The 115,343-nt window shown below is 49.4% G+C and carries 101 protein-coding genes, 1 other RNA gene and 3 pseudogenes (2 of these 105 cut by a window edge); 54 read left to right on the forward strand and 51 right to left on the reverse strand.

Going from position 1 to position 115,343, the window contains the following annotated elements; all coding sequences use genetic code 11:
* Both queF and LVJ88_RS10220 read left to right on the forward strand, forming a co-directional pair.
* Window positions 1–166, forward strand: the 3' portion of a protein-coding gene (gene queF / locus LVJ88_RS10215; protein WP_054599652.1) for a preQ(1) synthase. Its footprint begins 311 nt before the window's first position; the window shows 166 of its 477 coding nt (coding positions 312–477); its start codon lies off the left edge, out of view; the stop codon is at window positions 164–166.
* Window positions 167–287: 121 nt separating this feature from the next.
* Window positions 288–968 (forward strand): 7-cyano-7-deazaguanine/7-aminomethyl-7-deazaguanine transporter, encoded by a 681-nt coding sequence (locus LVJ88_RS10220; RefSeq protein WP_054599651.1) that lies wholly within the window; start codon window positions 288–290, stop codon window positions 966–968.
* 171 nt (window positions 969–1,139) lie between these two features.
* On the opposite strand, the gene LVJ88_RS10225 is transcribed toward LVJ88_RS10220, so the two are convergent.
* The gene (locus tag LVJ88_RS10225) at window positions 1,140–2,066 is read right to left on the reverse strand and encodes a LysR family transcriptional regulator (protein WP_085357471.1); all 927 of its coding nucleotides are present in this window, start codon (window positions 2,064–2,066) and stop codon (window positions 1,140–1,142) included.
* A 144-nt stretch (window positions 2,067–2,210) separates the two neighbouring features.
* Here LVJ88_RS10225 and LVJ88_RS10230 point away from each other — a divergent pair, with 144 nt between their 5' ends.
* Both LVJ88_RS10230 and ubiG read left to right on the forward strand, forming a co-directional pair.
* Window positions 2,211–2,669 carry a GIY-YIG nuclease family protein gene (locus LVJ88_RS10230; protein ID WP_342346018.1) on the forward strand — a complete coding sequence of 153 codons (459 nt, stop codon included), beginning with the start codon at window positions 2,211–2,213 and terminating at the stop codon, window positions 2,667–2,669.
* A 44-nt stretch (window positions 2,670–2,713) separates the two neighbouring features.
* Window positions 2,714–3,433: a bifunctional 2-polyprenyl-6-hydroxyphenol methylase/3-demethylubiquinol 3-O-methyltransferase UbiG gene (ubiG, locus tag LVJ88_RS10235; protein WP_085417831.1), complete on the forward strand. Its 720-nt coding sequence runs from the start codon at window positions 2,714–2,716 to the stop codon at window positions 3,431–3,433.
* A 113-nt stretch (window positions 3,434–3,546) separates the two neighbouring features.
* Here ubiG and LVJ88_RS10240 read toward each other — a convergent pair whose 3' ends face one another.
* From LVJ88_RS10240 to LVJ88_RS12665, 4 genes and pseudogenes are all read right to left on the reverse strand, one after another.
* Window positions 3,547–3,792, reverse strand: a complete 246-nt coding sequence (locus tag LVJ88_RS10240) for a GlsB/YeaQ/YmgE family stress response membrane protein (protein WP_085357469.1) — start codon at window positions 3,790–3,792, stop codon at window positions 3,547–3,549.
* Between the two features lie 554 nt (window positions 3,793–4,346).
* On the reverse strand, window positions 4,347–5,177 hold the full coding sequence (locus LVJ88_RS10245) for an OmpA family protein (protein WP_085417832.1): 831 nt from the start codon (window positions 5,175–5,177) through the stop codon (window positions 4,347–4,349).
* Between the two features lie 58 nt (window positions 5,178–5,235).
* Entirely contained in the window at window positions 5,236–15,954 is a 10,719-nt protein-coding gene (locus tag LVJ88_RS10250) for a YadA-like family protein (protein WP_244694156.1), read from the reverse strand.
* 99 nt (window positions 15,955–16,053) lie between these two features.
* Window positions 16,054–16,416 (reverse strand): annotated as a pseudogene (locus tag LVJ88_RS12665) (ESPR domain-containing protein); the annotation flags it as partial.
* A gap of 639 nt (window positions 16,417–17,055) precedes the next feature.
* Here LVJ88_RS12665 and thiE point away from each other — a divergent pair.
* The 9 genes from thiE to rplS all read left to right on the forward strand — a co-directional run bounded on the left by thiE (window position 17,056) and on the right by rplS (window position 24,291).
* Window positions 17,056–17,712 (forward strand): thiamine phosphate synthase, encoded by a 657-nt coding sequence (thiE, locus tag LVJ88_RS10255; protein ID WP_085417834.1) that lies wholly within the window; start codon window positions 17,056–17,058, stop codon window positions 17,710–17,712.
* 189 nt (window positions 17,713–17,901) lie between these two features.
* Entirely contained in the window at window positions 17,902–18,585 is a 684-nt protein-coding gene (gene tsaB / locus LVJ88_RS10260) for a tRNA (adenosine(37)-N6)-threonylcarbamoyltransferase complex dimerization subunit type 1 TsaB (RefSeq protein ID WP_085417835.1), read from the forward strand.
* A complete protein-coding gene (gene rimI / locus LVJ88_RS10265; protein ID WP_054599643.1) occupies window positions 18,582–19,022 on the forward strand; it encodes a ribosomal protein S18-alanine N-acetyltransferase in 441 nt (146 codons plus the stop codon). Before tsaB ends, rimI begins: the two co-directional genes overlap by 4 nt.
* Complete coding sequence (locus LVJ88_RS10270) at window positions 19,016–19,822, forward strand: uracil-DNA glycosylase family protein (protein WP_085417836.1); 807 nt, start codon at window positions 19,016–19,018, stop codon at window positions 19,820–19,822. Before rimI ends, LVJ88_RS10270 begins: the two co-directional genes overlap by 7 nt.
* A 222-nt stretch (window positions 19,823–20,044) precedes the next feature.
* On the forward strand, window positions 20,045–22,312 hold the full coding sequence (locus LVJ88_RS10275; protein WP_244694157.1) for a bifunctional acetate--CoA ligase family protein/GNAT family N-acetyltransferase: 2,268 nt from the start codon (window positions 20,045–20,047) through the stop codon (window positions 22,310–22,312).
* 56 nt (window positions 22,313–22,368) lie between these two features.
* Window positions 22,369–22,617 carry a 30S ribosomal protein S16 gene (rpsP, locus tag LVJ88_RS10280; protein ID WP_085360903.1) on the forward strand — a complete coding sequence of 83 codons (249 nt, stop codon included), beginning with the start codon at window positions 22,369–22,371 and terminating at the stop codon, window positions 22,615–22,617.
* 18 nt (window positions 22,618–22,635) lie between these two features.
* The gene (gene rimM, locus LVJ88_RS10285) at window positions 22,636–23,145 is read left to right on the forward strand and encodes a ribosome maturation factor RimM (RefSeq protein ID WP_054599639.1); all 510 of its coding nucleotides are present in this window, start codon (window positions 22,636–22,638) and stop codon (window positions 23,143–23,145) included.
* Window positions 23,145–23,909: a tRNA (guanosine(37)-N1)-methyltransferase TrmD gene (gene trmD / locus LVJ88_RS10290; protein WP_085360905.1), complete on the forward strand. Its 765-nt coding sequence runs from the start codon at window positions 23,145–23,147 to the stop codon at window positions 23,907–23,909. Before rimM ends, trmD begins: the two co-directional genes overlap by 1 nt.
* Before the next feature lie 16 nt (window positions 23,910–23,925).
* Window positions 23,926–24,291: a 50S ribosomal protein L19 gene (gene rplS, locus LVJ88_RS10295; protein ID WP_054599637.1), complete on the forward strand. Its 366-nt coding sequence runs from the start codon at window positions 23,926–23,928 to the stop codon at window positions 24,289–24,291.
* A 372-nt stretch (window positions 24,292–24,663) separates the two neighbouring features.
* Here the strand turns inward: rplS and LVJ88_RS10300 are convergent, their stop codons facing one another.
* The 3 genes from LVJ88_RS10300 to LVJ88_RS10310 all read right to left on the reverse strand — a co-directional run bounded on the left by LVJ88_RS10300 (window position 24,664) and on the right by LVJ88_RS10310 (window position 26,996).
* Window positions 24,664–25,629 (reverse strand): MBL fold metallo-hydrolase, encoded by a 966-nt coding sequence (locus LVJ88_RS10300; RefSeq protein WP_198941585.1) that lies wholly within the window; start codon window positions 25,627–25,629, stop codon window positions 24,664–24,666.
* 273 nt (window positions 25,630–25,902) lie between these two features.
* Window positions 25,903–26,673 (reverse strand): exodeoxyribonuclease III, encoded by a 771-nt coding sequence (xth, locus tag LVJ88_RS10305; RefSeq protein ID WP_085418813.1) that lies wholly within the window; start codon window positions 26,671–26,673, stop codon window positions 25,903–25,905.
* A gap of 23 nt (window positions 26,674–26,696) precedes the next feature.
* Window positions 26,697–26,996: an ArsR/SmtB family transcription factor gene (locus LVJ88_RS10310; RefSeq protein ID WP_085357081.1), complete on the reverse strand. Its 300-nt coding sequence runs from the start codon at window positions 26,994–26,996 to the stop codon at window positions 26,697–26,699.
* Window positions 26,997–27,357: 361 nt separating this feature from the next.
* Between LVJ88_RS10310 and LVJ88_RS10315 the strand changes: the two genes are divergently transcribed.
* A complete protein-coding gene (locus LVJ88_RS10315) occupies window positions 27,358–29,406 on the forward strand; it encodes a M3 family metallopeptidase (protein ID WP_085418812.1) in 2,049 nt (682 codons plus the stop codon).
* 91 nt (window positions 29,407–29,497) lie between these two features.
* On the opposite strand, the gene LVJ88_RS10320 is transcribed toward LVJ88_RS10315, so the two are convergent.
* Window positions 29,498–29,962 (reverse strand): META domain-containing protein, encoded by a 465-nt coding sequence (locus LVJ88_RS10320; protein WP_085418811.1) that lies wholly within the window; start codon window positions 29,960–29,962, stop codon window positions 29,498–29,500.
* A 453-nt stretch (window positions 29,963–30,415) separates the two neighbouring features.
* On the opposite strand from LVJ88_RS10320, the gene LVJ88_RS10325 reads away from it, so the two are divergent.
* Window positions 30,416–32,242: a glycine betaine ABC transporter substrate-binding protein gene (locus LVJ88_RS10325; protein WP_233127628.1), complete on the forward strand. Its 1,827-nt coding sequence runs from the start codon at window positions 30,416–30,418 to the stop codon at window positions 32,240–32,242.
* A gap of 295 nt (window positions 32,243–32,537) precedes the next feature.
* Here LVJ88_RS10325 and LVJ88_RS10330 read toward each other — a convergent pair whose 3' ends face one another.
* From LVJ88_RS10330 to LVJ88_RS10375, 10 genes are all read right to left on the reverse strand, one after another.
* Window positions 32,538–33,002: a chemotaxis protein CheX gene (locus LVJ88_RS10330; protein WP_085418809.1), complete on the reverse strand. Its 465-nt coding sequence runs from the start codon at window positions 33,000–33,002 to the stop codon at window positions 32,538–32,540.
* Complete coding sequence (locus tag LVJ88_RS10335) at window positions 32,999–33,373, reverse strand: response regulator (RefSeq protein WP_054599629.1); 375 nt, start codon at window positions 33,371–33,373, stop codon at window positions 32,999–33,001. Before LVJ88_RS10335 ends, LVJ88_RS10330 begins: the two co-directional genes overlap by 4 nt.
* Window positions 33,374–33,402: 29 nt before the next feature.
* Complete coding sequence (locus LVJ88_RS10340) at window positions 33,403–35,613, reverse strand: ATP-binding protein (protein ID WP_085418808.1); 2,211 nt, start codon at window positions 35,611–35,613, stop codon at window positions 33,403–33,405.
* A 558-nt stretch (window positions 35,614–36,171) separates the two neighbouring features.
* Window positions 36,172–36,483, reverse strand: a complete 312-nt coding sequence (gene rpsJ, locus LVJ88_RS10345; RefSeq protein ID WP_002642322.1) for a 30S ribosomal protein S10 — start codon at window positions 36,481–36,483, stop codon at window positions 36,172–36,174.
* 18 nt (window positions 36,484–36,501) lie between these two features.
* Entirely contained in the window at window positions 36,502–37,686 is a 1,185-nt protein-coding gene (gene tuf / locus LVJ88_RS10350; protein ID WP_085360440.1) for an elongation factor Tu, read from the reverse strand.
* Between the two features lie 81 nt (window positions 37,687–37,767).
* Window positions 37,768–39,870 (reverse strand): elongation factor G, encoded by a 2,103-nt coding sequence (fusA, locus tag LVJ88_RS10355; protein WP_054617455.1) that lies wholly within the window; start codon window positions 39,868–39,870, stop codon window positions 37,768–37,770.
* 24 nt (window positions 39,871–39,894) lie between these two features.
* Window positions 39,895–40,365, reverse strand: coding sequence for a 30S ribosomal protein S7 (gene rpsG / locus LVJ88_RS10360; RefSeq protein WP_054617456.1), 471 nt, complete (start codon window positions 40,363–40,365; stop codon window positions 39,895–39,897).
* A 111-nt stretch (window positions 40,366–40,476) separates the two neighbouring features.
* Window positions 40,477–40,848 carry a 30S ribosomal protein S12 gene (rpsL, locus tag LVJ88_RS10365; RefSeq protein WP_002218431.1) on the reverse strand — a complete coding sequence of 124 codons (372 nt, stop codon included), beginning with the start codon at window positions 40,846–40,848 and terminating at the stop codon, window positions 40,477–40,479.
* 271 nt (window positions 40,849–41,119) lie between these two features.
* A complete protein-coding gene (porB, locus tag LVJ88_RS10370) occupies window positions 41,120–42,259 on the reverse strand; it encodes a trimeric porin PorB (protein WP_085418807.1) in 1,140 nt (379 codons plus the stop codon).
* Between the two features lie 498 nt (window positions 42,260–42,757).
* Window positions 42,758–43,441, reverse strand: a complete 684-nt coding sequence (locus LVJ88_RS10375) for a peptidoglycan DD-metalloendopeptidase family protein (protein ID WP_085418815.1) — start codon at window positions 43,439–43,441, stop codon at window positions 42,758–42,760.
* A gap of 341 nt (window positions 43,442–43,782) precedes the next feature.
* On the opposite strand from LVJ88_RS10375, the gene LVJ88_RS10380 reads away from it, so the two are divergent.
* The 5 genes from LVJ88_RS10380 to pyrI all read left to right on the forward strand — a co-directional run bounded on the left by LVJ88_RS10380 (window position 43,783) and on the right by pyrI (window position 48,209).
* Entirely contained in the window at window positions 43,783–44,256 is a 474-nt protein-coding gene (locus tag LVJ88_RS10380; RefSeq protein ID WP_085418806.1) for an FxsA family protein, read from the forward strand.
* Between the two features lie 279 nt (window positions 44,257–44,535).
* On the forward strand, window positions 44,536–45,318 hold the full coding sequence (gene trpA, locus LVJ88_RS10385; RefSeq protein ID WP_085418805.1) for a tryptophan synthase subunit alpha: 783 nt from the start codon (window positions 44,536–44,538) through the stop codon (window positions 45,316–45,318).
* A gap of 305 nt (window positions 45,319–45,623) precedes the next feature.
* Window positions 45,624–46,493, forward strand: a complete 870-nt coding sequence (gene accD / locus LVJ88_RS10390) for an acetyl-CoA carboxylase, carboxyltransferase subunit beta (protein WP_085418804.1) — start codon at window positions 45,624–45,626, stop codon at window positions 46,491–46,493.
* Between the two features lie 325 nt (window positions 46,494–46,818).
* On the forward strand, window positions 46,819–47,739 hold the full coding sequence (gene pyrB, locus LVJ88_RS10395) for an aspartate carbamoyltransferase (protein WP_054600611.1): 921 nt from the start codon (window positions 46,819–46,821) through the stop codon (window positions 47,737–47,739).
* An 11-nt stretch (window positions 47,740–47,750) separates the two neighbouring features.
* The gene (gene pyrI, locus LVJ88_RS10400; protein ID WP_054600610.1) at window positions 47,751–48,209 is read left to right on the forward strand and encodes an aspartate carbamoyltransferase regulatory subunit; all 459 of its coding nucleotides are present in this window, start codon (window positions 47,751–47,753) and stop codon (window positions 48,207–48,209) included.
* A gap of 104 nt (window positions 48,210–48,313) precedes the next feature.
* On the opposite strand, the gene rpmG is transcribed toward pyrI, so the two are convergent.
* The 6 genes from rpmG to dusB all read right to left on the reverse strand — a co-directional run bounded on the left by rpmG (window position 48,314) and on the right by dusB (window position 52,512).
* Window positions 48,314–48,469, reverse strand: a complete 156-nt coding sequence (gene rpmG / locus LVJ88_RS10405; protein WP_003684373.1) for a 50S ribosomal protein L33 — start codon at window positions 48,467–48,469, stop codon at window positions 48,314–48,316.
* A gap of 30 nt (window positions 48,470–48,499) precedes the next feature.
* Window positions 48,500–48,733: a 50S ribosomal protein L28 gene (rpmB, locus tag LVJ88_RS10410; protein ID WP_054600617.1), complete on the reverse strand. Its 234-nt coding sequence runs from the start codon at window positions 48,731–48,733 to the stop codon at window positions 48,500–48,502.
* 192 nt (window positions 48,734–48,925) lie between these two features.
* On the reverse strand, window positions 48,926–50,503 hold the full coding sequence (gene purH / locus LVJ88_RS10415; protein ID WP_085418803.1) for a bifunctional phosphoribosylaminoimidazolecarboxamide formyltransferase/IMP cyclohydrolase: 1,578 nt from the start codon (window positions 50,501–50,503) through the stop codon (window positions 48,926–48,928).
* A gap of 143 nt (window positions 50,504–50,646) precedes the next feature.
* On the reverse strand, window positions 50,647–51,111 hold the full coding sequence (locus LVJ88_RS10420; RefSeq protein ID WP_085356219.1) for a hypothetical protein: 465 nt from the start codon (window positions 51,109–51,111) through the stop codon (window positions 50,647–50,649).
* A 103-nt stretch (window positions 51,112–51,214) separates the two neighbouring features.
* Window positions 51,215–51,460, reverse strand: a complete 246-nt coding sequence (locus LVJ88_RS10425; RefSeq protein ID WP_054600607.1) for a Fis family transcriptional regulator — start codon at window positions 51,458–51,460, stop codon at window positions 51,215–51,217.
* Between the two features lie 53 nt (window positions 51,461–51,513).
* The gene (gene dusB, locus LVJ88_RS10430) at window positions 51,514–52,512 is read right to left on the reverse strand and encodes a tRNA dihydrouridine synthase DusB (protein WP_085356232.1); all 999 of its coding nucleotides are present in this window, start codon (window positions 52,510–52,512) and stop codon (window positions 51,514–51,516) included.
* Between the two features lie 504 nt (window positions 52,513–53,016).
* Here dusB and LVJ88_RS10435 point away from each other — a divergent pair.
* Window positions 53,017–54,726, forward strand: a complete 1,710-nt coding sequence (locus LVJ88_RS10435) for a calcium-binding protein (protein WP_244694158.1) — start codon at window positions 53,017–53,019, stop codon at window positions 54,724–54,726.
* 248 nt (window positions 54,727–54,974) lie between these two features.
* On the opposite strand, the gene LVJ88_RS12580 is transcribed toward LVJ88_RS10435, so the two are convergent.
* The 4 genes from LVJ88_RS12580 to LVJ88_RS10450 form a co-directional block, all read right to left on the reverse strand.
* Window positions 54,975–55,106 (reverse strand): hypothetical protein, encoded by a 132-nt coding sequence (locus tag LVJ88_RS12580; protein ID WP_255351195.1) that lies wholly within the window; start codon window positions 55,104–55,106, stop codon window positions 54,975–54,977.
* A gap of 18 nt (window positions 55,107–55,124) precedes the next feature.
* The gene (locus LVJ88_RS10440) at window positions 55,125–55,964 is read right to left on the reverse strand and encodes a GNAT family N-acetyltransferase (RefSeq protein WP_085356217.1); all 840 of its coding nucleotides are present in this window, start codon (window positions 55,962–55,964) and stop codon (window positions 55,125–55,127) included.
* A gap of 178 nt (window positions 55,965–56,142) precedes the next feature.
* On the reverse strand, window positions 56,143–57,240 hold the full coding sequence (rfaQ, locus tag LVJ88_RS10445; protein WP_085418387.1) for a putative lipopolysaccharide heptosyltransferase III: 1,098 nt from the start codon (window positions 57,238–57,240) through the stop codon (window positions 56,143–56,145).
* A gap of 15 nt (window positions 57,241–57,255) precedes the next feature.
* On the reverse strand, window positions 57,256–58,137 hold the full coding sequence (locus LVJ88_RS10450) for a lysophospholipid acyltransferase family protein (RefSeq protein WP_054600164.1): 882 nt from the start codon (window positions 58,135–58,137) through the stop codon (window positions 57,256–57,258).
* A 227-nt stretch (window positions 58,138–58,364) separates the two neighbouring features.
* Here LVJ88_RS10450 and metK point away from each other — a divergent pair, with 227 nt between their 5' ends.
* Window positions 58,365–59,534, forward strand: coding sequence for a methionine adenosyltransferase (gene metK, locus LVJ88_RS10455; RefSeq protein WP_085356215.1), 1,170 nt, complete (start codon window positions 58,365–58,367; stop codon window positions 59,532–59,534).
* A 78-nt stretch (window positions 59,535–59,612) separates the two neighbouring features.
* Here metK and LVJ88_RS10460 read toward each other — a convergent pair whose 3' ends face one another.
* Entirely contained in the window at window positions 59,613–60,770 is a 1,158-nt protein-coding gene (locus LVJ88_RS10460; RefSeq protein WP_085418386.1) for a cytochrome-c peroxidase, read from the reverse strand.
* 296 nt (window positions 60,771–61,066) lie between these two features.
* On the opposite strand from LVJ88_RS10460, the gene LVJ88_RS10465 reads away from it, so the two are divergent.
* The 6 genes from LVJ88_RS10465 to rpsI all read left to right on the forward strand — a co-directional run bounded on the left by LVJ88_RS10465 (window position 61,067) and on the right by rpsI (window position 64,145).
* Window positions 61,067–62,056: an NAD(P)H-dependent glycerol-3-phosphate dehydrogenase gene (locus tag LVJ88_RS10465; RefSeq protein ID WP_085360142.1), complete on the forward strand. Its 990-nt coding sequence runs from the start codon at window positions 61,067–61,069 to the stop codon at window positions 62,054–62,056.
* 120 nt (window positions 62,057–62,176) lie between these two features.
* A complete protein-coding gene (locus LVJ88_RS10470; protein WP_085418385.1) occupies window positions 62,177–62,572 on the forward strand; it encodes a hypothetical protein in 396 nt (131 codons plus the stop codon).
* A 3-nt stretch (window positions 62,573–62,575) separates the two neighbouring features.
* Window positions 62,576–62,872, forward strand: coding sequence for a cell division protein ZapA (locus tag LVJ88_RS10475; protein ID WP_085360137.1), 297 nt, complete (start codon window positions 62,576–62,578; stop codon window positions 62,870–62,872).
* 13 nt (window positions 62,873–62,885) lie between these two features.
* Window positions 62,886–63,063, forward strand: a non-coding RNA gene (gene ssrS / locus LVJ88_RS10480) — 6S RNA.
* Between the two features lie 251 nt (window positions 63,064–63,314).
* Entirely contained in the window at window positions 63,315–63,743 is a 429-nt protein-coding gene (gene rplM, locus LVJ88_RS10485) for a 50S ribosomal protein L13 (protein ID WP_054600139.1), read from the forward strand.
* A gap of 9 nt (window positions 63,744–63,752) precedes the next feature.
* Window positions 63,753–64,145 carry a 30S ribosomal protein S9 gene (gene rpsI, locus LVJ88_RS10490; protein ID WP_054600140.1) on the forward strand — a complete coding sequence of 131 codons (393 nt, stop codon included), beginning with the start codon at window positions 63,753–63,755 and terminating at the stop codon, window positions 64,143–64,145.
* Between the two features lie 201 nt (window positions 64,146–64,346).
* Here rpsI and LVJ88_RS10495 read toward each other — a convergent pair whose 3' ends face one another.
* Window positions 64,347–65,297 (reverse strand): CysB family HTH-type transcriptional regulator, encoded by a 951-nt coding sequence (locus tag LVJ88_RS10495; protein ID WP_085418384.1) that lies wholly within the window; start codon window positions 65,295–65,297, stop codon window positions 64,347–64,349.
* 455 nt (window positions 65,298–65,752) lie between these two features.
* On the opposite strand from LVJ88_RS10495, the gene LVJ88_RS10500 reads away from it, so the two are divergent.
* The 6 genes from LVJ88_RS10500 to bioD all read left to right on the forward strand — a co-directional run bounded on the left by LVJ88_RS10500 (window position 65,753) and on the right by bioD (window position 71,461).
* Complete coding sequence (locus LVJ88_RS10500) at window positions 65,753–66,493, forward strand: OmpA family protein (RefSeq protein WP_054600142.1); 741 nt, start codon at window positions 65,753–65,755, stop codon at window positions 66,491–66,493.
* A 353-nt stretch (window positions 66,494–66,846) separates the two neighbouring features.
* Window positions 66,847–67,806, forward strand: coding sequence for a thiamine-phosphate kinase (gene thiL / locus LVJ88_RS10505; RefSeq protein WP_085418383.1), 960 nt, complete (start codon window positions 66,847–66,849; stop codon window positions 67,804–67,806).
* The gene (locus LVJ88_RS10510; RefSeq protein WP_054600165.1) at window positions 67,799–68,287 is read left to right on the forward strand and encodes a phosphatidylglycerophosphatase A family protein; all 489 of its coding nucleotides are present in this window, start codon (window positions 67,799–67,801) and stop codon (window positions 68,285–68,287) included. The genes thiL and LVJ88_RS10510 overlap by 8 nt, the downstream gene beginning before the upstream one ends.
* 28 nt (window positions 68,288–68,315) lie before the next feature.
* A complete protein-coding gene (gene apaG / locus LVJ88_RS10515) occupies window positions 68,316–68,684 on the forward strand; it encodes a Co2+/Mg2+ efflux protein ApaG (RefSeq protein ID WP_054600144.1) in 369 nt (122 codons plus the stop codon).
* Window positions 68,685–69,240: 556 nt separating this feature from the next.
* Window positions 69,241–70,617: an alanine/glycine:cation symporter family protein gene (locus tag LVJ88_RS10520; RefSeq protein ID WP_085356209.1), complete on the forward strand. Its 1,377-nt coding sequence runs from the start codon at window positions 69,241–69,243 to the stop codon at window positions 70,615–70,617.
* Window positions 70,618–70,789: 172 nt separating this feature from the next.
* Complete coding sequence (gene bioD, locus LVJ88_RS10525) at window positions 70,790–71,461, forward strand: dethiobiotin synthase (protein WP_085418382.1); 672 nt, start codon at window positions 70,790–70,792, stop codon at window positions 71,459–71,461.
* Here the strand turns inward: bioD and LVJ88_RS10530 are convergent.
* On the reverse strand, window positions 71,434–71,652 hold the full coding sequence (locus LVJ88_RS10530; RefSeq protein WP_143773659.1) for a hypothetical protein: 219 nt from the start codon (window positions 71,650–71,652) through the stop codon (window positions 71,434–71,436). The genes bioD and LVJ88_RS10530 overlap by 28 nt on opposite strands.
* A gap of 210 nt (window positions 71,653–71,862) precedes the next feature.
* Here LVJ88_RS10530 and LVJ88_RS10535 point away from each other — a divergent pair, with 210 nt between their 5' ends.
* Together LVJ88_RS10535 and LVJ88_RS10540 are read left to right on the forward strand one after the other, a co-directional pair.
* On the forward strand, window positions 71,863–73,038 hold the full coding sequence (locus LVJ88_RS10535) for an HlyD/EmrA/EmrK family protein (RefSeq protein WP_054600147.1): 1,176 nt from the start codon (window positions 71,863–71,865) through the stop codon (window positions 73,036–73,038).
* A gap of 244 nt (window positions 73,039–73,282) precedes the next feature.
* The gene (locus tag LVJ88_RS10540; RefSeq protein ID WP_085360127.1) at window positions 73,283–74,806 is read left to right on the forward strand and encodes a DHA2 family efflux MFS transporter permease subunit; all 1,524 of its coding nucleotides are present in this window, start codon (window positions 73,283–73,285) and stop codon (window positions 74,804–74,806) included.
* Window positions 74,807–75,014: 208 nt separating this feature from the next.
* Here LVJ88_RS10540 and LVJ88_RS10545 read toward each other — a convergent pair whose 3' ends face one another.
* The 3 genes from LVJ88_RS10545 to tssJ all read right to left on the reverse strand — a co-directional run bounded on the left by LVJ88_RS10545 (window position 75,015) and on the right by tssJ (window position 76,721).
* Window positions 75,015–75,443 carry an EamA family transporter gene (locus tag LVJ88_RS10545; protein WP_085360125.1) on the reverse strand — a complete coding sequence of 143 codons (429 nt, stop codon included), beginning with the start codon at window positions 75,441–75,443 and terminating at the stop codon, window positions 75,015–75,017.
* 318 nt (window positions 75,444–75,761) lie between these two features.
* Window positions 75,762–76,175, reverse strand: coding sequence for a type VI secretion system baseplate subunit TssE (tssE, locus tag LVJ88_RS10550; protein WP_054600149.1), 414 nt, complete (start codon window positions 76,173–76,175; stop codon window positions 75,762–75,764).
* The gene (gene tssJ / locus LVJ88_RS10555) at window positions 76,176–76,721 is read right to left on the reverse strand and encodes a type VI secretion system lipoprotein TssJ (protein WP_054600150.1); all 546 of its coding nucleotides are present in this window, start codon (window positions 76,719–76,721) and stop codon (window positions 76,176–76,178) included.
* A gap of 356 nt (window positions 76,722–77,077) precedes the next feature.
* Between tssJ and LVJ88_RS10560 the strand changes: the two genes are divergently transcribed.
* The gene (locus tag LVJ88_RS10560; RefSeq protein ID WP_085356203.1) at window positions 77,078–77,233 is read left to right on the forward strand and encodes a lipoprotein signal peptidase; all 156 of its coding nucleotides are present in this window, start codon (window positions 77,078–77,080) and stop codon (window positions 77,231–77,233) included.
* On the opposite strand, the gene tssG is transcribed toward LVJ88_RS10560, so the two are convergent.
* The 10 genes from tssG to LVJ88_RS10610 form a co-directional block, all read right to left on the reverse strand.
* Complete coding sequence (gene tssG / locus LVJ88_RS10565; RefSeq protein ID WP_085418381.1) at window positions 77,221–78,324, reverse strand: type VI secretion system baseplate subunit TssG; 1,104 nt, start codon at window positions 78,322–78,324, stop codon at window positions 77,221–77,223. The genes LVJ88_RS10560 and tssG overlap by 13 nt on opposite strands.
* A complete protein-coding gene (gene tssF, locus LVJ88_RS10570) occupies window positions 78,288–80,060 on the reverse strand; it encodes a type VI secretion system baseplate subunit TssF (protein ID WP_085360123.1) in 1,773 nt (590 codons plus the stop codon). The genes tssG and tssF overlap by 37 nt, the downstream gene beginning before the upstream one ends.
* 9 nt (window positions 80,061–80,069) lie before the next feature.
* Window positions 80,070–81,707 carry a type VI secretion system protein TssA gene (tssA, locus tag LVJ88_RS10575; RefSeq protein WP_085418380.1) on the reverse strand — a complete coding sequence of 546 codons (1,638 nt, stop codon included), beginning with the start codon at window positions 81,705–81,707 and terminating at the stop codon, window positions 80,070–80,072.
* Window positions 81,704–84,961, reverse strand: coding sequence for an ImcF-related family protein (locus tag LVJ88_RS10580; RefSeq protein WP_085418379.1), 3,258 nt, complete (start codon window positions 84,959–84,961; stop codon window positions 81,704–81,706). Before LVJ88_RS10580 ends, tssA begins: the two co-directional genes overlap by 4 nt.
* 291 nt (window positions 84,962–85,252) lie before the next feature.
* Window positions 85,253–86,389: a hypothetical protein gene (locus LVJ88_RS10585; RefSeq protein ID WP_143773658.1), complete on the reverse strand. Its 1,137-nt coding sequence runs from the start codon at window positions 86,387–86,389 to the stop codon at window positions 85,253–85,255.
* A gap of 38 nt (window positions 86,390–86,427) precedes the next feature.
* The gene (locus tag LVJ88_RS10590; protein ID WP_054600157.1) at window positions 86,428–86,691 is read right to left on the reverse strand and encodes a PAAR domain-containing protein; all 264 of its coding nucleotides are present in this window, start codon (window positions 86,689–86,691) and stop codon (window positions 86,428–86,430) included.
* A 352-nt stretch (window positions 86,692–87,043) separates the two neighbouring features.
* Entirely contained in the window at window positions 87,044–88,687 is a 1,644-nt protein-coding gene (gene groL, locus LVJ88_RS10595; protein ID WP_054600158.1) for a chaperonin GroEL, read from the reverse strand.
* Between the two features lie 78 nt (window positions 88,688–88,765).
* Window positions 88,766–89,053, reverse strand: a complete 288-nt coding sequence (groES, locus tag LVJ88_RS10600; protein WP_054600159.1) for a co-chaperone GroES — start codon at window positions 89,051–89,053, stop codon at window positions 88,766–88,768.
* Between the two features lie 447 nt (window positions 89,054–89,500).
* Complete coding sequence (locus LVJ88_RS10605) at window positions 89,501–91,483, reverse strand: DNA topoisomerase IV subunit B (protein ID WP_085418377.1); 1,983 nt, start codon at window positions 91,481–91,483, stop codon at window positions 89,501–89,503.
* 211 nt (window positions 91,484–91,694) lie between these two features.
* Complete coding sequence (locus LVJ88_RS10610; RefSeq protein ID WP_054600166.1) at window positions 91,695–92,213, reverse strand: RNA pyrophosphohydrolase; 519 nt, start codon at window positions 92,211–92,213, stop codon at window positions 91,695–91,697.
* Window positions 92,214–92,506: 293 nt separating this feature from the next.
* On the opposite strand from LVJ88_RS10610, the gene LVJ88_RS10615 reads away from it, so the two are divergent.
* The gene (locus LVJ88_RS10615; protein ID WP_085418376.1) at window positions 92,507–93,673 is read left to right on the forward strand and encodes a polyamine ABC transporter substrate-binding protein; all 1,167 of its coding nucleotides are present in this window, start codon (window positions 92,507–92,509) and stop codon (window positions 93,671–93,673) included.
* 209 nt (window positions 93,674–93,882) lie between these two features.
* Here the strand turns inward: LVJ88_RS10615 and LVJ88_RS10620 are convergent, their stop codons facing one another.
* Entirely contained in the window at window positions 93,883–94,041 is a 159-nt protein-coding gene (locus LVJ88_RS10620) for a DUF1328 family protein (protein WP_082403063.1), read from the reverse strand.
* 538 nt (window positions 94,042–94,579) lie between these two features.
* On the opposite strand from LVJ88_RS10620, the gene LVJ88_RS10625 reads away from it, so the two are divergent.
* Window positions 94,580–94,777, forward strand: a complete 198-nt coding sequence (locus LVJ88_RS10625) for a CsbD family protein (protein ID WP_054600473.1) — start codon at window positions 94,580–94,582, stop codon at window positions 94,775–94,777.
* A gap of 106 nt (window positions 94,778–94,883) precedes the next feature.
* Here LVJ88_RS10625 and LVJ88_RS10630 read toward each other — a convergent pair whose 3' ends face one another.
* The 4 genes and pseudogenes from LVJ88_RS10630 to LVJ88_RS10640 form a co-directional block, all read right to left on the reverse strand.
* Entirely contained in the window at window positions 94,884–95,339 is a 456-nt protein-coding gene (locus LVJ88_RS10630; protein WP_054600472.1) for a DUF494 family protein, read from the reverse strand.
* Window positions 95,340–95,354: 15 nt separating this feature from the next.
* A pseudogene (locus LVJ88_RS12670) lies at window positions 95,355–95,507 on the reverse strand (DprA-like winged helix domain-containing protein); the annotation flags it as partial.
* Between the two features lie 102 nt (window positions 95,508–95,609).
* Window positions 95,610–96,500 (reverse strand): annotated as a pseudogene (gene dprA / locus LVJ88_RS10635) (DNA-processing protein DprA); the annotation flags it as partial.
* 216 nt (window positions 96,501–96,716) lie between these two features.
* Window positions 96,717–97,994 (reverse strand): LysM peptidoglycan-binding domain-containing protein, encoded by a 1,278-nt coding sequence (locus LVJ88_RS10640; protein WP_085418374.1) that lies wholly within the window; start codon window positions 97,992–97,994, stop codon window positions 96,717–96,719.
* Window positions 97,995–98,162: 168 nt separating this feature from the next.
* Here LVJ88_RS10640 and def point away from each other — a divergent pair, with 168 nt between their 5' ends.
* From def to LVJ88_RS10680, 8 genes are all read left to right on the forward strand, one after another.
* The gene (gene def / locus LVJ88_RS10645; protein ID WP_085356191.1) at window positions 98,163–98,666 is read left to right on the forward strand and encodes a peptide deformylase; all 504 of its coding nucleotides are present in this window, start codon (window positions 98,163–98,165) and stop codon (window positions 98,664–98,666) included.
* Between the two features lie 27 nt (window positions 98,667–98,693).
* Entirely contained in the window at window positions 98,694–99,617 is a 924-nt protein-coding gene (fmt, locus tag LVJ88_RS10650) for a methionyl-tRNA formyltransferase (RefSeq protein ID WP_085418373.1), read from the forward strand.
* Window positions 99,614–100,873, forward strand: coding sequence for a 16S rRNA (cytosine(967)-C(5))-methyltransferase RsmB (gene rsmB / locus LVJ88_RS10655; RefSeq protein WP_085418372.1), 1,260 nt, complete (start codon window positions 99,614–99,616; stop codon window positions 100,871–100,873). Before fmt ends, rsmB begins: the two co-directional genes overlap by 4 nt.
* A complete protein-coding gene (locus tag LVJ88_RS10660) occupies window positions 100,839–101,432 on the forward strand; it encodes a DUF4390 domain-containing protein (protein ID WP_085360510.1) in 594 nt (197 codons plus the stop codon). The genes rsmB and LVJ88_RS10660 overlap by 35 nt, the downstream gene beginning before the upstream one ends.
* 4 nt (window positions 101,433–101,436) lie before the next feature.
* Window positions 101,437–103,548 (forward strand): sensor histidine kinase, encoded by a 2,112-nt coding sequence (locus tag LVJ88_RS10665; protein ID WP_085418371.1) that lies wholly within the window; start codon window positions 101,437–101,439, stop codon window positions 103,546–103,548.
* A gap of 5 nt (window positions 103,549–103,553) precedes the next feature.
* Window positions 103,554–104,840, forward strand: a complete 1,287-nt coding sequence (locus LVJ88_RS10670; protein ID WP_054600464.1) for a sigma-54-dependent transcriptional regulator — start codon at window positions 103,554–103,556, stop codon at window positions 104,838–104,840.
* Between the two features lie 249 nt (window positions 104,841–105,089).
* Window positions 105,090–105,575, forward strand: a complete 486-nt coding sequence (locus LVJ88_RS10675; protein ID WP_085418370.1) for a DUF4112 domain-containing protein — start codon at window positions 105,090–105,092, stop codon at window positions 105,573–105,575.
* 361 nt (window positions 105,576–105,936) lie between these two features.
* Window positions 105,937–107,229 carry a prolyl oligopeptidase family serine peptidase gene (locus LVJ88_RS10680; RefSeq protein WP_085418369.1) on the forward strand — a complete coding sequence of 431 codons (1,293 nt, stop codon included), beginning with the start codon at window positions 105,937–105,939 and terminating at the stop codon, window positions 107,227–107,229.
* Between the two features lie 213 nt (window positions 107,230–107,442).
* Here the strand turns inward: LVJ88_RS10680 and cyaY are convergent, their stop codons facing one another.
* Window positions 107,443–107,769: an iron donor protein CyaY gene (gene cyaY / locus LVJ88_RS10685; protein ID WP_096777400.1), complete on the reverse strand. Its 327-nt coding sequence runs from the start codon at window positions 107,767–107,769 to the stop codon at window positions 107,443–107,445.
* A 75-nt stretch (window positions 107,770–107,844) separates the two neighbouring features.
* Between cyaY and lptM the strand changes: the two genes are divergently transcribed.
* The 7 genes from lptM to LVJ88_RS10720 form a co-directional block, all read left to right on the forward strand.
* Entirely contained in the window at window positions 107,845–108,006 is a 162-nt protein-coding gene (gene lptM, locus LVJ88_RS10690; RefSeq protein ID WP_082403061.1) for an LPS translocon maturation chaperone LptM, read from the forward strand.
* Between the two features lie 2 nt (window positions 108,007–108,008).
* Entirely contained in the window at window positions 108,009–109,229 is a 1,221-nt protein-coding gene (lysA, locus tag LVJ88_RS10695) for a diaminopimelate decarboxylase (RefSeq protein ID WP_085418367.1), read from the forward strand.
* A 235-nt stretch (window positions 109,230–109,464) separates the two neighbouring features.
* On the forward strand, window positions 109,465–111,012 hold the full coding sequence (locus tag LVJ88_RS10700; RefSeq protein WP_085418365.1) for an AmpG family muropeptide MFS transporter: 1,548 nt from the start codon (window positions 109,465–109,467) through the stop codon (window positions 111,010–111,012).
* A gap of 376 nt (window positions 111,013–111,388) precedes the next feature.
* Window positions 111,389–111,961: a TMEM165/GDT1 family protein gene (locus LVJ88_RS10705; RefSeq protein ID WP_054600475.1), complete on the forward strand. Its 573-nt coding sequence runs from the start codon at window positions 111,389–111,391 to the stop codon at window positions 111,959–111,961.
* A gap of 12 nt (window positions 111,962–111,973) precedes the next feature.
* Window positions 111,974–112,606 carry a TIGR01621 family pseudouridine synthase gene (locus tag LVJ88_RS10710; RefSeq protein WP_085418364.1) on the forward strand — a complete coding sequence of 211 codons (633 nt, stop codon included), beginning with the start codon at window positions 111,974–111,976 and terminating at the stop codon, window positions 112,604–112,606.
* 697 nt (window positions 112,607–113,303) lie between these two features.
* A complete protein-coding gene (locus LVJ88_RS10715; protein WP_085356179.1) occupies window positions 113,304–114,002 on the forward strand; it encodes a carbonic anhydrase in 699 nt (232 codons plus the stop codon).
* Between the two features lie 32 nt (window positions 114,003–114,034).
* Window positions 114,035–115,343 carry the 5' portion of a SulP family inorganic anion transporter gene (locus LVJ88_RS10720; RefSeq protein ID WP_085356178.1) on the forward strand. Its footprint extends 251 nt past the window's final position, so 1,309 of the gene's 1,560 nt are visible here — the first part of the coding sequence; its start codon is at window positions 114,035–114,037; the stop codon falls past the right edge of the window.

The following is a 115,343-nucleotide window of genomic DNA, read 5'->3' on the forward strand; positions in this document are numbered from 1 at the left end:
GAAAGACCTGATCGCTTTGATGCAGCCGAAATATATTGAAGTCTTCGGCGAGTTCACACCTAGAGGCGGTATCGCCATTCATCCGTTTGCCAACTACGGCAAGCCCGATACCGAATTCGAGCAGCTGGCCAAACAACGCTTGTTTGCACACGATTCCGCTCTGTAAGATTCCCCAACCTGTTTTTGCTATCGACAAGCAACGCTTCTGTAACAGGCCTGAGATTATGCCTAAGGCCGTCTGAAGGCCATACGCTTGTTGTGTATAGCATTAATGAAAGAATTGATTTATGTACCGCTTTAGTTCTGCGCAATTGCAGAAAGCCCTGATTTGGCTTTCGCTGTTTCACATAACCATTATTGCCGCCAGCAATTATCTGGTTCAGTTCCCCTTTGAGATCTTCGGATTTCACACCACTTGGGGTGCGTTCACATTTCCGTTTATCTTTTTAGCCACCGACTTGACCGTTAGGATTTTCGGGCGACATCTCGCCAGAAAAATCATCTTTTGGGTGATGCTTCCCGCACTGGCTTTATCTTATCTGCTGTCGGTGCTGTTTCAAGACGGAACGTGGACCGGCTGGAACGCTTTAACCGCATTCAACGGCTTTGTCGGCCGCATCGCATTAGCCAGTTTTGCCGCTTATGTGCTCGGGCAGCTGATGGATATATTCGTATTCAACAAACTGCGCAAAATGAAATCTTGGTGGATTGCGCCAACCGCTTCGACCTTTTTAGGCAATGCGCTGGATACGCTGGTATTTTTCAGCATTGCTTTTTATGCAAGCAGTGATACCTTTATGGCAGCCAACTGGCCTGAAATTGCTTTTGTGGATTATTTATTCAAACTGGCCATCTGCACCCTATTCTTTTTACCCGCTTACGGCGTACTCCTAAACATATTGACCAAAAAACTCACCGCTTTAAAAGAAGATCCGGTTTCCCATGCCTTGGCATCACAAGAAATATAAACAGCTGTAAATAGAGAAAGGCCGTCTGAAAACATTCAGACGGCCTGAGAAACGGGGAGAACGCTGAAAATGCTTGCAGGCTTTTCACTCCGCCATAGTCAATCGTTCTCTTTGAGCCAAGGCGCTGCAACGCCGCACTAAAAGTTAAGTGGATTGACTATACACGCTGCTTTACATTTCCAGCACACTCAATCCCGGCAGATCGGCAAAGCTGCGGTCCCGCACGATTTGGCAGAAATTGTCCAAATACGTTTTGCCCGTATCTTCCGCCCGCATGGCGGCATAGAGTTCGCTTTGCAGGCCGTCTGAAGTAATCTGGCGCGAAATCACATAACCTTTTTCCAAATACGGCATCACCGTCCAATACGGCAGCGCGGCAATGCCGCGGCGGCTGGCGACCAATTGGATAATGGCGATGGTCAGCTCGCTGTGGCGGCGCGGCGGGTTGATGCCTTTGGGCAGCAGGATTTTACGCAGCAAATCCAGCATATCGTCGGGAACGGGATAGGTAATCAGCGTTTCGTCGGCAAAATCTTCCGCTTCCCACACTGCTTTGGCTGCCAGCGGGTGGTCTTTGGCACAAATGCCGACCATACCGTAAGCAAATAAAGGTTGGTATGCAATGCCCTGTTGCGGAGCCGCTTCCGAAACAATCGCCAAGTCGGCGCGGTGTTGCAGCAGCAGCCCCACGGGATCGGCCTGAAAGCCCGACACAATATCCAGTTCCACCTGCGGCCACAGCGGGCGGAACTCGCCCATGGCCGGCATCAGCCAATCGAAACAGGTATGGCACTCGACCGCCAGCCTCAATTCACCCGCTTCGCCTTCGATAATCTGCGCCATGTCACGCTCGGCCGCCGCCACTTGGGGCAATAAATCATGTGCCAGCTGCAACAGCCGCTCGCCGGCAGGCGTAAAACGCAACGGTGCGGATTTACGCTCAAACAAAGGGGTGTCGTAATAATTTTCCAGCGCACGGATTTGGTGCGACAAAGCCGATTGCGTCAGAAATACGCGCTTGGCGGCCAGTGAAACGCTGCCGGTTTCTTCAAGCGCCAGCAGGGTTTTCAGATGGCGCAGTTCGATAATGGAATCCATGTGTTCAGACGGCCCGATAAAGGTTGGTTGAGCCGCGCATATTAAAATAATTCATAATCAAGCGCAAACTGATTAATAAACATTTGTGCCGACGCATTGCGGTACAATAACCGTTTTCTTTACCACCGCCAAAGGCCGACACCTTTGCCCCCTGATTGGATGCAGTTCGCGGCGCAGCAGCATATTGGGTGCAGGCATATTCGCCCGAATAAGTATGCAGACGAACAACGCGAAAGCGCGCCGCAGATGGGGTTTGGCCGAGGTCTCAGGCCGTCTGAAACCCTTATGCTTGCCACAGAACAACTTGCCGCTTTCGCCCTGCCCGCCCCCGAAGCCGGAGGCTCTTGGAGCGTATATCTGATATGGTGCGACAACCAATCGCTCTATTGCGGCATCACCAACCGGCCCGAAGCCCGTTTCGCCGCGCATCTTGCAGGCAAAGGCGCACGTTACACCCGCATCCGCAAACCCTTATCGATGCGGCTGGTATATGAAAACCTTTCCCGTCCGCATGCACTGAGCGCCGAAATCCGCATCAAACAACTCACCGCCGCACAAAAACGGCAACTGTGGCAGCTGCTCCCCGATTTTCAGACGGCCTGAGTTTGGTATAAAATCCCGCCCACATTCCTACGGAACCCTTAAAGATGACGACTGCCGACACCCCGCATAACGTCGATCACGGCGAAATCGACAAATTCAGCCAGCTTGCCCACAAATGGTGGGACAAAACCGGCGAGTTCAAACCCCTGCACGACATCAATCCCCTGCGTTTGGGCTACATCGACCTGCACGGCAACATAGCAGGCAAAACGGTACTCGACGTCGGTTGCGGCGGCGGCATCCTTACCGAGAGCATGGCGAAGCTCGGCGCAAGCCACGCGACCGGTATCGATATGGCCGAAAAATCATTGAAAGTGGCTGAACTGCATGCCGCCGAACAAGGTGTGGAAAATATTGCCTACCGTTGCGTGCGCGTAGAAGATTTGGCCGCCGAACGCCCGAACAGCTTCGATATCGTTACCTGCATGGAAATGATGGAGCATGTTCCCGACCCCGCCGCCATCGTCAAAGCCTGTGCCAAGCTGGTCAAACCGGAGGGCAAAGTGTTTTTTTCCACCATCAACCGCAACCCTAAATCGTATCTGCACGCCATTATCGGTGCCGAATATATTCTCAATCTCGTCCCCCGCGGCACGCACAACTGGGATAAGTTCATCACCCCCGCCGAACTGGCGCGCATGTGCCGCGATGCCGGCTTGAACGTGATCGACAGCAAAGGCATGGGTTACAACCCGCTCACCAAAGTTTACGCCTTGAACAACGACACCGGCGTAAACTATATGATTGCCTGTACCGCGGCATAACAACACGCAACTATAAAAAACCTTTTCAGACGGCATCAAGCAGGCTGAAAATATAAAAAGCAGGCTGCACACCACAGCCTGCTTTATCATGTTCGTCAAAAATAATGGTTTGATTATTTCTTAATCACACGGGTGTAAATCGCCAGAATAATCACAGCGAAAATGGTGGAGGCAATCCAACCCGCAGGCTCGCCCACTTGATACCATCCGGCCTGCTGACCGATAAAACCGGCCAAAAGCGAACCGCCGATACCCAGCAATGTGGTCATGATGAAGCCCAAATTGTCTCTACCGGGATGCAGAAACTTAGCCAACACACCCACAATAAAACCTACAATAATGGTTACAATCCAACCCATAATATTTCCTCTCGTTTTTCATTAAGCTACATTTTAGATATTCGACCATGCCTGCACGAATCCGATACCGAACCCTATTCCGAGTGCACACATCATCACGCCGGTCATGATACACAGCGATGCCGCCCAAACCGCCCTGCCTTGCATTTCTTTTCAAAAAAAGAAGAAACTTTGAACTTAAACCCGTATTCAGAACCCTGTTTACAACAAAACCGCTCTGATTTCGGGAACTGCCGGCATTCCGACCGCATCGGTGCAGCGATAATGCAGCAGGTTGGTATATCAGCCTCAACGAAAACATATCGTCAATCTACTTCATCTTAATATAAGGCAACAAGCCGCAGACGGCATGAGCAATACGGAGCCGATTCTGTGCCGCTTCAGCGGCTTACACCATCTTTCTCTTTGAGCTGAGGCGCAGCAACGACGTAGTAAGTTAAGTTGATTGATTCTGGAAATTTTCCATTCACCATAAAAAAGCCCTTTACCCCGCGGCAGAAATCCTGTGTTCGGAGTTCGACCGCGCCGGATAAAGGGCGTGCTTGCTTATATTTTTATGACGCAAATGTGCCTTCTACTTCGATTTCTACACGGCGGTTGGGTTGCAGACAGCTGATCAATGCTTCCTGACCGCCGTTGTCGGCACACTGTTTCACCGGTTCGGTTTCGCCTGCTCCGTAAGCATGCACGGCCTTTGCGGCTATACCGCTGTTAATCAGGTATTGGCGCACGGTTTCGGCACGCCGTGCAGATAAGGCCAAGTTATATGAGTCGGAACCCAAATAATCGGTGTGGCCGACCACCCGCACGGTGCGCAGATCCACTTTTTTCAGTTTCCCGACCAGTTTGTCCAATTGCCCGCGGCCTTCGGCCTGTATATCTTCCAAACCGCTTTTGTCGAAAGCAAATAAAGCATCTGCCGACAAGGTATAGCGCGCGGGCTTACCCTTGCCGCTGCCTTGCGGCGGGCAAACGGCATGTTCGGGATCAACCGCTTTCCAATGGAAACTGCGGGCATATTTTTGGGCATCGTAAAGAATCTTGAACTGGCAAGTGCTCACATTATCGGTGCCTTGGCCGGGTGTGTGGAAGTGGAATACATAGTCCCATTCGCGCACGCCGAACATGCCTTCGTTGAAATGCGGTCTGCCCAGCAGTTTGTAGAACTGGTCTTTGGTCATGCCGGGCTTGATTTGTGCCAGCTCGTCGGCAGTCGGAAACGTGCCTTTATTGTGTTTGAACGAGGGCGATACTTTCTCCACTGCCGGGAAAACGGGGTTATCGGTTGTGCCGTCGCGTTTTACATGGCTTTTGCTTGCACACGCAGACAAAGCGGCTGCCATCATCAGGCTTGCGCCTACTTGAAACATGGTTTTTACTTTCATTTCGGATTTCCTTTTTGTTTTCAGACGGCCTCTTTAATAAGGCCGTCTGAAAGCCTGATTACCACTGATAACCCACACCTGCGGTTGCACCGTAATGACCGCGCGAGTTGCCGGTTGCCGTGCCTTTAACCACCCAGTTTCCGTTATCGGAAATGCTGGAGAAGCCTACGGCATAGCCGCTTTCGCCGCGGTAGGTGCTGCCGGATACCGCCATCATGCTCTTGCCCGGCAAGTAGGCTTGCGGTAAGCCTGCAACCGCCATTGCCGCCGCCGTACCGGCGTTAGACTTCGATTCGATGTCGTCGATACGCTGGTTCAAGTAGTTGCCTACATTAACCACTTGATTGCCGACCTGATTGATGGCTTCGTTGGTATGGTAGAGCTGGCTGCCGTTGACGGCATCGGTTGAGGTGGGCGATACCACGCCTGCGGCAACATTTTGGATCTGGCGGGTTTGGCCTTCTTTACCGACGCTGACAACGCCGACCACATCCTGCACGCCGGCAACATGGGCATCATTCGCACCTGCATAGGTGTAGTGGCTGCCCGTTGCGGCTTTGTGCACGCCTTTGGCTGCCGCTTCGTTACCCAATACCACAGAGTTATCGATGGTTTCGGTTACGCTGTTACCCAACACAAAGGTATTGCTGCCGTTTACGGTGTTGTTGTTACCCACGGCATAAGTGTTGTTGCCGTTGATAACCGACGGGTCGCCGATGGCACCTGCGTTCTTGCCGTTTACAATGTTACCCGTACCGATGGCGATGGTATTTTCATTGTTGGCTTGCGAGCCTGTACCGATGGCTACGGCGTTTTTACCGGTTGCTTGGGTGCGCTGCTGCTTGGCTTTACCGTCGCTGCCTTGGATTTCTTTGCCGTCTTTATCAACCAGAGTGTAGGTGTTGCCCAATGCTACCGCACCCTGACCGCTGGCGGCCGTCTGAAAACCGATGGCGGTGGCGTAAGCACCTGAAGCACTTGAGTCTTCGTTATTGCTGCCTTGGGCAACCGCTTTCACTTCGCCGTCGTTGGTGTGGAAGAACTTGATACCTTGTTCGTTCATCTTGCCGATGGCTTGAATCACGTCGTTGGTTACATAGGTGTTTTGCCCTTCAACGTTATAAGTAACCAATGTGTATTGGTTGCCGCCTTTGTCGGTGGATACCGCTACTTTCTGATTGGTTTCAACGGTGGTGGTTTGCGTGCCGTCGGGGTTGGTTACTACGGTGGTTACCGTGCCGGCAGGCGTAGTGTTGCCGTCTGAACCGGTGGTGCCGGGCGCATCCTGCATATTGATGGAGGTATTGTTGCCGCCCAACACTTGGTAAGCCTGATACAGCTGGCTGCCGTTAACCGCCTCTTTGCTGGTGGCGGAAATTTCGCCGTCGGCCACGTTGGTCAGTTTTTTACCTGCCGCATCCAAGCCGTTGGCGTTCAGGCTCGGGCCGTTGGCGATGCTGATGCCGTTGCCGTTGATGGTTGTGTTGCCGCCCACCGATACGCTGTCGAGCTTCAAGTCTTTTGCAGCGGATACTGTGTAGGTTGCGCTGCCGTCGGCATTGGTGGCTTTGTCTACCACGATATTGTCGCCTTGTACCACGGCAACTTTGCTGACTACCACGGCTTGATTAACGGCTTTAATCGCTTCTTCAACCGTAGCCGCTCCGGTGCCGCCGATATTGTTCATTTGAACCGAACCGTCGGCATTTACCGTTGCGTCGCCGCCGAAGAGTTTGGCCAGCGAAGAGGCGGTACCGTGCAGCTGGCTGCCGGTTACGGCATCGGTGCTGTCGGCGTTGATGCTGCCTTTGCCGACATTGCTGACTTTATTACCGTTGGCGTTGATGCCCTGCGCGGTCAGGTAAGTTTTGCCGCCTACGTTCACGCCTTTATCGTCGAGTACCACCTGATTGGCGCCTTTGCCCGAAGTTACGCTGCTGAAATTCACGTCGTCGGCAGTAGTCAATGTATAAGTGGTGCTGCCGTCTTCATTGGTGTTTTCTTTCACGGTCAGGTTGCCTTGTGCGGCCACTTTGCTGCTGGCCGCGGCCTGAACCGCATCCAACTGGGCTTTGTTTACCGCATCGGTGGCTTCTTGGCCGGCTTTCACACCGGTAATTGTTTTGCCGCCGGCATGGATGCCCGAGTGGCTCACGGTTACTGCGCCTGCTTTGAGGCCGTCTGAAGTCAGGGCTACATTACCGCCCACGGCAACACCGCTGTTGTTCACAACGGTTTTACCTGTGGTTACGCTGCCGTTTTCACCCAGATTCACGTTCTCGGCCAACTTGATAACCAAGCTGTTGTCGTCGGTGCTGCCGGTTACGCCGATATTGTTTTCAGTCAGCTTGCCGTTGGCTCCGCCTTTTACGGCCAACTCGGTATCGAGGCTGCGTACCACTTTAACCTCTTGGTTGTCGCCCACGAACGTCAACGGCTTGTTGAGTTCGGCATTCAACAGATTCAGCGCATCGCCTACGTTGTTCACGGTTTCGCGGCCGCCGTTATTGCGGGCAATCGTGTACACGGGGTCTTTGATGCTGCCGTCGGCATTGACTGCCGCGCCGCCGCCCAATGCTTTGACGGCATTTTTCAGCTGGCCGATGTTGGCGGCATCGTTGTCTTTCTTACCGTCGGCGATGTTGCCTACCACGGTTGGCACGGCTGTTTGCGGATCAAGCGGATTGAGCGATGAAATCGAAATATCTTTTTCGGTATATTCCGTGCCGTCCACCACTTTGATGAAGCGTTCCTTGCCTTTCTCGTCAACTTGACGCGCCAACACTTCACCACGCGAATTCACATAAGAGAACGGCGAGTTGGCCTGCACCAGTGATTGATGGGTAATGGTTTGGTTGTCGAGCGCGCGTTGCAGTTGGGAAACATTCACGGCATCTCCCGCCTCTTCGCCGTCTTTCACGCCGGTGATTTTTTGACCGCCCGCATCCAAACCTTGCGCTTTGAGCTTGCCTTTGAATACTGGGGCGTCGGCCAGCAGAATTTGGATGTTGCCGGTGCTGTCGGCCACGGTACGCACGTTGGTATCGGAAGCGGCAACCGTATTATCCAAGCCGCCTTTAATCGTGGCGCGTTCGCCCAAGCGGCGGTTGAAGTTGCCGCTGTTGCCGGCAAAATCCAAACCGCGGTTTAACGCTGCGGTGTTTTCGCCCACTTTCTTATCTACGGCAAAGAGTTGGTCGCCCGTTACGGCTTCTTGGCTGCCCTCGGCCATCAAACCGTTGGCCAAACCGGTGATCACGTTACCGCCGTTGTTCAAGCCCGAAGAACCCAAGCTCACTGTTTTGCCGTTGGCTGCGTTATTAACGGTGAGGCCGTCTGAAGTCAGCGCCACATCGTCGCCTACGCCCACACCGCTGCCGTCAACTTTGGTTGCGCCGGTTTTCACGGCTTCCACTGTGAGTGTTTTGGCCAAATCGAAGGTAACGTTGTCGTCTGCATCGGTTTTGGCAACAACGATATTGCCGTCGTTATTGCGCAAATCTACGGTTTCGCCGGGCTGTACGTTGCTGCTGTTTTTGCCTTGAGCGGTGAGACTCCAGCCTGTGTTGGCAGTATTTCTCACGGCCGCAATGGCATCGCTCACGGTAGCCGCACCGGTGCCGCCGATGTCGGCTTGGGTATAAGTGCCGGTATCGGGGTTATACACGGTAGCGCCGCCGATGATGCTTTCTACGCCTTTGCCGTGCGCATGCAGTTGGCCGCCGGTTACCGCTTCTTTGCTGCCTTCTTCTACGTTGCCGAATTCGATACCGGTAATCTTACCGTTGTCGTTTACGGTAACGCCGCCGAATTTGGGGCTTTCGGCCAATTCGATGGTGAGCGTACCAGCTTCTACTTTGGTGCGGATATTCTGATCCGATGCCTGAGCGTTGTCGGCCAACGAACCTTTAACCACCAAAGTTTCGTCGAGCTTGCGCTCGGCAACACCTGTATTGCCGGCAAAGCGGATCGGTTTGCGGATTTCGGCGCCGATGTGGTCTAACGCACCTTGAACCGTATTAACCGCCGGATAAGTGCTGCCGTCGGCGCGCGATACCGTAAAGGACGGTGCGCTCCAGCCGCCGTTGGCCGCATCGAAAGCCATGCCCAAGGCAGATGCCAGCGGGGTCAATTGCGATACGTTAACGGCATCGTTGCTGTTTTTACCGGCGGCAATGTTGGTGATGGCGTTGCCACCGTTATTGAGGCCGTCTGAATTGAGCACAACGGGCGCTTTGCCGTTTTTGGCATTGCCCAAAGTCAAGCCTTCGGCGGTTAACGCGGCTTTATCGCCCACAGCCACGCCGTTGGTGCCGACAACGGTATCGCCGGCGGTGAAGCTGTCGGCAGTAACCGCATCGGCCAAATCGAAGCTCACTTGGTCGCTCTCGGCCGTTTTGGTAATCACGATGTTTTTGTCGGTGCTGCGTAAATCAACCGTTTCGCCTGCGGCCACATTGCTGCTGTTCGCGCCTTCTGCGGTGAGGTTCCAGCCCGCACCTGCGGTTGCGTGTACGGCGGCGATGGCTTCATGCAGGTTGTTTTTACCCGTTCCGCCGATGTCGTTGTTGGTATAGCTGCCGTCGGCAGGGTTGTAGCGGGTTGAACCGCCCAACAGTTTTTCGACACCTTTGCCTTGTGCATACAGCTGGCCGGCGTTAACGGCATCTTTGCTGTTTTCGCCCACGTTGCCTGCCGCTACGTTGCGGATAACGGTATCGGCAGCATCCAAACCGTTTTGGGTCAGGCTCGGGCCGTTTTGGATACGCAGGCCGTCTGAATCCAAGGTGGCGGCTTTTTGGCCGTCGGCATGGTTAAAGCTGATGCTGCCGCCGTTTACCGTGCTGCGGTTTCCTTGCGCATCGGTAAATTCGGCGCTGGTTAAGCCGGTGAGTTCTTTAGAAAGTTTTATGTCCAGCGTGTCGCTGCCGTTGCTGACCACACCGATATTGCGCTCGCTCAGTTTGGCTTCATCGGCACCGCCTTTCAGGTTAACGGTTGTGCCCAGCTTACGCCCGAAGTTGCCTGCTGCGTTGTCTCCCGCAAAAGTAATCGGTTTTTGGATTTCGCTGCCGATGTTGTTCAACGCACCTTGAATGGTGTCGGCCGCTTCGTATCGGCTGCCGTCGGCTTTGGTTACGGTAAACGCAGGCGCGGTTACCGTGCCGCTGCCGGTATCAACCGATACGCCCAATGCTTGAGCCAAGGGAGTCAGCTGCGATACGTTCACGGCATCGGCGGCATCTTTACCTGCGGCAATATTGCTTACCGCTTTGCCGGAAGCGTTGATGCCTGCTTTAGTGATGCTCGGGCCGTTGTTGATGGCCAGGCCGTCTGAAGACAACACGCTGTCGCCGGCGGTAACGCTTCGGATATTCAGGTTTTCGGCCAAGTTGAACGTTACATCGTTGCTGTCGTCTGCCTTGCTGACAACAATATTGTTATCGGTGTTTTTCAAATCGACGCTTGCGCCCGGAGCCACTTTGCTGCGGCCGCTGCCGTTGGCGGTTAAATCCCAACCTGCATTCACTTTGTCGGCCACGGCATCGAGCTGGGCCTTGTTCACGGCATCGGCCGCGTGCGTGCCTTCGGCCACGCCGGTAATCCGCGCATTGCCCGCATCAAAACCTTGGGCACTCACTTTGCCGGCAAAAGTCGGGGCATCGGCCAGTTGGATTTCCACCGCCCCGTCGGTTACCACCGTGCGGATATTGGCGGCTGAAGAAGATGCTCCGTCAACCAATGCACCTTTGATTTGCAGTTTGGAACCCAATTTTTGGTCGGAACCGCCTGCAACGATGGTGCTGGTGCCGTTATTGGTGTTGCCGCTCACGGTAATCGGATCTTTCAGCACAGCATTCAGATGGCCTAACGCCTCGCCTACCGTATTCACAGTAGCCGCAGGTGTGCCGTCTGCATGGGTAACGGTATATACCGGTTTTACCAACGCGCCGTCTTCACCCAAAGTGGTGCCCAACGCCGTTAATACTTCCTTCAATTGTGCGGTATTGACGGCATCGGTATCTTTGATACCCTTGCCTACATTGGTTACGCGGGTGGCTACGCTGGTTTGGGGGTCTTGAGCGTTCAGCGCACTCACGACAATATCATCACCTTCATAGCGTGTTTGGCCGTCGGAAGCTTTCACAAAATAAGCTTTGCCTTGGTCATCAACTTTACGAACCAGCTGATCACCTTCGTTATTGACATACGAGAACGGCGAATCGGCAGCCACCAAAGCCAGATTTTCTACCGTAATGTCTTTCATGGCCTGCCGCAGCTGATCTACGTTAACCGCATCGGTTCCTTTTTCGCCTTGGGCCACGCCGGTAATCTGCAGGCCGCCGGCATCCAAGCCTTTCGCGCTTACCTTGCCTTTAAAGGTGGGATTGTCGGCCAGCTTGATGGTAATTTCGCCGTTGCCGTTGTTTTCGGTGACCAAATTGTCGGCAGAAGCCGCACCTGCAAAATTGCCCGCTTTGATGCCGATGGTAGAACCCAGTTTACGGGTGCTGTTTGCGCCCTTATCGGCAGCAAACGTCAGCGGTTTTTCAATTTCTTCGTTCAGACCGGCCAAGGCTTCCTGAACCGTATGCACGGCAGGTTTCGCCACACCCTCGGTAGTTTTGACGACATAGTTCGGTCGGGTGTAGGTATCGGTTGCCGCGTCATAGCTGCCGCCCAAGGCCTCCATGTTGGCTTTGGCAATATTGTCGCTGTCTTTCAGTTGGCCGACATTAACCGCGTCGTCATCGGCTTGGCCTGCTGCCACTTTGGCAATTTTCTTACCTGCGGCGTCGATACCTGCTTTGGTTACGCTCGGGCCGCCTTCAATGGTGAGGCCGTCTGAAGACAACTTGCTGTCGCCGGTAGTCAGGCTTGTGGCTGTTAATTCGGGATTGAGTCGGATTTGGATGCCGTCTGAATTGGCTGTGGTGGAGATATTGCCGTCGCCGGATACGGTAACGCTTTCGCCTAATTTCTTAACCGAAGACGTGCCGCCGTTGCCGTCGCTAAAGGCCAAACCTTTGCCGTCAAGCGCTTCTTTGGCTGCTACGCCTTTTTTGATGTCTTCTTTGGCAGCATCGGTCAAATCAACGGCATAGTCGGTAACATCGCTGCTGTTTTTCTGTCCGGCGGTAACTTTCACCGCATCCGAGCCGGACACAGTAGCTTTTTCAGCATGAACCGTATAGGCCGTATCGTTACCTTGAACAGCAGCCTCAACGCGCGTGTTGTTGCCTGCAACCACAGACGATGTTTTTTCCCCATCGTTAATGGCTTTGGCTACATCGGTTGCCGTTGCGAACACATCACCGGCAGCTTGGGCAGTCACCGTACCGTCATTCATGTTGAAACCTGTTTTGTTCACCGAGAATCTAACGGTAGAAGCATTATCGCCAGTGGTTTCAACAAGCGCAGTCGTGCCTTCGCCGTTTACGAAATCCACCACATCACCTTGTTTTACCAAATCTTTTTCTTGAGCATTGTTACGCAGATTCCAACCGCCAGAGGCAACTTGATCCAATTGGCGTTTGGTTACGGCATCGCCCGCATTTTGGCCGTCTGCAATATTGGTGATGGCCTTACCGCCATTGTCGAGGCCGTCTGAAGACAAGCGCACGGCATTGCCGCCGTCGGCAGGGGTGAGGGTAATTCCGTTGTTTGCTACTTTGGTTGCACCGGTGGTAATGCTGCCGCCGACACCCAAATCTAGGGTTTTCGACAATTCGATGGAAATCGTACCGTTATCGGCAGTGGTACTGATATTGGCATCAGCACCTTTAACGGCAACCGTTTCTCCCAGCTCACGCTTGAATTGTGTGCCTTTATCGCCTTCAAAATTCAAACCTTGGGCGATTTTGTCTGCATTTTGTCGGATAGAAGCGGCATTTTCGGCAATCTTGACCGTATTTTCACCGGCCTTGTCAGCAGCCTCTTGCAGCTTGGTTTCATTCGCAGCAATTTTAGCGGCATGATCTTGGATAGATGCGGTATTCCTATCAATCTTGCCCGCATTATCAGCCGCTTTATTGGAAGCCTCTTCCGCCTTAGCTTGGTTTTGCGCTATCTTGGCTGTATGGTCTTGAATAGATGCGGCATTTTCAGCAATCTTGTCCGTATTTTCGACAGCTTTGGCCGCAGCTTTTTCAACTGCAGTTTGGTTTGCCGCAATCTTGTCGGCATGCTCGCGGATAGAGGTGTCATGCCGGTCAAGTCTGCCGGCATTTTCAACGGCCTTGTTGGAAGCCTCTTCCGCCTTGGCTTGGTTTTGTGCTAGCTTGGTTGTATGATCCTGAATAGATGCGGCATTCTCTGCGATCTTGGCCGTATTTTCGGTAGCCTTATCTAAAGCCTGCTGCGACTTAGCCTTATTCGCCTCGATTTGGTTTTTCACAGTATCGGCCAGTTTGAACGTTACGCTACCGTTAGCGGCCTCCGTTACAATTTCATTAGCCGTTCCGTTGAACTGAACAGGTTGGTTCAAAGCACTGCTGCCACTTGAGCCGTTGTCGCCGCCATATTGGATATTGAGATTGGTACCGTCGGCTTTAGCCAATAAAGAAGTATCTACCGACAAATCGTAAACGTTTGCACCGTTTTCTACTGTTGAAGTGATAGCTATGCTCGCATTACTTGATTTAACCTGTGTGCGTCCGCCGTCAACATAAGCTTTGTTGGCAGCATGGTTGTTTTCAGTAGGTGTCGCCACACCCGTTATCACTTTATTGCCTGCGTTGATACCGGTATTATTGATCACCACACCATCAACGGTTACGCTGTCAAAAGCAACGTTATCTTGGGTGGCGATACTCACTTTCTTACCGCTTTGGGTAATTGCGATGTTTTTGCCTGCATCAACCGTAAACAGCTCGCCGTTTTGAACTTTTTCTTCTTGGTTACCCGCTACTACCCCCCCATTTGAAGCAGAAGTATTAAACTTAAAGCCGGCAGCCTTCAGCTGCGCCACGTTAACCGCGTCGGTTTCTTCAGTACCCGCTGCCAAGCCGGTAATTTGACGGGTGTAATTTTCGGCTGCACTACCCACGGCAACCGCCCCTTTGGTAGCTTTCCAAGCCGAACCGTTTTTATCGGCAACGGCATTCAAAGGATCTGTGCCGATAACGCCTTTATCAGTAGCCGCCTTGCTACCGCGCCCCAAAGCTACGCCGTCTGAAACGGTTACGCCGGTATCGCTACCCAAAGCAACGGCGCCGGAAACTGCCGTCTCTCCTTGGAAAGTAACCGTATCCGTGCGTTCTGCTTTTGTAATATTTTCAGTAGTCAAAGTTGCGCCCGCAGCACCGATTTTGACATTGTTACCTAAAATAAACGTATCGTTGGAACGGCTGCCGACAATGTTTTTATTACCGATGGCATAGCTGTTGGCACCGCCCACAACGCTGCGGCGGTCAATGGCTCGATTGCCGTTGATTGTTTGATTATTTTGAATAGAGCTGCTTAACGCACCCGAATAAGCTCCGCTCACTACAGAACCGGAACCCAAAGCAATACCGGCGTGTGCACCGGCAGTAACCAAGGCATCGCTGCCGAGCGCGATACTGCTGTCGGCATGAGAGGCCGAATAACGGCCTACTGTTGTTGCGCGCTCTCCTGCATAAGTAGTAGTGCCCACAGCCACACCATGTGCTTTCTTAGCTCTGGCTTGCGAGCCGACGGCAGTAGCATAATTGCCCGCCTCGGCATACGAACCGATGGCCAAGCCGTTTTCGTCAGTCGCCTTGGCGGTATTGCCAAGGGCTACCGTGCTTCGGGCAGTTGCTTGAGAATTTACACCAACGGCGATAGAAGATTGTGCCGATGCAGTATTGCTTTTACCGATGGCAAGTGCATTGTCATTAGACACCGTATTAGTAGAACCTATAGCAATAGCAGGTTCTTCATTGGCAGCTCCGCTGCCGCTTACCGTATTGTCGCTACCCATCACCAAAGCGTGCGTGCGCGTAACCGTATTAGTGTTACCTTGAATATGCACATCGGCATTAGCAGCAACCGTATTGCCCTTGCCGACAACCGTACTGCTGTGGGCAGTAATCGCATCCTTCTCCCCTGTGTTGGCTCCGGGCTTATGGTTGCCGCTGCCCAGTACATACGTATCTCTGCCCGATACCAAGTTTTCCGAACCGACAGCAACAGACTGCTCGCCCGAAACGGTTGAATCGCTCCCCACCACAACGGATTTAGCAGCAGTTGCCGATGCACCTACGCCGGCGGCAATCGCTTTGCTTGCAGTTGCGCCATTATTGTTGTAATTACCTTGTGTTTCTACCGAAGTGAGATTGTTGGTACCCACACTGTAAAAGCGAACCTGACTACCCTGCAAAGTGGTTACGTTTCGGTCTACTTCTGTAAGTTTATGTGCCACCGCATAAAGTTGGCTGCCGTTAATGCCGTCTGTGCTGTTTTCCGATACCGCGCCCGGCGCCACATTACGCAGTTGGCGTTCAAAACCGACAGTACCAAAAGAAACTTGGTCTCCTGCTTTCAGATTGATTCCACCGTTGAAACTGAATGTGATGCCGTTAATTACAACATTGCGGGGCGCAGCGGCATCTCCTGCCGTAGTAGAGCCGGCACCGATGGCCACGGCATTCTCTTTATCGGCATGGGAACCCACACCCAAAGCAAGCGATACATCGCCTTGCGCATGGGCACGCGAACCGAATGCCGTTGCCAATCTACCCGCAATCGTAGATACCCCTACTGCCACACCACCGTCTTCAGTAGTGGTTTTAGGGTATGTAAGTTTGCCCACCAAAGGATTGCCTGTTAGCTGATAATATTTATCTCTTAAATCCGGCGGCATAACAGTTAAGTCATCGCCACCGATGGCTATCGAAGATTTGCCTTTTGCATTGGTATCCGCACCTAATGCAATAGACTGTGCACCGGGTGCTCTGGTATTTGAGCCAATCGCTATCGACTGATGATTATCGGCAGTCGCATTTATACCACAGGTCAAATTACTGTTTGACCTATTCCCGGTACTGGTTACCGCATTACACGTTACCGATTCAGCATTCGCCACTCCACTCAACCCAAATGCCATACCCAGCATAAATGGTATGGTGCGCAACGTAGAGATTAAATATCCCGGCCTTTCTGCTTTTGTTTGTGAGCCGCTTACCGACTTCCCCTTCGTCTTCTCGATTTCCGAAACGGCAACCCAAGCCCCCAATGCTTCATTCCAAATACTACGGTAACTTTTATTCATCATTTTTCCTTTATTTTTCGCCGGTTATGTCTTCCGGCAGCCGCACTCAAACTTCCCGTGCCAAAACCAAACTGACGTTTATTGTCACTTACCATCAAAATATGAATATCTCATCTATACCTAAATTGATAGTAAGAAAGATTATACAAATTACGTTTATTATAAAAAACAGCCTTTTATCTAAACATCATTGCACAAAATAATCTTTACTTAACAATAATTAATATAAACACACAGTAACCATGCAATTGCCGTGCCACTTTTACTTAAAACGGTATAGTTTCTTTTGATATTATTTTTAACAAAGAAAAGGATAGGTAAAATAAAAATCATATAAAACATATAGCTAAATTTTCAAAGATTATACAAATCGAATAAAAACATGTATTTAGCCTATTTTCATTAAAATCTACTGTTCATTTTTATGTAATCAAATCGTAAAGACGGAGCACAGCAAAAGGCCGTCTGAAAATTTTTTTTCAGACGGCCTTTTGCTGTTGGATAATCTAGGCATATCGTCAATCAGCTTGTTCAGCGGTTATACAGACACCCCGCTGTACACACATATTTTAAACAGGCTGACACCTCTGCAAGTGGTTCAACCATATATATATATATATATATATATATATAGGAGTCATCATGGCAAACATCCGCCAAGCTTTACATCTTTATCTGGTTGCCGGCACCCAAGACTGCAATCATCTCAACGGTACGCCCGAACGCAATTTGCTGGGCGTATTGGAACAAGCACTGCAACACGGTATTACCTGTTACCAGTTGCGCGAAAAAGGCAAAGGCTCGCTGCACGATCGGCAACACATTCTGCGGCTTGCGGAAGCCTGCCGGGACTTGTGCCGGCAATATCATGTGCCGTTTTTTATCGATGATGATATTCAGATGGCCTTAGCTGTCGGGGCAGACGGTGTTCATATCGGCCAATCCGATATGCCTGTTGCCGAAGCTGCCGAACTTTGCGGCGGCAAACTGATGATAGGTTTGTCGCACAACACCTTGGCAGAAATCGAGGCCAGCCGCCACAACGCTGCTTTGGCTTATTGTGCCATCGGCCCGATTTTCGCCACCCAATCGAAAGAAAAACCCAATCCTACCGTGGGCATAGAACGCATACGCGAGATCCGCCGGAGCGGTTTCGAGCGGCCTTTGGTGGCCATCGGCGGTATTACGGCCGAAACGGCTGCGGAAATCCGCCAAGCGGGGGCAGACGGCATTGCCGTGATCTCGGCGATTACCCGCGCCGAAGATGTCGGCAAGGCGGTGCAGGCTTTGCTCGGCTGATATACGACAGATGGTGCTTTTATCGTTCTCTGTATTTTTTCAGACGGCCCGAACCTGTGCAAAGCCCTAAATTATGAATACATGCAGAAATGAGCCGCAGATGGGGTTTTTGCAAAGGTCTCCGCACGCTAACGCTTCATACGGCCTGATGCTATATAATGCCGTCTGAAAAACTTTTTTCTTCATACCATGTATATTGATTTCCACCGCCCCGTGCTGGCTATCGACACCAGCACGTCGTTTTTATCACTGGCTCTGCGTGCAAACAGCAAGCTTTTCATGCGCCACATCGAAGCGGGTAACAAGCAGTCGGAGCTGATATTGCCGCTGATCGGCGAGCTGTTTGCAGAAGCAGGCATCAACGCTGCCGATTTGGCCGCCGTTGTGTATGCGCAAGGGCCGGGGGCGTTTACCGGCCTGCGCATCGGCACGGGCGTGGCACAAGGTTTGGCTACTCCCTTCGATACCCCGCTCATCGGCGTGCCGTGCTTGGATGCGGTGGCTTTCCAAATCAGCGCACCTTATGTATTGGCCGCCACCGATGCCCGCATGGGCGAAGTGTTTTATGCGTGGTTCGACACCGCCGCAGGCCGCCGTTTGAGCGACTACCAAGTCGGCAAAGCGGCAGACATCACCGCCCCCGAACATGCCGCATACGCCCACATTCAAGGCATAGGCAATGCGTTTGCTTTAGACGGCAAACCGCCCTTCAACGGCCATTCCGCCATGCCGACTGCCGAGGATTATCTCAACTTGGCGGCAAGCGGCCGTTACCAAGCTACCGATGCCGCACATGCCGAGCTGCTTTATGTGCGCAACAAAATCGCACTCACCGCCAAAGAGCAGGCCGAGCGCAAAGGCGGCCAACCGTGATACGTGATGCCGTTGCCGCAGATTGTGCCGCGCTTGCCCGACTTGATGCGCTGTGCAATCCTTCGCCGTGGTCGGCGCAACAATTTCAGACGGCCTTAAACAGCCGCTTCGATACGGTTAAAGTTTATGAACACGCCGCCGCCATCGCCGGTTTTGCCGTATGGCAAACCGTATGCGGCGAATCCGAACTGCACCTGATTGCCGTTGATCCCGCTTTACGGCGCAACGGTTTGGCCTCGCAACTGATGAACGCTTGGTTTCAGACGGCTCAAACCGAACCGGTGGAAAGATGGTTTTTAGAAGTGCGCGCCGCCAACCATGCCGCCCGTTCTTTATACGAACGCTACGGTTTTAGCGAATGCGGCCGCCGTCGGCATTATTATCCGCTGCCCGACGGCAGCCGCGAAGATGCCGTATTAATGGAGAAAACATGTTAAGCAGCCGTTATCTGCATTTGCACGAAGCATTGGGCTTGGGGCCGATGTGGTTGAAGCAGGGTGCGAAAGTTCTGCCTGCAACCGCTTCCGGCGCAACCGCAACCACCGTTGCGGTTTCCGTTCCGTCCGCCCAAGCTGCCGCCGAACATCAGCCTGTTTCGGCACGCACGGCTTCCCATGCACGTTTGGCTGCCATGGCGGCAATCGGCAAAAGCCATCCGCTTTCAGACGGCACGTCCGCCCGCTCTCAAGGGCCGTCTGAAAACATACCCGCCAACACCGTAGAAACACCCGCAGCCGAACAAACACAGGCACTATCCGCCGCCATTCCCAACACCGCTCCCGTTGCAGATATCCAACCCGCCCGCCTGATGGTGGTCAGCATTTGCCCCGCTTTGGAAGACAGCACGGCCGGACGGCTGTTCAGCGGCGATGCCGGCATTCTGCTCGACAACATGCTGGCGTCTATCGGCCTTCAACCTGCCGATGCATACAAAACCGTTTGGGTTAAAACCGCCGCCGTATTCACCCCCGAACCCTCTTCCCGGCAAATTGCCGAAGGGCTGCCGCAGCTTCAAGCCGAATTGGCGGCTTCCCAAGCCCTGTCCGTGCTGTTTTTGGGGCAGATTTTCGAACGGCCGCATCATACCGGCACCATCCGCGAGTTATGCGGCGATCTCCCCTATTTCATCATCCCGCATCCCGCCCGCCTGCTCCGCCAGCCCCATCTGAAAAGGCAGGCGTGGGAAGAACTGAAAAAACTGCGTTCGCACTTATCCGGCCAACCGTCCGAACATTAACTTTCAGACGGCCTCATTCTAAATATAGAGCGAATAAACTTATTTTTGATACGAGGCAGCAAGCCGCAGCAGAAATAAAGTTTGTTTGGCACATCAGGCTGAAACCGGCCGGCGCGGAATATTTGGCAAACATAAAACCGATTCGCTATATAATCCCTTTTAACGACACGCCCTAAATGTTGTTTGGAAAAACGCCTTCAATATTCCGCCTAGGGAGCCATCATGCACAGCCAGCCGCCCTCCACCCTGTTTTCCTTACGCCACCTGATTATTGTCGGCGCCAGCGAACGCCGCCACAGCTTGGGCGAACACCTGCTGACTTCACTGTTACGCACCCCTTTCAACGGGCAGATTACCCCTGTTAACCTGCGCCACAAAACCGTGGGCGGCCTGAAAGCCTACACCAATATCGGCCGCGTTCCCGAAAGCGCCGATGCCGTTGTGGCCGTTACCCCGCCCGACAGTTACGAAGCCGTGCTGAAAGCCTGCCGCAAACAGAATATCCCCTACGCCGTATTGATACAGGATTGGGAAAACCTGCCCGAAGACATCCTCGACAAAGCGCGAACCACCGTGCAAAAAGCCCGCAAACTCAACGTACAGGCCATCGTCTGCCACCCCGGCGGCATCCACATTCCCGCCTTGGGCTTAAATGCCGGCACAGGCGGAGACGCACCGGCCGGCAACATCGGCCTTATCAGCGGCCATCCCTCCGAAAGTGCCGAAGCCATCACTCTATTAAAACAGGCCGGATTAGGCGTCTCATGCCATATCGGGCTGCACCACCCGCTCAGCCCCACCTCTTCGGCCGACATCATGGCTCTCTTAAGCAACGACCCCAACACCCACATCATCGTGTCCGCCTACAACCGCCACGAACACCCGCGCACCCTGTTCAGCATCATTCGCCGCACCGTGCGCCGCAAACCCGTTATTTTGTCGGTTACCTCCTATACCGATAAAGAAGAACAAGCGGTTTTAAAAGCCCTGTCGCTGCGCACAGGCGCCATTGTCGTCTTTTCCCCCGAAGAATTAGCCGCCGCTTTACACACCCTGTCCGCACGCAAACATACCGCCCGCAAACTGCACCTGATTGCCGACAAACCCTGCGGACGCCTGCACAGCAAAGCAGAATCACTCGGCATTGCCCTACAAATCCCCCCCGAAAACCAAAGGCCGTCTGAAAACCCATACGGCTATATCGGCCCCAACCCCACCGCCATGCACTACCGCTCATTGGCCGACGGCATTTTGCAACATCACCAAACCGAAGCCCTTTTGGCCGTAGTTTCCGGCACCGACCCCAACGCCCGAGACACTACCCGTATTCTGAGCCACCTGCAAAAGCAGTCCGAAAAACCCCTCTATATCGTCAGCCCCTTTTCTGACGGCCTACTTGGCTTCAACCGCACCATCCAAGCACTAACCGCCTTCCGCTTCCAAGCCGAGCATGCCGCATTTACCGCCAAACTGGTGCAAACCGCCAAACCCCTGCCCGCCTATGTAAAAACCCCCGACGCACAACAGGCCGCCCGTATAGGCAACCAACCCACCGAACTTGCCGCCGCCCTGTTCTTACCCGAACCCGGCAGCGCAGAATCCCCCGTATTCGCCACACTCCGTTTCAGACGGCATCCCCACTACGGAGCCCTCCTTTACGTCGACACACACGGCCAAACCACCGCCTATCTGCCCCCCTTCAACACATTAGACACCGAAAGGCTGATTCAGCAAACCGATCTCAAACGCCATCAAAAAACCCTGCACCAACTTCTGCACAGCCTGAACACCGTTTCAGACGGCCTGCCCAACATCGACAGCATCACCGTAACCATCGGCGCCGACGGAGCCTGCACAGAAATCATCCCGTCGGAAACCGCCGGCCATACCCCCAACATTCTGGCCCCCTACCCCGCCCGCCCCGCCCACACCTTTACCCTGAAAAACGGCCGAAGCGCACACATCCGGATCATGCTGCCCGAAGATGCAGAAGCCAAGCAAACATTCGTACGCAATCTCTCCGACCACCACCGCTACACCCGCTACATGGCCCATCTCAAAGAACTTACCCCCGCCATGCTCGCACAAGCCTGCAACCTCGATTACCACTACGAAGCCGCCGTAGTAGCCGAAGCAGAAGACGGCACATGGCTCGGCGTATCCCGCTTCAGCAGCACCGGCATTCCCGAGCGGTGCGAATTCGGGATCAGCATTGCAGAAGCCGCACAAGGGCAAGGGCTGGCCGTCCACCTGATGCAGCAAATCATCCATCTGGCCAAACAGCAAGGCTACCAAGAAATGTATGCCGAAATCCTCAAAACCAATCCCGCCATGCACAAACTCGCCGAAAAACTCGGTTTCAGCGCCCACCCCTCCCCTTTCGACAACACCCTAACCGAAGTCATATTCAACCTGAATCCCGAACCCGACACGCCGGTAAACAACATCAAGCGCAACTTAAAACAACAAATACTTGCACTGAGATCGTAATTTATTCTAAAATTAGCGGTTTTCTATACATCCGATTTTTATCAAAGGAACCACTCATGGTAGTTATCCGTTTAGCCCGCAGCGGCTCAAAACACCGCCCGTTCTACAACGTAGTTGTAACCGACTCCCGCAGCCGCCGCGACGGCCGTTTCATTGAGCGCGTAGGTTTCTACAACCCCGTAGCCAACGAAAAACAAGAGCGCGTACGCCTGAACGCCGACCGCCTGAACCACTGGATCGCACAAGGCGCACAAGTGAGCGAGGCCGTAGCCAAATTGGTTAAAGAGCAAAAAATCGCTGCTTAATCAAAGACACATACTGCCATGACCGACACTCAGCAAAGGGTAGCCATGGGCTACATCAAAGGCGTATTCGGAATCAAAGGCTGGCTCAAAATCGCCGCCGACACCGAATACACCGACAGCCTGCTGGACTACCCCGAGTGGCAGCTTAGCAAAGACGGTCGCCGCCTGAATGTTACGCTGGAAGCCGGAAAAATCGTTAACGGCGAGCTTCAGGTAAAATTTGAAGGAATAAACGATCGCGACGAAGCCTTCGCTCTGCGCGGTTACACCATCGAAATCCCCCGCGAATCATTCGCACCCGCCGAAGAAGGCGAATATTACTGGGCAGACTTAGTGGGCATGACTGTGGTCAACACAGAAAACATCACACTGGGCACGGTAAAAAACCTGATGGAAACCGGCGCACACGACGTTTTGGTAGTAGATGGCGATTACGGGCAAAAACTGATCCCGTTTGTTTCACACTTCATCGGCAACGTCGATTCCGAAAACAGAATCATCACCGCCGATTGGGGCACAGATTACTGATGCTGATTCAAGCCATTACCCTGTTCCCGGAAATGTTTGACAGCATTACCCGATACGGCGTAACCGGGCGGGCATTAAAACAAAACCTTTGGCAGTTTCAAGCCATCAACCCCCGCCGTTTTGCCGACAACAAACTCGGCTACATCGACGACCGCCCTTTCGGCGGCGGCCCCGGCATGATTATGATGGCACCGCCTTTGCAGGCAGCTATCGAAGAAGCAAAACAACAACAAAAAACCGGCAGCGGCAGAGTAATTTACCTCAGCCCCCAAGGCATGCCGCTAACCCATGCCAAAGCAGCAGAATTAGCCGGGCTCGACAACATTATCTTATTGTGCGGCCGTTACGAAGGCATAGACGAACGCCTGCTGCAAAGCAGCGTAGATGAAGAAATCAGTATCGGAGATTTTGTGGTTTCCGGCGGCGAATTACCTGCCATGATGCTGATGGATGCAGTATTAAGATTGATACCCGGTGTTTTGGGCGATGCCCAATCGGCAGAACAAGATTCGTTTTCAGACGGCCTCTTAGACTGCCCGCACTACACCCGACCGATAGAATTTCAGGGCATGGAAGTTCCCGAAGTATTACGCACGGGAAACCACGGCCTGATAGCGGAGTGGCGGTTGAAAGAATCGCTGCGCCGCACTTTAGAGCGCCGCCCCGACTTACTGGCCAAGCGCAGTTTAATCCCAAAGGAGTCCCGCCTCTTGGAAGCAATCAAAGAAGCAATCAAACAAGAGCAACAGGACAGCCAATCATAATTTAGGAAATAAACACATGAACCTGATTCAACAATTAGAGCAAGAAGAAATTGCCCGCTTGGGCAAAACCATCCCCGAATTCGCTCCGGGCGACACCGTTGTCGTATCTGTGCGCGTAACCGAGGGCAACCGTACCCGTCTGCAAGCTTACGAAGGCGTAGTAATCGCCCGTCGTAACCGCGGTTTGAACAGCAACTTCATCGTTCGCAAAATTTCAAGCGGCGAAGGCGTTGAGCGTACTTTCCAACTGTATTCTCCCAACGTAGAGAAAATCGAAGTGAAACGCCGTGGTGACGTACGCCGTGCCAAACTGTACTACTTGCGCGGTCTGACCGGTAAGGCTGCCCGTATTAAAGAAAAATTGCCTGCCCGCAAAGGTTAATTTTCAACACACAACAAATACCCGCTTTCCAAGCGGGTATTTTTATTAGGAAGAAGTCTTTTATTAAAAGAAATTTAGACTTATATAGCCAACCAATTTAATTTGAATACAAGGCGGCAAGCCGCAAGCAGTACAGCTAGTACGGAACCGATTCTGTTGCCGCTTCAGCGGCTCACACAATCGTTCTCTTTGAGCTAAGGCACAGCAACACCGTAGTAAAAGCGAAGCGGATTGGCTATACCCGTATTGCCTGCGGCTTGCCGCCTTGTTGCCGCCTTGTATTAATAAAGTATTGATTGACTGTAAGTTTTTCAAAAGTCTCTACGTTTTTTTTCAGACGGCCTCCATCTCCACCGGCTGTGCAATGAAGCCCTACTTCTTACAACTTCCGATTTTCGTACCGCTTTTTAAGGAATAAATATCGCAGTCTTGCGCAAACGCCAGTTTACCCCGATAGGATTTGCGGATAGCTGCGGATGTGGCCGGTTGTACATTTTCGGTGCGGCGCATGAAATGTGTAAGCACCACGCTGCGGCTGCCGGTTTTTTGGGCAATTCTGCCGATTTCAGACGGCTTCATATGTAATTTCACGGCCACACGGTCGGTGCTGCTCTCGGGCACGGCATTGTGCGCGATGAACACATCTGTATTCTTAGCCAATGTATCCAATGTTTTACCTGCGTTACTGGTGTCGCCGGATACGGTAACGGAACAGCCGTTTTTCTCGATACGCCAGCCTAAAGAAGGCAGCAGGCCGTGTTCCACGGGGATTGCTTTCAAGGTAAAGCCGCCGAGTTTGGTTTCAAACAGTTTGGGCTGTTTTTTATCGGCGTTAACGGCTATCGGTTTCAGGGCAAAAGCCGCTTCTCCCGTGAGAAAATCCGACAAATATGGGTAAACGCCTTTTTCACCGAAATGACGCTCGACAAATAACGGCGTGGTGGGAATCGTATGATTACCGGTCGGCCCGTAAATCGGCAAATCACGGTTGCGGCCTGAGAAAAACGAGGCTTTGACTAATGCGGGCAAATCGTTGGAATGATCGACGTGAAAATGGGTAAACAGCAAGGCTTCCAAATCTTTAATGTCGCCGCCCGCCCGCTCGAAGTTGAGCGACGAACCTGCGCCGAAATCAATAATGAAGCGGGCTTTGCCGTTTTCGCGCACCAAATAGCCGGTGGAGGCCCGTTTGTCGCTTAACTCGGGGCCTCCCGAACCGAGCACCACTACGTCTAAGCCGGAATGCGTGCATTGTGCGGCGTGTGCGGCAACAGGAACGGCAGCCAAGCCCAGCATGAGCTTGAAAAAGAATTTGGGTTTTAAAAATCGTGAATACATTTTTCCGCCTCGTGAATATTTAAAAACATAACTTGAATATATACAGCAAATAAACTTATTTTTGATACCAAGCAGCAAGCCGCAGACAGCGCAGGTAGTACGGAACCGATTCTGTTGCCGCTTTAGCGGTTTATGCAATCGTTCTCTTTGCGCTAAAGCGCAGCAACGCCGTAGTAAAGTTAAGTGGATTGAGATAGATAAATAAAACAAAGCTCAAGGCCGTCTGAATGTTTTCAGACGGCCTCATCTCATCATAAATAAAACGCCGGCCGTTTAAATATCGAATGTTGCCCACACCGGCGCATGGTCGCTGGGGCGTTCCTGAGCGCGCGCTTCCAAATCCACCTGCACGTCTTGCAGGGCATCGCGCAAGGCGGGCGTAACCAGCAGATGATCGATCCGCAGCCCTTGTTTGCGCTGGAACATCGCGCCGCGGTAATCCCACCATGTGTACATCACTTCTTGCGGATAGCGGTGGCGCAGGCTATCGGTCAAACCCAAATCGAGCAGGTTTTGAAACCACGAACGTTCGATGCCGGTGCAATGGATTTTTTCGCGCCATTTTTCGGGGTCGTAGCAATCCAAATCGGCGGGAGCGATATTGAAATCGCCCAGCAACACCAGCTTTTCGTGGCGGCTCATTTCATCGCGCACAAATTCGGTCAATGCGGCAAACCATTGTTCTTTATATTGGAATTTCGGGCTGTCGGGTGCTTCGCCGTTCACGCAATACACGTTGATCACGCGCACGCCGCCAATAGTGGCGCCAATCACGCGCCGCTGCGGGTCGTCGGGCAGCGCGGGCAGACCGGTGTGTATGTCTTGCGGTTCGGTTTTGCTGATGATGGCCACGCCGTTATAGGTTTTTTGGCCGCTCCATACGGTATGCCAGCCGCTCATTTGAAAAACGGCGGCGGGATATTTGTCTTGATCGAGTTTCAGTTCCTGCAAAACCAGAATGTCGGGGCTGTGCTGTTGCAGCCAGTCTTGCACCTGCGGCAGGCGCACGTTGAGGGAATTTACGTTCCAAGTGGCAATTTTCATGATGTGTTTTCGTATAAAAAGATTCAGACGGCCTCGTTATGCCGGCCTGCACTTTCCTGAACGGCATTGAGCACGGCGGCAATCAACGGCGAAATCAGCCTGTATTGCATCACGCGGTGGTAGCGGGTGAAATCAACCGCGCCGCCGCTGCGCATTTTGTTCAAATGATTGGACACTGTTGTAATGTGAATACCCGTTGCCTGAGCGATTTCAGCTGCGCTGTGCTCGCTCTCCAACAACAGCTTGGCAATCGCCAAACGCTGCGGGTGGGCAATCAGTTTGAGTTGCGCTGCCGTGTGGACGGTATCGGATGATATTTCCATAGTTATAGTTAATAGCGGTTAATTAAGACGCTATTTTATACCATTCGTCGGCGAAACGCTCGGCTATGATAGAGCAAACACTTCTTGCTCAAAACCTTATGCGGCAGTTTAACCTATTCTGCCGCCTGCGTTTATTTGCGGTTTTAATAACTCGGTTTAACAATAACAATGAATCCGGCCGCCCCTGCCGGTATGATTTTTGTTATATTCGCTTAAGTCAACCGTCTTAACATCAAACGGGCTTTGAATTTACCGCATCCGGCACTATATAAACCCCGTTTGATTTCTTTTCTTACCCGTTTTTATTCAGACGGCCGCACGCTTTGAAAAGGCCGTCTGAAAACACCTAATAAGGAAAAACATGAGCAACGTATTACTGAACCTTGCCGACGAGCCGCGTTATCACGATATCCAAACCGCCGATATCCGCCCCGCGATGGAAACCGCTATGAGCGAAGCACGCGCCCAAATCGCCGCCGTCAAAGCCCAAAGCGACATCACTTGGAACAACACCGTCGAGCAGCTTACCGACATTACCGAGCGCGTCGGCCGCATTTGGGGCGTGGTGGCGCACCTGAATTCGGTGGTCGACACGCCCGAACTGCGTGCCGTCTATAACGAATTGATGCCCGAAGTAACCGTGTTTTTTACCGAAATCGGCCAAGACATCGAACTCTACGAGCGTTTTAAAGCCATCAAAAATTCGCCCGAATTTGCCAAACTCGATGCCGCCCAGCAAACCAAACTCGATCACGACCTGCGCGACTTCGTATTGAGCGGTGCCGAATTGCCGCCCGAACAGCAGGCCGAATTTGCCGCGCTGCAAACCGAAGGCGCACAACTCGGCGCGCAGTTCTCGCAAAACGTGCTCGATGCCACCGATGCCTTCGCGCTTTATTTCGATAACGACAACGAACTCTCCGGCCTGCCCGAAGACGCAATGGCCATGTTTGCCGCCGCAGCCCAAGCCGAAGGCAAAGAAGGCTACAAAATCGGCCTGCAAATGCCGCACTACATCGCCGTGATGCAGTATGCCGACAACCGCGAATTGCGCGAAAACATCTACCGCGCCTACATTACCCGCGCCAGCGAGTTGAGCGACGAAGGCAAGTTCGACAACACCGCCAACATCGGCCGCCGCTTGGAAATCGCTTTGCAGGAAGCCAAACTGCTGGGCTTTGCCAATTTTGCCGAATTGTCGCTCGCCACCAAAATGGCCGACACCCCGCAGCAGGTGCTGGACTTCCTGAACGACTTGGCACGCCGCGCCAAACCCTTTGCCGAAAAAGACTTGGCCGAAGTGCAGGCGTTCGCCCGCGAAACCTTGGGCATTGCCGAACCGCAATCTTGGGATTTGACCTATGCCGGCGAAAAACTGCGTCAGGCCAAATATTCGTTCAGCGAAACCGAAGTGAAAAAATACTTTCCGGTAAGCAAAGTGCTGGCCGGTTTGTTTGCCCAGATCAACCGTTTGTACGGCGTGAACTTCATTGAAAAAACCGTACCCGTATGGCACGCCGACGTGCGTTATTTCGAGCTGGAAAAAGGCGGCTCGATCATCGGCGGCGTATATATGGACTTGTTTGCCCGCGAAGGCAAGCGCGGCGGGGCTTGGATGAACGACTACCGCGGCCGCCGCCGTTTCATTTCCGGCAACCGCATCGGCCAAACGCAAACACCCGTTGCCTATTTGGTGTGCAACTTCACTCCGCCCGTTAACGGCAAAGAATCACGCTTAAGCCACGACGAAATCATCACCCTCTACCACGAAACCGGCCACGGCCTGCACCACCTGCTCACTCAGGTTGACGAACTGGGCGTATCCGGCATCAACGGCGTAGAATGGGACGCGGTGGAGCTGCCGAGCCAGTTTATGGAAAACTTCGCGTGGGAATACGACGTGCTGGCGGAAATGTCGTCGCACGAAGACAACGGTGCCGCCCTGCCGCGCGAATTGTTCGACAAAATGGTGGCGGCGAAAAACTTCCAGCGCGGCATGTTCCTCGTGCGCCAAATGGAATTTGCCCTGTTCGACATGCTGATTTACAGCGAAAGCGACGAAGGCCGTCTGAAAAACTGGGCGCAGGTGTTGGAAAACGTGCGTAAAGAAGTAGCCGTTATCCAGCCGCCTGCCTACAACCGCTTTGCCAACAGCTTCAGCCATATCTTTGCGGGCGGCTATTCGGCAGGCTATTACAGCTACGCATGGGCGGAAGTGCTGTCGGCCGATGCCTACGCCGCCTTTGAAGAAAGCGACGACATCAAAGCCACCGGCAAACGCTTCTGGATGGAAATCCTCGCCGTCGGCGGTTCGCGCAGCGCGATGGAATCGTTCAAAGCCTTCCGCGGCCGCGAACCGCAAATCGATGCGCTGTTGCGCCACAGCGGGTTTGATGTAGAAGCCGCTTAACGGGCAGATAACTAAAGGCCGTCTGAAAAAATGTTTTTCAGACGGCCTTTACTGCACAGATTGAACGGTGTGGAACAATCATAGGCAACGGTTAATCCCAATCTTGAGCAACAAAGTGCATCTCCCTGCCCGAAGCATCGCGCAGCACCAGTTTGTGCCCTTCGATACGGTAAGTGAAAGTGCCTGCGATACGCTCCGCAAAGGCTTGTTCCAATGCCATATTTTTATCGCAATACATACGGGTTGAAGCCACATTGCCGAATGAAATTTTCTCATTGGTAACGGAACCGGCACTCAGCATCAAGCGGTTGCAGCCCATATAGGCATTGACGCGGGGAAGTGTGCGCAAATCCATTTCAGCGCGGGCGGCAACCAGCTGTTGGCGGGTAAAACCTTCCAAACCGGACAGCATCCACACCCTTTTAAGGGTTACACCGGATGGCGCGGGTTGCTCCGCCTGCGGTTTTACTGCTTCGGGTTGCGGTTTAGCAGGCGATGCAAAACAGCCTGTCATCAGAACCAAAGTTGATGCGGATAAAGCAATCCAAGTTTTCATATCAAGCCTTTCGGTTGTTGGTATAGCATTGCGGATTGTACACTCATTGGCACCATAAAACGCCTGTTTAACCGAACCTAACACGGCACAGCTGCTTCTATCAAAATCAACCCGTTTGCAGGGAATGGCGTTTTTGCAACGGGCGTAACCGCCATAGAAAAAGACGGCTTTTTATCAGTCGGAGACTTCTGTACAACGCCTCTCCGCAGCACCGATTGGCCTGCGGCTGTTTTCAGACGGCCTGAATAAGTTTTGCAAAGCCTGCTATCTGTATTAATATCTTGAAAACCATCATGGATTCATCACATTATTCCACTTCTGCCACCCTATGCGCGCAATGTGGCCTAGAACCCGAAAGCAGCCGAATCGATACCGCCACACTATACCGCCCCCGATGCCAACCCCGCCTTTAGCCACCCGAAAGCCCAGCTGATGTCTTTTTTCAAGCCCCTTTTGTTCACCTTATTACTTGCCGCCAGCCCGTTTGCCGCGGCTTGTGCGCCCGACAATCCCGTCAAGCTCGGCGCGCTCGACTGGGAAAGCGGGCAGTTCACCACCGCCGTCTTAAACACCATCTTGCGCGACGGCTACGGCTGTGCCACCGAAAGCGTGCCCGGTACGACTACCGCTTTGGAAACCGCGCTGGCGCAAAACGACATTCAGATTATTGCCGAACAATGGGTCGGCCGTTCGCCGGTGATGCAGAAAGCCGTCGACGAAAAGAAAGCCGCCGTTATCGGCGACACGCTCAAAGGCGGTGCGCAGCAGGGCTGGTATGTGCCTGATTATGTGAAACAGGCACACCCCGATTTAAAGAGCATGGCCGACCTACCCCGCTTCAAAGATTTGTTCCCCGACCCCGAATCGCCGCAAAAGGCACGCTTTCTCAACTGCCCTACCGGATGGACGTGTGAAGTCTTCAACACCCGCCTGCTCGACACCACCGGCCTCAACCGCAATTTCAATAACGTCCGCCCCGGTACCGGCGCGGCTTTGGATGCCGCCATTTCGTCTGCCTACGAACAGAAAAAACCGATTTTGTTTTACTACTGGCAACCCACCGGCCTGATGGCGAAATACCGTTTCGAGCCGCTGGACTTTCCCGAATACAATGCCGCCTGTTGGGAAACCCTGCTGCAAGCCGACAGCAGCAATCAATGCGTATCGGGCTTTCCCGTGTCCAAACTCGCCGTTGCCGTGTCCACCCCGTTTCAGACGGCCCACCCCGAACTCGCCGCCATGATCGAACGGCTGCAATTCGAGCCGGATATGCTCAACCGCACCATTCTCGAAATGTCGGAAAACAAACGCAGCGGCGAAGCCCAAGCCAAGCTGTTTTTGCAGCAGCATCCCGAAGTATGGCAGCAATGGGTTTCCGAAGAAGCCGCAGGCCGTCTGAAAGCCAAACTCGATATCCAATCGGCCGAGAGTAACGGCATTTTCCGCGTATGGTCGGTTTCAGACGGCCTCAACCGTTCGCTCAAGCAAACCGTGCAAAACCACGGCGACACTTTGCGCCAAGCCAGCGATGCCACACTCGCCCTGCTGCTGCCGCTCGAACGCCTGCTGCAAGCCCTGCCCGCGTGGTTGGTGTTGCTGCTCACCGGCATAGTGGGCTGGCACGCCACGCGCAAATGGTGGTTCGCCGCCTTGTGCATCGGCGGTTTCTACGTAATCGGTTCGTTCGGCCTGTGGGCGGCACTGATGCAGACGCTCGCGCTGCTGGCCGCTTCGGTATTGCTCACCGTGATCATCGGCATTCCCGTCGGCATCTTCACCGCCTACCGCCCGCGCCTCTACAAACTGCTCTCGCCTGCGCTCGACGTGATGCAGACCATGCCGAGCTTTGTATATCTGATTCCCGTGCTGATGCTGTTCGGCATCGGCAAAGTACCGGCGCTGTTCGCCACCGTGGTGTACGCCCTCGCCCCGCTTATCCGCCTCACCGCCCTCGGCATCCGCCAAGTCAGTCCGCAGATGATTGAAGCCGCCATCGCATTCGGCAGCAACCGCTGGCAACTGCTGAAGTGGGTGCTGCTGCCGCAAGCCAAGCCCAGCATCATGGCAGGTGTGAACCAAGCCGTGATGATGTCGCTCGGCATGGTGGTGCTGGCCTCCATGATCGGCGCGCGCGGGCTGGGCGAATACGTGCTGCAAGCCGTACAAACGCTCAACATCGGCCAAGGCGTGGAAGCCGGTGCCGCCATCGTGATTCTAGCGATTATCATCGACCGCATTACACAGGCTTACGGCTGCGGCGGTAAAGATAAGCAGTCATAATCATACTCAGCCGCTACAATACGCGACAAAACGTATGTAGCGAATAAACTTTTTCTGCTACGGCGTTGCCGCACCTTATCGCAGTAAAATTGAGTTGAATACTATATATTGAGCATCCAACAGGCCGTCTGAATAACTGCTGTTGTTTTTCAGACGGCACGGTATGAGACCTTTGTCAAAACCTTCAGAATAGAAACGGGTTTTGTTTGACAATCAAACAAAACCCGTTTTGAAATCACACCCACTAGAGAGCGTATCGGAAAAAATACATTTCAATTCGCTCTATTCATACTATTTATTTACTCAAATAGCCTTTATATATGGCAATCACGATAGCTGCTTGGAGTTTGTTCCACTCAAGAGGAATCACAAAAGACCGCCCCTCACGCGGCAGCATGATTTCATCGGGAGCACCTCTAATCACAATCGGCACAGAAATTTCAAAATTTTCTCCAAATTCACTGCGCGCGTTTCCTGCAATCGTATTTGCCACTTCTCCTACGAGATCCATAATATTGGCTTCGCAAACATCACCCTCACCCATAAGCTCCAGCAGCCGCTGCGCCATGCTGGCCGGTGAGGTAAAGTAAACGACACCCCTATTATTGCCTGAAATGGCAATCACTCCGGAATAATGTTTTGCTGCAGGCATAACATTATCAACAAGATACGGCGTACCCACGAAGATTTCTTCTCCCGCGACTTGGCTGAAATACTTCTGCACGCCTTCTAAAAATACTTGAAGTTGTTTTTCTTTCATTTTTGCAATCCTTCTGCCAGTTCTTCAAGTGCCTCAAATAAATCTTCATCGGTAAAAGGCTTGTAAATAAAGCCTCTCGCACCATACTCCAAAGCTTTGATACCGGTCGCCTTATCGGCCAAAGCCGAAATCACCAGAATATTGGCGTTCTCGTCTAAATCGATGATGTGGCGGATACAGGCCAAACCATCCATCTCCGGCATGGTTAAATCCATCGTTACCATATCCGGCTTCAATACATCATATAACTGAACCGCATCTTTTCCGTTTGCCGCAGTAGCCACTACCTCGAAACCCCTGTTTTCAGAGCTGCGCGTAATGCGGTTACGGATGATATTGGAATCATCAACGACCATAATAGTAAGCATCATTTTCCCTTTTTAAATGTTGACGTTTTAAATTATTTCGGTACGGTTAACGTAATGCATGTATAAGCACCGGCTCGGGTAGCAATGGATACTTTGCCTTTCATTTGTTTGATCCGCTCACTAACAATATCCATACCCACACCTCTGCCTGCATCTTCATTATTTTCTAGCGCTGTTGAAAAACCGGGAGCAAATATTTTTTGAATAAGCGCCCTTTTGTCTAACTGAGCAGCTTCTTCTTGAGAATATTGACCTTTTTCAACCAGTTTTCTGCGAATCAATTCAACATTAATACCTGAACCGTCATCCTGTACTGTAAGGCAAACCGAATCTTTTTTATCTTCCAAAACCAAACGGAGATGCCCGGATTCCAGTTTGTGGTTTTTCAAGCGAACATCCGGTTTTTCAATCCCGTGAACAACAGCATTTCTTAATAATTGTACGGCCAGCTCCCTAAGTTGGCTTTTAATGGTCATGTTGATACCGGGTTCATCCATACCTTCACAGTGAAAATCCAATTTTTTTCCATTTCGTTCCGCCAACTCTCCCACATATTTGCCCAATTGTTTAGCCACTGAATCGGTAATTTTTGATTGGCGGCCTGCATGGTGGGCAGTTTTTCGGCCATGCTCGGATGACGTTTTATTAATCCTGCTGTTTAAATCTTCAATCATTTGCGTCAGGCTGAACAGCTCTTCCAATAAAACCGTGAGCGTTAAAAAGTCTTCGCCATTCAATACTTTTCTGTTTTGCAGCTCTTTTAAATTGTCTTCCGATCTTTCCGCAATAGCCACAAAACCATGAAGACTTAAAGAGCTGGCATCTCCCTTCATGCCGTGAACTTCCCTAAAGATAGCTTCAAGTTTGCGCAGAAAATCTTCCTGTGTTTTCGCAGAACGTTTCAATATCTCATTGATATTGTTATTTCGCTTTTTAGCAGTTTCAATAAAATCAAGCAGTAACTTGGGATCGGCATTTAAAATGAAAAACAGCATTTCGGTTTGCAAATCACTTTGTTTGCGCTCTTTTGAAATTTTTTCTGCCAACAAAACGGAATTGGTTTCATCGCTAACATTAACCAATACGCGTGCAATTTCTTTATTCTGATACACCCTGTTAAATTTGAAATCCAAATAGCGGGTTTCTTTCATACCTGCGCGATTGGTCACAACCATAGGACAACGCACAAACGGGTTCAAACTGCCTATCAGTTTTTCTTTAACCCTCGGATTGTATAGCTGGCGGATAAAACTGCTGGCAGTTTCCAAATCCTTAGGGCTTTCCACCATATCTGATAGAATATTGAGCATATTTTGTCCGCCAAAATTTTTTTTGCCCCATAAATTCTCTAATTCTTTAGAGTATTGAGTACCGATGTTCAAATCTTTATCCAGCAGAAACAGGCCGCTATTGATTGTCTGTAAAATTTCCTCATTTTCACGTCTGGCCACAGCAATTTCACGATCAGATTTTTCCAAACGGCGAACAAAGAAGCTTATAAAGAATAGAAAATACAACAGCGATAATCCGATACCGGCTATTTGAACGGCTTTTAAATTTACCGCCTTCTCCACAATTTCTTCATTCAGACCGACAATAATTTCATCAATGCTGTTATACAATGTTTCTTGATTGGCCAAAGCAAACTGAGTAACTTCATGGGCAAATTGGACATTTTGACCCGACTCAATAGGATGGTTTATTGTTTTACGCAGCAATATTTGATAGTTTTGCCAAATATCCTGCACTTTGGATAAAGATGCCCGAGTAACATCAGACTCCAAAGCCTGAATGCTGTCAAAACTTTCTACGATAGTGTAAGCCCCCCCTTTTTCCAACACCTTGATTAAGCCATATGCTGTTTCATAAGAGCTTTGTAAAGCTTGCTGTTTTTGAAGCTGAATTGAAATATATTCCTGATTGTTGGCATGCCAGCCTTTCTCAGACTGGATTACTCCATTTGTTTGATTATTTTTATTTTGAATCAGATCTTGCTCTAAATTTTTAATCCGCAACGATTCAACGGTTACCAACATATCGTAGAAAGTATCACTTAACGTACCCGCTGCATCAATTTGAGCCTGATTTTTTTCAATGTCCACAGATATGCTATAGGCGTAATACATTAAGCCTGAAACCAAGGTTAAAAAAATGGCAATTGACGCAGTAATATTACGATAACGCTTTCTTAATAAAGCATCCTGCATGTGTGTGTGTTTTTCATCATGACTTTCCGTACTCATAACGTCCCCTTATTTATGTACTAAATCATATTTAATTTTCTATTTTTATTGAGAAAATTTTAAAATAAATAACTATAAATATTATATTTATGTTAAATATCACAGTTAAATATACCAAATAAATCGAATTATCACATTAGCAATGTCATATTTTTAAAACATATAAATGTCTAAATCGCTTCAAAGGAGCCTATACTTATTGTTTACAACAACTTACAAAAGCATCAAATGTTGCAAAATAAAAACAATTCATAACTATTCTTTACATTAAGCCGCAGAATATGGAGCTATTTGATATTTGATTCCAACCTGTACTGAAAGCTACACGATAACTGCAGTGAATCAAGCCAAAAGTCCACATACGTCATCATTAGGACTGACCTTAGGGCTGTTGACCGCTTTAGCGACTTATGCAATCGTTTTCTTGGAGCTCAGGCGCAGCAACGTCGTAGTGAAAGTTAAGTGGATTGACTATTTATAAAAAATTTCATCAGAAAAACAAAAAGCCCGAGAATATAATTCTCGGGCTTTTATACAATTTAACCAAATATGAATAGGTTATTGAACTTTGATCTCTACATCAACACCTGCAGGCAGGTCAAGCTTCATCAAAGCATCTGTAGTTTTATCTGTCCAATCAACAATATCCATTAAGCGTAAATGGGTACGGATTTCCAATTGTTCACGTGAAGTTTTGTTCACATGAGGAGAGCGCAAAATGTTAAAACGTTCAATTTTGGTCGGCAAAGGAATCGGACCTTTAACAACAGCGCCAGTACGCTTAGCAGTTTCCACAATTTCTTGAGCAGAACGGTCGATTAAACTGTAGTCATATGCTTTTAAACGGATACGGATTTTTTGATTTGCCATTGATCTATATCCTTCCAATTAAGCAATGATAGAAGACACTACGCCTGCACCAACTGTACGGCCGCCTTCACGAATCGCAAAACGCAAACCTTCTTCCATCGCAATCGGAGCAATCAGCTCTACAGTAATGGTCACATTCTCACCGGGCATTACCATTTCAACACCTTCCTCCAAAGTTACCGCTCCGGTAACGTCGGTAGTACGGAAGTAGAACTGAGGACGGTAGTTGGCGAAGAACGGAGTATGGCGACCACCCTCTTCTTTGCTCAATACGTATACTTCAGCTTTGAATTTGGTGTGCGGAGTGATAGAACCCGGTTTAGCCAATACTTGACCACGCTCAACTTCTTCACGCTTGGTACCGCGCAGCAGTACGCCAACGTTGTCACCTGCCTGACCTTGATCCAACAACTTGCGGAACATCTCAACACCGGTACAGGTGGTTTTTTGAGTCTCTTTCAAGCCTACGATTTCAATCTCGTCACCTACATTGATGATACCGCGCTCTACACGACCGGTTACTACTGTACCGCGGCCTGAAATAGAGAACACGTCTTCAATCGGCAACAAGAAAGGTTTGTCAACTGCACGCTCAGGAGTCGGAATGTAGCTGTCCAAAGCAGCGGCCAGTTCAAAGATTTTTTCTTTGTAAGCGGCATCACCTTCCAAAGCACGCAGAGCAGAACCTTGTACGATCGGGCAATCGTCACCCGGGAAGTCGTAGCTGCTCAACAGGTCGCGGATTTCCATCTCAACCAGTTCCAACAGCTCGGCATCATCAACCATGTCGCATTTGTTCATGAATACGATGATGTAAGGTACGCCTACTTGGCGTGCCAACAGGATGTGCTCACGGGTTTGGGGCATAGGACCGTCAGCAGCGGAACATACCAAGATGGCACCGTCCATTTGAGCGGCACCGGTAATCATGTTTTTAACGTAGTCGGCGTGACCCGGGCAGTCTACGTGTGCGTAGTGGCGGGTTTCGGTTTCGTATTCAACGTGGGAAGTATTAATGGTAATACCGCGGGCTTTTTCTTCCGGGGCATTGTCGATTTGATCGTAGCCTTTAGCCTGACCGCCGAATTTTTCGGCCAAAATGGTGGTCAATGCTGCAGTCAAAGTGGTTTTACCATGGTCAACGTGACCGATGGTGCCAACGTTTACGTGCGGTTTGCTCCGCTCGAATTTCTCTTTAGCCATGAGCTAATTCCTTTTATATTAAAGAACAATTAAAGAACAGGATTATAGCCGTCTGAAAATTTCAGACGGCCTTTTTGCAGATTAACCTTTGCGAGCCGCAGTTACTTCGGCAGCAACATGGGCAGGAGCTTCTGCATACTTCTTAAACTCCATAGAATATGTGGCACGTCCCTGAGTGGCAGAACGCAAATCGGTAGAATAGCCGAACATTTCCGCTAAAGGAACTTCAGCACGGACTTTCTTGCCACCGATGCCATCATCATCCATACCCAACACAATACCGCGACGGCGGTTCAAGTCACCCATTACGTCCCCCATATATTCTTCCGGAGTCTCGACTTCAACAGCCATAATGGGTTCCAGAAGAACAGGAGAAGCTTTCTTCATACCTTCTTTGAAGGCCATAGAAGCAGCCAACTCGAACGCAATTTGAGATGAGTCTACATCATGATAAGAACCGAAAATCAAACGTACACGCACATCCACAACAGGATAGCCGGCTACAATACCGTTTGGCAAAGTATCACGAATACCTTTATCGCAAGACGGGATAAACTCACGAGGAATCACACCACCTTTAATTTCATCGATAAATTCGTAACCTACGCCACCCGGTTCCAAAGGTTCCATCTTAATCACAACGTGACCATATTGACCTTTACCACCCGACTGCTTAACGTGTTTAGCTTCAGATTCAACTTCCTTGCGGATAGTTTCGCGATAAGCAACTTGAGGTGCACCGACATTAGCCTCTACACCAAATTCACGTTTCATGCGGTCAACAATAATTTCCAAGTGCAACTCGCCCATACCCGAAATAATTGTTTGACCAGACTCTTCATCTGTGCGAACACGGAAAGACGGGTCTTCTTTAGCCAAACGGTTCAAAGCAATACCCATTTTTTCTTGGTCTGCTTTGGTTTTCGGTTCAACAGCAACGTGGATTACTGGTTCCGGAAACTCCATACGCTCCAAGATAATCGGAGAATCTTCTGCACAAAGGGTTTCACCGGTTGTTACATCTTTCAAACCGATAGCTGCCGCAATATCACCAGCACGCACTTCTTCGATTTCAGTACGGTCTGCCGCAGTCATTTGAACCAAACGGCCAATACGCTCACGGGTACCTTTTACCGAGTTGACTACAGTATCACCTGATTTCACAACACCGGAATAAACGCGGATAAAAGTTAATTGACCAACATACTTATCGTTAAGCATTTTAAATGCCAAAGCTGAAAATTTAGCATCATCGCTTGCTTCCCTGCTATCTTTTTCACCGCTGGGTGTTTCACCTTGAACGGGCGGAATATCGGTTGGAGAAGGTAAAAATTCCACTACCGCATCCAGCATGCGTTGAACGCCTTTATTTTTAAAAGCTGAACCACACAACATGGGTTGGATTTCACCAGCCAAAGTACGCTGACGGATAGCAGCAACGATTTCTTCCTCAGTCAATTCTTCGCCACCAAGATATTTATCCATCAACTCTTCGCTGGCCTCTGCTGCAGCTTCAACCATGTTGTTGCGCCATTCTTCAGCAGTTGCTACCAAATCAGCGGGGATTTCACCATATTCGAAAGTAGTACCTTTATCGGCCTCGTTCCAAATAATGGCTTTCATTTTCAGCAAATCCACAACACCTTCAAAGTTATCCTCAGCACCTACCGGGATAACAACAGGTACAGGGTTGGCGCGCAAACGAGTGCGCATTTGCTCAACCACTCGGAAGAAGTTAGCACCTTGACGGTCCATTTTGTTTACAAAAGCCAAACGCGGCACTTTGTATTTATTCGCTTGGCGCCATACAGTTTCAGACTGCGGCTGAACGCCACCTACCGCACAGTAAACCATTACCGCACCATCCAAAACACGCATGGAGCGCTCTACTTCAACGGTAAAGTCAACGTGTCCCGGGGTATCGATGATGTTAAAACGGTGTTCTTTAAACTGGCCGGCCATACCCTTCCAGTAAGAAGTTACGGCTGCTGAAGTAATCGTAATACCGCGCTCTTGTTCTTGTTCCATGTAGTCGGTTGTAGCCGCACCATCATGAACCTCACCCAATTTGTGGGTTAAGCCTGTATAGAAAAGAATACGTTCGGTTGTTGTCGTTTTACCTGCATCAATGTGTGCAGAAATACCGATATTGCGGTATAAACTAATAGGGGTTTTACGAGCCATTTTGGTCGCCTTTCTAAATTTGGATTAGAAACGGAAATGAGAGAATGCTTTATTGGCTTCAGCCATGCGGTGTACTTCTTCACGTTTCTTCATCGCGCCGCCACGACCTTCAGATGCGTCGATCAATTCACCGGCCAAACGCAGATCCATTGATTTCTCACCACGTTTGCGGGCTGCATCACGCACCCAGCGCATTGCCAAAGCCAAGCGGCGTGAAGGACGAACTTCAACAGGAACTTGGTAGTTGGCACCACCTACACGGCGGCTTTTTACTTCAACAACAGGTTTGGCATTGGCAATGGCTTCGTTAAATACTTCGATTGCTGCTTTGCCGGTTTTTTTCTCAACTTGCTCCAACGCACCGTAAACAATGCGCTCAGCAACTGATTTTTTACCGTCAATCATCAATACATTCATAAATTTAGTGAGTTCAACGCTGCCGAATTTCGGATCAGGCAATACGTCGCGCTTGGGAACTTCTCTACGTCTTGGCATTTTAATTCCTTAAATATCTATTCAGTTGGGTAATCCCATGAGTATCCAGCAGGATATTCACTTACTCGGCTGTTTGGCTAATGCAAATAACCGACGTGCCATCGGATCAGGTTATTTTGGGCGTTTGGCACCGTATTTAGAACGGGCTTGTTTACGGTCTTTAACGCCGGCGGTATCCAAAGAACCGCGAACGGTATGGTAACGAACACCCGGCAAGTCTTTTACACGACCGCCTCGAATCAGCACTACGCTGTGCTCTTGCAGGTTATGGCCTTCACCACCGATATATGAAATCACTTCAAAACCGTTGGTCAGACGAACTTTACATACTTTACGCAATGCAGAGTTCGGTTTTTTCGGAGTAGTAGTGTATACACGGGTGCATACGCCGCGTTTTTGCGGGCAAGCTTCCAGTGCAGGCACTTTGTTTACGTACACAGGCTTTTGACGGCCCTTGCGTACCAATTGATTGATAGTTGGCATATTTTCTCGTCCTGTTGAGTGAAATACTTAACGACACCATGTCGATAAGAGCGGAATTATATTTCCAATGCAAACACTTAGTCAAGCCAACCCGATTGAAAGTTACTCGGCGCTCAGATTTTATACATCAAAACAACAATTACACCTTATTAAGTTAAAAAAACAAGCATCCCCCCGATACGATACCGATTCTAATTTTAATAATAATACAATTGACATTGATAAAAAAAGAGCCTGCATTTGCAGGCTCTTTTCAATCCAATCAATATGATTAGAATTTGTGACGTACACCAACCAGACCGGCAGTGTTTTGGATTTTGTCGTCACCATTACCAGCTTTCAACCAACCGGCAGAAACCATAGCGGTAGTGCGTTTAGAGAAGTCGTAATCCGCACCTACTACTACTTGGTGGTAGCGAGTGTTATCGATTTTTTTACCAGTGTTTACATCTTTAGCTTTAAAACCATGAGCATAAGACAAGCGAGGAGTTACATTACCAAAACGGTAGGCTACAGTCGCAGCCAATTCTTGTGTTTCCAAACGACGAGCTTTAGCATCGTCAACAGCCTTTTTATCATCAGGAGTTAATTTATTGAAATCATCAGCTGATACATTAGTTGCACCATTGCTTAGCGCACCTAAATAAGAATATTCACTGTCAAAATAAGAATATTCACTGTCAACACCTTTGGCAAATTGGTAACCCAAACCTGCAAACAGATTATTGGCATCGTAACCAGCTTCTACACGGTGAACTTGACCAGCTTTATCTTTACCATTTTTAGAATAAGCATTTTTGTGGAATGCAGTACCGTACTGAGCAAAGAAGCCGGCATTTTCGTAGTTCAAACCACCATAGTAAGCTTCTTTTGATTTTTGTTTGTGGGTATATTTATCATCAGGATTAGCATTATCGCGAGGAGTATATTGCACGTTTGCGCTAAAGCCAGCAAATACAGGGCTATCGTAACGAGCGGAAACTACGCGATCACCGGTACGGGTAAACACGCCCAAGCCTAAAGTGTTGTTGTTGTATTCCCAAGGATCAATGGTACCCATGTCTTTCAATTGGGTATTCAATTTACCGGCGCGGAATTTACCGAAGCCGCCTTCCAAACCGATAAACGATTCGCGACCGGCCCATTCACCGCCACCGGCAACGCTTACTTTGTTTTCAACTTGCCAAATAGCGTTCAGGTTAGAACCCAAGTGCTCATGACCTTTGAAACCGATACGAGAGCCTAAATCGGCAATCTCTGTCGCAGTTTTTCTGCGTTGTTTATCATCACCAGAACCTACTTTTACTTTAGAAATTTCAACACCAGCTTTGATTTGGCCGTACAAAGTTACGTCAGCCATTGCTGCAACAGGCAGAGCAGCCAAAGACAAGGCAATCAGAGATTTTTTCATTGCTGTATTCCTTTTCTATCATTTAAGAAAACAAACTCAAATGGGTTATGAAGCCATCCAAGCTTATGCATTCATCGCGGGGTAAGCGATTTCATGCCTGCTAATATAATTGCTTCGTTGCAAAAAAACAAACTTTATCGGCTTTCGGAAGCTTTCGGGTTTGCAGATTGTGTGTGCTTTAACCCACAACTTTATTTTATTTCTTTTTAAATCATTTGGATACATCTTACCTTTCAAAAATTGGCACATTTGCAACAAATTGTCAGGTTATGTTGTTTTTCGGCACCGCGTATCGTTTTATGAGATGAGATGTTATCTGGGAAACTGCATTTGAAGCCGTTGGCAGAGTTCCATAACGGTTATTGAAAGCCAAACGGCGGGCGGAATATATAATCCGCCCTTATTCAAGCTTACTTGATTCTTGATTTAAGGATTGGGTTTTCAGACGGCCTCAACGATGTTGTGTTCCCGTCCGATTTGAGCCGCCGGATATTATGTTTATTTGAGAAACTGTTCGGGATTAACAGCTTTGCCGTTAATCCGCACTTCAAAATGAAGCTTAACGCGGTCGGTATCTGTGCTACCCATTGTTGCAATGGTTTGCCCTGCTTGAACAAGCTGGCCTTTCTGTACGGCGAAGCTATCATTGTGAGCATAGGCTGTAATGGTGCTGCTGTTGTGGCTGATCAATACCATTTTGCCGTAACCCCTGACCTCTTCACCTGCATACAGCACTTTTCCTGCCGCCGCTGCACGAACTGGACTGCCTAACCGGCCTGCGATATCGATGCCCTTATTGGTGCTGCCGTTATAGCGTTCGATGATGTTTGCGCTACCGTCACTAACGGGCCATTGCAAGCTTAGGCGGTTGGTGGGGGCTACTGTTACTGTGCGCGCCTCTCTCAAGCCGGTTTGCGAACGGTTTCCGGTTGGCCGAACTTTAAGCACTTGCCCGACTTCAATCTTGGTCGGGTCTTTCAGGCTGTTCCAAGCGGCGAGTGTATGTACGCTCTGACCGAATCTTTGGCCGATACGGTACAGTGTATCGCCACTCTGAACTCTGTAATACCCTTCGGGAACCGGGCCGCTGGAAGAAGAGGCTGCGCAGGCTGCGAGCGTTAATACCGCGGCAATCGGTGAAACTTTTTTAAATAAACTGGAGAATAGTGTGTTCGTTTTCATAGGCGTAAGCATAACAAATTTGGCTTGCTACAAAAATTTTCAGACGGCCTTTATATAAAGGCTTTACTTTTTTTTACTGCCAATATCGGCTGTTTTTGCCGATTATGCTTGAAAGAGATTGAAGTAATCTTTATTTTACTGGGGTTATGTTTTAGTGGGCACGGCGGCGGTTGCGGTATTCGGCTATGAAAGGGAATATTTGATTTTGATATGGTGGTTTGAATGTGTTTTAAGATTCCGCTTTGCTGCCGTTTTTCTCATTAAGCGTTCCGCTTTATCGCTCACAGCATCCCCACTAAAAAGTTCACACAAGCGGATGATTTGGTTAAGGAGCCAATGTAATGCACTTTTTCGGTATCGGTTTTTTGGTGCTTTTATTTTTAGAAATCATGTCTATCGTATGGGTGGCCGATTGGCTCGGCGGCGGATGGACATTTTTATTGATGATTCTGAGCTTTGCCGGCGGTGTGATGATGCTCCGCCATACAGGTATTTCCGGCGTATTGATGGCCGGTGCTACCATGCGCAGCGGTAAAGGGATTTCTCTGTACCAAATGTTGTGGCCTATCCGCTATACGGTTGCGGCGTTGCTGTTGATGAGCCCGGGTTTTGTTTCTCTGGCGATTGCTTTGATTTTGCTGTTGCCGATTAAAGGCAAACCGATTGCCCACATGGAGCACTTTCAAACCGGGCAGAATCCTTTCCAATATCCGCCAAAGCAGCATCCCAAAGGAGATATTATAGAAGGTGAATATACGGTTACCAGGCCGTCTGAAGAAGACAAACAGAACTACATTGAACACAAACCTGATTAAACTGTTTGCGTATTTGTATTTATAGAGAAAAGCCTTGTTTGGGTTATTCACCTAAAACACGGGCTTTTTTATTTTATATATCAGATTGCTCTGTTATGCTGTTTTATCTTTATCAAATAGTTATCTTATTACTTTGCCTCTGCATTTATATATACCGCCACGATGACGATGCCTTCTGACGACATGCCCTAAAATAGTCGCTCAGCTTCAAGCCAAGCAATGCTATACTTCTTGATTATTTTTCTTTAGAAGGCCGTCTGAAACAGACCCATCCTGATTATGAGCAGAATCCAACAGACTTTCCATGCACTTGGCCATCAAAAAGCCCTGATACCTTATATTACCGTTGGCGATCCCAATATTGAAACCACACTCGATGTGATGCACAGTATGGTTTCAAACGGTGCCGACATTATCGAACTGGGCGTTCCATTTTCAGACCCTATGGCAGACGGCCCCACCATCCAACGTGCGGCAGAACGTGCTTTGGCAAACAAAGTATCTTTAAAAGACGTTTTGGCTTTGGTACGCGAGTTCCGTCAAAAAAACACCACAACCCCAGTAATCTTAATGGGTTATCTTAACCCCATACACAAAATGGGCTATGAAGAATTTGCGCGTGCGGCTGCCGAATCCGGCGTTGACGGCGTGTTAACCGTAGATTCTCCCGTAGAAACCATCGGTACGCTGCATCATGCTTTAAAACAGAACGGCTTGGATTGTATTTTTCTGACCGCACCAACTACCAGTGAAGAGCGCATGGCAGAAATCGGCCGTTTGGCCAGCGGATTTGTTTACTACGTTTCGCTGAAAGGTGTAACCGGTTCGACAAAATTGGACACAGACGAAGTGGCTGCAAAAATCGCCGTGTTGCGCCAATATATCAACATACCTATCGGAGTGGGTTTCGGCATTTCGGATGCAGACAGTGCCCGTAAAATCGCCGCCGTTGCCGACGCTGTGATTGTAGGCAGCCGCATTGTGAAAGAAATCGAAAACAATCCCGGCAAAGAAGCCGAATCTGTCGGAACCTTGATCCGCACTTTGAAAGCAGCCATTTAGATTTTTTACTCTGAATATTTAAAATCAGGTAAAAAATCAGTTGCCAAGCTTTTCACGGCTGGCTATATTCATCGTTTCATACGTAAAAACTGCTTGGGCATTTACCCGATGCCGAAAATTATTCAATTGCCATCCGATTCAGACCAGTAAGGGCTGATGCTGTGTGTGAAACACGCCGGCAACAAAATCTATTTTGTTATAAAACGCTCTATTGCAAGAAAAGTGCATATTCCACCGCGCAACTAAAGAATATGCCGATACAGCGGTTGATTTAGGCCGTCTGAAAACAACAAAGGAACTTACACATGAGTTGGTTAGATAAAATCCTGCCACCCAAAATCAAACGTGCAGACAAAAACGAATCAAGCGTGCCGGAAGGTTTATGGCACAAATGCCCGTCTTGTTCCGCAACACTCTATTCCACCGATTTACAGCAAAATCTCCACGTTTGCCCCAAATGCAACCACCACAATGCGCTATCCGCACGCGAACGCTTAAACCTATTATTAGATGAAAACGGTCGTGAAGAAATCGGCGCTCATGTTAAACCTACCGATATTCTGAAATTTAAAGACAGCAAAAAATATCCCGAGCGCCTAACCGCCGCACGCAAGATAACCGGCGAAGACGATGCTTTGGTGGTTATGAAGGGCACGCTCAACGGTTTGCCCGTAGTGGTTGCCGCTTTCGAATTCCGCTTTATCGGCGGTTCTATGGGTTCGGTTGTAGGTGAGCGTTTCGTACAAGGCGTTCGCCGTGCCGTGGCAGACAACTGCTCATTCATCTGCGTTGCCGCCTCAGGCGGAGCACGCATGCAGGAAGGTTTGAACTCGTTAATGCAGATGACTAAAACCAGCGCATCGTTGCATTTGCTGGCAGAAAAAAAACTGCCGTTTATCTCGGTACTCACCGACCCGACCATGGGCGGCGTATCGGCTAGCTTTGCCTTTCTCGGCGATATAGTGCTGGCAGAACCGAACGCGCTTATCGGCTTTGCCGGCCCACGCGTAATTGAACAGACCGTGCGCGAAACCTTACCCGAGGGCTTCCAACGTGCCGAGTTTCTTTTGGAAAAAGGTGCAATCGACCAAATCGTCGACCGTAGGGAAATGAAGCAAAGCATTGCCGCTCTGATTACTTTACTGCGCCGCCAAGACGCCGTGAGCGCGGCATAACACATATAATAAACTTAATATATTGTGCTATTCTGACTAAAGGCCGTCTGAAAGTGTTTTTCAGACGGCCTTTTGTTATGCGATAATTACGCACATCAACCAGCGCAGAACCGCTTTTATACAACTTAGCTTTTACCGCGGCGTTGCTGCGCTTTGCCGTATTACACTCATACTGCCTGCAGTTAAAAATAAGTTTATTTGCTATATATGTTTATCTTCACTGCCGCACCGCTTCTTTCGGCTGCCTCTGCCGCAGCGGTTCTGCTGTTTCTCAAACATTGTGCCCGTATTTCCAGCGGGCTTTTTTATGGAAAAAGGAAATACAATGCCTAATTTGCTTTATCGTCAGAATGTGATTTCCATCTCCGATTTAAGTACGCCGCAACTTGAGCTTTTATTGCACACCGCGCTTCAACTCAAAAACGAACCGCGCACGGATTTACTTAAAGGCAAACTGATCGGCTCATGCTTTTTCGAGCCTTCAACCCGAACACGTTTATCGTTTGAAACCGCCGTACAACGGCTGGGAGGAAAAGTGATCGGTTTTGCAGACGGCGCCAACACCAGCGCAAAAAAAGGGGAAACTTTGGCCGACACGGCCAGAATTATTTCCAGCTACACCGATGCAATCATCCAACGCCATCCCAAAGACGGCGCAGCCCGCGTATTGGCTGAATTTTCAAGCGTACCCGTTATTAATGCGGGCGACGGCACCAACCAACACCCAAGCCAAACGCTGTTAGACCTGGTTACGATTTACGAAACACAAGGCCGTCTGAATCATCTCAAAATCGCCATGTGCGGCGATTTAAAATACGGCCGGACAGTACATTCACTAGCTCAAGCCTTAAAACGCTGGGGTTGTGAATTTGCCTTTGTTTCTCCGCCCAGCTTAGCCATGCCTGCTTATATCACCGAAGAATTGGATGAAGCCGGTTGCAGTTACCACATTCTTCCCTCTTTGGAAGCCGCCATCGAATGGGCCGATATTTTATACATGACCCGCGTCCAAAGAGAGCGGTTTGACGAACAAGAATTTTCCAAAATACAGGGGAAATTCAATTTAGATGCTTCCATGCTTACCAACGCCAAAAGCAACTTGCGCATTCTCCACCCCCTTCCCCGCGTAGACGAGATCCATCCCGATGTCGACAGCACACCTTACGCATACTATTTTGAACAGGCAACCAACGGCGTTTATGCACGCATGGCTATTTTATCGTTGATTCTCAATGAAGAAGTTTAAGGAATAAGGCTATGGAAAAAAAACAATACAGCGTAGAAGCCATTGAAAACGGTACGGTCATCGACCATATTCCGGCAGGCAAAGGTTTAACCATACTCCGCCAATTCAAACTGCTGCACCCCGGTAATGCGGTTACGGTAGGTTTTAATCTGCCCAGCAAAAACCACGGCTGCAAAGACATCATCAAAATTTCAGGCATTCATTTAGATGAAAAAGAATCAAACCGTTTGGCTCTGTTCGCACCAGAAGCCACGGTGAATGTGATTGAGCATTTTCAGGTTGTTGAAAAGCGGCATTTGAGCCTACCCGACACCATCAGCGAGGTATTCCGATGCCCCAATCCCAACTGTGCCAGCCACGGCGAGCCGGTGAAAAGCCGCTTTTATGTAAAAACCAGCGGCGGGCAAACCAAACTCAAATGCCACTATTGCGAAAAAACTTATTCGCGTGAATTTGTTACAGAAGCATAATGTATGGGAACGCTCCGGCTGAGACCTTTGCAAACAGCCGGAGCATAAAAAAGCCTTCGTTTATCAACGAAGGCTTTTTATCGTGTTTACAATCAACAAACTGCTTATTTCAGTTTGGTTTCTTTGTAAATAACATGCTTGCGGGCTACCGGGTCAAATTTTTTGATTTCCAGTTTGCCGGGCATGGTGCGTTTGTTTTTGGTAGTGGTGTAGAAGTGGCCAGTACCTGCACTTGATTCCAGTTTGATTTTATCGCGCATTCCAGTATTCCTTAATCAAATATCTTTAAATTAAGCTTCGCCGCGGGCGCGCATTTCGGCCAATACAGCATCAATGCCTACTTTGTCGATGGTGCGCAATGCAGCATTGGATACGCGCAGGCGAACCCAGCGGTTTTCACTTTCTACCCAAAAACGACGTGATTGCAAGTTAGGCAAAAAACGACGTTTGGTTTTGTTGTTGGCGTGTGATACGTTATTGCCAGACATCGGGCGTTTACCGGTCACTTTGCAAACTCGTGCCATGGTTAGTCTCCAAACTTCTAAAATAGTAAAACGCGATTTATACCATAAAAAGCATTTGTGTTTCAAGCCGCTTTTTTGAATCATCGGCATTTTCGGTTTAATTTTCGTTACTTCTGTTGTGTAGAGCCGAATAATGATACTCAGGCCGTCTGAACCACACCTGCGGCCCGAGCTGTTTCGACTGTTTAATGGTTAATGGCGGAAATGACGCACGCCGGTCAACACCATAGCAATACCGTGCTCGTCTGCGGCGGCAAACACTTCTTCGTCCCGCATGGAGCCTCCGGGGTGGATAATGGCTTTGATACCTTGTTCGGCAATGACATCGACACCATCCCGGAACGGGAAGAAGGCATCAGATGCAGCACAGGCACCGTTCAGGTCAAAACCGCCGTCTTGTGCTTTACGCGCGGCAATGCGGGTGGAATCGACACGGCTCATCTGGCCGGCACCGATACCGTAGGTTTGGCCTCCTTTGCCGAATACGATGGCGTTCGATTTCACGAACTTGGCTACATTCCACACAAACATTAAATCCTGCCACTCTTGCTCGGTAGGTTGGCGTTTGGAAACCACTTTCAAATCGTCGCGCTTGATACGGTGGATATCGGGGGTTTGCACCAACAGCCCGCCGCCCACGCGTTTGAGTTCGAAACGGTTGGAACCGGCCAAAAGCGGCACTTCCAATACGCGCACATTTTTCTTGGCTGCAATGATTTCTTTAGCCTTATCGGTAAATTTAGGCGCCATCAGCACTTCAAGAAACTGGCCGGTTACGGCTTCTACGGTATCGGCATCCACTTCGCGGTTGAATGCGATAATGCCGCCGAACGCGCTGGTGGTATCGGTAGCAAACGCGAGCTTGTAGGCATTCAAGGTTGTATCGGCCACCGCTACACCGCAGGGATTGGCATGTTTCACAATCACGCATGCCGGCTGGTCGAAGGCTTTTACGGCTTCCCAAGCTGCATCGGCATCGGCAATATTGTTGTAAGACAACTCTTTGCCTTGAAGTTGGTTATAAGCAGAAAGGCTGCCCGCCGCAGGATAGGCGTCGCGGTAAAACGCCGCATGTTGGTGCGGGTTTTCGCCGTAACGCATTTCTTGAACTTTTACCCAGCTTTGGTTGAACTGGGTGGGAAACTCGCCTATTTCGGGTTCGCCCGATAATTTTTCATCCGACACACTGGTAAGGTAGTTGGAAATCATGCCGTCGTATTGGGCGGTATGGCTGAACGCTTTACGCGAGAGATTGAAGCGGGTTTTGTCGCTCAATGCGCCGTTGTTATGGTGCAATTCAGTGATAACGTCGTTGAAATCGGCGTTATCGGTCACAATCGCCACATGTTTCCAGTTTTTGGCGGCGGAGCGCACCATGGTCGGGCCGCCGATGTCGATGTTTTCGATTGCATCTTCCAGCGTGCAGCCGGGCTTGGCAATGGTTGCCGCAAACGGATAAAGATTCACGCATACCAAATCGATGTTGCCGATATCGTGCTCTTTCATTTTTTCGACATGCTCGTGCAAATCGCGGCGGCCGAGAATACCGCCGTGGATTTTAGGGTGCAGGGTTTTCACACGGCCGTCGAGCATTTCGGGAAAGCCGGTGTAGTCGGCCACTTCGATCACCGGCACGCCTGCGTCGGCCAGCATTTTGGCGGTGCCGCCGGTAGAAAGGATTTCAATACCGAGCGTATTGAGTGCTTGGGCAAATTCAATCACGCCTGTTTTGTCGGACAAGCTGATAAGGGCACGTTTCACGGTTGCCATTTCGGTTCCTTGTTTGGTTGATACATTGAGTCGAAAAAACATTCAAAATTAAAACAGTTTTTTTCAGACGGCCTGCTCCCGTCTTTTCGCGTGCAGGCCGTCTGAAACCTTACATTTGCCTATATCGGAACATGCGTTGATACTCACATGCCGCTTTTCAAAGCCTTGACCACGGCTTCGCCGCCTTTTCTGCCACCCACCAGTGAGTAGCAAATGTTTTTATGGGTGGTGTAATAAGTACCGGGGCTGCTGCCGCCCTCTTTTTTATCAAAATACGTTTTATTACCATACAGCTTGCGGCATTCGGGGTGGGTATTGTAAAACACCCTCATGACCGTGCAGTAATTCGTACCATCACATTCTGCCGCATCCCGCTTCATCGAATAATACACACCGGCCTCATTATCGACATGGAAGCCGCGCTGCAACGCCCAGCCGCGACTTTTCGCCAGCGGCGCCAGTGCGCGTTTGATTTGCTGCTCCAAGCGGACGTTTTTCTTACCACCCAAAGCTATAATTTCCATTTCTTTCCGCTCGCTGATTTTTCCTGCGGCAGAGGCAGAAACTGCGGCACATAACAAAACAGCGGCAACGCATGATTTTTTCATTTTGTTTCTCCTTACAGACATGGTTAAAACCGTATCGACGGCTCATGAAAACATGAGGCCGTCTGAAAACCTGAATGGCTTGTTTTCAGACGGCCTGATGCCTTTAACCCTCCAATAATCCGTGCTGCACCAGTTTTTTACGCAGGGTATTTCGGTTCAACCCCAATACGGCGGCGGCTTTGCTTTGGTTGCCGCCGCACTCTTCCATCACGCATTCGAGCAAAGGTTTTTCAACCTGATGCAATACCATATCGTAAACGGCGCAAGGAATTTCTCCATTCAAATCATGAAAATACTGTTTCAAGTTTTGCTCGATGCAGTGAGCAATATCGGGGATGTTCTGTTTCATAACGATGTCTTTATTTATTATTGATATTGAGGCTCGGATGATTTCAGACGGCCTTAACGGTAACTGCATGCCCAGCTGTCGGCACGATTGGGCAGCTGCTCGAGAAAACCGGCAAGCATATCGTATTGTGCGGCGGCACTGTCTAACTGATTAATGGCGCGGCGTGCGGTTTCTCCCTCCGGCATATCTGCGATATACCAGCCGATATGCTTGCGGGCAATGCGCACTCCGTCGCGCTCGCCATAAAAATCGTGCATACCGCCGATGTGCCGCAATATGGTTTCGCTGCATTCCTGTATGGTGAGCGCATCGGGCAGGCAACCGTGTTCGGCAAAATATTTCAAATCACGAAACAGCCACGGCCGGCCTTGCGCTCCCCGACCGATCATAATGCCGTCGGCTCCTGTTTGCTTGAGCACCTCTGCGGCTTTCTGCGGAGCGGTAATGTCGCCGTTCACCCAAACGGGAATATTCAAACGGCCTTTGGCTTCGGCAATCAAATCATATTCCGCCTCGCCTTTATACATCTGGGTGCGTGTGCGCCCGTGGATGGCAATCGCCGCGATACCGGCATCCTCCGCCATGCGCGCAATCGTAAGAATATTTTTATGTTCGTCGTGCCAGCCCAAACGGGTTTTGAGCGTTACCGGAACATCCACCGCGCGGACAACGGCATTCAAAATATTCTCCACCAGCGGTTCGTTCTGCAACAGCGCACTGCCTGCCAACACATTACACACTTTTTTGGCCGGGCAACCCATGTTGATATCGACAACCTGAGCACCCTGCTCCACATTGTATCGTGCCGCATCCGCCATCTGCACAGGGTCGTTCCCTGCAATTTGAACCGCCACCACACCGTCTTCGCCGCTGAAATCGCTTCTGCGGAGTGTTTTGCGGGTTTGCCGCAAAGTCGGATCGCTGTTCAACATTTCGCCTACCGCCCAACCCGCTCCGTATTCGCGGCACAACTGCCGGAAAGGTTTGTCGGTTATACCGGCCATCGGCGCAAGCGCAATGGGGTTGTCGATCGAATAAGAGCCGATTTGCATAAACATAAACAGGATACAGTTTGTACGAGACACGGATTGTACATTTTTTAAGCAGAATTTTCCAACGCAAAAACAGCTTTGACAACTTTAACCTTCAATTAAAAACATCTTCTGAAAAACCGAATCCATATATGCCATTCAATTAAAAATAACAGTATAATTATTCAAATTGAATTAAATTCTCTCTCTTCACTTACTTTCCGCCTTCAAAGTTTAAAAACAATAAAAATAACATTAGATTACATTAATTTAATGTTTATTTTTGTAATGCTGCCTGTAGGTATTTTATATTGAAAAATTACCCGAAATTCATATTATTAATATAAAAATATTCATAACCGTTAACACATAACCATTTGGCCTTCAAATCTGCCATTTGAATAAAATGAAACTGGGAAAAATCACTTTAAAGTTAGAATAAAAATACAAATTCCGTCATTTACTTTAAAGGCAATTTTATTGAAGTAAATGATTTAACAACGAAACCTTATTGGGAGATTCAAAATGAGTTACGGTTATTCTTCTTATGGCTTCCAACCCGGATACGGCGGCTATTACGGCTACGGCTGGGGTGGAAAAGGCGGAAGTAAAGGCAAGGGAGGAAAAGGCAAAAAAGGAGGATGGATCGATTGCTATCCCGATCATTACTACCCACCCTTATATCCCCAGCCCAAACCCAAACCTAAACCGGACTGGGGTGAAGACGGAAAAGGCGGCTGGAAACCGATTCCCAAACCCAAACCACAGCCTAAACCCGATTGGGACGACGATGATAAAGGCAAAGGAAGCTGGAAGCCCAAGCCACACCCCAAACCCCACCCCAAACCCGACTGGGACGACGATGATAAAGGCAAAGGCAGCTGGAAGCCCAAGCCACAACCCAAACCTCATCCCAAACCCGATTGGGATGACGACGACAAAGGCAAAGGCGATTGGAAACCCAAACCGGACAATCCCGATTCTAAAAATCCTGACGGCTGGCAGCCTTTGCCCAAGCCTGAGCCAATGCCGAAACCTGAGCCGAAACCTGAGCCGAAACCTGAGCCGAAACCTGAGCCGAAACCTGAGCCGAAGCCTGAGCCGAAGCCTGAGCCGAAGCCTGAGCCGAAGCCTGAGCCGAAGCCTGAGCCGAAGCCTGAGCCGAAGCCTGAGCCGAAGCCTGAGCCGAAGCCTGAGCCGAAGCCTGAGCCGAAGCCTGAGCCGAAGCCTGAGCCGAAGCCTGAGCCGAAGCCTGATGATTGCGTAGATTGCAAAGACAACAACCCAAATCCCGACAACAGCTTTGGCGGCATCGATAAAAATCCCGGCAATATCATTGACGGCAAAATTATCGGCACCGACCATAAAGACACCATTTACGGCACCCAACACGGCGACATCATCGACGGTCGCGGCGGCGCCGATGTGATCTACGGAAAAGGCGGCGACGACATCATTTACGGCGACAACAACGGTGATACGCTCTACGGCCAAGAAGGTAACGACACCTTGTATGGCGGTAACGGCAACGACTATCTCAACGGCGGCGTAGGTGACGACATCATGCGCGGCAACCAAGGTAACGATGTTTATCTGGTTGAACAAGCAGGCGATAAAGTGATCGAACTGCCCGGCGAAGGCTTGGATACCGTTCGCACCTATATCAACTACGAGCTGCCCGACAATGTTGAAAACCTGATTTTGATGGGCAATGCCAACCTGAACGGTACCGGCAACAGCCTCAACAACGAAATCATCGGCAACGGTGCCAACAACGAGTTGCGGGGCATGGGCGGAGACGACCGCCTGATCGGTAAAGGCGGTTCCGACTGGTTAGACGGCGGAACAGGTAACGACTACCTCGAAGGCGGCGCAGGCAACGACACTTATGTGTTTAACAAAGGTTACGGCAAAGATGTTGTTTGCGATTACGACACCACTGCCGGCAACCACGACGTGATCGAATTCTGGCACGGTTTGCACTCTTCCGATCTGGAATTCAGCCGCAACGGTAACGACTTGACCATCTCAGCCAACGATAAAGATATTCTGACCGTTGTGAAATGGTTTGAAAGCTCTGCCTACCGCATCGAAGAATTCAACTTCGACGACGGCAGCGTATGGGATACCGCAGCCATCGACAAAGCCTTGAGTGCTCAAGGCGTTGACACCGGCTACGCTACCGCAAGCTACGATTCGGTAGCTCTGCCGAATAACAACGAAGGCATTATCTAAATAAACGGCACACATATTGCGGACGGCCGCCGCAATTTGTAAACCGCTGAAAACATCCCCCGAAAACTGCCCGGTTAAGGCGGTTTTCGGGGGATTTTTATTGCCTGCAAAGTTTTCCTGCCAACAAACAAAACCTTTACAGGCACCGGATACAGTCTATTAACTCAAATTTAATAATAAAAGCCGTCTGAAAACCTTTTCAGACGGCCTCTAATCAATATATGTTCAATATATGTTGGACATACGCATTAACGGCCGATACGGGTGTGCGACGTTTCCACGCCGCCTTTCACTTCTCCGTATATCTGCCGTGAACCGGAGCCGGATTGTGCGCACGAAGCCAACAACACCGCCAATATTGCCCCATACCATACTTTCATGATTACCTCCTCAAACCGTCAATCTACTTTACAGACAAAATGGAACGCGTCGATTTCAAACCCGCTTTCAAAATACAAACGGTGGGCGGGTGTGCGCTCGCTGCCTACATCGGATTGGACATGAATTTTACGGATGCCGGATTCTTCGGCAATTTTTTGAACTTCGGCCAGCAAGCGCGCGGCATAGCCTTTGCTGCGTCCTTGCGGAATCGTTACCACATCGTCGATATGGATATGGCGGCCGCTGGCGAGATTGGTTTGCTCGCGGAAACCGCATACGGCCACGGCATTGGTTTTGCCTTCTTCAAAAATACCCAACAACCGGTAGCCTTGCGGACGTTGGTGGGTGTTAACCTGCTCGACAAAGCGGGATACATCGTTCAGCGTGGTGCGCAAAATGCTTAATGCGGCAAAAGCCACGGCAGTTTCTTCTTCGCCGATTTCACGCAACACGCTCTGTACGGTTTCTGCCTTTTGCTGCTCCGCAACGGCCTCTTGCACGGCCGCTCCGCCCGCCACCGCCGCTACCGGCGGTGTTTGCGCCGCCGTTTCTTTAGCCGCCGCCTGCTCATCTATTAACGATTGGCAATCCATTACACGCAAATCGTTGTCGGCGGCAAAATCCATCAAAAAGCGGAACATCGAGGGGTTGATTTCTTCGAGCTTTTTATCTACCGCCACGCAGCGGATTTTATCGACCAATATCGGATGTACCCACTCGTGATAAGACAGCCGGTTGCCCTTATCAAAAGAAGATAAGATACCGCACAGCCGCTCAGCCCAATCGCTCGGACGGAACACTTTTCCGTTGCTGGTGGTGCCGTGAATGATGATTTCATAGGGATTGCAAACTAACATGGGCGGCTCGCTTTAACTATATTGTTGTTCGGCGCGGAATAAAACAAAATGGCGCAATACCGGATAATTCTCTTCTTTGTGGCGACGATTATACCGTAGTGCGGTATCAATCTAAAGCATCAGCCCGTCGGACGGAATAAAATGGTGCGTGAAAGGAGGCTGCCGCCGCACGCTGTTTTCAGACGGCCTCACCTGCTTCTGCCAGCTTTTCCTGCACCGCCCGCCATACCGCATCTACAGGTATCGCTTCCAACATGAGGGTCGGATCGTCTGTATTGATACTGTCCGGATGGGGCAGCTCGCCGAAATCTCCCGCCCACACGACCGTTGCTTTGTCGGAATAGGGCCGCCAGCGGCTGACCCAGCTCGGCCCGAACAAGGCTACTTGCGGTTTGTCGAGCGCAGCAGCCATGTGCATGGGAACGGAATCCACTCCAATAAACAGTTGCGCGCCGTGAATGGCGGCGGCCAGCTCGCGCAAGTTCAGGCATCCCGACAGCTGCCATACTTTTACCCCTTCGGGAATATTCAGACGGCCTGTAATGTCTGCCAACATGGCTTGCTCTTGAGAATCGGGAGCTGCAGTTAATACGATATTGCGGCCGCTGTCGAGCAGGCGTTGCAGCAGTTCGGCATATTTACCGTTATCCCAACATTTAAACTGCCAGCGCGAACCGGGGTGCATCAACACATAAGCCTCTCCCTGCCAGCCGCGTTCCGTTAACTTGGCATGCAGCGATTCGCGGGTAAGGGCATCAATCTCCATGCGCACTTTAGGCCGGTAAGCGTTATCGAGCCGCCACAACGGGCGCAGCACCGCCAAATGGTTTTCGACAATATGGTGCTCATGGCCGAGATCTTCGCTCAATTCGTTATGGCAAAACCGCCACAGCGCATTATCGCGCTTGCCGTACCGCAGGCTCGCGCTGCGTTTGCCGCACAACTTGGCCACCGCTGCCGCGCGCCATTGGTCGGAAAGGTTGAACACCCAGTCGTAACCTTGTGCTTTCAAATCGGAAAAGAGTGCCGTTTCATGGGCAAGCTGCTGCCGCACCCCCTGCTTTTTCCATTGGCGGTCAATCGTAAAAATACGGCGTATCTGGCTGTTGTCGCGCAAAATATCCGCCGTTTCGCGATACACCAGCATATCGACGGCGCAATCGGGATAAGCCTGTTTGATTTTATCGACAACAGGCGTGGTCAGCAGCACATCGCCGTGATGTCGCAATTTAATAACCAAAACGCTTTTAGGCGCATGCTCGTAGTGAGAACTCATGTTGACAAGCCTTTTTCAGACGGCATCAGGCGGCGGCGGTGCGCCTGCCGGATGTTTGTAACGGTTGTAGGCGAAAAGATATTGTTCGGGAAACCGGCGGATCCAATTTTCGACATTTTGATTGATGACCGCCGCATCGTGCTGTTTATCGCCGGTCAAGCCGCCTTGCAGCGGTTCGATGTGCAGCACGAATCCTTGTCCTTCGGGCAAACGCTCGCCGCAGAAAAACAATGCCTTCACGCCCTTGATCTGCGCCAATTTGGCGGCCAAGGTCATGGTATAAGCAGGCTTGCCGAAAAAACCGGCCCACACGCCCTCTCCGCCTTCCTGCGGGTCGGGTACATGATCGGGCAGCACAATCGTTGCTTCGCCGGCCCGCAGAGCTTTGATAATCTGCTTGACACCTTGAATATTCGCCGGCGCGGTGCGGCCTTTGTCACGCACCCTGCCTGCCTGCATCACTTCGTCGAACGCTTTGATTTTCGGCGGTTTGTACATGGCCGTAAGCGGGAACGGCAAGCGGTGGCTGATGTAGCGGCCGGCAATATCGTAGCTGCCGATATGCGGTGTAATCAACAACAACCCTTCGCCGTTGTCTAAGGCCGTCTGAATATGTTCCCAGCCGTGTACTTCTTTAAACAACGCCGCCACTTCTTCAGGCCGTCTGAAAAAAGCCACCGGCAGCTCCAAACCGCCCTTGGCGGTTTCCTGCAACACCGCTTTTACCATTCGGTCGTCTGAACGGATGCCGGCAATCTCCAAATGCTTGCGGATGCGTTCCCGGTTCGAAGCCGAAACACGGAACGCCAATCCGCCCGCCACGCGGCCGACAACATGCAGCAACGGCAAAGGCAACGCAGCAAACAGGCGGAAAATCAAAGCAATCAGTTTCTGCATGAACATAAAAAAGGTGGTAGAAAAATGCTGCTATTGTAATAGAAAAAAGGCACGGCCAAACCACTCTTCAAACAAAAAGCTTCCGCCCCTGCACCGCTTTGATTCCGCTTTTTTCAGACGGCATGCCCCGCCCCAAAACGGCGTTCTCTGCTATAATCCCAGCGTTTATTTTCTATCCGCCGCATCCTTTTGGCCTGCGGCTTCGTTATTTAAGAAAGCATTCCCCCATGAGCGAATATTTATTCACTTCCGAATCGGTATCGGAAGGCCATCCCGATAAAGTGGCCGACCAGATTTCCGATGCCATTCTCGATGCCATCTTGGCGCAAGACCCGACAGCCCGCGTGGCTGCCGAAACTCTGGTCAACACCGGCTTGTGCGTGCTTGCCGGCGAAGTAACCACCACCGCCCATGTCGATTACATCAAAGTGGCGCGCGAAACCATTAAACGCATCGGCTACAATTCTTCCGAGCTGGGCTTTGACGCCAACGGCTGCGCGGTCATGATGTGCTACGACCAACAGTCTCCCGACATCGCCCAAGGCGTGAACGAAGGCGAAGGCTTGGACTTAAACCAAGGCGCGGGCGACCAAGGCCTGATGTTCGGCTACGCTTGCGACGAAACCCCCACGCTGATGCCGTTTGCCATTTATTACAGCCACCGCCTGATGCAACGCCAAAGCGAAGTGCGCCGCGACGGCCGCCTGCCGTGGCTGCGCCCCGATGCCAAAGCCCAAATTACCGCCGTTTACGATGCCGAAACCGGCAAAGTCAAACGCATCGACACCGTGGTATTGTCCACACAACACGACCCGGAAATCGAGCATGAAGAGCTGCGCCAAGCCGTGATCGAACACATCATCAAACCCGTGCTGCCGAAAAACATGCTCACGGAAGACACCAAATATCTGATCAACCCCACCGGCCGTTTCGTGATCGGCGGCCCGCAAGGTGACTGCGGCTTAACCGGCCGTAAAATCATCGTCGATACCTACGGCGGCGCAGCCCCCCACGGCGGCGGTGCATTCTCCGGCAAAGACCCCACCAAAGTCGACCGCTCCGCCGCTTATGCCTGCCGCTATGTGGCCAAAAACATCGTTGCCGCAGGCTTGGCCACCCAATGCCAAGTGCAGGTTTCCTACGCCATCGGCATTGCAGAACCGACCTCGATTTCCATCGACACCTTCGGCACGGGCAAATTGAACGAAGAAGAACTGATTAAATTGGTACGCGAACATTTCGACCTGCGCCCGAAAGGCATTGTGCAGATGCTCGACCTGCAACGCCCGATTTACAGCAAAACCGCCGCCTACGGCCACTTCGGCCGCGAAGAACCCGAGTTTACTTGGGAGCGCACCGACAAAGTGCCGGCATTAAAAGCGGCCGCAGGTTTGTAATCCTGCCGAGCCGAATAACTTGAGGCCGTCTGAACATTCGTTTTCAGACGGCCTCAAGTTTATTCAGACACTACATTCTTAATTATTGTTCGGACGGCTTTCCTTCTCCGAATACACCGGCAACTCCGGAACAGTACGCGCAGATTCAGGCACGGAACCCGACAAGGTATTCAAAAACGCTACGATTTTTTCTACCTCTTCTTTCGGCAGTTCTCTACCCAATTGGGCTTCGCCCATAATGCTCACCGCTTTATCCAACTCCCACACGCTGCCGTCATGGAAATAAGGATAAGTGCGGCTCACGTTACGCAAACCCGGCACGCGGAACACAAACTTATCGCTTTCCGCTTTAGTCACCTCAAAGCGGCCTTCGTCATGTTTTTTGCTGCCGGTAAACTGCCAATAAGGGCCTTTGACCAAACCGAATTTCTGGAAAGAATCTCCGCCCAGCGTTACCCCTTTGTGGCAGGCGATACAGCCGTTGTTGATAAACGAACGTACACCTTGGCGTTCGGTTTCATTCAAGGCATTGATATTGCCTTTCAAATAATCGTCCCACTTCGTCGGCGTGAGCAAAGTGCGCTCGAATGCCGCAATCGCATGGGTAATGTTTTCAAAAGAAACCGCACCGCCTTTTTCAGGAAACGCCTCTTTAAACAAAGCCTGATATTCGGGAATGCCTGCGATTTTTTTCTCAACCGATGCTTGGTCGGTATTGGCCATTTCCACCGGATTCAACAGCGGGCCACCGGCCTGCTCTTCCACCGTTGCCGCGCGCCCGTCCCAGAACTGGCTGCCCAGCAAGGCCGCATTCAACGCGGTCGGAGAGTTACGCTCGCCGAAAGTACCCTTGTGCCCCGGGCTGGTCGGCAGATTGTCCACACCGGCGGTGGCAAGGCTGTGGCAAGAATTACAGCTTACCGTATTACCCTTCGACAAACGCGGCTCATACCACAACTGATGACCCAGCTTAACCTGTGCAGGCGTAATAGGATGGGCTTTCTGCATTTCAACCTCATCGGGCAGCGGCTGGAACAATGTTTGAGCCTGTTTCAACAACTCTTTGTCTTCGGGCGAAGCATTACTGTTGTCCACAGCCGCTTGAGAGGCCGCAGAGGCAGCAACAGCAGGCGCGGAAGCCGCTTCGGTTTGCGCAGGTTTTTCTTTTTCACCGCAAGCAGAAAGAGCCAACAATACAGTAAGGGCAACACTGCCCTTATTCAAAACATTTTTCATGGTGGTTCCTTAATATTTATGGTTATTTGATATCGGTATTGACCAAGACGGTTAAACAACAAAATCCTTACAAACATTTTCAGTATAAACATCATCTTTTTTCTTGATTTGCTTAAAATCAATGTTTTGCAATCTATAAAAATTACAAATCATGCCAATAGCCATTATTAAAACGGCTGCCGTCGATTCATACCGTCTTCCATTTACCCGTCCGCCCGCCATTGCTGTTTTACCAAACTTGCACCCCTACGGTGATTGTTTTAAAGTTAGCCCATTCCAACAATGAGAATACCAATATGAATATCACCGTTATAGGCGCAGGCTCTTGGGGAACCGCGCTTGCCCTACATTTCGCACAACACGGCCACCGTATTTCGTTATGGTCGCGCAATGCCGAACACATGCAAACCCTTCGGCAAGACCAAGAAAACAAACGCTACCTTCCGGGCTTTTCCTTTCCCGACACCCTCAGCGTCCATACCGACTTACAAGAAGCCCTGAAAAACACCGAACTGGTATTAATCGTTACCTCCGTTGCAGGGTTGCGCGACAGCGTCAAACTTTTAGTCGAACACAACGCCGGACACCTGCCCATCCTTACAGCCTGCAAAGGCTTCGAACAAGACACCGGCCTGCTCACCTTCCAAGTCGTTAAAGAAGTCGTACCCGACAACACCAAAATCGGCGTCTTATCCGGCCCAAGCTTTGCCCAAGAATTGGCCAAACAACTGCCTTGTGCCGTTGTGTTGGCTTCGGAAAACAAAGAATGGACAGAGGAACTGATAGGCCGTCTGAACAGCAACGTATTGCGCCTTTACGGCAGTGAAGACATCATCGGCGTAGCCGTAGGCGGTGCCGTTAAAAACATCATGGCCATCGCCACCGGCATTTCAGACGGCCTCGAATACGGACTCAACGCCCGCGCCGCCCTCGTCACACGCGGTCTCGCCGAAATCACCCGCCTTGCCGTCGCCATGGGCGCACAACCCAAAACCATGATGGGGCTGGCCGGCATCGGCGACCTGATTCTTACCTGCACCGGAGCACTTTCACGCAACCGCCGAGTCGGCTTAGGCTTGGCAGAAGGCAAAGAACTCCACCAAGTATTAAAAGAAATCGGCCATGTATCCGAGGGCGTCAGCACCATTGAAGAAGTATTCAACACCGCCTGCAAATACCAAATCGACATGCCGATTACCCACACCCTGCTCCAGCTGCTCCGAAAAGAACTCAATGCCCGCCAAGTTGTCGAACGGTTAATGGAACGCGAAACCCGCTTCGAATAACCCTTTACTTACCCGTCACATATCAGGCCGTCTGAAAAACATCACGTTCAGACGGCCTTATTTGACAGCCCCATCCATCCCTACTATGCTTGCCCCCATATCAACCGAGCGGTACACAACATGAATCAATCTCTGGAAAAACTCGAAATCAATGTTTACCAGCTGGTACAGAAATTCGAAACCCAGCTGGGCGAAAACAAACGCCATCAAGAAGAAATCGCCCGCCTGAAAAGCGAAATTACCCAGCACCAAATGGCACAAGAACAGCAAAAAAACGAACATCAGGCAGCTGTCGACGAATTGAGCGAAGCTCTCATGGTACAAATGAGCAACCTCAAAAACGAAATGCAGAACCGCATTCAAACCGTTACCGATGAAATGCAAAACAAAATCGACGAATTGACCGCCGAAAACCAAAAATACCGAGATGCACTAAACGCCAACGCAGAACATCTGCGCAAACTGTTGTCGCGCCTGCCTCAGCAACCCGAAGCCACCCAACAAGAAGGATGCTAAACAATGAGTATCGAACAAGTCAGCCTAGAAATCATGGGTCGCTCATTTACCATCGGCACCCCTTCAGAAGAAAAAAACACCCTTCTCCAAGCCGTTAACATGCTCAACCAAAAGTTTGACACCATCAAACAAAACGGCCGCATCGTCGAAACCGACAAAATCGTCATCATGGCCGCACTCAACGTCGTTCACGACCTCCTAAAAATGTCGATGAAAGATGATTTGGCAATCGGCGATTTTGAGCGTAAAATAACAGACATGATTAATGCTTGCGATAAAGTTTTATCCAAAACGGCATAGCAAGCCGAAAGCTTTTTCCCTGCGGTGTTCGCGAAGGCATACATTCCTTTGAACCAATACGTTCGCTTTAGGTTGCCGGGAGATGCAGTGGGCGCGAGCGTCTTTACAGATGCACCCGAAACTGCCCGTGGTGACCGCCTTGTCAGCAAGGTTCAAGCGGATTCAGCCTAAACGACACCAGCGGGGATTCCCCAAAACAAAATGCCGCCGGTAGGCGGCATTTTTCCTCCTGATAAAAAATCAACAACCAAACACACCAATTCTCACAAACCATTCAGCTCAAGCCACACTCAAGCACGCAGAAACAGCAACCAATACAACACCATTCAGCTTTCATCCTAAAGTCTCCAACGTATTTTCCCAAGCAACTCAAATCAGATTGACAGACTTCCGAATCATCTATAAAATCGGCAGCTTTCTATATCTATCTGGATTACCCCTTATGAAAACCTTTTCAGCCAAGCCGCATGAAGTAAAGCGCGAGTGGTTTGTGGTTGACGCCCAAGATAAAGTATTGGGTCGCGTTGCCGCAGAAATCGCCCGTCGCCTGCGCGGCAAACATAAGCCCGAATACACCCCGCACGTTGATACCGGCGACTACATTATCGTCATCAACGCAGACAAACTGCGCGTAACCGGTAATAAAGCTTTAGACAAAAAATATTACCGTCACTCAGGTTTCCCCGGCGGCATCTACGAGCGCAACTTTACCGAAATGCAAGAAAAATTCCCTGAGCGCGTTTTGGAAAAAGCCGTTAAAGGCATGTTGCCCAAAGGCCCCTTAGGCTATGCCATGATCAAAAAACTGAAAGTATACGCCGGCTCAGAGCACGGCCATGCTGCACAACAACCCAAAGTTTTAGATATCTAAGGACACCACATGAACGGTAAATATTACTACGGCACCGGCCGCCGCAAAAGTTCAGTGGCTCGTGTATTTCTGCAAAAAGGTACCGGCCAAATCATCGTAAACGGCCGCCCTGTTGACGAATTTTTCGCCCGCGAAACCAGCCGCATGGTCGTACGCCAGCCTTTGGTTCTGACTGAAAATGCCGAATCTTTCGACATTAAAGTAAATGTAACCGGCGGCGGCGAAACCGGCCAATCCGGTGCTATCCGCCACGGCATTACCCGTGCCTTGATTGATTACGATGCAGCCTTGAAATCTGCATTATCTCAAGCCGGCTTTGTTACCCGCGATGCACGTGAAGTTGAACGTAAAAAACCGGGTTTGCGCAAAGCACGTCGCGCAAAACAATTCTCAAAACGTTAATTCCTATTACTTATTTACGTTTACATTATCAAAAATCCCTGTTTACAAACAGGGATTTTTCTTTTGGGCAGCAAATGTTTGCAATCACACACCAGCAATACACTTACCCATCCAAACGTTAAAAATTACTCTTCTTCAAGCATTACTTCTCTTTTCATTCACAACAATACGGAAATAAAATCATCATTCATACCTATATCCCTATATCGAAAAATCTTCTTCTACCGGTTGATACAAGATTTTATCAATTCTCTCCCTATTCAAGCCCGGTGCAAATAAATTAATAAAATCATAAGTATAACCACGCAAATATGTATCAGGGCGTAAAGCGATATAAGTTTGGGAGGGTTCAAATAAATGAGAAGCATCAATAAGATGCAAATCCCGATCCAATTGTTTGTCGTAAGCCATTTTCGCCATCAAACCCACGCCCAAACCCAATCTCACATAAGTTTTCAAAACATCGGTATCCGCAGAAGACAATGCAACAGAAGGCATATCCAGTCGAGCTTTATAGAATGCACGGGAAATATTGCTGTTATTATTTATTGCAAATTCATAGGTTACCAAAGGAAAGCGGGCCAAATCCGACAAACTAAGCGGATTCATACATTCCAACAAAGGATGATGGTCAGGTACCAAAACCGCATGAGTCCACTCGGAACAAGGTAATTTCCGCAATTCATCACCTTCTTCTAAAGATTCTGTTGCGATAGCAAAATCAGCCTCGCCGCTGACAACCATTTGAGAAATGGCCGACGGATTACCTTGTTTGATACTGAGTTTAACCTTAGGGTACTTTTTCACAAATTCCGATACCACCTTAGGCAAGGCATACCTTGCTTGCGTATGCGTGGTGGCAATAGTTAACGAACCGCTATCCTGATCGGTGAATTCATGACCGATATTTTTGATATTCTGCACATCACGCAAAATACGCTCGGCCAGCTCCAAAACTGCTTTACCCGGCTGAGAAACGGAAACCACCCGTTTCCCGCTGCGTATAAAAATTTGAATGCCGAGCTCTTCCTCTAATAAGCGGATTTGCTTAGATATACCCGGCTGCGAAGTAAACAACGCTTCTGCCGCCTCAGATACGTTCAAATTATGACGAGAAACTTCAAGAGCATAACGTAATTGCTGTAACTTCATATAAATATTAATTAATAATGAGATAGAAATTTGTGGGCTATGTACGACAATCCAACCAGAATGTAGCATACTTTAACAAAATCTGTCCTATCACATAAAAATGCACAGTAAAGCTTTTGTTTTTTAATAAACAATCTTTTAATTATATCAACGGGCCATATTCTTTCGGATATGTTTGTGTATCTTTTGTACAACTACTAATTACCCTACTTCCTGATTTATCGATAAATAAATGACACAAGATTGATTTTTCGGCATGATTTATGAACAGGAAGCGGGTCTTTGCCGTTGTGTGCCGGCGTCGTGCTATTGACAGTTTGCCCCCAGCTTCTTTATAGTGCAAACTGATATATCCGATTTGCCGCCGTTTTACAACAGTGGCCTGTATATTTGGTGATTTGCAGCGGATAAGCAAACTTTAACCGCTGCATAACAATCTTTGATGAGGGAATAAAATGACCAAACAGCTGAAATTAAGCGCCTTGTTCGTTGCATTGGTGGCTTCAGGCACCGCAATGGCCAGCGAACCGCATACCAAACACGGTTATACCGTAGACCGCCAACAAACTGTTGTACGCAACAACTACGGCGAGTGCTGGAAAAATACCTATTTCAACAAAGAAACTCAAGGCCGTATTGAGTGTAACGATGCCGTAGCCGTATCTACCGCTCCTCAATATGCCGATGAAACCGTTTCTTTATCTGCTAAAACATTGTTCGGTTTCGACAAAGACAATCTGCGTCCTGAAGCTGCCGAAACTCTGAACGGCTTGGCACAACGCTTGAGCAACACCAATGTTGAAGCTGTACGCGTTGAAGGTCACACCGACTTCATGGGTTCAGACGAATACAACCAAAATCTGTCTGAACGTCGTGCCAATGTTGTGGCCAACTACTTGGTTAGCCGTGGCGTTTCTTCTGGCAAGATTTCTGCTGTAGGTTTGGGCGAATCTCAAGCGCGCATGACTGCTTCTTGTGAAGCAGAAGTAGCCAACTTGGGCAAAAAAGTATCTAAAGCTCAAAAACGTGCTGCTCTGATTGCATGTATCGAACCTGACCGTCGTGTAGATGTTAAGATCCGCACTTTGGTTACCAAACAAGTAGCTCCCGGCCATGTTGAAGGAGAGCGCCCTGCTACTGAAGGCGGTTGGATTCCCGGCCCTGCTTCTAAATACCACGGCTACACCCGTCCGTAATTTCTTACTACAGAAATTTACTCTGAACCCCGCTTTATGCGGGGTTTTCTTTTGCTTGGAAAACATGCTAAGAAATATAGCGAATAAACTTATTTTTGATACAGTGCAGTAACGCCGTAGCAGAAATAAAGTTTATTTGCTATAAGATATATTCGATGCATTGTTTTCAATATATCTATAGCCAATCCACTAACTTTTACTACAGTATTGCTGCGCCTTATCCCAAAGAGAGCGATTGGGCGAGCCGCTGAAGCGGCAACAGAATCGGTTCCGTACTATCTGCACTGTCTGCAGCTTGCTGCCTTGTATTAAAAATTAAGCGGATTGACTATACCAGCCGGTCTTTATCAGCCATGAAAGAATTCGACTTCATCAAAAATTATTTATTTACCCAACCAACCGATTCAGATGTATTACTGGGCATTGGCGACGATGCTGCCATTATCCGCCCTCGCCCGGGATGGGACTTATGTTTCAGCAGTGATATGCTGCTTAAGGATCGGCATTTCTTTGGCGATGTTTGTCCTGAAGACCTAGCTCACAAGGTTTTGGCTGTAAATATCTCTGATATGGCAGCCATGGGAGCGACCCCTAGATGGGTTCTGTTAAGCGCAGGACTGCCTCAATTAGACAAAAACTGGCTCACGGCATTTTGTGACAGTATGTTTGCCTTAGCGAAACAATTTGGTATAACTTTGATTGGGGGAGACACCACTAAAGGTGATTTGGTATTCAATGTTACAATAATCGGAGAGCTGCCTTCGGGAAAAGCATTAAGACGTGATGCCGCGCGTATTGGTGATGATATTTGGGTTTCCGGAAGAATCGGTTTGGCCGCAGCTGCTTTAAATCATCATTGGCGGAAAATACAGCTGCCCGATGAAACTTTTGCTTTATGCGAAAAAATCCGTTTACGCCCCACGCCGAGGGTTGAATTAGGCAAGGCCTTGCTTTCATTTGCCCATGCAGCCCAAGATATTTCAGACGGCCTGGCACAAGATATGGGACACATTTTAAAAGCTTCCGGCGTCGGTGCAGAAATTCATGCAGATTCTGTTCCTACTTTGCCCGAACTGCGCAAACTATTGGATCCATCTTTACTGTATGATTACATCTTTGCCGGCGGCGACGACTACGAATTATTGTTTACTGCCCCGCAAGCGTGCAGACATGCCGTGATAGAAGCAGGGAATGCCTGTGGAACAACGGTTACCCGCATCGGTAAAATCAACGACAGCGGCCGCCTGAACATTTTAGATTCAAACGGCAATACCATAACTTTAACTACTTTAGGTTTTGATCATTTTGGCTAACTTCAAACCGGATTTGGCATGGCTGAAAGCACGGCCCGTGTGTTTTTTGGGGTTTGGTTTCGGCAGCGGTCTCGCTCCGTTCGCACCCGGCACATTCGGTACTTTACCTGCTTTACCGATTGCATTTATCTTGCATTTAATCGGTATCTCAGGGTGGTGGTTGGCGGCATTTTGTGCGATATTGTTCGTATGGGGCATACGGATTTGCAGCCAAACCGAACGTGAACTGGGCATACACGACTACGGCGGCATCGTGTGGGATGAAATCGTTGCCATGATGACGGTTTTGGCGTTCGTGCCGTTCAAGTGGACATGGTGGTTGGCTGCGTTTTTAGTGTTCCGTTTTTTTGATGCAGTTAAACCTTGGCCGATAAAATGGCTTGATGCCCGCTTACATGGCGGGCTGGGTATTATGCTTGACGACATAGTGGCTGCCGTTTTTACTGTATGGGCACTCAAAATCGGAGCATGGCTGATATAAGGCCGTCTGAATACATGGAAATAAAAATATGGATGAAATTGAAATTATTGTAGAACCCAGCTTTTTGGCAGAACAAAGCAATATCGCCAAAGACAAATATGTGTTCAGCTACGACATCACTATTCACAACCACAGCGATGAAGTGATTACCCTACGCAACCGCCATTGGCGTATTACAGACGCGCACGGAGAAGTGGAAAAAGTATCCGGCGTAGGCGTGGTTGGCGAGCAGCCCGTACTCTATCCCGGCGAACACTATTATTACAGTAGCGGTGCTCATCTCAATACTCCGTGGGGCTGCATGGAAGGCAGTTACGAATTTGAAGACAGCTACGGCGAACGCTTTTCTGTGCCGATTCCGAAATTCGATCTGCGAGCCGACGTGGTCGTGCATTAAAAAAACTCTACGGCTGTGTAGTGATGCCATGTTGTTTGGCACGCTGCGGCGGGTTTGAAACGACTTTAACAAAGCCGCTATTCCGCAAGGACTAAACCGACCCATTTAAAGCATTTTCAATATGTGCTATCAATCTAATCCGGTTATTCTGTTGCATCATTCGACAGCCCAAACAGGCCGTCTGAATATTTCAGACGGCCTGATACCTTTGCGAAACCCCAAGTGTAGATACATTTCAAGAGTAGCAGTGCAACAATCATAGTCAATCAACTTCACTTTTACTGCAGCGTTGATGCACCTTAGCTCAAACAAAACGGTTGTATAAGCCGCACAACGCAAAAATACGCAACAGATGGCAGTTTTGCAAAGGTCTCGGCTTGTCGTTTTCAAAACTAACGCCACATGGCACTCTCGTTCTTACTTGCCAAAGTAATATTTTTATTCGTCCGGCAAGCCTCAAGCAGGCTTTGAAAGGGCTTAACCCCTGCTTGCAATTCTTTACGCCTTGTGCTGAAATGTGCAAACTAGAACAAAATGTTAACAATCAGGAGCAAATATGGATGCCTTGAAAAACTTTTTCGATACGGTAGGCGGCTGGGTTTGGGGGCCTGCTATGCTGGTATTGCTCGTTGGCACGGGCATATTGCTAACCGTTATGCTAAAAGGTTTACAATTCAGCATGTTGGGCTATGCGCTTAAGCAAGCCTTTATGCCGCACCGCAAAAAAGAAGACGGCAGCGATCACGACGGAGACATTTCCCATTTCGGTGCTTTGATGACCGCCCTCTCCGCCACCATCGGAACAGGTAACATTGCCGGTGTTGCCACCGCAGTGGTTGCAGGCGGGCCGGGCGCGGTATTTTGGATGTGGATCACCGCCATTTTCGGCATGGCCACCAAATACGGCGAAGGCGTGCTGGCCGTTAAATACCGTGTAACCAACAAAAAAGGCGAAATGTCCGGCGGGCCGATGTATTACATTGAGCGCGGCTTAGGCAGCAAATGGAAATGGCTGGCTTATGCTTTTGCTTTGTTCGGTACTGTTGCATCTTTCGGCATCGGCAGCTCGGTACAATCGAATTCTGTGGCACAAGCCGTTCAAACCAGTTTTAACATCGACCCGCTCTACACAGGCATTGCATTAACTATCCTGACCGCTATTGTGGTATTGGGCGGTATCCGAAGCATCGCCACCGCCTCTTCACTGATTGTGCCTTTAATGGCCGTATTGTATGTAACCGGCGGTATTGTGGTTATTTTGATGAACTTCGAGCTGGTGATTCCCGCCGTGAAACTGATTTTGACCGATGCTTTCACCGGCCAAGCCGTGGCCGGCGGCGCACTCGGCAGCGTTATCCGCTACGGTGTGGCACGCGGGGTGTTTTCTAACGAAGCGGGTATGGGTTCGGCGCCTATTGCTGCGGCAGCCGCCAAAACCGACCATCCTGTCCGTCAGGCATTGGTATCGATGACCGGCACGTTCTTGGATACCATCATCGTTTGTTCGATCACCGGCATCATTTTGGTCATGGGCTTAATCGGGGCAGACGGTGTATTTGTCAAACCTGAAATTACCGGTGCTGCGCTGACCACCACCACGTTCGACCAACTGCTCCCCGGCCCCGGGGGTTGGGTAGTGACCATCGGCCTGATTTTCTTCGCCTACTCCACTATTTTAGGCTGGTGCTACTATGGTGAAAAATGTGCGGCGTATGTGTTTGGCGACAGTTTTGCCAATGTTTACCGCGTGATTTATGTTGCCACGGTCATGATCGGTACGGTAGCGAGCTTGGATTTGGTATGGCTGGCAGCAGACACCTTCAACGGTTTGATGGCGATTCCGAACTTGATTGCATTGATTCTGCTTTCCGGCGTGATTGTGAAAGAAACACAAGACTTTAAAGCCAAACGCAAGAGCGGCGAGCTGCATTAATCTTTTTTCAGACGGCCCGGTCAATCCGGGTCGTTTTTTTATCGTGCCCGTGTCTGGATGGGAAGTCTTTGATACGAAATCTGCATTTTCAAATACAGGCAGAAACCTTTGCGAAGGTCTCTTACTATATAATCCCAAACTTCCGATATTGCCCAGAGGCCGTCTGAAATTAATGCAACCCCGTGTTTACTTTGTTACCGGCACCGACACCGAAATCGGCAAAACCCTCTGCTCCACCCTACTTCTGCGCGCCGCCGCTCTAAACGGAAAAAAAGCCATCGGCTTCAAACCCGTGGCTTCCGAAGCCGACAGCACCGGCTGCAACGCCGATGTATTGAGCCTGCAAACGGCCTCGAATGTCTGCCTGCCTTATACCGCCCATAACTGTTACACCTTTCGCGAAGCCACCGCGCCGCACTTGGCCGCCGCCGACGAAGGTGTGGGGATTCATCCGCAAGTATTAAGTAACGGCTTGGCCGCTTTAAAGCAACAAGGCGACTGGATATTGGTTGAAGGCGCTGGCGGCTGGTTTACACCGTTGGGCAGTCAAGTAGATTTCGCAGATTGGGTGGCAGCAGAAAAACTGCCGGTTATTGTGATTGTGGGCATGAAACTCGGCTGCATCAACCATGCCATGCTGACTGTACGCGCCGTTTTGCAAGCAGGCTTACCCTTGGCCGGTTGGGTAGCCAACTGTGTCGATGCCGCTCCCCACCGCTTTGAAGACTACCTTGCCACATTGAAGGCACGCATTCCCGCGCCGCTGCTGGGTGTTGTTCCCTATGCTCCTTCGGCTGAACCGCAAGCGTTGTTACACTACTTTTCCCCATCCTGCTTATGGTAGCCGTGAATTGCACGCTTGAGCATCAGGCCGTCTGAAATACATGTTCCGGCAAATTTTTCAGACGGCCTGAAACCTTTGCACAATTCTCTAGTGCCGATACAGTTCAAAGCAGCATACAACGCAGCAATACGCCCGCAAATAACGGTGAGTAAAGACCCAATACTTGGGTTTTTTACGGCTTTTCTATCCAACTCATATACCTTTAAACACTTTAATCCATACCAATACAGTCACTTGCCTGATTAAATGACTGGGAGATAAAATACCCACACTTTTTATAGTGATTCCATATCAATAACTTTCTAAAAGTTAACTGTTTAAAAAGAAAAATTGTTGGGGCAGCATCAAGACGCAACAGGCCGTCTGAAATGCTTATCGGCTCAAAAATCAGGAACGGGATGATGGATACTCCGCAAAATATTGCTGACAATATAAACAGACGGCGCCAGTTGTCCCGCCGTAAGCGTAATCTCACTCTGGTTACGCTGTTTTTTATCGTATTGGCATTGGGCTTTGCACTGGTTTATTTTTTGGTGTGGCAGCACGAAGAAAAAACCGATGATGCTTATGTAGCCGGCCATTTGGTGCAGATTACCCCGCAAATCGGCGGCACGGTGCGGCGCGTAGCGGTTGACGACACCGACATCGTCAAAAAAGGCGATGTGCTGGTCGTGCTGGACGATACCGATTTCCAGCTGGAATATGACCGCGCGCAAAACGAACTGATTCAAGCCATCCGCCAAAACAAACGGCAAACCGCCGCAACTTCCCAAGCAAAAGCCCAAGTTCTCATCCGCAAAGCAGAATTGGCTAAAGCACAGGCCGACTTGCGCCGCCGCGAAAGTTTGGAGGGAACCGATGCCGTATCAGGCGAAGAACTCAGCCATGCACGCGCCGCCGTCGTACAGGCTCAAGCCGCTTTGAAAGCCGTCGAAGCCGAAGCAGATTCCGCACAAGCCCTGCTGGGCAAAAACATTCCCCTCCGCCAGCAACCTGCCGTTCAGACGGCCATCAGCCACATCAAAGATGCTTGGTTGAATTTACAGCGCACCCAAATCCGTGCGCCGATGGCGGGGCAAATTGCCAAACGCAATATTCAGGTCGGCCAACGCATCGCACCGGGTGCTTTGTTGATGGCGGTCGTACCGTTAAACAATTTGTGGGTTGATGCCAACTTTAAAGAGGTTCAATTGCGTAAAATGCGCATCGGCCAACCGGTTACCATGACCGCCGATTTATACGGCAGCCGCGTGGTTTATCACGGTAAAGTCATGGGTTTGTCGGCGGGTACGGGCAGTGCGTTTTCACTGTTGCCGCCGCAAAACGCCACCGGCAACTGGATTAAAGTCGTTCAGCGTGTTCCCGTGCGCATCAGCCTCAATCCGCAAGAATTAAAAGCCAATCCCCTGCGCGTGGGTTTGTCGATGTCGGTAAAAGTGGATACCGCCAACAGTGGCAACGGCAAAACCATGGCAGAGGCAGCCGACAAACAGGTTTCTGCCGCAGAAGCGGATGCCGTGGATTGGTCGGCCGCCGATGCCTTGATTGAGCAGATTTTCGAAAAATATGCCAAGTAGTGCCGGCATGGTCGGCGTTCATATCCATGAGGCCGTCTGAATAGCCTGTTCAGACGGCCTCGTTGTCAGCATATTTTCACAATCATGCACAACATTGGATTCGGGTTTCGCTTAAAAAACATACGATTACAATATAGTCAATCAACGCATTTTTAACACTAGGCAGCACGCCGCAGATGTTTGCACAGGCTTCAAGATGTTTTGAACCTTACGCAACCTGATCCGCCATGGAAGTTATGAAATGATGACCCACCCTCCCTTAAAAGGCGCCAGTTTGGTATGGGTAACGCTGGCCCTAAGTTTGGCGGTGTTTATGGAAGTGCTCGACACCACCATTGCCAACGTTGTCGTTCCCGTTATCGCCGGAGACTTAGGCGCGGCAACCACCCAAGGCACATGGGTGATTACCTCGTTTGCCGTAGCAAATGCCATTTCCGTGCCGCTCACCGGCTTTCTCGCCAAACGCTTCGGCGAAGTGAAAATTTTTCTGACTGCGGTTATCGGCTTTGTTATTACCTCATGGCTGTGCGGCATCGCTCCCAACTTGCCCTTGTTGGTATTTTTCAGAGTGTTGCAGGGCTTCGTGTCCGGCCCGCTGATTCCCTTGTCCCAAAGCCTGCTGATGGCCTCTTATCCGCCGGAAAAACGCACACTCGCCCTCGCACTTTGGGCGATGACGGTTGTGGTTGCGCCGGTGCTGGGGCCGATTTTGGGCGGTTGGATTTCCGATAACTGGCATTGGGGCTGGATTTTCTTCATCAATATACCAGTAGGCATTGCAGCGGCATGGATCGCATGGAGGCAGCTGGGCGCGAGAGAAACGGAAATCAAAAAAACGCCCATAGATTACACAGGCTTGGCCTTGATGGTTATCGGTGTGGGTGCTTTACAGATGATGCTCGACCGCGGCAAAGAGCTGGATTGGTTCGCATCGGCAGAAATCATCATTCTTGCCGTTACCGCGGTTGTTTGCCTCACTTATTTCATCGTGTGGGAATGGGGAGAGAAGCACCCGATTGTCGATTTATCGCTGTTTAAAGACCGCAACTTCACCGTAGGCGTTATCGCCACTTCTTTGGGCTTCATGCTTTATATGGGCACGCTTACCTTGCTGCCTTTGGTATTGCAAACCAACTTAGGCTACACTGCAACCTGGGCCGGGCTGGTTGCCGCACCGGTAGGGTTTCTGCCTATTTTGCTGTCGCCGATTATCGGAAAATTCGGCCACCGCATCGATATGCGTTGGCTGGTTACCGCAAGCTTTTTGGTTTTTGCCTGTACTTTTTACTGGCGCACCAACTTTTACACCGGCATGGATATGTCGAACGTCATTTGGCCGCAATTTTGGCAAGGATTAGGCGTGGCCATGTTCTTCCTCCCCCTCACCACCATTACCCTATCGCGGATGCAGGGGCCGCAAATTGCCTCTGCCAGCAGTTTATCGAATTTTTTAAGGGTATTTATGGGCGGGGTCGGCGTATCGGTCGTTACCACCATGTGGGAGCGAAGAGAAGGCTTGCACCACACCAGGCTCACGGAACACATTACCCCTTATTCAACCGAAACCCACCTTGCAGTAGAAAACCTTGCCCAAACAGGCATGTCTTCACAGCAAAGCCTGGAAAGCATTACCCGCGCCATTACGCAACAGGGTTTTATCATGGGTTCCAATGAAATTTTTTGGGTTTCAAGCCTTTTATTCATTGCGATGATTGCCGTTATCTGGCTGGCCAAACCGCCTTTCGGTTCGTCGCCCGGCCATCATTAACAAGAAAACGCAAACCGTGGCCGCATCATCAAGGCCGTCTGAAAAACATATTTTCAGACGGCCGTCATTTTGATATATAGCCGATCGTTCTCTTTGAGCTAAGGCGAGCAATACCGTGGTGGAATTAAGTTGGCTGACTATATTGAAACAAAGCCATCAAGAGCAGATAAAGCGCAGTAAGACAACATTATCGGCTTAAACTTCCACGTTAATGTTTCAAAGCCAACACCAGTACACCGGCTGTAACCAAGCCCAGCCCGATCCATTCTTGTGCAGACGGGTGCTCATCCAAAAACACCACTGCCATCAATGCCACCAAAACCAAACTGAATTTATCAACAGGCGCCACCTGAGAAGCATTGCCCAGCTGCAAAGCTTTGAAATACGCCAACCAAGAAAAGCCGGTAGCCAAACCGGACAATATCAGGAAAACCCAATTTCTCGCCGAAAAGCCGCCTACCCCCTGCCACTTACCGGTGTACGTTAAAAACACCGCCAAAGCCGCCACAATCACTAATGTACGGATAAATGTAGCAAAGTCAGAATCAATCCCCTGCAAACCGGCTTTGGCAAAAATCGCCGTTAACGCTGCAAAAAGAGCTGAAGCCAATGCCCAATAAAACCAAGCGTGCGACATGTTGATTTCCTTTTTCAGACGGCCTGAAACCTTTGTAAATCAGCACAGCAAGCCATATAGCCAAACTAACTTAATTTCGGTAACAAGTGCATTGCTCTCGGCTCAAGCCCGAGTATGATTTATGTACTCTTTCTTAAGTTGATTAACCATAGGAATTTTGCAAAGGTTTTTCTAAGAATAAAGTCAATATTGCATTAACAGACAAAAATAAATCGCTGAAGCACCTTATGCAACTTCAGCGATTATTCATCGTAATAAAACTTTCCACAACCTTATTTATTGATAACAGATCACTTTTCAATCATTCACATATTTTGCTCAACGCTTGGTTTGCCGCACATTAACCACGCCTTCGGGCATAAAATAAGTATCAATCACAACCGAACCCACTTTTTCAATTCTGCACTCCAACTGATAACACAAAATCATCAAATTATCTTTAGATTCGGTCAGTTTAATATCCAATCCGGTCAAGCGCGGCTCGTATTTAAGCAATGTGGCATACATATGGCTGCGCAAGTCTTTAGCACTTGAAGGAAGATTTTTATACACCATGCTGAGATCAGGAATACCGTAATCAGGAATATGCTTTAACGCTCCGCTGCGCGTATTGAGAATACGCTGCATATTGTCTAATACGCTTTTTACCAGCTGCAAACTGTCAGGCAAATCTTCCATTCTTTGGCCGTCTGAATAATAGCCGGTCAACTTTTCATACAGGCCGGCTTCCATTTATTTATCGGCTTTCTTTCCGTCTTGCATGTATAGGCCAACTTCTTTCAGCTCAATTACCAAGGCTTTTTTGTTGGAGAATTTTTTCTTGGGAATAAGAACCTTCCAAGTTTGGCTGTCATCCGCACGGTTAAAGAACGCCACAAGACCAACATACTTGGTATCCGGATGAATTTCTTCATCTACGCTGATAGCCTCTCCGGGCCGAAATGTCAGCTGCTTGCTGGCCAACAGATTATCACCCAATAAAACAGTATCTTGATTCAACAAATCACGATAAGCAGCAGCATCAAAGCTTTGATTGTCTTTGAGTTGGTAAATTCTGACTACCGTAGATAACGATTGCCCCCGCTCCGTCTGGTTCACACCATGGCGTGCAATAATATCCAGCTTTAACACTTTGAGTTTGCTAAAAAATATACTGCTGGATGTTTTCACTGTTCCGTCTTTAACAGTTTGCCATGCACCGCAGCCGGTAAGGCCTGCCAACAGCAGGCCATACATAACGATTTGAGTATATTTCTTGAAGTTAAGCTTTGCTTTCATGGTTTAACCCGTTATTGAATTATTTAAATTAATGAGTGGTAAAACGTTTGCTTATATTATCATTCGGAGATGCAATAGCTAATTCAGCAAACAACTGCCGGATATTTTAGCTCAAGACTCGGCCGCTTAACGTATGATGATAATTTTTTAACACTTCTGTTGCTTAACATAAACCGACACAACCTTTAAGCCCTTTATTCCAAAGCGTTTGATATTTTATTTTGCAATATATAGTTGTTTTTACACCACAATCACAATATATATCGTCAGAAAAACGTCATGTTTGTCACAAGCAAGCGGAGCATTTTCCGGCAATACCAATATTTCATACAATCGGATATCAACATTCTATCAGCATGAGACCTTTGCAAAACCCCCATCTGCGGCGCATTTCTGCGTTATGCGCTGCTCGCTCGTTTGCCTATCTATATGATATGTCTGCACTCGCTGTGCTGCTACGCCTTGAACTGCATCCACATCTGAGGGTTTTGCAAAGGTCTCAGCATGTATAGTGGCCGATTTTGATGCGCTTATCCTCTTTAGCAGCCCCCAAGCCCGTGTTGATTTTCAGCATTTGTGTTCCGCCCAACCGTGTCTGGCCTATCCATTCGCGTTTCATATTCAAATATATGGCCGCATCAGTTTGGTATCCCAAATAAATTTTCAGTAAATCCAATAATTGGCGGTGCAAATCCTGCCCAGGCAGCAAATCTTCCATATCTTTATACGAAGAAGGTGCAATATCTATATGAATCATATGATTACAATCTTTAAACCTGCTCCCGACTACTGCACTTCCTCCATCAAGCTTTAATGCACCCTTACTCAACTTGTTATCATTTCCAATATTGATCCATTGGGGCTGAAATTCAGATACTTCCACGATTGAAAACGGAGAAATATAGTTCACGATGCTTTTGATTCCGTCTGCCGTGCGTGTACGCTGGTGGAACACACCCAATAAACCTAAAATCTTGCTATCCAATAAAGGTTGGAGTAAATCTTTACTGTTTTCTTTTAAACTTTGCCCTATCAAATGAAGCAAGGTTAATGAGGTTTTGTCTTTACCTCCAATTAAAAACTGAAAAGGGTAACGGTATTTTTTCCAAGCCTGATAAAACAACTCACTGATACGGTGGTTGAAAATATCTAAAAATTCGGCAAGGCTTGCGGATCCTTCTTTTCCGGTAGCAATATCATTTAAAAAATACTCCGGCAATATCGAATCTACCCCGTATAAACCGAGAAAAGTGGTATAAACCGAAGGTATTGAAGATGATTCCGTATCTACTGCTGCAATTTCTCCTGCAGGAAACGCCAAAGATTTAACTCTTCGAAACCTGATATGTTGATGGAGGCCGTCTGAATCATCTCCGCTCATTTTTTCCAACAAATAACAAAATTGGAAAAAATTCATTTTTTCTGCGGCATCAACTATGTTCTGCCCGAGAATGCTGCAAAATACGTTATCGGCATTTCTTTGAAATACTCTTTCGGGATTCGGTATTTCCCAACTGGCTTGCTCTTTCTTTTCTTTATTGTCTTCTGCCGCTAAGTTAGCCGTGTTTAAAACCGAACGGTAGTAGCTTTGCTGTCTTTCCATTTATATTGTTTTCCCGAGGGCAGCGATTTGATCGTAAAACGGGTGAAAAGATTTAAATCTGCATACATGGCAAAAAATTCGTTAAGTAATTCTCCAAACAGATAAATCTCTGCATCTCCCTCAAAAGCATCTTCATCCAGCGTAAGCGTAATGTGTACGCCGCGCTGAACGGCACCTTTATCAAGCCTTCTAACTTGCTGATGGGCAACATCCAAAATGCCGTTTATTTTTCGTTTATTGAGCTCGTCTTCTGTCCAATCGTATATAGCCAGCGCACCTTTTAAAGTATCTTTATTCATTAACGACAAATAGTTAGGAGCAAGATGGGACAAGATACGCCATTGAAATCTATCTTCCGTAGGCGGATAACATGATAGTGTAGGCGTCAGCAGATTCCTAACCTGACTAATGTTGGGAATACCTGAAGATGTGTCTCTGATTTGTGTTTCCCTTAATGTTTTGCGGGGAATTTTTCCATTGGTGCCGGTTACTTTCAAAGACAATGTTTCAAACGGCAAAGGATTTTGCTTTTCCCAAGAATGTCCGCCCAACATCAAATAGGTTTCGTATTTCCCCCCCACGCCCTGCTTAACCCTAGTATGGAAATAACGCTCGGGAGCATCGTATTTCATTAAACCGCCCCGATGCTGGAAAGATGAAAAGGGAACATATTGGTAGCGGGCACCGTTATGATGATTAAAAGCGTCTACCGCATCAACCGAATATATTTCAACGTTCATACTGTCGTGAAGCAAAGGCTTGATCACATACTCATGATTCAAGTGGTCAACCCTTACCGGCTCTGCTTCCATCTCGAAAAGATTAATAGCAGGCGTACAGTGCAGCCTTAAGGCATCCGCATCAAACTTTAGCTCTACCGGATAATTTTTAGACAACACGACATCTAAAGAAAACTCTGAAGCAGATTCCGGAATATCTTCAAAATTAATGCCTTCCAAATCTATAAAAAAGAATTTCTGCTTGAAACAAAAGTATTCCAAAAGCATTTGATAGCCCGAAAAACTGTTATGCTCTTTATTCCATAACCTATCTTGTGGGCCAAATCCTACCGATTTGAATGTGATACGGTGATCAGGGAAAAATTTATGCCCATTGAAATTCAAACCTACGCCATCCACGTTATGCAACAAAGCATGGCGTAATGCAAATGCTACCGGTTCCTCAGCCGATATGTATAACCGTAATTTGGAAATATCCAATTGCTGTCTCTGCATCTGCTCACCGAACTTAAACTGTATGCGGATGATGCTGCGGCCGTTAAGATCATGATCCAACGTGCTGTATAAAATTCTTAGCGGTGTCAGAAGAACATCATTGGTGGTTCGATATATACAACGGGTTTGCCTATCCTCCATACTCACGGCTTCGGATTGGATGGGAACTCCTTTGGCAACAGTTTGATTACCTTGCAATGTTTTAAAATCAGGTTGGAATTCCAGCACGGTTAACGAAGGAATCATTCTTAAATAATGCGGCCACAACATATTTACCAAGCTTTCCGTCAGCTCAGGCAAATCGTCATCCAATTTTTGCTGGATACGGCCTGTTAAAAATGCAAATCCTTCAAACAAGCGCTCTACATAAGGGTCTCTTGTTCCCAAACGATTTATATTCAACAGCGCTGCGCGGTCGGGATAAGACTTAGAAAACTCCAAACCGGCTTCCCGCAGATAACGCATCTCTTCTTCAAAATATTTTAAGGTAGGGTCTGACATATCCGTAACCTAATACAAGGTAGCTAAAGCTTTTGCGGCATCAATTTTGATCAATCTGTTTTGAAGATCGGAAATTTGCTCCATGATTTTATTTTTTTCGTGCTGCATGTCTTTACGCTTTACTTTCGCCTGTAAAAAACTGCATTGCAGGTTATACAAATCGAATGCAAACTCTTTATCCCAAACTTCTACGGCCATGCTTTGCATTTCTTCCGCAGCCCTATCCAACAGATATAGCGACCATTCGGTTTTCTGATAAGCATCAGCCAATTTTGCCATCCAAAAAAGCTTACGGCATAAAAATTTGCCGTGTTGAAGCTGGGGGTGGTCAGACAGCCATGCCATAGCAGCCTCAATACCTGACGCCTCTGCAATCACTACCGCTTCATCATATTGGTTGTTTTCGGTTGTAACGGCACTTTCCATCACTTGAGCCAATGGTTGCGCACTATTGACATAGCTTGGTTTGAATACTTGTTTCTCCAACCACTCCAATACATTATCGGACGCAAAGGCCATACCGTTATCAAAGAGCAATCCTGATAACCCGCTGCATCTTTCCAAAAAAGCAGCAAAATCCGCTAAAAAAGAGGCTGTCTGACTAACATAAACACCGCCCAAAGCGGTTTGGGCTTTCCATGCATAGTATTGCAAATCAAGCCAATAATGATTTGCCCCCTCTAAAAAAGCCGCTTCAACCTTTTCCAACAGATCTAACCAATTTTCTTCTTTGTCTAACCTTTGCAAGGCAGCTACAACATCGGTTCTCGGAGCTTTCAAACGTGTTTTTGAATCAACCGCCGGCGGGCTGCTGGTTAAAGTACCCCAACGTACAGCCCTAACCATTTTAAATGCCGACCAATAACCGTATTCCTGCTGCCTTAAAAACACAGCTATTACCCGGGTTTGATCCAGCAACATTTTGCTGGAGCTAATCGCTGTTGTTTCAGACGGCAGTGTTATTTGTGTCTGTTTTTCCCCTGTGCCGGGTACTATGTGGGCGTGTTGCTCAGCAGAGTCACCTTCTTCCGCTTTTTGTGCATTTGAAACGTTTGGAGTTTCTCTATTGAATCGGAAAGACGCCTGCTCAAGCTTCTCTAAAATAGCTCCGAAACCCGGCCGGGCATTTTCTTCCCAGCCCATACACAAGTTTTGCAAGTAAATAAGCGAAGATAATGTTCGATTGAAAATCTCTTTATCATTAATCTCCAACGTATCTAAAATATCGAGCGTTCTGTTGCCCATTAGCCAAGATAAAGCCGTATATCTTTGCTGGGGTTTCTTGGGCCAAACGTCAGAATCGAATGACTTGATCAAACCGCATATCAATTCGAGGCCGTCTGAAAACCCCGACAAGCCTTCATAACGCAGCTTGGCGTAAGCATAGTAAGCTCCTACGCGCAGATCCTTTGCCTGCTCTTTGAGCAACTGTTCGCTTAAACGGATAATGAGCTCGACATCTATCCCGCTTAATTTTGCCAACTCCGATTTAACTGTTTCAAAGTTATCATCGTAGCTGACATCACTACCGGCCGGCGCTTCTTCGGAAATAGGAGCCAGCCAACCTGCCCAAGCTCCCAATCTCTCTTCAGCCTGTGAACTTGGATTGTCCCCCAAAACCGATTTAATCCAATCCGGAACAATCATTTTGAAGAAACCTCAAAAATCCGGCTCGGAATGCGTATGTTTCTCATCTCAAGCAAACCCAAAGGCCCTTTACCTGTATTGGTACGGATATAGAAGCGAACGGCAAGATTATGATCCACTTCCGACTCAACCAAATAAGTTCCATTATCAATCGGCGTTACCCTAGCCTTATCCAATAATCGGATGAATCCGAAACGGCCATTGAATTCAATATTTTTTCTGATGCCGGAAGCATCGCTCTCCCAAGTAATATACGCTCCTGAGGCAGCCATATCGCCGGGCCATCTGAAAGCTTTCCACTCCGCTTCTTGGTTAAAGTAATTCAATGACTGTCCGTCGAGCATTAAAGTGAATGAAGTGACGCCCGCAGTCGGAGCCGGTTTTAACTCAAAGGTGTAACCTGCCTCTCCGTTTACAAACAAATCATTTGAAACCTGACCAATCTTATTAATCTGATTCAGGAAATCTTTATTGACTCTAAATTCCTGACCGGGAACTTCAACCCAGCGATGCCCTTGCTTGGTGAGAATACCTTTTAATTGTGATTGAATAAATTGATCGAAATTTCCTTTATTCGGCTCGAAATACTTAGCAAGCACCGGGATAGCCACTTCAATCTCACTTGCACTCAACGGATATTTACCGGCCATATCTGCTTCAACGGCAGACATGATATTCTGATGCCACATAGAATTGATATTTTCCTGCGCAGCTCCCGACAAACTTCCCCATGAAACATGGAAAGGTTTAACAAAAACATTGTTTGCAAAGGCAAGCAATTTATCGCCGACACCTGCTTCAACCAAACGTGCATATTGCAAACCATCGGTAAACTCATTTTCTTCACCCGACATAACTCCTTGGACGGCTATACGGGCAGCCCCCCCGCTATCGGATGAGCCTACAATCTGGATCAATCTTTGCTTGGTAGCCGTTACTTTTTCCAAATAGCGTTGCAAACTCAAATCACTTTTGGGGTTCACTCCGGCATCTACCAATTGCAACAAGGTCGAAAATTTATCGTATAGCGGCCCCTGTATGTAGTCCTGCACTTGATCTTGAACAGCATTGACTCTTTCCGACTGGCTTTCCAATGCCGCAGAAGCCAACTGGCGGTTACGGGTTGATATTCTTGCTGCGGCAACTTTCTCGGCTTTAGCGAGCACCGCTTGATTGATTGGGATTCTTTTCGCATCAATCATGCTGTTTTCTTTAATAACCCCCATCAGAGCTACCAAAGGTGAACGCTGAGGATCGGCATAAACATGCAATTGATTAACAGCTTCCAAACTCTTGTTACGGCCAACCCATGAAATACTGTTAAGCACATCAAACCAAGCCGATGCATATTCAGAAAAATACTTTTCTTTCAAACCATTAATTGCAATCTCATTCACTTCAGAAGAAGGCAGTTTACCGGCCAATACCCAATCATCAGCATGATTGTTCTTAGCTGCCGCTTCAAAAGCCGGTTGAATATATTTACGCCATGCTTCCGGGGTGAAAATACCCGGCAGTTTTTTTGAAACCGTCCATTCGTTCTGAATATCTCTTTTCAGAATCTCAGCCAAAGAGACACTTGGAAATTTTTGGATTCCTTCTTCCAAAATTTTGCGATAAACATGTTCTTCTGTTTGTACATCACCAATCCATTCAGCCAAAATCTGACGGCTGTTATCTACCAAGCCGCGATCGCTCGGCGAAATCCAATGCTGTTGCTGGGGAAGCCGTTGTGTAAAAAAGGCAACCACTTCTTTAACCTGCTCGCTTTTCGATAAATATCCATCAAAAATCAGAAGCATATGTGAAGCAAGAAATGGTGCATCAACTTTGTCTATTCTGTCGGTTACCATTAAATAGGCCTTGAGAATATTGTAAAACTCTTCACTATTATGTGTATTAGTTTTGGAATATTCATCCAAGTAAGACAGATGCTCGGTCCATTTCTGCAGTACAGGTGCAACCACAACTCCCTTAACGGCTTTTCCGTATTCAAGATAAGCTGTATCCAGCAATTCTTGGGAATGATCATAGCCCACAGCGGCAAGTGCTTTTCCTGATGCGGTAGATTTTTTCTCTTCAAGATGAACAATCTGTTTTTGCAGATCAATCAAACCGGCCAGATTATTGAGTGAAGAGGGGTTTTCTTTTAACTGCACGATGCTCTGTTGCAATGCAGCCATGTCTTGATGGCTGTTGTAGGCAGCCACCGAGAAGCCCGTTGCAGCCAAAACCGCCAAAACACTTAATCCGCCATAAATTTTATCCGGTTGAGTCCATTTCAACTTTTTGGCTTTGTTAAAGCCTACAATGCTGTTAAAAGACTGATAAATCAAATCGGGCAACATGTCTTGTTGCCTTGAATAAACAAAAGCAACCGTATTCAAACTGTCTGTTTTACCCATTTCTTGTTTATTCAAGAACAGTTTTTCCGCAATCATGCCGTTTGAAGCCTGCAATTTTTGCGACAACAAAGCCGGTGCAACTGATGTGTGGCGCTCTTCTATCGAAAAAGTACCCATTCCGGATAGTTCAAAAGCAAATTTCTCTAAATCTTTCTGAATGTTTTCCTGTTTCGATTCCAAAACATTGTGAGTAATAGAAAAAGGTTGGGCATTTTGATTGCTTCTATCCACATAAACCATGTTTACCGGTAACAGCCAGCCCAGTTTATCCATAAACGTTTTGATGCTTCCGGCAAAATTTTCCGCTTCATTCATGTCATTGGATAAATACACTATACCTTCCGCGGGCTGCACGCCTTTACCACGCAGGCCACCCCACCCTTCAAGCGGCTCCGGTGCATGAATATCAATCCAAAAGGCAGCATGGCTTTCTACCCATAAGTGATGTTTAATTTCAGGGAAAGCCTGCAAAACCACTTCATCGGAACCGTCAACGAATATCCAAGGTTTTCTGTGGTTTTTATATTGGGTAGTCAAAGTATAAATCTGTTGCAATTGCTCCCACCGTTGCGCATTACCGAGCAGGCGGATTGACTCTGAAGACTCATCTTGTAACTCTTCTGTGATTAATTTTCTTGCTCCCGAATATCTTCCCGACCAGCCGGACCACACATAACGGATGGCCATCGGCATTAAAAAAATTAATGAGGCTATCAATACCAAACATACCCAAACAACTGTTTTTTGCATTGAGCCCTCGAGGCCGATTTTGGCTCCGAAAAAGAAAACCAAGCATCCTGAAAGAATGCTGATAGCAAGCAAGATTAAACCCAGAAAAAGTGGTCTCATGATTTTTAATTTCCAAAAAATCCAACAAGAGTAAAACTAAACTGAAATAAAAAAGGAATCTTGCGATTCCTTTTTTGAATGTCTTTATTAAAATTCCTTTAATAGACAAGCTTATTCAACCATTTATCAATACGACAAACGATTAAAAACTTTCCTCGCAGCCGTAAGATTATTCAACACGCATGAAAAAATCAATTAGTTTATGTTGAGCGGTATTTTTATGATATTGGCGTGATTGCACTACTGAAACCTTTTTACCACAACTTAGTTTTACATTCCGGATATAATTGATTACGCATTATTTGGAAAAGAAATCAGCCCTAAATATGCTCCTTGTTCATGGCCGGCCAACCATAAAATATCTTTGCCCGATGTGTCGCTGTTGAGAGCAAACCACAACGCCAACCAATAGGTATTGGCCGCTTCGTCAAAATAACGGTCAACCGTAAAAACATCTATGCTGTTTTTTCCCTTCCAAAAGCTCAACCCTGCTCCGTAAAGATTTTCAAACAGAACCGGCAGTTTATCGGAAGCAATATTACCCAACCACATGGCACCGGGCTCTTTTCCTTTTAATGCGTAAGGTGCATATTTTTTTCTGACCAACTCGCCCAAGGCCTCATCATCGTCATAGCTTAATCCGATCTGTCTGGATACATAGCCTTGAATACCGGCCTGTTGCTTTTCGGCAGATTGTTTAGATACCAATGCAAACCACGCTGCACTTTCAGGCAGAGCATTTTCCTCATCATCATTTAATGCTAAAGATAGAACCACGATTAATTTTTCAGATGAATTTTGAATCCAATCACCTAAGGCATCTGCACCGTTTTCCAACAAACCGACTTCGGTTTGTACATCTCCTAAAGCACCGGTGCCGTTCAAATAATCAGAAAGAGCTTGAAAATCATCACTTCTTGAATATTCAGATGCAGAATCCAAATAAACGGTTAATTCCTTATAAGGCAGAACCGCTAAAGTGCTCTCAATAAATTCAATAAAACTTCTGAAAATGTCTTCCCTAATTTCCTCGTTTTCCTTATCCTCACGGTCAAATACGGCGGGGCTGCCTTTTCTCAACTCCCCCTGTTGAACCATAATATCGGATATGTTTAAGCTTTCGGGCAAATAGATACCGGAGCCAACCACAGCTATACTTTTTTGAGCCCAATTTTGCCAATGCTGGCGGATTCTGTTTTTTTCTACTTCCCAAGCATCAAACTGGCTTTTTCGGCTGTATTCCCAAGAAAAAAACATCAGCCGTATACTTCCCCATACCAACACAGGCACACCGAACAGCAAACACCAAAACAGTAATGAATAAGGTCTGCCCTGCCATAAAGACAATACAAGCGGCACACACAGCAAAAATAAAACAAACAGCCCTAAAAACCAGAATAAAGGCTTATCGAAACGGTATTTTTCCAACTTCACCACTTCGGGAATATCGGGAATCGGCCAATCCATCAGTCGCTCCCCACAGAAGGCATACTGCTGATCAATGCACAGCCGCAAGCACACTTACACCCTTCAACGGCTACCGCTTTGTCTTGAAACGACATAAAACTGCTTCCTTCGATAATGGGATTTACGCCATGCCCGGGCACAGGGCAACTCACCATATCGCCGACCAAAGCAGCCGGTTTGCCGTCAATAATCATTTGAGATGAGGCTTGGATGACATTGCCGCCATGAGTAGTCGCATCACCCAAACGGATGATTCCTTTCATATAGTATCTTTCTTTAAACTGATAAATAGAATGTCGGCATTCTACATTGCTTTATCATATTTTCACAAATCAGCACTACCGGAAACCATGGCTATTTCGTTTTCACTTATTTTTTCCTATAAAAGTAGAAAGAAATACAACACATTACTGATGCCTTTACGGAACTCTCCGATATAGATACAGTTCAAAGCGTAGCAATGTGGCGAGTGCAGGCATATCAAAAAGATTGTAAAGGTCTCTATTGTTCATGCCGTGCTTTCAGACGGCTTGATGCCCTAACAGACAACATAAAAAAAATCCCACATGCCGAGCATGCGGGATTTGGTTTGGTCAAGCTTTTTCAGACGGCCTCTTACATCATACCGCCCATGCCGCCCATACCACCCATGCCGCCCATATCAGGCATAGCAGGTTTGTCTTCGGGGATTTCGGCAATCATGCAGTCGGTAGTCAGCATCAAACCGGCAATCGAAGCGGCATGTTGCAGGGCTGAACGGGTTACTTTGGCAGGATCCAAGACACCCATTTCCAACATATCGCCGTAGGTGTCATTACCGGCGTTGTAACCGTAATTACCTTTGCCTTCCAACACTTTATTAACCACCACAGAAGGCTCGCCGCCGGCGTTTTTCACGATTTGGCGTAGCGGAGATTCCACGGCACGCAATACGATTTGCACGCCTGCGTCTTGATCGGCATTGGAAGTTTCCACTTTTTCCAAAGCGGCACGGGCACGCAGCAGGGCAACGCCTCCGCCTGCCACCACGCCTTCTTCAACGGCGGCGCGGGTTGCATGCAAGGCATCTTCTACGCGGTCTTTCTTCTCTTTCATTTCCACTTCGGTAGCCGCACCGACTTTAATTACCGCCACACCGCCGGCCAATTTGGCTACGCGCTCTTGCAGTTTTTCTTTGTCGTAATCGCTTGTCGCTACTTCGATTTGCTGGCGGATTTCGCCTACGCGCGCCTCAATCTGTGCTGCATCGCCGAAGCCGTCGATAATGGTGGTGTTTTCTTTACCGATTTCGATGCGTTTGGCTTGGCCTAAATCTTCTAAAGTGGCTTTTTCCAAAGACAAGCCGACTTCTTCTGAAATCACAGTACCGCCGGTCAAAATGGCGATGTCTTGCAACATGGCTTTGCGACGGTCGCCGAAGCCCGGGGCTTTAACGGCAACGGTTTTCAGAATGCCGCGCAAGTTGTTCACCACCAAAGTGGCCAATGCTTCGCCTTCAACGTCTTCGGCAATAATCAGCAGCGGTCGGCTGGTTTTGGCGATTTGCTCCAATACCGGCAACAGGTCGCGGATGTTGCTGATTTTTTTGTCGAACAGCAATACAAACGGGTTGTCCAACGCAGCCAATTGTTTTTCAGCGTCGTTGATGAAGTAAGGAGACAGGTAGCCGCGGTCGAACTGCATACCTTCTACTACGTCCAATTCGTTTTCCAATGATTTGCCGTCTTCAACGGTAATCACACCTTCTTTGCCCACTTTTTCCATCGCTTCAGCAATGATGGCACCCACTTGCTCGTCTGAGTTGGCAGAAATCGAACCTACTTGGGCGATTTCTTTAGAAGTGTCGCAAGGTTTAGCAATGTTTTTCAGCTCGTCAACCAAAGCGTTCACGGCTTTGTCGATACCGCGCTTCAGGTCGGTCGGGTTCATACCGGCGGTAACGTATTTCATGCCTTCGGCTACGATGGCTTGTGCCAAAACGGTTGCGGTGGTGGTACCGTCGCCGGCCACGTCGTTGGTTTTAGAGGCTACCTCTTTCACCATTTGCGCGCCCATGTTTTCGAATTTGTCTTTCAATTCGATTTCTTTGGCTACGGTTACACCGTCTTTAGTGATGTGGGGGCCGCCGAATGCGCGGTCTACCACGACGTTGCGGCCTTTCGGGCCTAAAGTTACTTTAACGGCGTTGGCCAATACGTTGACACCGTTTACCATTTTTTGGCGCACGTCTGCGCCGAACTGTACGTCTTTTGCTGCCATGTTGATTCTCCAAATAATGAATGCTTTACGAGGCCGTCTGAAACCGTTTCAGACGGCCTGAACAATGTTGTTTGCCGATTATTCCACGATACCGAAGATGTCTTCTTCGCGCATTACCAACAGCTCTTCGCCGTCGGCTTTCACGGCTTGGCCGCTGTATTTGCCGAAGATCACTTTGTCGCCGACTTTCACATCCAGCGCACGGCGTTGGCCGTCTTTACCGACTTTGCCCGCACCCACGGCAATCACTTCGCCCATGTCGGGTTTTTCGGCGGCTGCGCCCGGCAATACGATGCCTGATGCGGTTTTTTCTTCAGCTTCCAAGCGTTTCACAACTACGCGGTCGTGTAAGGGACGGATGGTCATGTGTATGCTCCAATATCATAAATAGTCAAACAAATACCTGAATATTCAGGCTGTTAAAAAATGAAATGTTGTGCATGAAGGGTAAGCCCAACATTTTCCAGTATGAACGAAAGGCAAAATAAGGCTGTAAACGGTAAATTCAAGCCCTGTTGTGTGCTTTTGTACAAATTTCTTTCGCGTTCAGAAGGCCAAATGAGAAGAGCGGAAATGTGGTTTGAGAGAGGCGCCTGCCCTGAGCAAACAATCAAAGCCGTGCCGGTGCAAACCGACATACCTTAAATTCAAAAAATTCAAATTCCACGAAGGTGTTTGGCCGTCTGAAACCTCTTTTCAGACGGCCTGCTCTGCTTATAAAAACTGATTTTGTTTATTTTTGATTGTATTGATTTAAGGTAAAAGCCGTAATCTGTTTCAGACGGCCTCTTGTACCAAGAAGGCCGTCTGAAATCAAATGTCTACTTCCGCCGTATCGCCCTCGGCTTCCATCCACGCGCGGCGGCTGGCGGCTTCGCCTTTGCCCATCAGTTTGACAAAGATGCTGTGGGTTTGTTCGTGCGCCGCTTCGGGAATCTGCACCTGCAACAGGCGGCGGGTGTCGGGGTGCATGGTGGTGTCTTTGAGCTGGTCGGGGTTCATCTCGCCCAAGCCTTTGAAGCGGCTGATGGAATAGGCGGTTTCTTTCACGCCTTCTTTTTGCAGCCGCTCCAAAATGCCGTCCAATTCGCCCTGATCGAGTGCGTAGAATTTGCGCGCGGGTTTGCTTTTGCCTTGTGCGTTGACGTCCACGCGGAACAGCGGCGGTTGGGCTACATAAATATGGCCGTCTGAAACCAGTTTGGGGAAGTGGCGGTAAAACAGGGTAAGCAGCAGCACTTGGATGTGCGAGCCGTCCACGTCGGCATCGGAGAGGATGGCGATTTTGCCGTAACGCAGGCCGCTTAAATCGGGGTTGTCGTTCGCGCCGTGCGGGTCAACGCCGATGGCAACGGCGATGTCGTGGATTTCGGCATTGCCGAACAGTTGGTCTTGATGCACTTCAAAGCTGTTCAACACTTTGCCGCGCAAGGGCAAAATGGCTTGGGTGGTTTTGTCGCGCGCGAGTTTGGCCGAGCCGCCTGCCGAGTCGCCCTCTACTAAGAAGAGTTCGTTTTCGCGGATGTCTTCGCTTTCGCAATCGGTAAGTTTGCCGGGCAGCACGGCCACGCCGCTGCCTTTTTTCTTCTCGATTTTTTTTACCGAACGCATCCGCGCCTGCGCCTGCTTGATGGCGAGTTCGGCGATTTTTTTACCGGCTTCGACGTTTTGGTTAAGCCACAATTCCAGCGGGTCGCCCGACACGGCGGCGACGAGCTTGAGCGCGTCGCGGTTGGTGAGCTTATCTTTGGTTTGGCCTTGGAATTGCGGGTCGAGCACGCGGGCGGACAGCACGAATGCCACGCGGCCGAACACGTCGTCGCTCTGCACTTTCACGCCGCGCGGCAGCAGGTTATGGTGGTTGATGAAGTTGTTCACCGCTTGGAACACGGCTTGTTTCAAACCGGCTTCGTGCGTGCCGCCGAGCGGGGTGGGAATCAGGTTCACATAGCTTTCGCTATTGCACGAGCCTTCTTCCAGCCAAGTGAGTGCAAACGCCGCACCTTCGCCCGCGCTGAAATCGCTGTCGTGGCCGTCTGAAATATAGTTTTCCGAAGCGAATACCGGCACGGCTTCCTGCGCCTCGCTGATTAAGTCGAGCAGATAGCTTTTCAGGCCGTTGGGGTAATGCCATGTCTGCATATGCGGTTCGTGCTGGCCTTTGACGGGGCGGGTGAGCGACACGGTAACGCCCGGCAGCAGCACCGCTTTGGCGCGCAACAGGCGTTCGAGTTCGGCGATGCTGTATTGCGGGCTTTCAAAATATTTGCCGTCCGGCCACACGCGCACTTCGGTGCCGCTGTCTTTCACCGCGCATTTGCCGACCTCGGCCAACGGCTCGACCACCGCGCTGCCCGCAAACACGATGCGGTGGATTTTGCCTTCGCGCTTCACGGTCACTTCGAGGCGTTTGGAAAGCGCGTTAGTTACCGACACACCCACCCCGTGCAGGCCGCCTGAAAAGGCATACGCGCTGCCGCCGTCTTTCTTGTTGAACTTACCGCCCGCATGAAGCTGCGTGAACACCAGCTCCACCACCGGCAAACCTTCGACGGGATGCAGCCCCACCGGAATGCCGCGCCCGTTGTCGCGCACGGAAAGCGAGCCGTCTTCATGGATTTCCACTTTGATTTCGTCGGCAAAACCGCCGAGCGCTTCGTCGGCGGCGTTGTCGATCACCTCTTGGCAGATGTGGGTGGGGCTGTCGGTGCGGGTGTACATGCCCGGCCGTTCTTTTACCGGCTCCAAGCCTTTGAGGACGGTGATACTGGATTCGCTGTATTGGGGTGTGGTCATGAGGGTTACGCAGTCAAATGTTTAAGCAGTTTCAGACGGTCTCTTGCGGCAGGCCGTCTGAAAAATAAGAAAATCTTGCAATCGGGCGGGATTTTAACATGATTTAAACGGGGTTTCAGACGGCATCGGAAAAGCAGAACGGGCATTGAAGCAGATGAGGCCGTCTGAAAATAAAAAACGCTTTCAGACGGCCTGAAAGCGTTCGGAGGGATTATTTGAGTTCCAATTGGCGGCGGGTGAATTCTTCCAACGTTTCCAAACCGCGCAGAAAGCGGGAAAGTTCGCTCAATGCACCTTCATATACTCCGCGTTTGAAATCAATCACTTCGTCTATCGGTGCCCAATATTGATGCCAACGCCAGCCGTCGAATTCGGGGTGGCTGGTCGCGCGCAGATGCACGTCGCTTTCGCGGCCCACCAAGCGCAGCAGATACCAAATCTGCTTTTGCCCGCGGTACGAGCCGCGCCATTCCCGTCGCACCCAATGGGTAGGTACGTCGTAGCGCAGCCAGTCTCGCGTGCGGCCGAGTATCTTAACGTGGTGCGGCAGCAGGCCGACTTCTTCCAGAAGCTCCCGATACATCGCCGTTTCGGGGCTTTCGCCCGGCTTGATGCCGCCTTGCGGAAACTGCCACGAATGCTCGCGCACCCGTTTGCCCCAGAATACTTCGTTGCGGTCGTTGGTCAATATAATACCGACATTGGGGCGATATCCTTCTCTATCCAGCATTTTTTGTCGCCCTTTGCGTAAAATCCAATCGCGTGATTTTCCCATAAATGCGAGCGGTTTGACAAATTTATCCACAAGCGGCGCCTCCCGTTCGGGGCCGTCTGAAAAAATTATTGTTTATGATGAAAAACCTATCCGAAGCCGTGTTAAAAAATGTTTGTTTTTACGTTGTAAGGTCTTGCATCTCAAAGGATTTTGCCGTTTAATTCGCCCTGCTGCACGCAGCCTCACTGCCTCTGCATGGTTTATATTTTTTTGTACCGCCTACGGTACGTTTTTTAAAGGATAAGAACATGAAAAAAACTTGGTTGGTTTCTGCTGCGGCAGGATTATTTTTAGCCGCATGCGGAGGCTCGGGCAATACCGATTCACAAAAAACCGCAGAGAACACGGCCTCAAGCACCGCGGAGCCAACAGCTGCCGCACCCGCAACAGGCAAACTCAATATCTACAATTGGTCGGATTATGTTGATCCTGCTACCGTTAGCGAATTTGAAAAAGCCAACGGCGTTAAAGTACGCTACGACTTTTACGACAGCAACGAAACACTCGAAGCCAAAGTGCTTACCGGCAAATCAGGCTACGATTTGGTTGCCCCCTCGATTGCCAACGTAGGCCGCCAAATCAAAGCCGGCGCTTATCAGGAAATCGACAAAAATTTAATTCCCAACTACAACAATATCGATCCTGAATTATTGTCTATGATGGACAAAGTCGATCCGGGTAACAAATATGCCGTGCCCTACTTCTGGGGCATCAATACGCTTGCCATCAATAAAGACCAAGTAACCAAAGCCTTAGGCACCGACAAACTGCCCGAAAACGAATGGGATTTGGTATTCAACCCCGAATACACGGCCAAACTGAAATCGTGCGGCATCAGCTTTCTCGACAGCCCGACCGAACAAATTCCGCTCGGTTTGAATTACATCGGCAAAGATGCCAACAGCGAAAATGCTGACGATTTGAAAGCGGCTGTCGATATGATGAAAAAAGTACGCCACGATGTTAAACGCTTCAGCTCGTCAGGCTATATCGACGATATGGCAGCAGGCAACCTTTGCGTGGCCATCGGCTACGGCGGCGATTTGAATATTGCCAAAAACCGTGCCAAAGATGCCAAAAACGGCGTCAACATCGAGGTACTCACTCCCAAAACCGGTGTAGGTATCTGGATTGATTCTTTCATGATTCCGAAAGATGCCCCAAATACCGCCAACGCCCACAAATACATCAACTACACGCTTGATCCGCAAGTGGCTGCGAAAAACGGTAATTTCGTTACCTATGCTCCCGCCAGCAAACCCGCCCGCGATTTAATGGAAAAATCATTTGCCGAAGATAACTCCATCTTCCCGAGCGATGAAGTAAAAGCCAAGAGCTTTGTGGTTTTGCCCAAATCAGCCGATGCGGTGAAACTGAGTGTCCGCCTATGGCAGGGACTGAAGGCAGGCCAATAAAGACCGAAAGTTTGAAAGGTATGGCTTTTTAATCATGTTTCTTTAATCAAAATAATTAAAAGCACCGCATATTGCGGTGCTTTTTTCTCATCATTTCAACAAATATAGTCACTCAACTTTTATAAGAAGCCGAAATATTTAGACAATAAAAAAGCCATCTGTATTCAGACGGCCTCATTCTTTATTTCATTTAAGCCTTAAAAGTCTATTTATCTTTTACGACCGAAAATCAAAGACAACACGGCCAAAATCAAAAAGCCGATAAAAAGAATCTTTGCAATACCGGCAGCACTACCTGCGATACCACCGAAGCCGAAGATACCTGCAATAATAGCAATAACAAAGAAAATGATTGAATAACGTAACATGGTTTTTTTCCTTTTTTGAATTAAAACAATCTGATGTGTGACATCTGAGTGATACCGCTTTCCCGCTTCCCACATCTTAAACAGATATACAGAAGCTACGGAATACATGCACAGTAACATGCACCTAACAATTCTCCAATTGCATAATTTAACCTAAATCATAAAATTAAAAGGTTTCACACTACAGCAAAAATTTAAAGCAATAAAAAGTAAATAATTTGAATTAAATTGTTATAAGCTCATAACCGCAAAAAAATAACTCATTGATAAAAATAAATTTTTATAAAACAGCTAAAATGCAACATTAAATATTTTTGACAAATATTGCAAATTTGTAAGCAATTTTAAAAATAAAACAACCAAGTCTATGATTTTATTTATCTTTTAAAATTAATTTAGTTAAATTATCTGCAATTTCCTTGAAAACACAACAAACTGCACTTAAATGTTTTCTACACCGGCAACGGTGTATCACACACTTTATATTATTCAACAGATAAATGTTAAAGAAAGATAAATGTTAAAGAAAGGAATCCAGATGAATTGGGATCAAATCGAAGGAAAATGGGATCAGTTTGTTGGCAAAGCGAAAGAAAAATGGGGTGAATTAACCGATGACGATCTGAAAGTTGCAGAAGGAAAACGCGACCAATTGGCCGGTAAACTTCAAGAACGCTATGGTTACACCAAAGAGCAAGCTGAAAAAGAATTGGATGATTGGATGAACAGCAACTAATTGCTGCTACATATCTATCCTCGCGAATATCGCTATAAAACCCGCATAAAGCGGGTTTTTCTTTTTATTTGTTTAAAGCGTGGTAGTTTGTGCAGACGACAAATAATCAGTGCATAACTGCTTTACCGTGCAAAGCCATCATCAACTCTTCACCAATTAATGCAGGCAATTCCGATTTGTGCGCCCATAAAACTAGCAAAGTCAGCACTTTTGCCATGTCTACGGTAATCTCGTCAGGCGGCAAATGCAACAAAGCGTGCACCACAAATTCGCGTTGTTCTCCATTAATCGCCTGAACACGATCTAGGAAATACAGTAAATTCACAACGTCGTGAGGTAACGATTCCAGTTCTTCCCAACTGTAAACACGCATCACGCCGCTACGGTATTGTGTTTCTTCTACCTCCGGGCTGTTAGCCAACACTTCCAACAACATCAATGCTTGGTTGATTTCAATATCACTAAAACCGATATCTTCTAGAATCTGCCCTAAGTCTGAGGGTGGCGGGCAGGCTTCCAAGTCGTAAAAGTGTTTGATTAAAAAGGCGATTACATCAGCCATGATATATCCTTATTGTTATTTGATTCTTTGATAGCGTCCGCCCGGCATCGGGGAAACGATTTTCTCCAGCTCCAGTTCGAGCAACTGCGCATATATATCGGCAGCAGAAAGGTTTAGCTGCTCTGCCAAACTGTCGGGATGCACAGGGCTGTATCCCATTGCGGCTAAAAGCGGATGTTCAGACGGCCCCCGTGTGTGTGTTTGGGTATGTGTTTGTTGTTCCTGCCCTTGTTGCTGCAATTTTATTTGCCCGGTTTTATCTTGACTAATTGTTGAGTTCAACAATTGCGGACATTCGAGCAAAATATCGTCTAAACATTCTACTAATTTAGCACCTTCTTTTATCAACTTATGACAACCCTTACTGTGCGGGTTATCAATCGATCCGGGCACAGCCATAACCTCCCGCCCCATATCGGCCGCCAGTTTGGCTGTAATCAGCGAACCTGATTCGGGCGCGGCTTCTACAACCAATACTGCTTTTGATAAAGCGGCTATCAGGCGGTTTCGCCGGGGGAAATTTCCTGCCAACGGGCGGGTATTCAATGGAAATTCGCTAACAATCAATCCGTTGTCGGCAATCTGATAAGCCAAATTTTTATTTGCTTGAGGATAAATCCTGTCTATTCCCGTTCCCCATACAGCAACAGTCCCACCCTTAGTGCTTAACGCCCCTTGGTGGGCTGCCGTATCAATGCCGGAGGCCATACCCGAAACCACACCGATACCCTCTTCACCCAACGCATGGCCGAAATCACAGGCGATTCGCATGGCTTGGGGCGTGGCATGTCGGCTGCCGACGATAGCTACCGAAGAACGGTGCAGCAATTCGACACGCCCCCTTAAAAACAACAACGGCGGAGGTGTAAGGCCTTCTGTCAACATTAAGGGAAAGTCGTTGTCGCAAAGCAACATCAAACGGCAATTTTCCTGCTGCTCCCATGCTAACGCAGCTTCTGCCGCCGCAACGGCTTGGCTGTTGTCTCCTTTCCATGCCGCTACTGCTTGTTTGTGGCAAACCAGCTGCCGCACGCTTTCCGCCGGAGCGGCCAATACAGCTTCAGCTGTACCGTAATGCTTGATTAAGTTCAAGAAACTTTCAGCCCCGATATAGGGTGTAAGCGCAAGCTGTATCCATGCGGCTCTTTCGGAATCATTCATGGCAAACCCCGTAATGTTTGCATTCACTCGTAAATTAGTAATGTGAGTGATATTTTTGTGTTTTGTATTTTATATTTTTTGTAATGGTTTGTTAACCATTTTCAAGAATAATTTACGGAAACCGCCTAAAAAAAGGGGAAAATGTGTCGTGAAAATACCAATAAAAAAAGCACACATTGCTGTGTGCTTTTTCAGACGGCCTATTACAGGCTTGTTTTAGTAGAGATTAATATTGCTTTTGATATTGTATTCATTATGCTCGGTATCGTGCGATTCTTGTGGTGCATTCGGCACATGTCTCGCATCGTCTGACATATTATCCAAATCTTGACCCGGCTCTGAAGCAGTATCACCAATGTTAATATTGGTTAAGCTTTCCAAAATAATGGCTGAAGCCAAATGTTCGCTGGTGCGGTAAACCATCGCCAACCCAACTTCTTCAGAAGGAATAGAAACGTATTTCACCACGCTGCGGCCTTTGCCGCCGTTTTCCAAATCTACTTTTACTTGGCGGCTGCGCTTGTATAAGCTCAAAACCGTACCTTTGTCCAAGCCGTCGGCTTCGCCTTTATTCAAGGTAATGGTTTGGAATTGGCCGGCTTCACTCACGCCGTCAAAAATAGATACGACTTTTGCATCAATATGGCGGCTTGGTGCATGCGGCATCATTTGGAAACTGTCGCGCTCATCCGTCATTTTCAACAGGAAGTCACCCTTGCGTACTTCAGACACGGCTTCTTCTACCACCATAGGCTGTGCGGTTTGGGTAGGCACTTTTACCAACGGATGCAGACGTGTGTAATATTCGTTGTTCGGCAGATATTGGGCATCTTTCTCACTACGGGCATCCAAAGCGCTGTTGGTGTAAGGCAGCGTGCTGACGATACCGCTGAACACCACTTCTTGCCCCAAATATTTTTTGGTTTCAGGATCGATAATATCTTTGCGGGCACGATACACCAGATAACGACCCGGTTCGGTAATGCCGTAGGCGTATACACGGTCGCCTTTGCTGTAAAGGATGCGGTTGTCGGGGCCGTCGATCAAACGCGGTGCATCTTGTGTTTGCATTTGCGGAATCACTTGCGGATGCTGCATAAACATACGGTAGAAATTCACGTTAACGGTTTGAATACCGTAGCCTGACGATACTTCGCGCACCCGGGGTGCCAATTTGACTACCGGAATACCGTCGCGATAGGAAGATGCGTTGTCAAAACCAAGGCGCGGTTGGCCGTTTACATAGCGCAACACCAAAACCTGCCCCGGATAAATCATATGCGGATTGCGGATTTCGCTGCGGTTTGCTCCCCACAAGCGGTTCCATTGCCACGGGCTGTAAAGGTATTTGCCCGAAATGCCCCATAATGTATCGCCCTGCTTGACCACATAACGCTGAGGCGCATCGGGACGGACTTTCAGCCCGGCTGCCGCGGCTTGGCCCGAAAATGCCAAACCTAAGGTGCAAAGCAAGGTTATAATACGTTTCTGCATAACTGCTCCCCTTGAAATCGAAATTGATTGTCTTTAATTAACTTTAACAATGAGCATAACGGCTCTTTGCGGATACGACATGTAATAAAATCTGCGTAATATTTTATCACTGAATATTGCCGTTATCATAGCATCAAACACACATATTTTTACATTAGAGATTAAATTATGGCATTACTTAACATACTCCAGTATCCCGACGAACGCCTGCATATTGTTGCGAAACCCGTTGCGGAAATTGATGAGCGCATTCAAACGTTGGTAGGCGACATGCTGGAAACCATGTATGAAGCACGCGGCATCGGCTTGGCCGCAACTCAGGTAAACGTGCACGAACGTGTGGTGGTTATGGATTTGTCGGAAGAGCAAAACGAACCGCGCGTTTTTATCAACCCCATCATTACCCATAAAGACGGCGAAACAACATACGAAGAAGGCTGTTTGTCCGTGCCCGGCATCTACGACACCGTAACCCGCGCCGAACGCGTTACCGTTGAAGCCCTAAATGAAAAGGGCGAAAAATTTACTCTTGAAGCAGACGGCTTACTGGCTATCTGTATCCAACACGAGCTTGATCACTTGGCCGGAAAAGTATTTGTAGAATATCTATCTACATTAAAACAGAACCGAATCAAAACCAAATTGAAAAAACGCGCCAAGCACAATCTATAACCTTTTGTTCAGACGGCCTTTTATCTTATGAAAGTTATTTTTGCCGGCACGCCCGATTTTGCCGCTTCCGCCTTATCGGCCATCGCCGAGGCCGGGTTTGAAATCCCTCTGGTGCTTACCCAGCCCGACCGCCCCAAAGGACGGGGCATGCAGCTCCAGCCAAGCCCCGTAAAGCAAACGGCGCTTAACTTGGGTTTAACCGTAGCCCAGCCGCCAAGCCTTCGCCATGAAGACGCTCAGGAACTGTTGCGCAAACAACACGCCGATGTGATGGTGGTGGCGGCTTACGGCCTGATTCTGCCTCAAGCCGTGCTGGATATTCCCAAGCACGGCTGCCTGAATATTCACGCCTCTCTCTTACCGCGCTGGCGGGGAGCCGCGCCTATACAGCGTGCCATTGAGGCGGGAGACGCCGAAACAGGCGTGTGCATTATGCAGATGGATGCGGGATTGGACACGGGCAATGTCGTCAGCGAACACCGCTATGCCATTCAAAGCACCGATACTGCGGCAAACGTGCATGACGCTTTGGCTGAAATCGGGGCGCAAGCTATTGTCGCTGATTTGCAACGCTTAGATCAGGAAGGCCGTCTGAAAAGCATCCCGCAACCGGAAAACGGTGTAACGTATGCACAAAAATTAAACAAAGAAGAAGCGCGTATCGATTGGAACGAACCTGCGCAGCTTATCGAACGTAAAATCAGGGCATTCAACCCCGTGCCCGCTGCATGGACTGTATATCAGGGCAAACCTTTAAAAATATGGCGCGCCGAAGTGATTGACCGGCAAGGAGAGCCGGGCACGGTATTGCAGTGCCGTTCAGACGGCCTGATTGTTGCGTGCGGCCAACAAGCACTGAATATTACCGAACTGCAACCGGCCGGCAGCAAGCGCATGGACATCGCCGCGTTTGCGGCGGGGAACCGTATAGAAGCGGGAGAACACCTGTGAGCATGGCTTTGGCGCAAAAATTAGCGGCAGACACCGTAACCGCGGTGGCTTCCGGTCAAAACCTGCAAGATGTATTGGCGCAAATAAAGGCCGACCATCCCGATTTAAGCGCCCAAGAAAGCGGTGCCTTGCAGGATATTGCCTACGGTTGCCAGCGTTACGGCGGCAGTTTGCATTATATGCTCGGTAAAATGTTGAACAAGCCGATTACCGAACCTAAGCTTGAAAGCCTGCTGATTACAGCACTCTACCAACTGAACCACACTACTAACGCACCCCATGCCGTAGTAAACGAAGCCGTTGATACCGCAGCCAAAATAGGCAAAGGGCAATACCGTTCGTTTACCAATGCCATTTTGCGCCGCTTCCTGCGCGAACGCGACAAGCTCAATGCCGGCTGCAAGCATAACGATGTTGCCAAATACAATTTGCCCGAATGGTGGATACGCTATCTGCAAAACCATTATCCGAAGCATTGGCACAACATGGTGGCCGCATGGCAACAGCACCCGCCGATGACATTGCGCGTCAACTGCCGTAAAAGCGACGCCCAAACTTATCTGAAACTGTTGGCACAAGAAGGCATCGCCGCCACCGCTTTAGACAACTATGCCGTCATGTTGGCGGAAGCCGTATCGGTCAACCGCCTGCCCGGTTTTTCAGACGGCCTCGTATCGGTACAAGATTTCGGCGCACAGCAAGCAGGCTATCTGCTGAACCCGCAAAACGGCGAACGCATCCTCGATGCCTGCGCCGCACCCGGCGGCAAAACCGGCCACATATTGGAACTCGCCGACTGCAACCTGACCGCCTTAGATATCGACGCAGGCCGTCTGAAACGTGTTTCCGACAACCTGAACAGATTAAACGTGCAAGCCGAATCACTCCAATGTGCCGATGCGCGCGATTTGCACAAATGGTACGACGGCCGGCCTTTCGACGCCATCTTGGCCGACGTGCCTTGCACCGCTTCCGGCGTATTGAAACGCAACCCCGACATCAGATGGCTGCGCCGCCCCGGAGATGCCGTAAAAACCGCGCGCCAACAGGAAACACTTCTCGACGCACTCTGGCAGACCCTGACGAAAAACGGCAGGATGCTGCTGGCCACCTGCTCGGTATTCGTAGAAGAAAACGAGCAGCAACTGAATAAATTTTTAAACCGCCATGCCGATGCCCGCTGCATCGAATCGCGTGTGCTTTTACCCAACAAACAGCAAGATGGCTTTTATTACGCACTTATTGAAAAACAGTAAATTACTGTTACTGCCCATTCTGCTGGCCGCTTCTTTTCAGACGGCCGCAGAAGGGATAAGTGCAACCCGCTCGCAGGCCGTACTGACCCCATCCGGGCAGATGTCGGTAAGCAGCCGCTTCAAAACCGTTCTGCCCGACCAGCTCAAACAGGCCCTCAATCAAGGCGTGCCGTTGAATTTCACCCTGAATTACCAACTGTCCGCCCCCACAATTGCCGCCTACCGTTTCAAGTTCGAGCAGCTGGTCGGCCATGACAACACCATTCAATACAAACTTTCCTACCATCCGCTTACCAACCGCTACCGCGTAACCGTAGGCACTTTCTCTACCGAATACAACAGCTTGGATACGGCTTTGCGCGGCGTGGGCGCAGTCGCCAACTGGAAAGTGCTGGCCAACGGCGCACTCAACGGCGTTACCGCCAAAGAAACCAAAGCCGAAATACGGTTGTCGTTAAGCACATCGCAACTCCCCAAACCTTTTCAAATCAACGCGCTCACTTCCAAAAGCTGGCAACTGGATTCCGGCTGGCAATCCCTAACCGTTACGAAGGAGTAAAGCCGTGCGTTACTTTCTGCTGATTGCCGGACTGCTTTCCTTCATTTCCCTGTATGTGTTAACGCTGGCAACCGAAAACGACAGCGATTTGGGGCATTATTTCTGGTGGATCATCGCCGCCAGCGGTGCTTTGGTCGCCGTGCTGTTGGCATTGCTGGTGCGCTATGTGCGCCTGCTGCTGCGCGATCTGCGCAAAGGCGTGTTCGGTTCCCAAATCGCCCGCCGTCTGGCCGGCATGTTTACATTGGTTGCCGTATTGCCGGGATTGTTTTTGTTCGGCGTATCCGCCCAATTTATCTCCAACAGCATCAACTCATGGTTCGGCAACGACACGCACGAAGCCTTGGAGCGCGGCTTGAATCTGAGCAAATCGGCATTGAACCTTTCGCTCGACAATGCCGTCCGCCAAGCCGTACCCATTCAAATCGATTTAATCGGAGCAGCCTCTCTGGGCAAAAACCTGTCCGATACGCTTAAAGGCCTGCCCGGAAGCGAACGCTTTGATCAGCTCGCCGTTTACCATATCGACAACAACACGGCCGATGTTGTGCGCAACGTTCAAAACCTGCCTGCTCCGCGACTGGACGACTCCGCCCGCCAAATGCTCGCCAACACCGGCTCGTCCAGCAGCATCGAAAACCTCAATAACGTTTTATACGCACAAGGCTGGATGATTTTAGACAACGGCGAAAACCGTTCCCGTGCGCTGTTTTTCAGGCAGGCCGTTCCCGCAGGCGTGGCGGAAGATGCCACACTTATCGAAGCCGCACGCGCCAAATATGCCGAGCTGACCTATGCCAAGCAGGGTCTGCAAACGTTCTTTCTCGTTACACTGCTGGCGGCCACCCTGTTGGCCATTATGCTGGCATTGGTAATGGCTCTTTATTTTGCCCGCCGTTTTGTCGAGCCGGTGCTTTCGCTGGCAGAAGGCGCGCGTGCGGTGGCGCAAGGCGATTTCTCTCAAAAACGGCCGATTTTCCGTAACGACGAATTCGGCAGGCTCACCCATCTGTTCAACCACATGACCGAGCAGTTGAGCATTGCCCAAGCGGCCAACGAACGCAACCGCCTGCAACAAGAAGCCGCACGCCACTATTTGGAATGCGTATTGGAAACGCTGACCACCGGCGTAGTTACCATAGACGACAAAGGCCGTCTGAAAACATACAACCACAGTGCCGAAGCAATATTCGGTATTTCATTGGAAAGCATGGTCGGCACCAGCTGGTATGAATGGCACGGGCAATCGCCCCAGCAAGCCGTATTGGCCGAAACATTCGCCTCGATTATCGATACCGCTCCCGTCGACAAACCCGTGCAGCTCAGCTATGCCGCACCCGACGAATCGCGCATTTTATTGGCCAAAGCCACCATTTTGCCCGACGACAACGATAACGGCATCGTGATGGTGTTTGACGACATTACCGCTTTGGTCAGAGCGCAAAAAGAAGCAGCTTGGGGCGAAGTAGCCAAACGGCTGGCTCATGAAATCCGCAATCCGCTTACCCCCATCCAGCTTTCCGCCGAAAGATTGGCATGGAAATTGCATGACAAGCTCAGCGGTCAAGACGCACAAATTCTCACGCGCTCTACCGACACGATTGTCAAACAGGTAGCGGCATTGAAAGAGATGGTAGAAGCTTTCCGAAACTATGCCCGTGCGCCCGCACTCAAACTCGAACAGCTTGATTTAAACCAAATTATCGAAGAAGTTTTGCTGCTATACGAAGGCAGCAAGTGTACATTCGAGGCCGATTTGAGTAATATATCTTATTCAATCGCCGCCGATACCACCGCGATGCGGCAGGTTCTGCACAACATTTTCAAAAATGCAGCCGAAGCCGCAGAAGGCGAAACTTACCCGCTGGTAAAAGTATCCACGCAAGCTGCCGACGACAACCAAGTGCTGCTCACCGTGAGCAACAACGGCAAAAGTTTCAGCAAAGACATGCTGCAACACGCTTTCGAGCCTTATGTTACCGACAAACCCACAGGCACCGGCTTGGGCTTGCCCGTGGTAAAGAAAATTATCGAAGAACATGGCGGCCGCATCACCTTGTCCAACCCACCGGAAGGCGGCGCGGCTGTTAATATAGCCTTACCCAGATTGGTATAAACATTATGCGCAGTACTGATATCTTAATTGTTGATGACGAAATCGGCATCCGTGATCTTCTGTCTGAAATTCTGCAAGACGAAGGGTACACCGTAACCCTTGCCGAAAATGCCGAAGAAGCCCGCCAGCTCCGCCACCAAACACGCCCGGCCATGGTACTGCTGGATATCTGGATGCCCGACTGCGACGGCATCACGCTGTTGAAAGAATGGGCGAAAAACGGCCAGCTCAATATGCCCGTGGTGATGATGAGCGGCCATGCCAGCATTGATACTGCCGTTGAAGCCACCAAAATCGGCGCATTGGATTTTCTCGAAAAACCCATCGCCCTGCAAAAACTGCTCAGCACCGTCGACCGTGCCTTGAAATACGGCGAAATGCAGGCGGCATCGGGCCTGTCGCTCGACAAACTCGGCAACAGCCCCTCCGTGCAGGAACTGAACCGCGTGCTGGAATCGGCCGTTAAACAAAACAAACCCGTGCTGCTCTCGGGCGAACCGGGTTCTCCGTTTGAACTGGTGGCGCGCTATTTCCACAAAAACGGTACGCCGTGGGTGGAGCCGGGCAAAACCGAACACATCGTCGATATTCCGTTGGAGCTTTTGCAAAAAGCGGGCGGCGGTATTCTCTATTTGGGCGACATTGCCCAATACAGCCGCAGCATCCAGCAAGGTATCGCCTTTTTACTGACCAAAGCGGAACGCAGCAATGTGCGCATTATCTGCGCCAGCAGCCGCCCTTTAAACGAATCGGCCGAACATTCGATAATCGATACCAAACTGAAAGAAGCCCTTTCCGCTTGTGTGATTCAGATTCCGCCCTTGCGTAATCAGGCCGACGATATCGTGTTTTTGGTTGACCAAATTCTGAGCGAACTGGCCGAAACGCAAAAAATACCGCTGGTCAAATTCAGCACCGGTGCATTGAATATCCTGCGCCAATACGACTGGCCGGGCAATCTCGACCAATTGCGCAGCGTGGTCAAAAATTTGGCCATCACCGCCGAAAACAGCGCGGTGGAAGAGCAGGCCGTTAATGCAGTGCTGGGCGGGCAAATGAACCACGCGCCTGTTTCGGAAATGGTCGGCGGTTTCAATTTCAATATGCCTTTGCGTGAATTGCGCGAAGAGTTGGAACGACGCTATTTTGAATACCATATCGTTCAAGAAAGCCACAACATGAGCCGCGTGGCACAGAAAGTGGGTTTGGAAAGAACGCACCTCTACCGCAAACTGAAACAGCTGGGCATTAATTTCTCCCGCCGCAACAGCGACAAATCCAATGACGATTAAAGCCCGCTGAACATTTCAGACGGCCTCCTGTGTCTTATCAAAATCCCCGAACATGCTTGATAACATGCTCGGGGATTTTTATGAATATTCTGTATTTTTACCGCCGGTCATCTTATTCAGACGGCCTCAGATGTTGCGTGAATAATATTGCGGCTTCAATCATCGGCAATCTATAACTAAGGCGTTGCTGCGCCTAGCCGTATATTGGGCGCACACAACTGTTTGTTTTAAATAAATCTAAAGATAATCATGAACCATCCTACCCCCATCAGACACAATGCTTTGCAAAGAAGCCGCAGCTATCACGCGGCGAAAGAAATCAGCCGCTATCTTGACGACTACTATATCGACGGCATACTGGGTTTAATCCCCGTGGCGGGCGATGTGGTTTCACAAAGCTTTCACGCCGTGTTTCTGTATTTGGCGGCGGTGAAACTGCGTTCGGCCAGATTGACTGTGGTTGTGCTGTTCAACAGCCTGATGGACATCTTGATCGGCCTGATTCCTTTTTTGGGCGACGTACTGGACTTTATCAATAAATCGCACAAGCGCAATTTTGCCCTGATTGAAGGTTTCGCCTTGGGCGACAAAGCCGTGATCAGCCAAGTAAACCGCAGAGCGGCGATGGCGGCAGTGGGCATTTTGCTGCTGTTGGCGGGCATCGTGTTGCTGCTGAAATGGTCGTGGGCATTGATGGTATGGCTTTACCATTGGCTGCCGACGCTTTTTGCTTGACAGCGGTAACGGAAAACAGGCATCGGATTGCCGCTTTTTCCTTGCGCCAAAAGCGCAGGCGAAGATGAAATATGCTTTTTTGATGATATAAAGCAGAAATTAAGAAACTTGTTGGCATATAGGCCGTCTGAATAGGGTTTCAGACGGCCTGTTGTGTTGTCGGAAACAACGCTTAGCACAATAAATCCACCGCTCCGCCGACAAACAAACACAAATGTTTGGCGGCTGAGTATAGTTAAACGGTTTATATCCGTAACTGAAAGGCAGTAAGGTTCTGTTTCAGACGGCATATCCGCCGCACGGTGCGTTTCCGACATACAGCCTGTCAAACCGGCTGCCTGATTTTCCGAAAGTCTTGCTTATGAAAAAAATCACTACTGCTTTAGCTGCCGCAGGATGCGCTGCGGTATTGTCCGGCTGCCAGATGATGAGCGCCCAAACAAAACCTGCCGCCACCATCACGACGGCCGATTCGGTTAAAGATGTTACTGCGGTTACCGAAGTATTTTCAGACGGCCAGAAAATTACGGCCGCTGTGGTGCACTACGATCAAGCGATAAGCAATGAATCGCTCGATACCGAAGATTTTGCCGTAGCAGGCCGCACGGTTACGAAAGTATACGGCAACGATGCGCCCGTAACGGCTTCCGATGCCAAAGACGGCAAATTTGTGGTGGTGGAGCTGTCTAAAAACGACGAAGACGCCGTGGCCTTCGGCGTTGAAGGGCGCGACATCATACGCCGCCGCCCCGAACTGAAAGTCACGCAAACGGGCGACGTGGCCGGCACGACAGGCCAAACGATTATTCCCGACGGCAAAGAAAGAGAATCTAAAGAAGCCGTGAATCTGGTGGTAGACGATTTCAAACAAGCCCAATTTGCCGATCCGCAAACCGGCATTTCGCTTAACTACAATCTTTTCGTGCCGAAAAACTACGACCCGAAAAAATCTTATCCGCTCGTGTTGTTTCTCCACGATGCACGCGTAACGGGCAAAGACGTGAAAAACACCCTGAAACAGGGTTTGGGCGCGGTGGTTTGGGCCGGCCCCGAATCGCAGGCCAAACACGAAGCCTTTGTCTTGGCACCGCAGTTCGGCTATAAAATCATCAACGACAAATTCCAAGCCACCAAAGATTTGGATACGGTGGTCAACCTGATCAAACACCTTCAAACCCAATACAGCATAGACCCTTCCCGCCTTTATGCCACGGGCCAATCCAGCGGCGGCATGATGGAAATGGCGATGAACATCAAATACCCCGACTTTTTTGCCGCTTCCTACATCGTAGCGGCGCAATGGGATGCCGCCAAAGTAGCACCGATGGCCAAAAGCAAAATGTGGATTATGGTGGCCGAAGGTGATGAAAAAGCCTATTCGGGCATGAACGCCGTTACCGCAGCACTGGAGAAAAACGGTGCCAAAGTAGCGCGTAACATGTGGAGCGGCTTGGCAAACGCCGCCGAGCTTGATGCCGAAGTCAAAGCCATGCGCAGCCAAAACGCCAATATTCATTACACCGTTTTGCAAAAAGGTACGGTTGTGCCCGCAGGCCAAACCGACAACACCCATGCCAACCATGTTCATACTTGGCGCATCGCCTACACCGTGGAAGGCATCCGCGATTGGCTGTTTGAACAGCGCAAGCCATAAACACGCAGCAAGAAACCTTTGCCAAACCTTCAGGTTCAGGGCGTAGCTGTGCGGCGCGTGCAGACATCATACAGATAGGCAAACGGGCGCACCGCAAACGAAGGGGTTGGCAAAGGTCTCGACAGCAAATAAGCAGGCCGTCTGAATACTTTCAGACGGCCTGAAACCTTTGTAAAACCGAGTCAAACCGGGCAGAGCATATCGGCATTTAAATCAGCGGTAAGCCTTGATGCTGACATCCTCACCGGCGGCGGCGGTTAACGCCTGATTGAGCACGGCAAAAAATTCGCTGCCGTCGCGCGTGGCCACCCATTGCCCGCCTTGTTCGGAAAAATGATAACCGCCGCTTTTCGCCGCGATCCACAGTTCCTGATTGGGGGTGTGGCGGTTTACGATAATCTGTGTGCCGTCATCGGCTTCGATGGTGAGCACATTACCGTTCAGACGGCAGTCGAAATCCCAGCCGCCTTCGTCGATTTGATCTTCTATATGGGTAAATAAAGCATCGGAATGCTGTAAAAATTCGCTTTCTGTCATGATGGCTTTGTGCATTGGCGCGTTTTTGTTTAAGATACCGAATCTTGCCACATTCGCCCGTGCGATGAAAGAATTATCATGAAACCAGCCCTGTTTTTGTTGTCGGCCGCCCTATTTCTCGGCGGCTGCGGCTACAAAGGTGATTTATACCTGCCCAAAGAAGGCGACAAAGCCCGCTTCGGCGTGATACAGACCGGCCTGCAATTTGAAACCAAAGAATCCACCGCTCCCACACAATAATCATGACCCTACACTGCGAAAACATTCCGCTTACCCGCTTGGCCGATGAATTCGGCACCCCTCTTTATGTATACAGCCAATCGGCACTCACCGAAGCCTTCCAAGCCTACACTGAAGCCTTTTCAACGCTGCGCCCGCTGATCTGCTATGCCGTCAAAGCCAACGGCAACCTGAGCATACTCAAACATTTCGCCTCGCTCGGCAGCGGCTTCGACATTGTTTCGGGCGGCGAACTCGCCCGCGTGCTGGCCGCGGGCGGAGATGCCGGCAAAACCATCTTTTCCGGCGTCGGCAAAAGCGAAGCCGAAATCGAATTCGCCCTCAACGCCGGCGTATTGTGCTTCAACGTAGAAAGCCTGCCCGAGCTGGACCGCATCCAAGCCGTAGCAGAACGCCTCGGCAAAACCGCCCCCGTTTCGCTGCGCATCAACCCCGATGTCGATGCCAAAACGCATCCTTATATTTCCACCGGCCTCAAATCCAACAAGTTCGGCATTGCCTATGCCGATGCTTTGGCAGCTTACCGTTATGCCGCAGGATTAGGCCGTCTGAAAATCGTCGGCATCGACTGCCACATCGGTTCGCAACTCACCGATTTAAGCCCGCTTGTCGAAGCCTGCGAACGCATTTTGCTGCTGGTTGACCGGCTCTCCGAAGAAGGTATCGCGCTCGAACACATTGATTTGGGCGGTGGCGTAGGCATTGTGTACGACAACGAAACCGTCCCCGACTTAAAAGCCTATGCAGAAGCCGTCGGCAAACTCATGAACGGCCGCCCGCTCAAACTGATACTCGAACCCGGCCGCAGCTTGGTCGGCAACGCAGGCACGCTGCTGACCCGTGTCGAATTTGTCAAACAAGGCGAAGAAAAGAATTTCGTCATCGTCGATGCCGCCATGAACGATCTTATGCGGCCTGCCCTTTACGAAGCCTACCACCATATCGAGGCGGTCGAACCCGGCAACGAAGCACCGTTCACAGCCGATGTCGTCGGCCCGGTGTGCGAAACCGGCGATTTTCTCGGCAAAAACCGCACGCTGGCATGTGCGGCCGGCGACCTGCTGGCCGTGCGCAGTGCCGGTGCTTACGCCAGCAGCATGGCCGGCAACTACAATACCCGCAACCGCGCCGCCGAAGTGCTGATCAACGGCTCGGAAGCCAAACTCGTCCGCCGCCGCGAAACCGTCGAACAACAGCTCGCCAACGAGCAAGCCTGCCTGTAAGCACGGTTCGGAATTTCTCTCAATCCATCAATGTCCAATCGAGGCCGTCTGAACCGTTTGGAGACCTTTACCCCCGAATGCGGATGCCGTTCAAAATGCGGCAACACACAACGCACAAATGCGCCGCAAATGGGGTTTTGCAAAGGTTTCAGTTTTTCAGACGGCACCTTTACTTCGTTGCTACAATACGTTTTTCTTTTTTCCAAAGCCGCAGCCATGCGGTTTGAATGTATATATGACGCAGATTTCTTCTAAAAGCTGGCTCTCGGCCGCAAGTGCATACACCGACCGCCGTGCAATCACAATGTTTTTTCTCGGCTTTTCGGCCGGCATGCCGCTGCTGCTGATTTTTTCGAGCCTGTCGCTTTGGTTGCGTGAAGCGGGTGTGGAACGCAATACGGTTACCATGTTCAGTTGGGCGGCTTTGGCTTATTCGTTTAAATTCGTGTGGGCGCCTTTAATTGATTCGCTTCCTCTGCCGCTGTTAACCCGCGGTTTGGGCAAACGGCGCGGCTGGCTGCTGTTGGCACAGTTGATGATCATCGCCGCCATCTGCTGGATGGCCATGGTGAACCCGGTAGGTTCGGCAGCGTTAACGGTAATGGCCGCTGCGGCAGTGTTGCTCGGCTTTTCTTCGGCCACACAAGACGTGGTCATCGACGCCTACCGTATCGAAATAGCGGGAGACGACACAGCCATGCAGTCGGTAACCGCAGCAACTTATAATGCAGGCTATCGGCTGGGCATGATTGTGGCCGGCGCGGGAGCTTTGTTTTTGGCCGCACGGCTCGGTTCGCACGAGCAGGCTTATGTATATTCGGCATGGCAGCAAACCTATTTGATTATGGCAGCCGTTATGGGTGTGGGCGTGTTAACCACACTGTTGATACGCGAGCCTGAATCGTCGGCACGGCACACGGCTTCCCGCCCCGCTGCCGACAATTTGCGCCTGCTGTTGCTGTTTGTGCTGTCGGTGGCGGCATTTGTGGCGGCATTCTCCCAGCTGGGCACGGTAATGCCGAAAGGCGGCAGCCCGTTGTTGAGCCTGCTGATTGAAGCATTCAGGCTGCTCACATCAACACTGGCGGCTCTAGCCGTCGGCACCGTTACCGTGAAAAGCGGTTTGGTGCCGAAGCAGTTGGCGGTAGATACTTGGGTACATCCGGTAACGGATTTTTTCCAACGCTACGGAAAATCGGCCTTGCTGCTGCTGGCATTAATCGGGGTGTACCGTATTTCGGATATCGTAGCCGGTGTGATTTCCAATGTGTTTTACCAAGACATGGGCTTCAGCAAAGAAGAAATTGCCGCCGCAGTTAAAACATTCGGTGTGTTCATGGCGGTAGCGGGCGGTTTTTTGGGCGGTTTTTTGGCACAAAAATTCCCATTGATGAAAATGATGATGGCCGGTGCGGTGCTTGCCGCACTTACCAATCTGATGTTTGTGGCTTTGGCCTACCGCGGGCATGATGTGGTATTTATGTATTTGGCGGTCGGCTTCGATAATCTCGCCGCCGGATTGGCCGGTGCGGTGTTTGTGGCATTTTTATCGGCACTTACCGATATCCGTTTCACCGCCGTGCAATACGCTATTTTCAGCTCGCTGATGACGCTGCTGCCCAAAACGCTGGGCGGTTATTCCGGTGCAATGGTCGACAACATCGGCTACCCGGGCTTTTTTACCCTAACCGCCTTGATGGGCGTGCCGGTATTGCTGTTGGTATATTGGGCAGAAAAACAACTGTTCGCCAAAAAAGCACACCCCGATAACGGAGCCGTCTGAAAAACATGAGGGCGGATTGTTTTCCCTGCCAAACCGCCCTATAATCATCGGTTTTGCGCGCAGCCGACCGTATTTCCCCAAGCCGTAACACATTTCTTTTTTGCATATTTTTTTATCTTTATGCGCATGAAGAAATGATTTTTGCATACGGCACTCCGAGCCGGACGCAGCGCATACTCTCATTATTATAATTTTGCAGCACAGCAAATACTGTTCACACATCAACACACACACCGCCCAAAGCGGGCAAACAGGCGTTATGTCAAATGAACTTAACTTGCTAAGGCGCAGCAACGCCCCGGCAAGTTAAATTTATTTGCGCTATGCGGCCGTTACTGCATTGCCGAATGCTCCGCACGGGTTGAATATGGGATTTATGGAAGCGTTTGTTTCATCTACTTTCAGCATAGCCGCCACCGAAATCGGCGACAAAACACAACTGCTGGCCTTGTTGCTTGCTTCGCGTTTTTCCCAGAAAAACGCCGTTGTGGCGGGCATATTCATGGCCACGCTGCTGAATCATATTTTATCTACCGTTTTGGGCATTTGGCTTGCTCAAACCCTTTCTCCCCAAACAGTCAAATGGATCGTCGGCCTGAGTTTTATCGTAATGGGCTTATGGCTGCTTCTGCCCGGCAAAATAAATGCTTTAAACGAACGCTGGCTGAAATACGGCGCATTCGGAGCCACCGCCATTTTGTTTTTCATTGCCGAAATCGGCGATAAAACACAAGTTGCCACCATAGTGATGGCGGTGAAATACCAAGAAATGTTTTGGGTAATTACCGGCAGCGTACTCGGCCTGTTGCTCGCCAACGTGCCGATCGTTTATTTCGGAGAAGCCTTAATCAAACGCATCCCCGCACAAATCTTGCGCATGGGTGCATCTGCCGCTTTCTGTATACTCGGCGTCTTAACCCTGCTTGGCGGCGGCATTGCTTTACAGTAGCCGCAGTCAGCCATGTTTTCCGTTTTATTCCGTCATTCCGATTTTATCGCCATCAACAAACCGGCCGATATGTCTGTACATCAGGATCAAGATTCAGACGGCCTCACCCGCCAACTGGCCGCACAACTGAATGTAGAACGCGTTTGGCTGGTTCACCGCTTAGACAAACCCACCAGCGGCGTGCTGCTGCTGGCTTTAAACGAAGCTGCCGCATCGGTGCTGGCACGGCAGTTTGCCGAACGCAAAATGCACAAAACCTATATCGCCCTAAGTGACCGCAAGCCGGTGAAAAAGCAAGGCCGCATTAAAGGCGGTATGGAAAAATCCCGACGCGGCACATGGAAACTCACCCGTTCAAACGAGCACCCCGCCGTTACCGATTTTTGCAGCCGCAGTGCCGTGCCCGGTATCAGGCTGTTTGAACTGCACCCGCAAACCGGCCGCACACACCAACTCCGCGTTGCGCTCAAAAGCATAGGCAGCCCGATTTTGGGCGACACCCTGTACGGCGGCACGCCGGCTCCGCGCCTGTTTCTTCACGCCCTAAATCTGCGCTTCAACTATCAAGGCGAAGATTTCGACATTACCGCACCAACCGATGAAATGTGGCTGCCTTATTTTTCAGACGGCCTGCAACCTTTGTAAAACCTCTCCCTGTGCCGGCAATGCTCTTTGTTCACAAAAGCGGCGGTTGAGATATTGGATTCGGATGCCGTAAAACTTGAGCCGAGGTGTATCAACACCGCAGTAAAAATTAAGTTAGCCGACTATATATCGTCTCTTCGACAGCATTTCCGTTTCTCCTGCCAACCGCCCGGTTTATACGAACAACCACTCATCCTAGCCTCCTACACTCTCCGTAACTTTTTTTCATTTGTTAAACAATGATTGAAATTAATTTTCAAACTGCTAATTTTCGGCTAAATTTTTTCCTCTAGAATCCCCTCCCTATCGGTAACGGGTATTTTTCTTCCGTTTCCAATCCGTCTTATCTCTCCTGAAAAAAATATAAAAAAATGCCTAGATGGCAAATAAATCAATGATTCGGCTACGCCGTTCAATCTCGAAATAAAAAATATTAAAAATCGCAAAGTCATATTAGGGCTGCAGACGTGCTTTAACCCGCCTTCTGCAACAAACTCTGCTCCACACAATAAAAGTAATTTATTTTCATAAAGCATTTTATTCAATCCAATAAAGTAGCTTTATTAGAATAATCGATAATTTTTATCTGATAGCCGTCATGCCACAAGCAGCAACAATATGCTGCAAACGAAACGGCAGGGCTGTCGGGATGATTTCAAGCTGTATTTTTTAACACCACACACAAGAGAGGTATGACATGATCGACACATCTTCTTATCAAGTTATTTTTGAAAACAACAAACGCTGGGCCGATAAAAAGAAACAGCAAGATCCCCGATATTTTGAAAAACTGGCCGAAACCCAAATGCCGGAATATCTCTATATCGGCTGTTCCGACAGCCGCGTAGCCGCAGAAGAACTGATGGGTTTGGACCCGGGCAAGGTTTTCGTGCACCGCAACGTAGCCAACCTGGTGAACGGCATCGACTTAAATGCTTCTTCCGCCATCCAATACGCCGTTACCCATCTCAAAGTAAAGCACATTATCGTTTGCGGCCACTATAACTGCGGCGGCGTGCGTGCCGCCATGCTGCCGCAAGACTACGGCCTGATGAACCCGTGGCTGCGAAGCATCCGCGATGTGTACCGTATCCATCAGGAAGAGTTGGATCAGATTGAAAACGAAGACGAACGCTACGACCGCTTGGTTGAGTTGAATATTCAAGAGCAATGTCTCAACGTCATCAAAATGCCTTGCGTGCAGGAACGTTATGCCGAAGGCGGGCTGCCTACCGTGCACGGCTGGGTGTTTGATCTGCGTACAGGCCGTCTGAAAGATTTGAGTATCGATTTGACTTCGATTGTGAACGACATCCACAAAATCTACGACCTTACCGATTCCAAATGGGCAGTCAATGCAGAATTGGCCGTCACAAAAAAAGTAGCCAACGGTTAACCGCCGCCGCACACATCAGGAGTATTAATTAAATGAATCATCTTCAACAACAAGGTATCGGCGGCCTGTTCAAATCGAATTTTGCTGCCGGTTTGGTTGTATTTCTTGTGGCTCTGCCCTTGTGTCTCGGCATTGCCTTGGCTTCGGGCGCGCCTCCCTTATCGGGGATTATTTCCGGCATTGTCGGCGGCATCGTCGTCGGTTTTTTGAGCACATCCCATATCAGCGTTTCCGGCCCTGCCGCAGGCTTGGCGGCCATTATTTTGGCTGCCGTTACCCAGCTCGGCTCGTTTGAACTGTTTCTGTGCGCCGCTTTGGTGGCCGGTATTTTCCAGCTTGCCTTAGGTTTTTTACGCGCAGGCAGTATCGCCGAATATATTCCCGCTTCGGTCATCGAAGGCATGCTCGCCGGCATCGGCATCATTATTATCGCCAAACAGCTGCCCTATGCTTTCGGAAGCGGCGCAAGCAGCTTGGGCTTGGATATGTTCAACCACATCCACACCGGCTCACTCATCGTTGCCGCCGTTTCAATGTTCATTCTCATCGGCTGGGACAAAGTTCCCGCCCTGAAAAACATCAAAGTGCTGCCCGCAGCCTTAATCGCCGTTGCCGCCGGCATCGCCATGAACGAAGCCTTTATTGCCGCAGGCAGCAGTTTGGCTATTCCCGCCGGTCAGTTGGTTCAGCTGCCCATTCCCCAAACCGCCGAAGACTTTGCCAATCTGATTACCTTTCCCGATTTTTCGGGCTTCGGCAACAGCTATGTATGGATTACCGGCATCACCATCGCCATCGTTGCCTCTATCGAAACGCTCTTATGTATTGAAGCTTCCGACCGCTTGGACGTGCGCCGCCGCATTACCGATACCAACCAAGAATTACGCGCACAAGGCATAGGCAACATCGCCTGCTCGCTCATCGGCGGCCTGCCCATGACTTCGGTGATCGTACGCTCTTCGGCCAATGCAGGCGCAGGTGCGACGCATAAACTCTCTACCATCATCCACGGCCTTTTATTGCTGGTATGCGTGCTGCTGATTCCGGTATTGCTGAATAAAATCCCGCTCGCCACACTGGCCGCCGTGCTGCTGCTGGTAGGCTACAAGCTGGCCAAGCCTGCCACCATCATGCATTTCTGGCACAAAGGGCTGTATCAGTTTATCCCCTTTATGGCCACCATGATTGCCGTGGTATCACTAGACCTGCTCAAAGGCGTGGGCATCGGTTTGGCCATCAGCGTATTCTTTATCTTGCAGGCCAATATGAAACGGGCTTACTACCTCAACCGCGAAGAGCTGGCCAATGCCGACGAAATAACGCTTGATTTAGCCGAGGAAG

The sequence above is a fragment of the Neisseria dumasiana genome (assembly GCF_022870885.1).
Taxonomy (GTDB): Bacteria; Pseudomonadota; Gammaproteobacteria; order Burkholderiales; family Neisseriaceae; genus Neisseria; species Neisseria dumasiana.

Coding starts and splice junctions, on each gene's coding strand:
- LVJ88_RS10220 (WP_054599651.1), top strand. CDS start 288: ATGTACCGCTTTAGTTCTGCGCAATTGCAGAAAGCCCTGATTTGGCTT.
- LVJ88_RS10225 (WP_085357471.1), bottom strand. CDS start 2,066: ATGGATTCCATTATCGAACTGCGCCATCTGAAAACCCTGCTGGCGCTT.
- ubiG (WP_085417831.1), top strand. CDS start 2,714: ATGACGACTGCCGACACCCCGCATAACGTCGATCACGGCGAAATCGAC.
- LVJ88_RS10240 (WP_085357469.1), bottom strand. CDS start 3,792: ATGGGTTGGATTGTAACCATTATTGTAGGTTTTATTGTGGGTGTGTTG.
- LVJ88_RS10245 (WP_085417832.1), bottom strand. CDS start 5,177: ATGAAAGTAAAAACCATGTTTCAAGTAGGCGCAAGCCTGATGATGGCA.
- thiE (WP_085417834.1), top strand. CDS start 17,056: ATGGCAAACATCCGCCAAGCTTTACATCTTTATCTGGTTGCCGGCACC.
- tsaB (WP_085417835.1), top strand. CDS start 17,902: ATGTATATTGATTTCCACCGCCCCGTGCTGGCTATCGACACCAGCACG.
- LVJ88_RS10270 (WP_085417836.1), top strand. CDS start 19,016: ATGTTAAGCAGCCGTTATCTGCATTTGCACGAAGCATTGGGCTTGGGG.
- LVJ88_RS10275 (WP_244694157.1), top strand. CDS start 20,045: ATGCACAGCCAGCCGCCCTCCACCCTGTTTTCCTTACGCCACCTGATT.
- rpsP (WP_085360903.1), top strand. CDS start 22,369: ATGGTAGTTATCCGTTTAGCCCGCAGCGGCTCAAAACACCGCCCGTTC.
- rimM (WP_054599639.1), top strand. CDS start 22,636: ATGACCGACACTCAGCAAAGGGTAGCCATGGGCTACATCAAAGGCGTA.
- trmD (WP_085360905.1), top strand. CDS start 23,145: ATGCTGATTCAAGCCATTACCCTGTTCCCGGAAATGTTTGACAGCATT.
- rplS (WP_054599637.1), top strand. CDS start 23,926: ATGAACCTGATTCAACAATTAGAGCAAGAAGAAATTGCCCGCTTGGGC.
- LVJ88_RS10300 (WP_198941585.1), bottom strand. CDS start 25,629: ATGTATTCACGATTTTTAAAACCCAAATTCTTTTTCAAGCTCATGCTG.
- xth (WP_085418813.1), bottom strand. CDS start 26,673: ATGAAAATTGCCACTTGGAACGTAAATTCCCTCAACGTGCGCCTGCCG.
- LVJ88_RS10310 (WP_085357081.1), bottom strand. CDS start 26,996: ATGGAAATATCATCCGATACCGTCCACACGGCAGCGCAACTCAAACTG.
- LVJ88_RS10315 (WP_085418812.1), top strand. CDS start 27,358: ATGAGCAACGTATTACTGAACCTTGCCGACGAGCCGCGTTATCACGAT.
- LVJ88_RS10320 (WP_085418811.1), bottom strand. CDS start 29,962: ATGAAAACTTGGATTGCTTTATCCGCATCAACTTTGGTTCTGATGACA.
- LVJ88_RS10330 (WP_085418809.1), bottom strand. CDS start 33,002: ATGAAAGAAAAACAACTTCAAGTATTTTTAGAAGGCGTGCAGAAGTAT.
- LVJ88_RS10335 (WP_054599629.1), bottom strand. CDS start 33,373: ATGATGCTTACTATTATGGTCGTTGATGATTCCAATATCATCCGTAAC.
- LVJ88_RS10340 (WP_085418808.1), bottom strand. CDS start 35,613: ATGAGTACGGAAAGTCATGATGAAAAACACACACACATGCAGGATGCT.
- rpsJ (WP_002642322.1), bottom strand. CDS start 36,483: ATGGCAAATCAAAAAATCCGTATCCGTTTAAAAGCATATGACTACAGT.
- tuf (WP_085360440.1), bottom strand. CDS start 37,686: ATGGCTAAAGAGAAATTCGAGCGGAGCAAACCGCACGTAAACGTTGGC.
- fusA (WP_054617455.1), bottom strand. CDS start 39,870: ATGGCTCGTAAAACCCCTATTAGTTTATACCGCAATATCGGTATTTCT.
- rpsG (WP_054617456.1), bottom strand. CDS start 40,365: ATGCCAAGACGTAGAGAAGTTCCCAAGCGCGACGTATTGCCTGATCCG.
- rpsL (WP_002218431.1), bottom strand. CDS start 40,848: ATGCCAACTATCAATCAATTGGTACGCAAGGGCCGTCAAAAGCCTGTG.
- porB (WP_085418807.1), bottom strand. CDS start 42,259: ATGAAAAAATCTCTGATTGCCTTGTCTTTGGCTGCTCTGCCTGTTGCA.
- LVJ88_RS10375 (WP_085418815.1), bottom strand. CDS start 43,441: ATGAAAACGAACACACTATTCTCCAGTTTATTTAAAAAAGTTTCACCG.
- LVJ88_RS10380 (WP_085418806.1), top strand. CDS start 43,783: ATGCACTTTTTCGGTATCGGTTTTTTGGTGCTTTTATTTTTAGAAATC.
- trpA (WP_085418805.1), top strand. CDS start 44,536: ATGAGCAGAATCCAACAGACTTTCCATGCACTTGGCCATCAAAAAGCC.
- accD (WP_085418804.1), top strand. CDS start 45,624: ATGAGTTGGTTAGATAAAATCCTGCCACCCAAAATCAAACGTGCAGAC.
- pyrB (WP_054600611.1), top strand. CDS start 46,819: ATGCCTAATTTGCTTTATCGTCAGAATGTGATTTCCATCTCCGATTTA.
- pyrI (WP_054600610.1), top strand. CDS start 47,751: ATGGAAAAAAAACAATACAGCGTAGAAGCCATTGAAAACGGTACGGTC.
- rpmG (WP_003684373.1), bottom strand. CDS start 48,469: ATGCGCGATAAAATCAAACTGGAATCAAGTGCAGGTACTGGCCACTTC.
- rpmB (WP_054600617.1), bottom strand. CDS start 48,733: ATGGCACGAGTTTGCAAAGTGACCGGTAAACGCCCGATGTCTGGCAAT.
- purH (WP_085418803.1), bottom strand. CDS start 50,503: ATGGCAACCGTGAAACGTGCCCTTATCAGCTTGTCCGACAAAACAGGC.
- LVJ88_RS10420 (WP_085356219.1), bottom strand. CDS start 51,111: ATGAAAAAATCATGCGTTGCCGCTGTTTTGTTATGTGCCGCAGTTTCT.
- LVJ88_RS10425 (WP_054600607.1), bottom strand. CDS start 51,460: ATGAAACAGAACATCCCCGATATTGCTCACTGCATCGAGCAAAACTTG.
- dusB (WP_085356232.1), bottom strand. CDS start 52,512: ATGCAAATCGGCTCTTATTCGATCGACAACCCCATTGCGCTTGCGCCG.
- LVJ88_RS10435 (WP_244694158.1), top strand. CDS start 53,017: ATGAGTTACGGTTATTCTTCTTATGGCTTCCAACCCGGATACGGCGGC.
- LVJ88_RS12580 (WP_255351195.1), bottom strand. CDS start 55,106: ATGAAAGTATGGTATGGGGCAATATTGGCGGTGTTGTTGGCTTCGTGC.
- LVJ88_RS10440 (WP_085356217.1), bottom strand. CDS start 55,964: ATGTTAGTTTGCAATCCCTATGAAATCATCATTCACGGCACCACCAGC.
- rfaQ (WP_085418387.1), bottom strand. CDS start 57,240: ATGAGTTCTCACTACGAGCATGCGCCTAAAAGCGTTTTGGTTATTAAA.
- LVJ88_RS10450 (WP_054600164.1), bottom strand. CDS start 58,137: ATGCAGAAACTGATTGCTTTGATTTTCCGCCTGTTTGCTGCGTTGCCT.
- metK (WP_085356215.1), top strand. CDS start 58,365: ATGAGCGAATATTTATTCACTTCCGAATCGGTATCGGAAGGCCATCCC.
- LVJ88_RS10460 (WP_085418386.1), bottom strand. CDS start 60,770: ATGAAAAATGTTTTGAATAAGGGCAGTGTTGCCCTTACTGTATTGTTG.
- LVJ88_RS10465 (WP_085360142.1), top strand. CDS start 61,067: ATGAATATCACCGTTATAGGCGCAGGCTCTTGGGGAACCGCGCTTGCC.
- LVJ88_RS10470 (WP_085418385.1), top strand. CDS start 62,177: ATGAATCAATCTCTGGAAAAACTCGAAATCAATGTTTACCAGCTGGTA.
- LVJ88_RS10475 (WP_085360137.1), top strand. CDS start 62,576: ATGAGTATCGAACAAGTCAGCCTAGAAATCATGGGTCGCTCATTTACC.
- rplM (WP_054600139.1), top strand. CDS start 63,315: ATGAAAACCTTTTCAGCCAAGCCGCATGAAGTAAAGCGCGAGTGGTTT.
- rpsI (WP_054600140.1), top strand. CDS start 63,753: ATGAACGGTAAATATTACTACGGCACCGGCCGCCGCAAAAGTTCAGTG.
- LVJ88_RS10495 (WP_085418384.1), bottom strand. CDS start 65,297: ATGAAGTTACAGCAATTACGTTATGCTCTTGAAGTTTCTCGTCATAAT.
- LVJ88_RS10500 (WP_054600142.1), top strand. CDS start 65,753: ATGACCAAACAGCTGAAATTAAGCGCCTTGTTCGTTGCATTGGTGGCT.
- thiL (WP_085418383.1), top strand. CDS start 66,847: ATGAAAGAATTCGACTTCATCAAAAATTATTTATTTACCCAACCAACC.
- apaG (WP_054600144.1), top strand. CDS start 68,316: ATGGATGAAATTGAAATTATTGTAGAACCCAGCTTTTTGGCAGAACAA.
- LVJ88_RS10520 (WP_085356209.1), top strand. CDS start 69,241: ATGGATGCCTTGAAAAACTTTTTCGATACGGTAGGCGGCTGGGTTTGG.
- bioD (WP_085418382.1), top strand. CDS start 70,790: ATGCAACCCCGTGTTTACTTTGTTACCGGCACCGACACCGAAATCGGC.
- LVJ88_RS10535 (WP_054600147.1), top strand. CDS start 71,863: ATGGATACTCCGCAAAATATTGCTGACAATATAAACAGACGGCGCCAG.
- LVJ88_RS10540 (WP_085360127.1), top strand. CDS start 73,283: ATGACCCACCCTCCCTTAAAAGGCGCCAGTTTGGTATGGGTAACGCTG.
- LVJ88_RS10545 (WP_085360125.1), bottom strand. CDS start 75,443: ATGTCGCACGCTTGGTTTTATTGGGCATTGGCTTCAGCTCTTTTTGCA.
- tssE (WP_054600149.1), bottom strand. CDS start 76,175: ATGGAAGCCGGCCTGTATGAAAAGTTGACCGGCTATTATTCAGACGGC.
- tssJ (WP_054600150.1), bottom strand. CDS start 76,721: ATGAAAGCAAAGCTTAACTTCAAGAAATATACTCAAATCGTTATGTAT.
- LVJ88_RS10560 (WP_085356203.1), top strand. CDS start 77,078: ATGAGACCTTTGCAAAACCCCCATCTGCGGCGCATTTCTGCGTTATGC.
- tssG (WP_085418381.1), bottom strand. CDS start 78,324: ATGGAAAGACAGCAAAGCTACTACCGTTCGGTTTTAAACACGGCTAAC.
- tssF (WP_085360123.1), bottom strand. CDS start 80,060: ATGTCAGACCCTACCTTAAAATATTTTGAAGAAGAGATGCGTTATCTG.
- tssA (WP_085418380.1), bottom strand. CDS start 81,707: ATGATTGTTCCGGATTGGATTAAATCGGTTTTGGGGGACAATCCAAGT.
- LVJ88_RS10580 (WP_085418379.1), bottom strand. CDS start 84,961: ATGAGACCACTTTTTCTGGGTTTAATCTTGCTTGCTATCAGCATTCTT.
- LVJ88_RS10590 (WP_054600157.1), bottom strand. CDS start 86,691: ATGAAAGGAATCATCCGTTTGGGTGATGCGACTACTCATGGCGGCAAT.
- groL (WP_054600158.1), bottom strand. CDS start 88,687: ATGGCAGCAAAAGACGTACAGTTCGGCGCAGACGTGCGCCAAAAAATG.
- groES (WP_054600159.1), bottom strand. CDS start 89,053: ATGACCATCCGTCCCTTACACGACCGCGTAGTTGTGAAACGCTTGGAA.
- LVJ88_RS10605 (WP_085418377.1), bottom strand. CDS start 91,483: ATGACCACACCCCAATACAGCGAATCCAGTATCACCGTCCTCAAAGGC.
- LVJ88_RS10610 (WP_054600166.1), bottom strand. CDS start 92,213: ATGCTGGATAGAGAAGGATATCGCCCCAATGTCGGTATTATATTGACC.
- LVJ88_RS10615 (WP_085418376.1), top strand. CDS start 92,507: ATGAAAAAAACTTGGTTGGTTTCTGCTGCGGCAGGATTATTTTTAGCC.
- LVJ88_RS10620 (WP_082403063.1), bottom strand. CDS start 94,041: ATGTTACGTTATTCAATCATTTTCTTTGTTATTGCTATTATTGCAGGT.
- LVJ88_RS10625 (WP_054600473.1), top strand. CDS start 94,580: ATGAATTGGGATCAAATCGAAGGAAAATGGGATCAGTTTGTTGGCAAA.
- LVJ88_RS10630 (WP_054600472.1), bottom strand. CDS start 95,339: ATGGCTGATGTAATCGCCTTTTTAATCAAACACTTTTACGACTTGGAA.
- LVJ88_RS10640 (WP_085418374.1), bottom strand. CDS start 97,994: ATGCAGAAACGTATTATAACCTTGCTTTGCACCTTAGGTTTGGCATTT.
- def (WP_085356191.1), top strand. CDS start 98,163: ATGGCATTACTTAACATACTCCAGTATCCCGACGAACGCCTGCATATT.
- fmt (WP_085418373.1), top strand. CDS start 98,694: ATGAAAGTTATTTTTGCCGGCACGCCCGATTTTGCCGCTTCCGCCTTA.
- LVJ88_RS10660 (WP_085360510.1), top strand. CDS start 100,839: ATGGCTTTTATTACGCACTTATTGAAAAACAGTAAATTACTGTTACTG.
- LVJ88_RS10670 (WP_054600464.1), top strand. CDS start 103,554: ATGCGCAGTACTGATATCTTAATTGTTGATGACGAAATCGGCATCCGT.
- LVJ88_RS10675 (WP_085418370.1), top strand. CDS start 105,090: ATGAACCATCCTACCCCCATCAGACACAATGCTTTGCAAAGAAGCCGC.
- LVJ88_RS10680 (WP_085418369.1), top strand. CDS start 105,937: ATGAAAAAAATCACTACTGCTTTAGCTGCCGCAGGATGCGCTGCGGTA.
- lptM (WP_082403061.1), top strand. CDS start 107,845: ATGAAACCAGCCCTGTTTTTGTTGTCGGCCGCCCTATTTCTCGGCGGC.
- lysA (WP_085418367.1), top strand. CDS start 108,009: ATGACCCTACACTGCGAAAACATTCCGCTTACCCGCTTGGCCGATGAA.
- LVJ88_RS10700 (WP_085418365.1), top strand. CDS start 109,465: ATGACGCAGATTTCTTCTAAAAGCTGGCTCTCGGCCGCAAGTGCATAC.
- LVJ88_RS10705 (WP_054600475.1), top strand. CDS start 111,389: ATGGAAGCGTTTGTTTCATCTACTTTCAGCATAGCCGCCACCGAAATC.
- LVJ88_RS10710 (WP_085418364.1), top strand. CDS start 111,974: ATGTTTTCCGTTTTATTCCGTCATTCCGATTTTATCGCCATCAACAAA.
- LVJ88_RS10715 (WP_085356179.1), top strand. CDS start 113,304: ATGATCGACACATCTTCTTATCAAGTTATTTTTGAAAACAACAAACGC.